Source organism: Clostridium lamae (genome assembly GCF_033043255.1).
Lineage (GTDB): Bacteria > Bacillota > Clostridia > Clostridiales > Clostridiaceae > Clostridium > Clostridium lamae.
Genome location: NZ_JASCQJ010000011.1, coordinates 1 through 93,970, shown reverse-complemented (window position 1 = coordinate 93,970; position 93,970 = coordinate 1). Strand labels below are relative to the sequence as shown.

The following is a 93,970-nucleotide window of genomic DNA, read 5'->3' as shown; positions in this document are numbered from 1 at the left end:
AAAGTACATTCTACTTTACTATAGAAGATGGTTATTTAATAAGAGAAAATGAATTTAGTTATATTAAATTCAAACTAAATAGAATTAAAGAAGTCAATATTATGAAATATGGATTAATTTTAGCTTTAGAAAATAAGAAGTCTTTAATTTTTATTCCTAATACTGTTTTGCCTGTTACTTTAGAAGAGTTTATATCCTTACTTAAAGCTGAAAATAATTCTCTTATTGTTATTGAAGAATTTAAAAATTTAAAGAAATCTCTAAAAAAATATATGTCTTATTTACAATTACCATAATATTATCTATTATTTTTGGCTTCTTCATCGGAAAGTATAATTACAAGCATAACTTTACTAAATATGATTTAATACTTAATAGTGAATTAATTACACAAGATAATAAGTCTTATCTTTATGAAAATAAAGAATTAGGAATATCATTAACCTTCCCAAATAAATGGGAAAATAAATTTGGAATTCAAGAGCTTCCAGATAAAATAAATGTATATTACCTTGCAGATGGAAAACAAAGTTATAATACTACTTTATTATTTTCAATAAGAGGTTTAAATGAAGTTTTCGATACTAATGATTTCAATATTATACGGAGTGATGAATTATATATGTTTCTGAGTCCTACCTCAATAGACTTTAAAAAGGATTCAAAAGAATACTTGGATTACTTAGAACTATATAAAGATATAAAAAACATACAATTACGTAAAAATAAATATTATAAAATTTAACTAAGAAAACTATGGTTTATAAGAAAAAAACCATAGTTTTTTATTTATCTATTTTTAGAATATCTATCATTCCATTCTTCAGTCCATTCAGAAAAATCTAATCCAGTTACCTCTTCTAAAGTTTTACCATCTAAAGATGAAATCGCTCCAACTACATCTTTATTTGGATAAGAGTAGCCTCCTATTATTTTTCCATCTGCAAACATATAATATAATTGCACTCCATTTTTTGCATTGTTGTCTTGTTCTTGTAGTGGATGGTTATTTACTATAAATTCATATGTTGTTATTTCCTTTTCAAAATATTCATCAGGCTTTATACTTTGAACACCCCATATTTGTTGATATGGAATTGTTTCTGTTCCTCCACATATTTTAGTTTTATCCAATATATATTTATCTATTTCACCTTTAGACTTAATAAACTTATAACCCCTACTCTCTATATCTTCTTTTGCAATTTTTTCATTATCAGTCAAAGTATAAGGTGAATTATTAGTACATCCCAAAATAGATAAAGTGATTAGTGATATTAAAATAATAAATATTTTTTTCTTATTGCTTCTCATCTTCTACCTCTTTATATAGACTTGATATTAAAGTATAACCTAAAATAATACTTGATATAGTAAAGATATTAGAAAATGAATTTGAAATTGGTACAAGAATTACTATATATGGTATCGAAAAAATAAGAGAAGGTATTCCTAATATTATTAATTTAGGAATATTAAATTTCCACTTTCCTTCACGCTTTAATTCTATTAAGAATCCATCTAATCCTAATACTACGCCAATGCCTCCATAAAATATAATTCTAATTAATGTTATTAGCCAATAGTTATACATAAATGTTATTGCGGCCCTATCATAATGCATCTCCAATAATAATGTACCTGTAATATATAAACCAACAATCAGAATAAGATATATAATATATTTCCGCCAAGACCTACTTTTCACTTTAATTCCTCCCTATTCATTTCTAATAATTCTTTTTATCCTTAAATTAATTATATCCTAAAAATAGTAAATTTTATTTATTTATTATTTTTTTATTTGTAACAAATAGGAATATATGGTAAACTATAATTACACAAATTATTTACAATAAATATACATAGATATATTAAAAATATAGTTTATGTATCTTTAATTATATGAAATTAAATTAATGAAAATCTTAATTATATTAATATCCTATATATATTATAGATATGGGACTGCTAATATTGAATCATCTACAAGAGTTGAAACCATGTTAGTAAAAGGCATTAATAGAAATAGATTATTATGATTCTATATTAAAATAAAAGGCAGTCTTAGGACTGTCTTTGTGTTTTATATTAAATCATAATCAATTGAGCATTTACCTTGTCATGGCTATATTAAAGAGGGGTGAAGAAATGAATTTTAGAAAAAGACTATCATTAGTCTTAATATTTATTTTATCAATTTCTACATTAGATAAAGTAGTTTATGCAAATCCTCTTGAGGAGCAACTACAGCAGTACAATCAAAGTATAGAAGAAGATACGGCTACACTAAGTTCATATGAAGCTCAAGAAGAAGAACTGAGACTTGCTATTCAAGAATTAGATAGTAAGATAGAAAGCGCATTATATGAAAAAGCTATAATTGAAGAAGAAATAACTATCATTAACAATCTGATATATCAAAGTACTCTAAAAATAGATCAGTACACTAAGGAAATAGCTGAAAAAGAAGCTAAAAAGAATGTCTTTGTACGTAATATGTACAAGTTTGGTGGAGACCTATCTTATGTAGAGGTTGTATTTAAATCAGATAATATATTTGATGCAGCATATAACTTTTATAATTACTCAGCCTTAGTTAGTGCAAGTAAAAAGAATATAGAAGAATTGGATAAGCTTAAGAAAGACTTAATTAGTGAACAAGAAACTTTAGAGTTAAATAAATCTGAATTAGAAAAAGCTAACAACGAAGTGCAATCTATAGTTGACGAAATGAAACTTATGATTGATGAACAACAAGAAAAATTAAATGAGTTAAATATAGTTCAAGCTAATTTAGCATATAAGATAGAAAGTGAAAAAGCAGAAGTAGCCAATATAACTGCTCTATTAGAAGAACAAAGAATTCAAGCCGAGCTAGAAAGGCAAAGACAAGAAGAAGCAAGACGCCAAGCTGAAGAGGAAGCAAGAAGACAAGCTGAAGAGGAAGCAAGAAGGCAAGAGGAACTGGCTCAAAATGAGCATTCTCAACCAAATAGAGGTAGTAATGAAGAATATAATAATACAAATTATCCAGTAAGCAATAATTATACTGCAGCAGAAGTTGTAGCCTATGCTAGCCAATTTCAAGGAGTACCTTATGTTTGGGGTGGTACAAGTCCTAGTGGCTTTGATTGCTCTGGCTTAGTACAATATTGTTATGCTCAGTTTGGATATTATTTACCAAGGGTATCACAAGATCAGCAGAATTTTGGAACAAGTATAAGTTTATCTGAACTTAGAACTGGTGACTTAGTATTTTGGGGAAGACCTGCTACCCATGTAGCATTCTATATAGATGGGGGTTATATACTTCATGCGCCAAATACAGGAGATGTTGTAAGGATACAACCTATAAATTTAAATGCTATCACTTCAGCAAAGAGAATTATTAACTGATTTCCATTTTATGGTCCCCAGGGGAAAATCCCCAGGGGATTTTCCCCTGGGGACCATTCTTCCATTCCTTACAGTAGCTTACTCAATACATAGTCTACTTCTATATTTGTAGTTATTAATAGACCCTCTTCATCTATATCAAATAAATGATTATGATGTTCTGCAGAAGTGTTTGAGTTATTTGAGTTTTTAGTTCCTACATGAATATATGTGCCTGGAACTTCTATTAAAAATTCTGCAAAATCATCTGCTCCTAATCTCTTAGGCTGATTAGTTAGTACATTTTCTTCACCAACTACATTACTAGCAATAGCTACCACTTCTTCACTAACTTTTTCATCATTTATTAGTGGTGATGCATAATCTTTAAATTCTACTGAAACTTCTGCTCCATATATTTCTCCAATAGATTTTGCTATTTTTTCTACATTCTTATTAGTTTTTTCTCTTGTTTCAAAGGAAAAAGTTCTTGTTGTTCCCTCTAGTACCGCTTCTTCTGCTACTGCATTATATATTGTGCCCGCACTAATTACACCAACACCTACAACAACTGTATCAACAGGATCTGTTTGTCTACTTACTATTGATTGCAAATTAATAACTATTTGGCTTGCAATATATAAAGCATCTATTGATAAATGTGGTACAGATACATGTCCTCCCTTTCCTTTTACCTTTATTTTAAAGTAATCACATGAAGCTGATATAGGTCCACTTGTTACTGATACCTTTCCAATATCTATATGAGAGGATACGTGTGCCCCAACTATCTCTTCTACCCCATCTAATGCGCCCTCTTTAATAAATATCTTAGCCCCTTGTCCAATTTCTTCTGCTTGTTGAAAGAATAATCTTACTTCCCCATTTAATTCATTTTCTCTCTCTTTTAATATTTTTGCGGTTCCAATAAGACTAGCTGTATGTGCATCATGACCACAAGCATGGTGATATCCTTCATTTTGTGATTTATATTCTACTTCCTTATCATCTGGAACTTTAAGCCCATCTATATCTGCTCTTAAAGCTATAACTTTCCCTCTTGAATTAGCCCCTTTTATCAACCCTAAAACCCCTGTGTCTCCTATTCTCTTATGTGGAATATTTAATTTATCTAACTCTTCTTCAATTCTTTTTGCTGTTTTATATTCCTTTAAACTCTCTTCTGGATATTTATGCAATTCTCTTCGTAGAGAAATAATATAATCTTTTTCTTTTAAAACATAATCTTTTATACTCATTGAATTTGCCCCCTTCTATTTATAAATTTCTATTTCCAAGTTGGTAGATATGCGCCTTTATATTGCTCTTCTATTACTTTTGCAACTTCTTCTGTTCTATATGCATCTACAACTTTTTTGTAAGTTTCATTATCTTTATCCTCTGTTCTTGCAACAATTATATTTATATATGGATTATCACTGCCTTCTATTACTTTTTCTAAATATATAGCATCTGAACTTGGATAAAATCCTGCATCAACAGCGTGTCCACCATTTATAAATGCAGCAGCTACATCATCTAATAATCTTGGTGTTTGTGCTGCTTCAACTTCTACAAATTTTATATTTTTAGGATTTTCAGTTATATCACTTAATGTTGGTGTATAACCTGCTTCTGGATTTACCTTTATAACTCCCGCTGTTTCTAAAACTTTAAGAGATCTTCCTCCATTAGTTGCATCACTTGGTATTGCAATTGAATCTCCATCCTTTAATTCATCTAATGATTTTATTTTATTAGAATATATTCCAAGCGGAGCTATTATTGTTTCTCCTATAACTGATAAATCAAGTCCTCTATCTTTAATATCTTGATTCAAGTATGCATAATGCTGAAAAGCATTTAAATCTATTTCTTTATCTGATAAAGCTTGATTAGGCTGACTGTAATCTGAAAAAGTAACAAGCTCTACAGTTATTCCTTCCTCTGCTAGATTTTTTATTACTGGTCCCCATTGCTCTGTATTTTCTCCAACTAATCCTACTTTAACTACTTTATTCTCTTTACTAGCTTCTGCTGCCCCACAGCCTGCTAATGATAAAACTAATACTCCTGATAATATAATATTTAATATTTTTTTTGTTTTCATATTTACACTCTCCTTTTTATTTATTACTTATTGCTTATTGCCTGTTCAATATTAATTCCCCAAACTCTTCACTCTTCACTATTCACTATTACTTATTCACTATTACTTATTCACTATTACCTAACTAATGTGTTGTTTTTTTAATTATTAAATTTCCTGCCCCTTGGATTATATTTACAAATATAAGTAGTATTATTACAGTAACAAAAGTTATATCCACTTGATATCTTTGATAGCCATATCTTATAGCTAGGTCACCAAGGCCCCCACCCCCTACCGAGCCTGCCATAGCTGTTAAACCTACTAAGCTTATAAATGTTATTGTCGTAGCTCTTACTATATTAGGAATACTTTCTCTTAAATAAACTCTGAATATTATTTCAAGTGATGATGACCCCATTGACTCTGCTGCTTCAATTACCCCCTTATCAATTTCAGATAAAGCACTTTCTATCTGTCTTGCAAAGAAAGGTATTGTTCCAAAAACTAATGGTACAAAAGAACCCTTTGTTCCAATAGCAGTTCCTACAATAGCTCTTGTTAATGGAATTACTGCTGCTAATAAAATTATAAATGGAATTGATCTTGTTATATTTATTATTTTTTCTAAAACATAATAAATTGGCTTATTTTCTAGTATATTCCCCTTCTTTGTTACAACTAATATCACCCCTAATATAAGTCCAATAACAAAGGAAATAGCTCCTGCTACAAAAATCATGAGTAAGGTATCTAAAGTAGCCTTATAAATTTCTGGTATCTTTGTTACTGCATTAGGCAATAATCTTTGTACTATGCTTTCCATCCTTAATCACCTCTACTTCCACCTTATTTTCTTTAAGATACTCTATAACATTATTAATTTTACTTTCTTCTCCTCTTATGATTACTATTAACCCACCTAAAGGAGAGTCTTGGATTATCTCTATATTGCCAAAGATTATGCTAGTATCTACATTGAATTCTCTAGACACTATTGAAATTATTGGCTCACTTGTACTATCCTCTAAATATTTTAGTTTTAATATCTTCTCATCTTCCTTTATATCAACTACTGAAGATCCGTCCTTAATTAAATCATAAATGTTAGTTAATAAAGATGTACTATCTATAAAGCTCTTTGTTATCGTCTCTCTTGGCTCTGAGAATATTTTAAATATATTCCCCTCTTCAACAACCTTCCCATCTTCCATTACAGCAGCTCTTGTACAAATTTCCTTTACTACCTGCATTTCATGAGTTATTATCACTATTGTTATTCCAAACTTTTTATTTACTTCTTTCAAAAGCCTTAATATTGATTTTGTAGTTTGTGGATCTAAGGCACTTGTTGCTTCATCACATAGTAAAACTTTTGGATCATTTGCTAAAGCTCTTGCAATCCCAACTCTTTGCTTTTGCCCACCACTTAGTTGTGAGGGATAAACATTAGCTTTATCTTCTAATTCAACTAGTTTCAATAACTCATTAACCTTATTCTTTATCTCTTCTTTTGAATATCCATTACCTTTAAGTGGATAAGCGATATTTTCAAATACAGTTCTAGATTTCATAAGATTGAAATGTTGAAATATCATACCTATCTTTTTTCTTTCTTCCCTAAGCTCCTTATTTGATAAGCTACTAAGCTCTCTCCCATCTATAAATACTTCACCACTAGTTGGTTTCTCTAAGAGGTTAATACATCTAACCAATGTGGATTTCCCTGCTCCACTAAAACCTATAATTCCATAAATCTCACCTTTTTTAATGTTTAGTGTTACATCCTTTAGTGCTTCTACTTGTCCAGCTTTTGTGTTATAAGTTTTACTTAGATTTTTTAATAGAATCATAAATTTCCCTCCCTTTATAAAAAATTGTATAAAAAAAACTGCTTTCCTAAAAAATAAGAAAGCAGTGTAATATACACATATTTTGTTCTCATATTTCAGACGCAGTAGTAACTGCAGGAATAGTGCCAGCTGTTAATGAATAATGCATAATTGATAATGCGTACTTGTTGAAATAATTCAGACAAGCTGAATTATGAAAATTAGCAAATTGTACATTAATCACTTTACATTATTAACTCTGCATTATTAATATTGCGCTATGCTTAACTAAATCTTAAAAACTACTTTAGTAGTTTTCACCTTAATTATGCATTATGCATTATCAATTACGCATTGTGCTTCGCACTTTGACTTCCTTGGGCCAGTCCCTCCGTCTTTTATGGAAAAATATTCAATTGTTAATATATATTCTATATATCTATTTTGTATTTGTCAATATAAAAAATATTTTTTTATGCTTTTTTTCTTTGGAATATTTTACTGCTTAATAATATCAAGGCTATAATAGCTAAAACTAAGTACACCATCCCAAATATCCTTATTCCGTGATTACTATATAACACTCCTGTAGTTAAATTTAAAATACTTGGTAAAATAGTACCTGATAATGAGCTCATTAATATAAATGCTATAAAGTGTTGCTCTGGAGGTACAATGTTTCCAACTATTTTATTTTGTATTTGTAACACTATTCCTGTTACTATTCCATGAAGCATTGTTATAATTAAAATTACTATATAAGAATTTGTAAAAATCATTATTGCCCATCTAACTGAGAGAGTTATAAGTGATATTAATAGTGCTATATCTGTTTTTTCTAATATCTTAATTTTGTCATAAGTTAATAAGAGAACAATCTCAAATATAACCATTACAAAAGGAATAAGACTTATAATTGCATCTGATACCTTTAAATCTATTAACATAATTTGAATTCCGTATCCAGCAGCAGCATTTTGAGTTCCCCAAATAACTGATATTATTATTAAGTACCTTAAATATCTTTTGTTTTTTAACAACTCTATTATAGATTTTAAAAGTCCTTTTCTACTTTTTTTGCTTGTTTCATTTTTTTCTATAACATCTTCTTCTACGTGTGAGAGCTTATTTAGTGTAAAAATACTTAGTAATATTAAGATACTTCCTACTATTATCGCTAAATACACTCCACCAAGCTTTATTGCTATTGGTGCTATTATACCTGCAAGTCCATATCCAATAGTTAACATTACTCTAATATGCCCATAAGAACCTTCCTTAACCTTTGATATATTTAATAAATACTTATCATTTAATGTTCCTCCAGGCTGAAGTAAAATACTTCTTACTAAATTAATTATAAAAAATAGAATGAAATTATTTATTAATATTAATAACACTATAGTAACTATATTTGATAGGTTTATAAGTTTACTAAGTCTAATTACATTCTTATATTTATCTAATATACTTCCCCACATCAAAAATATAGGAAGTACTATTAATGGCGTTGTTCCCACAATAAAGCTAATTTGTTTCGCATCAAATCCCTTTATGAAACTTAGAAATATTACAAAAATACTTCCGATAATACTAGATCCCAATGAAGAAACAAGAAGATATTTTGAAAACTTCTTAGAAAGAGAGTCCATAAAAATCCTCCTTTTTATAAATACTCAGTTATTAGTATCATCTTTTATAATAAAAAAATTCACTTGACTGAGTATTTATAAAAATTACATGTTGATTTTCATCCACTCCTCCATTACATTTTCTAATTCTAAGTTCAATTCTTCCTTTTTTAAAAACAACTCATTTAATTCCTCATGATTCATTGTTGGATTTGCCATAGCTTCTTCCATATCACCAATTTCCTCTTCAAGCCTTTGGATTCTTCCCTCTAGTTTTTTTATTTCGCTTTCTCTCTTTTTTACTTCATCTACTTCTTTTTTCTTCTTTTCTTTTTTTATTTCTTTTTGCTCTTCAATAATCCTACTCTCTTTTTCTAGCTTTAATTTATCTTGTATTTCCTTATAGTAATCATAGTTTCCAAGATAACTTTTAAATTTATAATCTTCAATAGCAATAACTCTTTCACTAATTTTATTAATAAAATATCTATCGTGGGATATAAAGAAAATAGTTCCCTTAAACTCTTCTAAAGCTTCTTCAAAAGTTTCTATTGAATCAATATCAAGATGATTTGTTGGCTCATCTAATATTAATAAATTTATATCTTCATATAGCAGTATAGAAAGCTTTAACCTTATTCTTTCTCCTCCAGATAAGGACTTAACCTTTTTAAATACACTATTCCCAAAAAACATAAACTTAGATAAATACTGTCTTGCTTGCCCTTCTAATATAGAAATATTATCCCTAAAGGCTTGAAGTACAGTATGATCCTCATTACTAAAAGTAATAACCTGTGGTAAATATCCTAATCTTACATTAGCCCCTAATTCTACTCTACCTTTATCTGGAGCTTCCTCTCCCAGTAATATTCTTAGAAAAGTTGTTTTCCCACTACCATTAGGTCCAATTAAAGCAACTCTTTCTTTAAAGTTTACTAATAAATCAGCCTCATTAAAAATAATTTTATCATCATAGCTTTTACATAGACCTTCTGCTTTTATAGTTTCATTACCAGATCTTTCACTACTTTTAAAATTTAACTTCATAGTCTTATTTTCAACCTTTGGCTTTTGTGCCTCATCACTATTTTTCATTTTTTCAAGCCTTTTTGCCATACTAGCAGCTCTTTTAAAGAATTTACTACTACCACCTCTTATTGCCCAATCTCTAAGCTCTTTTATAGTATTTTCCATGCTCTTTATTTCTTTTTGCTGCTCCTTATAATTATGCATTTCCTCAATAAGCTTTTCTTCCTTTAGCTTAACATAGCTTGAATAATTACCTTTGTAAGTTTCACTTTCCATATCTTCTATTTCTACAATTTTATTTACTACATTATCTAAGAAATATCTATCATGAGAAACTATAATTACAATACCTTCGTATCTCTTAAGATATCCTTCAAGCCATTCGATAGAATCCATGTCTAAGTGATTTGTAGGTTCATCTAATAATAAAATATCTGGATTATCCATTAATATTTTTCCTAAAATAACAGTAGTTTTTTCACCTCCACTTAATAAATTAAAGTCCTTATCTAAAAAGCTTTCTGTAAACTTTAACCCTGTACATATTCTTCCTAATTTTTCTTCTGTATTGTAGCCACCTTTAACTTCATAGCTTTGAAGTAAATTACTATATCTTTTTAATGTTCTCTCTAATTCTTCCCCTTCTAGAAGCCTCATTTTTTCTTCTAATTCATGCATTTTTTCTTCTATTTTATAAACTTCATGAAAGGCCATTTTTAATACATCAATAACCTTAATACCATCTTCATATTGTGGTATTTGCTCTAAATATGCTGAGGTAGCACCACTAGGCATATTAATAAAACCTTCATCATACCCAGGACTAGTAGCACCTGGATATCCAACACAATAATCCATTGGTAGTATTCCTGCAATTAACCTTAATATAGTACTTTTACCACTTCCATTAACCCCAACAATACCAACCTTTTCTCCAGAATAAACTTGAAAATTAATATTCTTAAGCACAAGAGTTGCTTCCATATATTTTTTTACATTAACTAATGACAATTCAAACATAAATACCCCTTCTTTCCTTGTATATTAATGATCTAAGGTAAAAGTATAAAGATTTAAAACAAAAAGACCGTAAGAAGATTTTCTCTCCCTACAGTCTGAAATAACATTATTATAATAGTCTTTAATATAACAATACTCTAACTAATTATAAACTATCAAAAATAACATAAATAATCCTTATGTCAGTTTAGGCTAATCTAATTAAAAGAATACTTATTTAAACTATGATCCTTGTATTCAGTGATGTAAGTTACCTTCTAAATGCTTTCTTCCATAAAGAGCATAACAATAAAACCTAATTAACTAGGTGAATTTTTTGCTCATTATAAAATAAATATAAAATTAAAAATTAATTTATATTAGCAATTAGTTGGTGTCATTACTTACATTCCCCTTTCAATACCTTTTATATTATTGTACCATATTTTACCTTAACTTCAAATTAAATATCTAAATATTGTGACTTATATAAATTATAATATAATCCTTTTTTATTTAATAAATCATTATGAGTTCCCTCTTCTAAGATATTCTTATCTCCTATAAACATTATCTTATCTGAATTAACTATAGTTGATAATCTATGAGCTATTACAAAAGATGTTCTTCCCTTTAGCAGTTCTTCAATTCCTTCTTGTAATAATGCTTCTGTTTCAGTATCTATACTTGCTGTTGCTTCATCTAAAATTAATATTTTAGGATCTGATAATAATACTCTAGCAAAGGATATAAGTTGCTTTTGTCCAACCGATAACCCACTTCCTTGTTCATTTAAATTAGTGTTATACCCATCCTTAAATTCTTTTATAAAATCATCTGCTCTAACTATCTTAGCAGCTTGTATTACTTCTTCATCTGTAGCATCTAATCTTCCATATCTTATGTTTTCCATTATTGTTCCAGAGAAAACAAATGGATCTTGAAGCATAACACCTATTTCTTTTCTTAAAGACTTTAATGTAACATCATTTATATTTATTCCATCAATTAAAACTTCACCTGACTTTATTCTATAAAATCTTGAAAGTAAGTTAACTATTGTAGTTTTGCCTGCTCCTGTAGGTCCAACTAAAGCTATTTTTTCTCCTGATTTAACATTCATACTTAAATTCTCTAAAATAGCACTATCTTTTTCATATTCAAAATTTACATTTTTGAACTCTACATTGCCTTGTATATCCTTTATTTCTATTGCATCCTTCTTATCATATTCTGGTTCTTCATCCATAGTTTCAAATATTCTTTCTAGGTAAGCCATTGCATTAATTAATGTATTATAGAAATTACCTATATTCATTATTGGCATCCAAAATATCCATACATATGAAACAAAGGCAGCTATTAATCCTAAAGAAACTGAATCTCTAAATACTAAAATTCCAAAAGTATAAATTAAAACTACTGATGTTACAGAAATAATATCTATACTTGGCCAAACTAAGAAATTTAATCTTACAGCTCTCATCCATGCATTACTATTTTCTAAGCAAAGTTCCTTAAATGTATCCATACTTTCTTTTTTTCTTGCAAAAGATTGTGTTACTCTTATTCCATTTATACTTTCATGAATATAGGCATTTAAATTAGATTGCTTTGCACTAACTCTTTGGAAAGCTCTTCTTTGTGCATTTTTTAAAGATAGCATAACTATCATAAGTATAGGGATACCAATTAAAGTAACTAAGGTTAACTTTATACTTAAAAATGACATAAATATTAGTGCCATAACTAAGGTAACCATATCTGCAATTAAATTTACAAAACCATTAGATAAGATATCACTAAGAGAATTAATATAATTAACTACTCTTACTAATATTTTTCCATGAGGTCTTGTATCATAATAATTAAATGGAACAAATTGAAGATTTCTAAATAAATCATGTCTCATATCAACTAATATACTTTGTCCAACGTTACCCATAGTGTGCATTCTATGCTTCATAATTATTGCTATAGTTACAAATATCATTAGATATAAAATTGAAATCAAAACTATGCTTTTAATATCCTTATTTGGTATATATTTATCTATTGCTGTCTTCATTATTACTGGTCCTAATAATGAAAGTGCACTTGATATTAACATTAAAAATACTGAAGTTGTTATCTTGCTCTTATAAGGCTTCATATACTTTAATAATCTTTTTAAATAACTTAGATTAAATCCAACTTCTAATTCTTCATCTACATCATATTTATTTCTAGCCATTTATACTCCTCCCTTCATTATGTCTAAATTACCATATTGAGTATAAAATATATTTGAGTAATATCCTCTCTTTTGTACAAGCTCCTCATGAGTTCCTCTTTCAACTATTTCCCCATTATCTAATACTAATATTAAATCTGCTTGTTTTAATGAAGAAATTCTATGTGCAATTATAAATGTAGTTTTCTTCTCTTTCATATTCTTTAACTCATATTGAATTTTCTTTTCTGTTTCCATATCCACTGCAGAAGTTACATCATCTAATACAAATATTGAAGCATTTTTCATCATTGCTCTAGCTAGTGAAACTCTTTGCTTTTGTCCACCTGAAAGACCTACTCCTCTTTCCCCTACTATAGTTTCATAACCTTCATCTAATTTCTTAATAAAACCATGAGCTTGGGCTTTTTTAGAAACTCTCTTTATTTCAGAGAGATTTGCTCTTGGATTACTAAAGGCTATATTATCTTTAATCGTATCTGAAAATAAGAATATATCCTGCATAGCTGTAGCTATATTACTTCTTAAAACGTCTAAATCTATATCTTTTACGTTAATTCCATCAATATAAACATCACCTTCTGTAGCATCGTAAAATCTTGAAAGTAAATTTATTATAAGAGATTTTCCTGAACCAGTATGTCCAACTAATCCAACTGTTTGTCCTGCATCTACCTTAAAGGAAATATTATTAATAACTTTTCTTCCTTCTAAAACTAAGCTTACATTTTTAAATTCAATATTTCCCTTAAATTTATTAATGTTACGTGCCCACTCTTTATTTACTATACTGCTTTCTGTTTTTAATAAATCCATAATTTTAGCAGAAGAAGCTATAAATCTTTGTGCATCATTAATTAAATATCCACTCATTCTCATTGGCATATTTAATGCCCATAGCAAACTACTGAAAGTAATAATATTTCCAAAGGTTATCTTTTCCATAGATACTAAAATCCCACCAACTAATACCATAATTACAGAAAGGCTATTAGAGAAAAACTCAAGCTTTGGAATATATTTTTTAGCAACATTTATTGTATCTAAATTTTTATTTCTATAATTTTCATTTTCAATGGTAAATTTATTAATCTCAAAATCTTCTCTACCAAAGGCTCTTACTACTCTATTACCACTTATATTCTCTTGTACAACTGAATTTAATCTTGAATAAGCTTCTCTTGTATTATGGAATGTAGGTAAAATTTTCTTACTCATTTTAAAAGTTATAAATCCAATCATAGGTGCAACAAGTAACATAGATATAGTTAAAATAGCATTTACATACATCATTGAAATAATTGCAAAACTAAAGGTTGTTATAGCTGATAATATATTGTAAACAACCCAAGCAACAAAATGTCTAATAGCATCAGTATCTCCTGTCATCCTAGCCATAAGATCTCCAGTTTTAACTCTGCTATAAAAATTAATATCTAAATTCAGTAGCTTGTCATATAAGTCTGTCCTTAATTTAAAAAGAACATCTTGTGAAATTATTTCTAATATCATTTGATAGCTATAAGTCATAATTCCTTTCACAATTACAACAGATATCATTATTGATACAAGTGGAATAAGTAATGATGTCTCACCCTTTCCTAAAACTCTATCAACAATTCTGCCAGTAATAAATGGATTTATCATATTTATTGCTGAAGTTAGTAATACTAAAAATAATGCAAAGAAATATTTTAATCTATGTTTCTTTAAATAACTAAATATCCATTTTATGCTATCCATATCATTTCTCCTTATATTATTTATTTCTAAGTATGATTATAAATAAGTTATTGAAAATAAAAATGTATTATATTAAACTTTAAATGTATATTATTATACATTTAAAAGTAACATTTATAGGGGTATTAATATGAGTAAGATATATACGAGCATAGATAATTATAATCCTCAAATTCTTTTTGTAATCGATGCAAATTGTTCTCCTGAAACTGATATTCCAGAAACTAATTATCACTGTCATAATGACTTTATTGAATTATCTTTTATAATTTCTGGTTCAGTAGATTATTTAATTGAAGGTGAAAAATATACTTTGAAAAAAGGACAAGTTTTAATATCTAATCCAGGAGTATATCATAAAGAACTTTTTGATTCTAATACTAGATGTAGAGAACTTCATATTGGGTTAACTAATTTAAATCTATTTAGTAATTCTAAAAAAGATTATATTGATTTTAATAATAATCATATATTAACTTTTAATAAATATAAAGATTATATTTTAAAAACTTGTCTAGAAATATTTGATGAGCAAAAAAATTCTAATCAGACTTCTCCATTTATGTTAAAATCTCTTGTGATGAAACTATTAGTACTTATACATAGAGAAATAAATGAAGAACCACGTGATCTTGATTCTCATGAATTCGCTTTTAAATCACGTGAGAAAAAAGAATTGGTAGAAGGAATAACTAAATACTTAAATGAAAATTATGTACAAGACATATCATTGTACACATTATCAAAAAATATGTACTTAAGCCCTGTTTATATATCTAAAATTTTTAAAGAAATTATGGGAGACTCCCCAATAAACTATTTGATACAAATTAGGTTATCAAAGGCTAAAGAATTATTAGAAAACTCCAAGCTATCGATAAAAAGTATTGCTGAGATGGTTGGCTATAGTGATCCTTATTATTTCAGTAAACTTTATAAAAAGTATTATGGAATTTCTCCAAATAAAACAAGGGTTAGCTTACGCTAATGCATAATGGATAATGCGTAATGCATAACAGAATTAATGGATAATGCATAATGCTTAATGCATAATTAAGGTGAAAACTCCTGACGGAGTTTTTTAAAATGAAAGAATGAAATAAAATATAATGCATAATGCACAATGCTTAATGAATAATTAAGGACTAAACTCCTTTCGGAGTTTATAGATTTCATAACTCAGCTTGTCTGAGTTATTTCATAAATTATGCATTATCAATTATGCATTATGCATTTTTTTGAAGTGAAGCTTCTCTTTTGCATTTGCAAAATTGAAATGAAAAAATGAAAGAATAAAATAATTAATGAATAAATTCCTTTCATAGTCGTCTTAAACAGTGGATGGAACATTTTAATGGTGTGTCAACAAAATATCTTGCTTACAGAAATAGAATAGCCTTGTACAGATAATAATAGCTCAAATAATACAGATATGTGTATAATAGAGATGAGGATATTAAAGGAGTGAGAGCCCATGAATACTGATTATTTAGTTTTTTATATTTGTATAGCTTTATCAATTTGTTTTGGGGTAATAGCCTTACTCTTTGCTCTATTAGGAGAAAAAGGAGCTATGTTAATTAGCGGTTTTAACATGTTATCAAAATCTCAAAGAGATTTGTATGACCAGAAGAAACTGGTTAGTTACCAACGAAATTCATTGTTACTATGGACCGCTATCTTAGGAGTAGGAGCCATTTTATCCTACTTTATTTCTCAATATTTTGGTATTCTTACTTGCATTATTTGGTTAATCCTATTTTTAAAAGACGTCAGTCTGGATGCGAATAAGGCTTTTAAAAAATATAAAAAATCAAAATAAATAAATAACCATACCTTATCATTCAAATGATTGAAAATACAAAGGTATGGTTATTTTTATTATGATATAACAACAAAGTTATCTAACAGAGCCTTAATTTGTAATAATTTAAAATTGCTTATCATATATAACTTACAAATTGGAATTTACATATTTCATACTATTTTAATAAACACACCTTCCTCAAATTTTTTCAATGCCTTCTGGTTTAATTTTTTTACAATACTTGATTTCTCTGAGGCTTTACAACATTTGCCTTCAATATTTATAGTTGGGTCAATCAGTCTTGCCTTACTTTTTTGAAATATATTATAATTTTCTTTATCTTCTATTAATTTTACTTTGTCATTGATTGAATTAATTAAGTTTATCACTTCCTCTGAACTAGAATTTCTTAATAAACCATATACGTAATCATCTTCTTTTAATAAATCATCTAAAGTAATTTCATGTAAGTTAACTGCTATCTCTAATGCTTTAGATAACCTATCATAGGCATATACATTTAGTGGATTCATAAAAAATCCTATGACTTCTTTATAGTATACATCTACAAACCATTCAGAAATTTCCACAGAATTAATTACTATTTCATTTTCAATTACAGATAAATTTCTTAAAAATAATTTAATTTCATCTTTTGATATAAATCCATAATGATACATATCTCTTAATGTATAATCTATTCTATCTGCACATAACTTAGGTGCTTTTTTTTCAAGTATTGTCCACTTAGATTCGTTGAAAAGTATATCTTTATAGTCATATCCATTAGTTGATAATATTTTAGGGATAGTAGAGGATTCAATGATTTCATCGTATATCTTTTCATGATAATCTTCATTACTATTCTTAAAAACAAAATCAATAACATGTGAAAATGCAGTATGAGAAATATCATGCAATAAACCTGCTATCTGCTCTTTGATAGTCCCACCCATCATTCTTATAAATAACATTGTACCTATAGAATGATCATATCTAGTAACACTCCACTCTGGATTAATTAAATAGCTTGCCCCACCTTGATGAATCCCTTTTAATCTTTGTACTTCTCTTGTTTTTATAAGTTCTTCTAAAATCAATTCAATTTCAAACTCACCATAGATACTATCTATAATTTTCATATTTTATCCTCCGTATTTCATAAAAAATATTTAGTTCCAAAACAACCTTAACTTTAAACTAAATAAATTGTGTATCACAAATTAAAGTTGTTTTTTAAATACATAACTTACTTTATCAAATCCCATTTTGAGTTCATAAAACTTATGAGCTTCTACTCGTTGTATTCCTGATGATAGTGCCACTACATCACAACCATTCTCTTTTGCCCATTCGATAATAAATGATAAGAGTTTTTGTCCATATTTATTTGATCTTTTGCTTACATCAGTAACTAAATCATTAACCCATACATGTTTGCCATAATATAGATTTGTAAGTTTAATCACACCTGCAACAGCTACAATTTCATCATTTGCATAAAGTGAAAACATTTTATAACCTTCCTTTTTCATATCTAAAATTAAGTTTAAATATGTTTCCTCAATTAAATGTGTTCTCAACTGCTTCATTATTGGAAATGCTTTAAGAAATTCATCTTTATTTAATAATTCTTTAACATAAGTATTTTCTTTATCCATATATAATAATTGTTCACTCCCTATAAATAATTAACTCACAATATATTAATAGTGCTTAGCAAAATAATTTCTGATTATGCTTATTAAGTATGTTGAGGTATTATAGATTCAATTGACCAAAACATATTTTTTTTATCAACTAATATCCTATACCCATCAGACAAAGTTCGTTCTGTTCCGTAGTCTAAAGGTAAATGAATCCAAGTTAAAGGCACCATTCCAAATTCTACTTCTAATCCGCTATTATACCAAATACGAATTGAAGTACACTCACCATAGAACTCAATATTTGACCTATCAATCAACCCAAAGGCACTTAATATTTGAGTATTATCAATATAGTATTGCTTATTAGAAGTTAGAATAACTAAATCAATATCAGAATCTACCTTTTGTGTACCTCTTGCATAAGAACCTACTAAAATAATTGCTTCAACAAAAGGCTCATTTATTGCCCATTCTTTTGTTTTTTCAATAAAATCTTCAAACATGATTTTATCCCCCTATTTAGAAATCATATAAATAATCTCTGGTTCGTACTTAATACAATTGTGTAATAATATATATTTTTATTATACATTTATTAAAAATATAATCCTATAAGAATTATAGATACTATACTACTATTGTTTAAAAAATAATTATCAACATCAAATAAAACAAAGTATTTTTATTAAATAAATAAATTATATTTTTAATAATTACTAAAATCATTTTATATTAACTTCCTTTTCAAATAGTAACTTATCTTTAGAAGAATTATTGTAGATACTAATTATTAATTCATCACCTTTCAAATTTATTTTATTAAATATAGTATCAGAGAAAGTTTCTCCCCATCTTCCTTCTTTTGGATTAAGATTATTTCCATATTTATCACTGACACTTACATCATATGAACCCGGTGATGTACCCTCTTGGTGTAAGATTGTTACACCTATTTCAAAAGGAGTCACAAAAATTTCTTTAATATGAATTCCCTCATTGCTAGTAGAGTTTATTTCAAAGTTCTTAGATAAGTTTTCTTCTTTATTTACTTTAGCTTTAAAGCCCCAATCTCCTACTCTCATCAATTCAGCTCTATCATCACCAACAATAGGAAAACATCTAAATAAGTTAATTAATATTTCAAACTCAAAAGAATCTGGTATTTCAGCATTTAATGAGCTTAAATTGTATTTTTCTACACCTTTAAATGTATTATCGTCTATAAACATACCTTCAAGACCAGATATTCCTGAAGAATCAGGTTTTTCATCTGTGAAACTTAACTTTTCATTATGCTCATATAAGAGTTGTCTTTCATTAATTGGTATTTCTTCTGTTCTAAAAGGAGTATCACTTTTTACAATATATGATGCATATAAATACTTACCATCAAATATAATATCTTCTAGTGTTACTTCAACACCATTATTTTTTATTGTTTCATTTATAGTTCCATAATTAATACCTTTTCCTCCATTAATTATCCTGTCCTGCAAATGCTGAAATACTTTTTCTAATGGTGGTATTACACTTGCAATAGTTGGCTTAGTAACACCTAACATAATGAAACAAGTTAATCCAGCAGCTATTATTCCTGAAATCTTCTTAGTTCTTTTTTTATTTTTAAATTTATATGCATTATTAAATGAATCTTCTATAAATCCATCTATATTTTCAGGTATTTTTATATTATTAAAGTCATTTTTATTCATTTAAATAATCCTCCTTTAATATTTTCTTTAATGAATCTTTTGCTCTAGTAAGATATGTTTTAACTGTACTTTCAGGAAGACTCATTATTTCAGAAATATCTTTAATCTTCATATCATTGAAATACTTCATTATTATTACAGTTTTATAATTATCTTTAAGCAAATCAACTGCATTATATAAATCTATTTTTTCTTCTATGGAAACCACTGAGATATCTTGTATTACATTATGTTCTTCACCTAGTTGTTCAGTTTTAGAATCTCTTTTGTTCATATCAATAGCTACGTTTATTAATACTCTAGTTATCCAGGTTTTAAAGTAACTTGGATTTTTCAGCTTATTAATATTAAAAACCCCTTTTACTATTGTCTCTTGCAGTATTTCTAAAGCCTTTTCCTCATCTTTTACATACATATATGCTATTTTATATAAATCAACTTTATATTTTTTGAAAATGCAAATAAAAGAGTTCTTATCTCCATTTATAGCTTTTTTTACAAGCATATTTTCATCAAAAGTAGTGATTACATTATCTCTTACATTTAAAATATTATCCATATTTCCCTCCCTAGCATCGATGCTTTCACTTATTAGACTTTTTGAAACTAATTAATGTTTCAAAAACTTTATTATTCATATAAAATAATTATTTTTAATTCAATTATATATGGTTATGTATAATAATATTGGGAAATAATACATAAAAAAAGGACCATACAGCGGTCCTTTTAGTTCGTAATAGTTTAAAATTGTATCATTTCCAAAGTTATTTTCGTTTTAATTTATAACCATATCTATCTGTCCATTTTTTAGTATCACGTATAATCTGATTACAAAACTACTCATAGTATTTCCAATAACTTCTATAATATATATTTCATATATTATATTCCCTAAAAATAAATATAATAAATTCTCAAATATATTCAAAACATAACCTTATAATATAGGAAAAATATTATTGACACTCTATACTATGTATTATATAGTATAATACATAAGGAGGTGTGATATGGATATACAATTAAAAAAGGGGTTATTAGAATACTGTGTATTATCTGCTTTACAGAAATCTGATTCATATGGGTATCAAATAATTAAAGATATCTCAAGTTGCATTGAAATATCTGAATCTACATTATATCCAATATTAAAGCGTTTAGAAGCAAATAAATATGTTACAACATATTCTATTGAACATAATAGCCGTTTAAGAAAATATTATAAAATTACAAATGCAGGAAAAGAACGGATAAAAGAATTTTTAGATGATTGGCAACAAGTTATGAAAATTTATTATTTTATAAAGGAGGAAAATTAAAATGAATAAATCAACATTTATTGATACATTAAGAAAATCATTAAAACTACTTGATGAAGATGAACGTAATAAGTTCATATCTTATTATGAAGAAATTATTGAAGACTATAAGGAAAGTGGATTTACAGAGAAAGAAGTTATCAAAAAAATTGGAAGTCCTCAAAGTATAGCTAATAATATCTTAAGTGAACAAGATATTATTAATATTAATATACCATCATTCAAGAGTAAAATATTAAATATAATTCTACTAATTTTAGGTTTTCCCTTATGGGGGAGTTTGTTATTAGCAGTAATTTTACTTATTTTATCTGCATATATTATTATTTGGTGTATTCCATTTACAACAGGAGTAACCTCTATTTCATTTTTTGCAGCATCATTATTAAGTATAATTGGGTCTCCATTTATGATGGCTGATATCCTAAGTGTAGGAATTATACAGTTAGGTGTAGGGATTGCATTAGTTGGAACTTCTATTTTATTGGGATTAATAACTATATATTTATCAAAAAAAATTATAATTATTACAATGCAATTAACTTTCAATATATTTAAATCATTTAGATAAGAAAGGGTGAAAATATGATAATTAAAAACTTCAAAAAGAAAATTATTAATATAAGTGTTTGTTTAATTATAATAGGACTTATAATATCAGCAGTTGGTTTTTTAATGGATGGATTTGATTCAACTCCACAAAAATCAAATGATACTCAAAAATGGTACAGAATAATTAATTATTGATGATGGCTTTTTTCATTTGGCAATATTTTAAACAATATTGAAACTTGACACTGTTTAGTCAATAAAAATATGGCACATAATACCATATTTTTATTTATTAAATAGTCGTACATATCCATAAAACCTTTAGATATTAATAGTTTACTATGATTATTCTTTTCGCATTATATTACAATTATTCAATAATATATATTTTTATTATGCACTCCTTTGGAATATAATTCCATAACAAATGGAAATAATATACTTTTATTAAAAAGATAAAAATATCAACATCTAATTAAAACAGAGCCTTAATTTAAAAGTCCAGTGTTTACAAATCCCTGGACTTTAGTTAATAGTGGCTTAAAAATTCTATAAATAGTTTATTTTTTATTTTTATTTTGGTCCATTATTGAACCTATGATTATTCCAATTAACATTCCTAATCCAGGTTCAAAAGTCCAATCTATTTGAGATTTAAAGAATAAATTTATAATTATTGAAAATAAAGTACCACCAAGCAATCCAAAGGCAATTCCATAGCCTACATAAGAATGTTCATTTCTATTATGATTATTTTTTTCATTAGGCATATTTATTCCTCCTTTTATGTGGCTTTTTTATTTGTTAAATATTTCAATACAATAAATGTATAATAATATACATTTTTATTATACATTTATTCAGATAATAATCCTACAATAATTTAGAGTAAGGTATCATAGTTAAAAAATTAATAATTATTTATCTTTAAATAAAACAGATCCCAGAATAAAAAATAAAAGATTAACAAAAAAACTCCTTTCGGAGCTTTTTAAAATGAAAGAGTGAAGTGCTTCTTTGCTAAGGCAAAGAAGCATGAAAAAAATGAAAGAATAAAAGAATAAATTCCATAGGAATTTAAAAAATTTCATAATTCAGCTAGCTGAATTATAACAAAAATTATGCATTATCCATTCTACATTCTTCATTAATTAAGAGTCCTGCTCCTCTAAGTCCTGCATCATCACCGATTTCTGCAATTCTTATATCTACAGCTTCTTTATTAATTACTTTTTCTCTTACCTTTTCTTTAATTATTTCAATAAGAGCATTGTTAAATAAAATAACGGAACCTCCAAGAACTATCACTTCTGGATCTACAACTGAAATTATATTAGATATTCCCTTTGATAAATTTTCACAAAGTTCATTAATGATATCTTGGGCTACTGTATTATTTTCTTTATATAATTCAAAGACTTCTGGAGTATCTAGTGATTTCCCTAATTTTTCACTGGCTATTCTAGCAATATTAGGACCACTACACTGACCTTCTAATCCACCTTGCACTAATCCTGAATGGCTATATTTATCTTCATTAATAATTAAATTACATATTTCTCCTGCAAAGCTATTAGCTCCATTAATAATTTTATTATCAATTATTAATGCTCCTCCAACTCCTGTTGATACAGTAATATAAAATGTGCTTTCAGCACCTTTAGCTACTCCTATCATAGCTTCTGCAAGCCCTGCAACATTAGCGTCATTATTGACTTCTGTTTTTAAGCCAGTATTATCTTCTATAAATTTCTTTACATTGAAATTATCCCAGCCTCTTAAATTAGGAGCTTTTAATATAGTTCCTGTCTTAATATTTAATGGACCTGGGCATCCAACTCCTACACCAATTATTCCTTTTGCTAACCAATTCTCATTTATATGAGTAGTAATCTTACTTAAATTATATTCCGGTCCATTATCTACTTCATTTTTAATCTTTATCTTATCAACTATGTTTCTTTCTTTATCTAATAATGCAGCTCTAATATTAGTTCCACCGATATCTATTCCTACTATAAATTCTTTTGCCTCCATAGTCTCTCCCTCTTATCTTTTAATATCTTTTTGTTCTAAAATTTCTTTAATTATACCTACTACTTCATTAGCCATAATATAATGAGTCTTTTGACTTGGATGATATGCTTGTCCATAACCATTTTCAGCTTTTTGATGCTCATGTTCTAAGAAAAATATATCCTTATCACCAATAGAATTATAGTAATCTACTACATGATTTTTCACATAGTCTCTTATATTATTTAGAACCTTTCCTTCCATAACTGGACCTATAGCACATATTATTTTTACTTTTCCATAGTAATTCCTAATTCTATCTATTAATGTTCTATATCCCTCTACAAACCTCTCTTTTGCTGGAGGATGTTCATTAAAGTCATTGGTTCCTAAATTTATTAGAACAATATCTGGACTATATTTAGAAAAATCCCACTTCTTATTAGTATTTTTATTAGTTATCCATTCTATTCTTTCTGGTAATGGCATTGGAGAATCGTCATAATTTCTTACTAAACCAAGTCCTCCCCAGCTAGTTAAATTAAGTTCTGCATTTAATTCTCTTGCTGCTATTGCACCATAAGATAAATAGCTATTTTCATCTTTAGCCTTAAACTCTCCAAATTCATTTTCTGATTCATTTCCATAACCACAGGTTATAGAATCTCCGAATATCTCTATTTTTAATTTCTTTTCTTTAGGTGGTTCTATTATTTTTCCATCAAAAAGTTCAAATCCATAAAAGCTTGCCGTTCCAACAAAAGCTTCTGTTCTCTTAATTAATTCTAAACTATGTTCACTATACTCTATATCTTCTACTAATTTATATAGCTTTCTTTCTCTAACTGGAAAGCAATTATTATATATCTCTCCATCTAAAACTACTAAAAAGTAATCTTCTCCATCTGATTCTAAGTCTGCATAAACTTTATTACCAATAAAATTTATACTTAATGATGTTTTAGCCCATCCAAATTCAACTTTTTCTGAATTAGAGAAATCAAATCTTCCAGAATATTTTATTTGATCCCTAGATAATATCATTGCGCTATACCCCTATGATAATATTCCTTCTATTTCATTTAATTCTTCATCTGAGAAGTTTAAATTATCTATTATCTTTACATTATCTAATATTTGCTCTACCTTACTTGCTCCAATTAATACTGTAGTAACAGCATCTTTTCTTAATACCCAAGATAAAGCCATTTCTGCTAGAGTTTGTCCTCTTCTTTCTGCTATTTCATTTAACTTTCTTATTTTATTTAATTTTTCTTCTGTTATATCCTTTTCCTGTAGGAATCTAGCAGTTACTTTTTTAGCTCTTGAATCTTCTGGAATTCCATGAAGATATTTATTTGTAAGCATACCTTGTGCTAATGGTGAGAAAGCTATTGAACCTATTCCTTCTTCTTTATGAACTTCATGTAAGCCTTCTACTTCACTCCAACGATTAAACATATTATAACTAAATTGATGAATTAAACATGGAGTTCCATTTGCCTTTAATATCTTGGATGCTTCTTTTAATTCCTTTGGATGATAATTTGATAAGCCTATATATAAAGCCTTTCCTTGCTTAACCATATCTGTTAATGCTCCCATAGTTTCTTCAAGCGGTGTATCCTTATCTGGTCTATGATGATAGAATATATCTACATATTCTAACCCCATTCTTTTTAAGCTTTGATCTAAACTAGACATTAAATACTTTCTTGAACCTCCATCTCCATAAGGTCCCTTCCACATATAGTATCCTGCTTTTGTAGAAATAATCATTTCATCTCTATATGACTTTAAACTTTCATTTAGTATCCTTCCGAAATTCTCTTCAGCTGATCCAGGAATAGGACCATAATTATTTGCTAAATCAAAATGTGTTATTCCATTATTAAAGGCTTCAAAAATTATATCCTTTTGATTTTCAAGTGGATCTACTGAACCAAAGTTATGCCATAACCCTAGAGCAACTCTTGGTAGATATAATCCACTATTCCCGCACTTTAAATATTGCATTTTTTCATATCTATTTTCTTTTACATTTCTCATTTTTCTCTTTCCCTCCCAGTTATATTTATTTAAAAGTACAAGCTAAATTATTATTTAACTTGTACTCTTTATCACTTAAAATTCTTATCGTTTACATTAAGAAGTTATCTATATTTCTAATATAAAATCCCTTTTCTACAATTATATATATAAACATTTTATTTGTCTATATTATATGAATGTTTCTGTATCACGTAGATAACTACACGTGTATTTTATTACATCTCTTATTCTATATAATTCACTTTCCTTATTTGTTTTTCTCCATATAACTGAATATTCATAAAACCATTCTTCAAATTCTTCTGCTAACTCTTTAAAGTTTGCATTCTCCTCATTATCCGCAAGCTTATCTTTATATAGTTCATTATTTATTATTGCAAGCATTATTTTATTTATTAATAAAATCCCTCTAGCTGCAATTATAAATTCTTGCATAACTTCTTTTGATTCTATATTTTTTATATCATAAGATAAATACTCTAACTTCCCCTCTATTATTGATACTTTGTCATGTTGTTCTTTTAACTCACTTATTTTTACTGTTTTCATCTTGTTTATTAACTCATTTTTTATAGCTTCATTTGTATTAAATTTTTCCTTCCATATTACAAGATCTGACCATCCAAATTCTTGACATTTACTTAAATCAGATAATAATGAAACTAAAGTACCACTACTATCTTTAAATTCTAAAATAGATATATCTTTATACATTTTTCTAAAATCTTTTTCTATCTCTGGGTTCCAGGATAAGGCTGCTCCATATATCATCCCTGGAATAGAGCTGGATAATAAATTTATATTTCCATAATCACCCCAGTTTGTATTTAATACTCCAATTGCATCATACTTCACCCCATAAGATATCATTCTATATATATTTTCAAATGCATTGTCCATTAAGTTCATTAAATGGCTCCATCCGCCTACTCCGGGACATACGTATTGTTTCCTACCACTTTCTGAAATTATTTTTGTATCCTTCTCTTCAACACCACACCAATAATTCCAATTTAGGCAAATTACATCTTTATCTATATTATTTATTAAATCTGGATGACCTAATATAACATCTCCCCAAAACATTATTTCTTTATCATATTTCTTTACAATAGAAATAACCTTATTTAAAAAATCAACATAAAGCTTTCCAACTCCTAATTTCTCAGCAGTTTTACTACTTTTTCCTTTTCCTAAGTCAAAGGTTTCATCACAACATATATTAAACTTATTAGATGAAAATAAAGGTATAAATTGATTCAACATATATTTAACTAATCTTATGCTATCTTCATCAGTTACATTTAATGTATGATGAGCCATCCTATCTACAAAAGAGTAATCAGACTCTTCTGGTTCTGTTAATTCACATAACTTCTTAAATGATTTAGTTTTTAAAACTTCATACAAATGTCCAAATGTGGCTATTGATGGTATAAGCTCAATATGCTTATTTTTACAATATCTATCTAATAATAATATTTCCTCTGAGGTTAGCGGGTCTTTATCTATCCAAACTTCACTCATTCCTTTAAATGCAAAGGTATGCTCAATATATAATTGAAGTTCATTTATCTTATAAAATGCTGCCTTATCTACTAAATACATTAAGGTTTCTAACTTAGGTACCTTCCCCCTAGTAATATCGTGGTAAAAACCTCTATGTTTAAAATAAGGTTTATCTTCAATTATCACTCCTGGTAAACTATATCCATATTCTTTTATTATTTGTATTAATGTCTGAATTCCATAGAATAATCCTTTAGAAGTAGATGCCTCTATTTCAATACTGCCTTTTTCTATTGTTAATTTATACTCTTCATTTTCCATTGAAAGATTTTTATTTACCAATATATAATTATTATAAATATCACAGTTTGAAGCCTTAGTTATATTTATCTTAAATCCAAAGTCCTTATTTATCTCATCTTGTAATAATATTGCAGAATCTAAATCATCAAAAGAACAGTTATAATCTAAAATAATATTAGTTTCTCTTTTTAATTTAAACCTTTCTTCAAGATACTTCATCTTCCTAGGTCTTGGAATTATATTCATCTATACTCCTCCTTCTTAATTAGCATATTTTATATTTATTACTTAATGATTTCTTCAGTAATTTTTCTTATCAACTACTCCACAATAATTTCATCAACAAACATAAAAGCTGGACCTTCACCTGCTGTAATACTCCAACTAGGACATACTTCTTCATTTTTAGCAAATATCCTTATATATCTAATCTTTTTATCCCCCTTATATTTTGAACTTATATTTTCTACTGCCACTTCTTTTCTTGGTGTTGAATTTTTATGATAAATAATTTCACTTTCATTGAATTCTTTTCCATCAAGTGAATACTTGAAATCTATAAATTTAGGATAATAAATCCACGCTCTAGTATCTTGCAAAAATCCTACAGTTACTTTACTAATATTTTTTTCTTCTCCTAAATCTATAATTACATCTAAATCATCATGATATCCAAGCCAACATCCATCCGTATAATCCTTACTACCCTTTAATCCATCTATTAAATCATAAACACCATTTTTATTGTACTTTTTTATTTCAACTGGACTTGTAAATGTCTTTATATCTTTAATCTTTATTGATTTATACAAACTAACTTCTTCTACTTCACTTTCTTTGAACCCAGATATAAAAGCTTTTGCCTTAATTGTAGTATTATCATTTATTGTTATTGGATTTGAATATGAGTCTGATTCTCTATTTGGCTCACTTCCATCTAGTGTATATCTAACTTCACCAGTTTTATTTGGATTATATATAATAAATTCTTGATTAATAGGCTCTTCTAACACTATATTTTTAGGGAAGATTTCAGGTTTCATTGCTCTTGGTAATATTTTAGACTTACTTTTTAGCTTTTGATACTTAGGAATATAATTATCAATTTCATCAGCATTTAATAAATACTCTTTAGAATAAAATTCTTCTTTTATCACATCTTCATTTTTAGAAGTTATAATAGATATTTCATTTTCTTCTGAAACAATCAGTAGTTTAGAATTCTCATTTAATATAAACTCTCCCTTAGATAAATATAAAGAATACTTAAAGCCGTTATGCATACATACTAATTCCTTTTTATATACATTCCTAACCACAGGAATTCTATTAAAGGATAATGCTAACTTTTTCTTATCATCTTTATAACTACTTTCTTTAAATACAATTTCTGATTCTTTGCATATTATATTCATTTCTGAACCCTCATTTATTTTCCAACTCACTTCATATGAGGATTCATTTATTATTGAAAACTTTGGCTCTTCTCCACTTACTTTATTTATCTTCTCGTTACTATCTATCTTCACAAAATCTATTGATGCTCTTAAATCTTTATCGCTCCAATAATGAGCATTTAATATAGGAAGTGAGTCAAAAATGCTTTCATTATCTTTAAGCGTATCTTCATAATATCTTGACTTATAGTTTTCATTAAACAAATGTAAATCTCTTATAGATAGGAGATTATTTTCCCAAAGAAGACTCATTCTATAAAACCTGCTATTATACCAAGATGCTCTTAAATTTTCTTTATTCCAGTCCTTAGATGCTGTTATAGTTGTAGGTGGGGTAAGGAAATATTTTTTCTTAAACCATTCTCCTGATTCTTTTAATGTTTCAACTCTTAATTTTCCTATCTTTGTGAGCTGTGATATATATGGAATTTGAAGTTCATATCCCTTTCTCATGGTATTCCATAGGAATGTATTTTCTTGACCTGTTTGTATATATGAAAATCCTAATACTGGTTCATTTATACATCTGTCAAATAGCCACTCAACCCATTCTTTAGTTTGTCCTATTACACAAGCTGGCTCTAAGGTATGAACACCATTTACAGATTCTCTTAAACCATCTTCAAAAGCATAAATTGGATCAGGACCTAGCATCCTAAATATCGGCAAATCTAATTGCATTTCCTTACTTTGAGAAGGGATATACTCATTTAGTACACTTGGATAATATCCTTGGTTATAATAACCTCCCCAAAGCGTAAATCCATCTGTACCAATTTGATCTCTACATAAGGCTGCTGCTTCAACATTATATTTTTCTTTAAAATAAGTTAAAGTTATAATATCGATGACCCAAGAGCCTACTGATTTAGGATAATATCCAAAAATAGACTTAAAATCTTCCATATATACATCTACCATCTTTAATCTATCTTCTTTTGAGTATCCTAAGGAATATCCTATATTTACATGATCATCCACTGGAGTTTTTCCCTTCCATTTAACTCCTGCTTTTTCAGCTAATTGCTTATCTACTTCCCACCATACACCTACTTCATCATAATCATCAACATACTCTTTTATTAATTCACTATATCTTTTATCCATTAATGCATCATATTTCAATGCGTAGGTTGCTGGTAATCCATATTGCTTTAAAATTTCTAACTGATATAATACTGTCTTTAAATCATCCTCAACAAATTCACCACTAGGATATACTGTCTTCCTTATAAAGTTATATATATTTACTATTGTTGGTGTATTTAAATTTTTACTTGTTAAGTCCATCTTTAACATATTTTCTCCTTATTTTTATAATTTCTGTTTAATATTAAAGGTAATAAAATATCTTGATTTTATAAAATCTCGATATATTATTACCTTACATATTTGAATTATCTAAGCTTAATTTTAAATGTTTTTATTTCAAAAGGCTTAATTGTGAAATTGATGCTATTACCACTTATATTTATATCTTCTATATCTTTTTCTAATAAATTACACTCTACAGCCTTCTCTATCTCTTTACAGAATGTTAAGTTTACATTTGATCTCTTATTATGGAATTCGTATAATCTAATTATTAAATCATTACTATCCTCTGCTTTCTTTATAACTTCAATCATAACATTATCTTTATTTACACTAGCTAGGCTTAATTTACTTTCTAAAATTCCTTCATTAGCTTCAATAATTTTTGTAAATAAAGGAGTATTTAATTGATAAGCTTGATTAACTGTTTTTGCTTCCTTCCATGTTCCAGTATGAGGATATACTGAATATGTGAAGAAATGTTCTTCCTTATCTGCGTCTGGATTCGGATCACATGATGATTTCAATAATGTTAATCTCATATTCCCATTTTTTATATCGTGACCATACTTAGAATCATTTAATAGAGAAATACCAAAATCTCCTTCTGATAAATCAGTCCATTTATGCCCACAAACTTCAAATGCAGCAACATCCCAAGATGTATTATTATGTGTTGGTCTAGTTACATTTCCATATTGAATTTCATAAGTGGCTTCTTTAGCATTAATTTCTACAGGGAAGGCAGCCTTAACTAGTATATCTTTTTCCTTCCAATCTACATAGGTTTCAAAATCTATTCTCTCTATATCCTTATAAATATGAATCTTTTGAACTATCTTTGATTCTAAGAACTTTCTTTCTATCTTCAATGTACTTCTTACAGGTCCTTCTTCAATAATTTCCATATTTTGAACATCATCAATTTTCCACATTTTCTCTTTATAATATATATCTATATCCCAGTTATCAAAGCACATAGGCTTATCTTCAAAAGCTTGTAGTTCATTACCTACTGCTCCACCTTTTAAGATTTCTCTATTTACTTCTTTATTTATAAATGATGTGATTTGCCCTTTATTATCAAAGCTAATCTTGAAAAATCTATTTTCTGCTTCTTCTTTAGAAAGCTTAACTACCTCATTAATACCTTTTGTAGCTTCTACAACCCTAAATGATTTATATCCATTTGCAGGAATATCTTTTGCAAAAAATATGGCTTTATTTCCTTCTACTTTTTGACATGCAATCTCTAAATCATTTTCATCGATAACAGCTGGATTTTTTATATCATTTGAAATTTCAAAGGTTACTAAATCATGTCTATCAAAGCCTAAAGTGTTAAAAACTACTAAGCTTCTTTCTGTAATATTTATATTTGAAACTATAGAATCTATACTATTTTCAATTAGATTATCTGCATTTTCTAATAACTCTTTATATTCAACTTCTGTAACATCATAGACTTCTTTAATAGATGAACCTGGAATAATATCATGAAATTGGTTTAATAATATTTTTTCCCATGAATTATTAATATTATTTTGAGGATATTCCTTACCTAATAGCAATGATAGAGAATTAAGCTTTTCTGCAGCTGTATATAGATTTTCGCATTTTCTATTATCTCTCTTATTTCTTGCCATTGATGTATAGGTCCCTCTATGGTATTCAAGATATAATTCTCCTACCCACTTTTTCAACTCTTTATTACCTGAAATCTTTTCTTCTAACCTCTTAAAATAATCAAGAGATTTGCCCATTTTAACTCTTGGTGCGCCTGGTATCCCTTTAGCTAATCTTCTACTATTTTCAAGCATTTCAATAGTAGCACCACCGCCACCATCTCCCCATCCAAAGGAAACTAATACATCATTATTTATATTTTTATTTTGATATCTTCTCCATGCCCCCATTATTGCATCTGGTTGAATATGTCCATTATATGTTGTAAAGTGAGAATCTCTATCTTGTCCAGGTCCTGTGGTTGTTATAAAATGTGTTAATACTTCGCTTCCGTCTATACCTTCCCACATAAATGTATCATTGGGAATTTTATTAAATTGATTCCAAGCTATCTTAGTTGTCATAAAATAATCTATATCTGATTTCTTAAGTATTTGAGGTAATGCTGCTGAATATCCAAAAACGTCTGGCAACCATAAAATCTTATTATCTACATTAAATTCTTCTTTGAAAAATCTTTTTCCATGAAGTATTTGCCTTACTAGTGACTCTCCAGATGTGAGATTACAATCTGCTTCAAGCCACATAGATCCTTCTGGTTCCCAAACTCCTTCTTCAATTTTTTTCTTTACCTTTTCATATATTTTAGGATGATCTTCCTTTAGCATCTTATAAAGCTGTGGTTGTGATGACATAAATATATACTCTGGATATTCTTCCATTAGTTTCAATACAGTTGAAAAACTTCTAGCTACTTTTTCTCTTGTTTGTGCAACAGTCCAAAGCCAAGCTACATCTATATGAGTATGTCCAACACATGTTGCTATTACATCTTCATGACCACATAATTCTCCATAAAACTTTTCATTTAAGAATTTATTTGCTTCTTTAACACTTTCATCATATTCTTTTGATTTTGGTCTTCTTAAGTCAACTAAATTTATAGCTTCATTTAAAACTGTTATCATATCTATCCTATTTTTGTCTTCTTTATCTAATTCCTTACATACATCTACAGGCACCTTTAGATTCCAGTATAACTCTCTAGAATCCATATCTATTTCTACTAATTTGCCATATAATGTAGCTTTCTTATCAGCTAACATTCCTGCGTATGCATGTAAATCTATATCATATTTCGTCCCTGCAATAGCTTTATGAGTTAAAATTACCTCTCTATGATTTATATCTAATCCTTGTATTTCTTCTCCATTTACATATAAGATAAATTGAGGATTTGTAGCATCCCATCCCTCATCAAAGGTATGAAAATCTAGTGCTACAATCTTTCCCTCGAGGTTCTCTGGAACTTCTATAGAGCATTTAAACCATCCGTGACAATCTCTTCCACCCCATAAATCTCCGCTTTTAAATTCTCTCCACTCATCTTCTTTGGCATACTTTATTAAATCTATGTTATGATAGTTTCCATCAATATACATATAATTTTCAAGGCTTATTTCACTTCTATATATATTTTTAGCTATTTCATTACAAGTCTTTTCAATTCTTTCTAATAAATAAAACATAACTCTTCTCCTAGAAATATTAAATATTTTAACTTATACTCTTTATTACTATTCTATTAACTTTATAACCTATTAATTTATTAAAATTATTCTTTTACCGCTCCAATTGTTAAACCACTTACAAAATATTTTTGGAAAAATGGATAAGCAAAAATAATAGGTAAAGTCGTTATAACTACTATTGCCATCTTTACTGTTTCCTTTGGCATTTTTGCTACAGCTTCTGTTGCATTTAAACCTATTGTGTTGGAGTTATTTATTAAAAACTCCATGGATGTTTCTAGCTTTATAAGTAAATATTGTAATGGTATTAAACTATTCTTATCTATATAAAGCATTGCATTAAACCAATCATTCCAAAATCCTAATGTTAAAAATAGAGCTATAGTTGCTATTCCTGGTAGTGATATTGGTAATACTATTTTTAAAAATAATAAAAATTCTGAAGCTCCATCTATTTTTGCAGATTCTATAATTGCATCAGGCACTGTAGTTTTAAAGAAAGTTCTCAAGATTATAATGTGGAATGAACTGACACAAATAGGTAATATAAGTGCCAATATATTATTTTTAAGTCCTAAAAATCTTGTTACTACTAAATATGATGAAACCATACCACCTGAAAATAACATAGGAATAAATATTAGCTTAGTAAAGAATTTTCTATATGCAAAATTCTTCCTCGATAATGCATAAGCATAAGTTGTCATTATTATTAATCCTAGTATTGTCCCTATAATTGTAACTATAATAGTTATTCCATAAGCCCTAATTATATTGCTGCCAGACTCAAATATATATTTGTAAGCCTCTAAACTCCACTCTTCTGGCCAAAATCTATATCCATTAGTTTGCAATGCCCTCTCACTAGTAAAAGAAATTATTAAAACAAATATAAATGGTACTATACATAATGCTGCTATTATTGAAAACATTATATTTAAAATTGTGTTTGTTGGTTTTGATATTGAATTAAATTTATTTGAGCCTTCTTCTACTTCTTTTTCCCCTCTAGTTTTATTAAAAATATTTTTAAATTTATCTGCCATATTCTACACCGCCTTTACTCTAGAAAAATGCATTTTCATTATCTACTTTTCTAACAATTCCATTAGTAACTAATATTAAAATGAGCCCTACAAATGATTGATAAAGTGCTGCAGCAGAACTCATTCCTATGTTTCCTAAATTCATTAATCCTCTATAAACATAGGTATCTATAACATTCGTTACTGAATATAAGGCTCCTGAATTTTTTGGAAGCTGATAGAATAATCCAAAATCAGCTCTAAACATTCCTCCAACTGCTGTTATAAACATTATTATTAAAACAGGCTTTAATAATGGGATAGTGATATATTTTACTTGTTGCCATTTACTTGCTCCATCTATCATTGCTGCCTCATAATAAGACTTGTCTATTCCACATATAGATGCTAAATATACAACTGTTCCATATCCAACTGCCTTCCATTGACTCATAAATATTATTATTACAGTCCAATACTTAGACTCGGTGTACCAAGATATTTTTTCTCCACCTAAAGCTGTTATAATTCCATTTATATATCCCTTTTCAGGGCTTAAAAATACAAATAAACAGTAACTCACAACAACCCAAGATAAAAAATAAGGTAAGAACATAGAACTTTGATAAAACTTAGATAGTCTTTTATTTATTAACTCTTTGAGCAATATAGCTAATGTGACAGGAAGCACTATACCTAAAAATATAAATACAATGTTGTATAAAACTGTATTTCTGGTAATTAGCCAGGCGTCACTACTATTAAATAGGAATTTAAAATTATTCAAGCCCACCCATTCACTCTTTATCAAACTTTCTATAAAACCACCGCTAATTCTCCAATTTTTAAAAGCAATTATTATCCCTACCATAGGCAAATATGAAAAGATTAGAAACCACACTGCTCCTGGTAGTGTTAAAATCAAAAATTCTCTATTCTCTTTTAACTTTTTTAATATTGATTTATTTTTCCTTTTATCTAAGTTCTTAACTTTAGCCATCGCTCAAACCCCTTCTTTGTAAACGTTTATTAGCTAATTAAAATATATCATACATAACATTTACCATAAAGTTGAAATACTTTAGATTTAGTGAATAAATTAAAGTTTCTATATTTTAATAAGAAAAGAAGCTATCTTAAGACAGCTTCCTCTATTAATAGTTTTTCATTTCTCTTAATGTTGATGGGCAAACTCCATAATATTTTTTAAACTTTCTATAGAAATAACTAGTATCAATATATCCTACTGCTTTAGCTATATCGTTTATCCTCATATTTGTATTAAGTATCAATTCCTTAGCTTTAATATTTTTAGCCTTATTCAAGTATTCTGAAAATGAAATTCCTATTTCCTTTGAAAAGATTTGTCCTAAATATGAACTATTTATATTAAATTGATGTGCTAGAGTTTTTAAACTTAGCTCCTCATAATATCTCTCATTAACTATATTTACTATTTGTTGAACTACAGGGCTATATTTTACTGTATTTTCACACATTGACTCAATTAGTTCTTCTATTTCCCTAATTATAAATGCACTAACATTTTTCCTAGTACTTTCATTACACAATTCTATTATAGTATTGCTTAGACTATCTTCCCCATACTTTTTATCAATTTTAAATTCATCAGATATATAATCTATTAATATTATTACCTTTATTGAAAAGTCATAAATATTTTTAGGAGTTAAATTTTTATTTTCTAGTATTTCTGATATATACTTTTCTAAAGCCTTTTTATTTTTTTCTATAATCAACTTGTTGATATAATCTATCTCATCTTTAAAACTTTTCTTATTTTCTCTTATATCTCTAATCTTTTCTTTATATACACATTTATTGACGCCTTCTGTTAATATATATTTTTTTAATTCATTGGCTACTTTATAGCTTTTTCGTATATCTTTTATATCAAAAATAGTATTTCCTACAGCCATAAAGATTCCCTTATTAGACTCTTTAATAAGACACTCTTTGATCCTTTCATAATAATTAATAATATCCTTTCTAGACATGTTTTTATCCCAAGAATTTATTAATATAGCTTGATCATCATATTTATAGAGAATTTCAAATCTATCATCTGTATTTCTTTGTATTAGGTCCTCTATATATACTCTCTCTTCTTCATTTTCTCTTCTCAACATTTTTATATTAGCAACAGTATATACTTTATTGTATATATCTATTGAAATAGAATCTTCCATATCATATATAAAATCTTCATCTAACATTCCTTCTAGATATTGAATTAATTTTCTATTTTTATCTAATAGTATATTTTTTTCTTTCTTTTTAGAATCTAGCCCTTTAACAATCTTACACATAACTTCTTCAAGCTCTTTTTCATTTATAGGCTTTAATATATAACTTTCAACACCGTATTTTATTGCCTCTTTTGCATAAGCAAACTCATCATATCCTGAAAGAATTGTAAATCTAGTATTTGAATTTATTTTTTTTATTTCATTAATTAATTCTAGTCCTGTTAATTTGGGCATGTTAATATCTGTTACAATAATATCCACAGCTCTTTCCTTAAATTTATTTAAGGCCTCTTCCCCATTATGCGCTATTTCCCTTACTTTTAATCCGAGGTTTTCCCAATCAATAATATTCATTAGGCCTTGTGTTATTAATTTTTCGTCATCAACTAACATAACATCATACATAACTCATACCTCTTTACATAATATTTTTACTATTAAAGTTACTCCACAGTCTTCATTTCTTATTATTTGGAGCCCATACCCTTCCCCATATTCATTAACAATTCTTTTATTTACATTTACTATTCCTATGGAATTGCCTTCCTGTTTATTATTTAATAATTTGTCCTTTATTTTCTCTAAATCTTCATTAGAAATACCTTTACCGTTATCTATTATTTTTATAAAAATAACATCTTCTTCTTTAGTTACATCTATTTTTAATAAGTTATCATTATCTTCAAATCTAATCCCATGTACAAAATAATTTTCAATTAATGGTTGAATAGAAAATTTCACAATTTTATATCTTTCAACATCCTTTGGACAATTTATTTCAAAATTAAAATTATCATAGTACCTAAATTTAAATATTTCTATATACTTACTACAATAGTCTAGTTCATCCTTCAAAGTTATTATGTTACTATCTTTTACTTGCTTTCTAAATAAGAAGGAAAGTGTATATAGCATATTTCCAACTTCTCTATCTCCATTACAAATGGCTTTCATTCTTATCGATTCTAGAGTATTGTATAGAAAATGAGGATTAATCTGATTTTGTAATGCTATCATTTCTGCTTTCTTTTGTTCAATTTCTGCTAGATAAATTTTTTTAATATATTCATTTAAGTCCTTACACATTAAATTGAAATTCTCAGAAATATAATTGATTTCATCATTATCAGATGTTATTGGAATTTCTATATCTAAATTACCATTCTTAACTTTTTCCATAGCCACTAATATGTTGTCTGTTCTATCACTTAATAGTTTTAATTTAATATATAAAATAGATAAGGAAATTAATAAAACTAAAGTATCAACAAAAAATATGGATCTAATTAATCCCTTGGATATTTTATTAACATCACTCTTTTCCATCTTAGCTACAGAAATTATTGCTGAAGAGTTCATGCTCTTATTTATATAATAGTTCTTATCTAGTTTTACCTCCCCGTCACTCTTTATTATCTCATCATAATATTCATATTTCTCATAATCATACTCCCCATCAGAGTTGTAAATAATGTATCCTTCATTATCCAATATTATTACTTGATGTTCGCCGTCATATTTTTTTACTATATCTTTTACATTATTTAAGTTATAAGTAAGGATTATTAATCCTTCACTTTTTAAATTTATTGGATCTCTGACTTCTCTAATAAATCTTAGTGTATTTTTATCTGAATAAATTCCATTACCTCTTTCTTCTATAGGAATATCTTCTTTATATGCACTTGTTACTTTAATTTGATTTTTTCTATTAAAGGAACTTCTCTCCATTCTACTATAGCTTACAAATGAAATTTCCTCTAAATTGTAATTTAAGTTAAATGAATTTTTCACAAATCTTTCTGCTCCATTATAGTAGTTACTTGAGCCTTCAGATAGCCTGTCCAACTTATCTTTTATATAAGAAATAGTATCGCTTTCCATAAATCTAAGTATATCTTCCACAACACTTAAATCACTATACATATTTTTTATGATTAACTCACTAGAATTGTTTATCTTATTTATTTCATCATTTACATCGTAAACTACTTTTTCATTAATATAGGATTTTACCTCTCTATTATGCTCTAAAAATTTATTTACAAAATAAAAATCTAATGTTGTTATTAAAAAAATAGTAACTACTATATTAGTTGCAAATAACCTTTTATATACCGTAGATTTTGTTATTTCCATATTTCTACCCTATCATCAATTTTTAAATTTTATTTTATGTATACATTTAATCATATTAATATTCTTATTTAAAGCTTTTCATAAGTGCTAATTTATATTTTTATTGTACTTTTTCTAGATAAATCTAGAATTTTTACATAACAAATTGAATTTGTGAATTTATTAAACTATACTACATATTACAAGTAAACATTTACGGAGGGATTTGTGTGTTCAATAATTTCTTTAATTTTGAAAAAATCTTTGATTCATTTAACTATGTTCTCTGGTTTTTCTTATTGAATATATTTTTTATGATCTTTAATTTTCCTTTAATTCTCTTCTTTATATTTATCGGCATAAGTGCTATTTTTGAATATTTTCCTTTATTTTTAATCTGTTTACTTCCAACTATGCCAGCATTTACTGCATTACTATATTGCATGAATAAAATAATAGTAAATAAAGATTTAGACATCATTAAAGATTTCATAAATGGAATTAAACTAAATTTCAAACAATCATTTCTAACTTGGTTCATTGAACTATCACTTGTAACTATACTTTACTTTAATATACGATTTTTCTCTTTAATAAAACATAACCTACTCTTAATTTGCTTATTTTCTACCATTTTAATTATTTTAGCTGCTGTTACCCCATTTATTTACATACTTATTAGCAGATTTAAAATGAAAACTATTGCCACCTTAAGAACAGCATTTATTCTATGCTTCACAAGACCAATATTATCTATAACTAATTTATTATTGTTTATTTTTTCTCTGATTTTATTTGAATTAGCTCCTGGTCCAATAATATTATTTATCTCTAGCCTACTATCTTTCTCATTACTATTCGTAAATAAATCACTATTACATGAACTAGATATTATATCAAAAGAACAGAATATTTAGGATTAATAAATACACGATATATTTTAGGAGGATTATTAATGGAATATATTAATGAAAAACTTACTATTTTCAAAAATACATTAAAAGAAATAGGAATAGACCTTTCAAAATCAATTGAAGATGAAAAACTAAAAAAATTATTTTTAAATTGTTTTATAAATACTATTGATACAACTGTGTTTTATGAGGAAAATGATACTTTTATTATAACTGGAGATATTCCTGCAATGTGGCTTAGAGATTCAACTTCACAGGTAGAGCTTTATTTACCCTTTGTTAATAAATACCCTATACTTAAGGATTTATTTATTGGCTTAATTTATAGACAAGTTAAGTGCATTAAAATAGATCCATATGCTAATGCCTTCAATAAAGAACCTAATGGCCAAAAATGGGATAATGATATAACTAAGGATAGTCCCTGGGTTTGGGAAAGAAAATATGAAATTGATTCTCTTTGTTTTCCTGTAAGAATGATTTATAAGTATTGGAAGACTACAGGAGACATAAGGTTTTTTAATGATGATATTAAAGATGTTTTTTATACAATTATAAATTTATGGGAGACTGAACAATATCACGAAGGTAAATCTGATTATTCTTTTCAAAGATTGAACTGTCCAGAAAGTGATACATTACCTAACAATGGATTGGGAAATCCAGTTACTTTCACTGGTATGACTTGGTCAGGCTTTAGACCCAGTGATGATGCATGTAAATATGGATATTTAATACCATCAAATATGTTTGCAAGTGTTGTTTTAACATATATAGAAGAAATTTCTAAAGAAATATATAATGATTACTCTTTAAGCCTTAAAGCTAAATCTCTAAAAACACAAATAGACGAAGGTATAGCAAAATTTGGTGTAATAGACCATAAGGATTTTGGTAAAATTTATGCCTACGAAACTGATGGGATTGGTAACTACAATTTAATGGATGATGCTAATGTTCCTAGCCTTTTATCAATACCATACATTGAATATAAATCAATAGATGATGAAATTTATCAAAACACTCGTAAATTTATTTTAAGTAAAAATAACCCTTATTATTATGAAGGTAAATATGCTTCTGGAATAGGGAGTCCCCATACTCCTGAACAATATATATGGCATATCTCACTTTCAATGCAAGGTCTAACATCTAATAACAAATTAGAAATAGATGAATTACTGAAAACTTTAATTAATAGTGATGGGGACACCTACTATATGCATGAAGGTTTTAACTGCAACAATCCTAATGAATTTACAAGAGAATGGTTTGCTTGGTCTAATTCATTATTTGCAGATTTCATATATAAAAAATTAATTAAATAACTTCAAATGAGAAATGGAGCTTCTTTTACGATAGCTCCATTTATTCTTTAAATTATTTAGTCTCTTTCCATTCATCTATTTGTTTTTGCATTTCATCTATAACTTTATCTATACCTTGTTCTTTTAACTTAGCATTTAGCTTTCCTAAGTACTCATCTACATCAACTGATCCACTAAATATAGCTGATTTAAATTCTTCAATAACATTATTTATTGCAGCGATTTCATTAGAAACACTTGAAGAATCAAATTTAAATCCTAATGCTGGTGATATTTTTGAAGCATCATTAAAGTCTTTGAATTCTTCCCATTTAGTATCTGGTTCACTTTCTAATTTATAAGTTATAAATAAGTTTCCTAGTGAGAAATATGGTACATCATAATTCTTTTGCTCTGGATTAATAAGCTTTATATTGTCATCTGAAACCTTCTCATAATGAACACCTTCTACACCATAGTTTATAATATTTCTTAGAGTCTTATCTGTATTTAATAATGATAAGAACTCAAAAGCCTTATCTTTATTCTTAGAATTACTTGATATTGCAATTAATGATCCTGTTGTAGAAGCATTTGTTATTAAAGTCTGTACTATAGGTGTTGAAACTACTGGATAGTTTAATGATTTTGACCAAAGTTCATCAGCATATGGTTGTCCATCTGCTTTTGTTACAAATCTTTTAACTGATGTATCATCTTGAGCAGTTGCAGAATCTGCATTTATATATCCAGCTTGATAATACCTTCTTAAAGTATTCAATCTATCTTTCATTTGTTGTGTTTCAAATATATTCTTTATAGTTAAAGATGTGTCATCTGATTCTATACCAACTGGATCTACTATTGAATCAAAGAATACTCCATAAGAAAAACCTTTAGTAATATATAGAGGAACTACATCCGGTTCATTTTCCTTTATAATTTTTAGCCATGGTTCTAAATCTTCTAAACTGTGTATATCTTGATATGGTATTTTATATTTATCGACATACTCTTTAGTAAATACCCACATTGGTGCCACTCCTAGCTCTTTTTGATTTGGTGCACCATAAATCTTACCATCTATAGTTGCTCCTTCCCAAAATCTTGGATCAATAGCTTCTTTTAAATCCTTTCCTTCATCAGAATTTAGATATTCATCTAATTCTAAGAAAGCTCCTTTTCTTGAATTTCCTAAATAATCTCCTGCCCATGATGATGTAAAGGCTAAATCATAATCTTCACCTGAATTAATTACAACAGACATTTTTTGATTATAATCACCAAAACCTATAAATTTCATATCTAGGTTAACATTTATTTTATCTTCTAAGTATTTATTTGCTTCAGCTAATACCTTATCTAAGTCTTTTGGTTCTTCTCCAATTGCATACCATGTTAAAGTAGTTGGACTTCCATTATTTGATCCAGAAGTTTCTGTCGCTTTGCCACATCCCGTCAAGATAGCTGAAGTTGCCATTATTGCAAAAGTTGCAATGGCAACCATCCTTTTTATTTTTCTCATTATCTTGTCTTCCCCCTTATTTTTATAACGTTTACAAGAATTATTATAATATTTTGCAATATCTTTTTATAGTGTACTTATTTCATATTTCATTAACTAAATCTAGGTGAATTATAGAAAATAAATAAAAAATAGACCCAGGAGAAATTCCACTAAGGTCTATTTTTTATAAGACTTTTTATTATCAAAAGTATTCTAATCTGAGTTTAATGAATAACACCACATTATCTTATTTTTAATTATATTTTACTTCCATTCAAAGCCTATAGCATCTAAAAATGCTCTTGCTATAGCCATATGGCCAGTAGCATTTGGATGAACTCTATCTAAAGCAAATGTAGCTGAATAATTATTTTCTAAAAGCTCATCAAAGGCCCTTTGTGTATCTACAAAAATTGCATCATATTTTTTTGCTAGCTCTTTAACTACCTGTCCATATTTCTCTGTTTCTATTCTCATTAGATCATCTTTATTGCTTTCAATAAAGAATGGTGTAATTAAGATTAATTTCTTTAGACTTGGTAATGTCTTTTGAATTAACTCTTCTAAAGTGTTTCTATATTCATCTATATATACATGATCTTCAACTCTTAAAGGATGCTCGAATTGCCTCCAAATATCATTTATACCTATCATTATAGATAAATAATCTGGGTTTAATTCCAGTACATCTCTATCCCATCTCTCCTTTAATTCCCTTACTCTATCTCCACTTGCTCCCATATTAATAACTCTATTGTTATTGTAATTATAAAAACTCTTTAATAAAGCTGAAACAAAACATACATAACCGAATCCTTCTGCTCCATTACTTCCTTCCCCTATAGGCTGCCTTCTACCACAATCGGTTATTGAATCTCCTATCATAACTAATTTAGTGTTTTTTTCTAGTAACATAATTTCACTCCTACTCTTTTAGTTCACGTATATTAATATTGAAAATCATATAATTAAGAGGCTAAGAAAATAGCATGTACTCTCCTAGCCTTTTTAGTCTAACTATTTCGTTGTAAATAGTGGAACAATGCCCCTATAAGATTTGCGTCATTTTCAAATTTGCACTTTTCTATTAAAGGTCTTATTTGGGCATTAGTAATTTTCCCCATTATTATATCTAACTTTTCATTTATTTTATCTATAAAATCTTCTCTACTACTTATTGCTCCGCCCATTACTATTTTTTCTGGATCATAAGTATATTGTAAGTTAAATATCCCCATTGCATTATAAAAATAGAAATCATCGATTGCTTTTATGCAAATCTCATCTCCATTTTCAGCTAATTCGAATATCTTTCTACCATCAATTTCATCTTCTGATACTCCTTTTGCCTTAGCAACTATTCTTAATAGTCCGCCAGTTGCTCCTACCTCACTCCAAGTTCTAAAAGATGAATCTTCACCATTTCTTACACAGTCTAATATAAAATATCCGAATTCTCCACCTTGAAGATTATTGCCTCTATGGATCTTCTTGTCCTTTATTACAGCTCCACCAATTCCAGTTCCACAAACTACGAAAAGAACATCCTTATTGTCTTTTGCACTTCCTTGCCATACTTCACCTAAAGCTGCGCAATTCGCATCATTTTCCAATTCCACTTTAATTCCTAAGTCCTCTCCAAATATCTTCTTAAAGTTTGGTCCATGTATACAAGGTAGAGCACTGGCACCTCCTATTAATCCTGTATCACAATCAACTCCACCTGGAGCACTTATTGCAACCCCTGCAATATTATACTCCATCTTAGCCTTTTGAATTTCTGCAATCATTGAAGCTTTAAAAATTTCAAAATTATTTCTTTCTGATTTATAACTTCCTTTTGTTATAATTTTCCCATCTTCAGTCATAATAGCATGTTTTACGCTACTTCCACCGATATCAAATACAATATACCTGTCCATTTTTTCTCTCCCTTTTCTATACTTCTTTGACTAATATAGTCTATTTAGTGTTAATTACTTTTAAAATTTCTCTAATTTATTTTCAGATTTTTTAACCTCTTCATTTATGCATTTTTTAAGCATATTTTATTATTAAATCCTTTTCATTTTGAACAAATAGCTACTCATCTACTATATCTAAATTATATCTATGCTTACATAAAATGTCTATATTTTTATATTCCACATATATATATAATATTATCTGCAATAAAAAAGCTATAATTATTTAATAATTATAGCTTTAAATTCATGACTATCATATCTATGTCTAGAGAAAGAATATTCAAATACTTTTCCATTATCTAAGTATCCAACTCTTTCTATTTCTAGTACAGGCTCATCCGATTCCAACTTCAAATATTTTCTATCTAAATCATCAGATTTACTAGCTCTTGCTGTAGAATGACAACTTTGTATCTTATATTTTAATTTTTCTTCTATGTAACTATAAATTGACCCCTCAACATCTACTCTTTTTATTGATGGAAAAAGATATAAAGGCATATATGTTTTTTCTATTACAATTGCTTTTCCATCTACATATCTAACTCTATGTATAAAACAAACAAAATCTTCCTCATCGATTTTAAGATTCTCTGATATTTTTTTATCAGAATTTATTATCTTAAAATCCAATACTTCACTTTCTATATTATGTCCTCTCATTATTGCACTTAATCCAGCAAATTGATTTTGAATAGATAAATCCACTATATCATCCTGTGATATATCTTTTACAAAGGTCCCTGCTCCCCTTCTTTTCACTATTAATCCTTCAGCAACTAACAAATCCAATGCCTTTTTTACTGTCATTTTACTAGCATTAAACTTATCGCACAAATCCTTTTCAAAGGGTAATTGATCATTAGCTTTATAGTCTCCATTAGCTATTTTTTGTTTTATCGAAGCAGCTATTTCCTCATACTTGGTCATCTTTACAATCCCTCGCTTTTACTTGATATAATTATTATATATTATAGAGTATACATCTACAATAAAAAAGTGGCTATATAGCTACTTTAGAACTTACGGAAAAATATAAAAATCTATAAAATTCTATTTCAATTTTATTGTATTATTGATAATATTTTTACCAAATGGTAAAATATTATTAACAAAAGTATATCAATTATAAATCAAATTTTATATTATTTGGAGGTGAATAATATGACGTCTAAAATGACTGACTATAAAGCCGACAGAAAAAAAATAACTTCTAGAATAAAAAATAATCCTAATTATGAGACAAATAATAAAAAGATCATTTTAAAAAAATTGTGGTTATTGCTTGTAGTTATATTTATTGTTATTGGTATTTTTTCATCTATTAAAAAATATAACAATTATATAGCTAGTATCTATTCTGAACCAAATAAAGACACCTTTGAACAAGCTACTAAAGCTGCCAAAGCATATTGGAGGTTTGCTCCATTATATCGTGATGACATAATTGACCAGTTAATATATGAAGGATTTACTTATGATGAAGCAGTATATGCTCTTGAGGAAAATGACTATTAAACCTTCTAATATTCTAGTTTTTAAAATTATAATAAATAGACATATATTTATTTTTTTACTATTGAAAACGGAGCTAGGTAATCCTGCTCCGTTTTTATATTATTTATAAATTTTATTTTCTTTTAAATATTCTGAATTTTTTTATTAAATTATCGGATAACTCTTTAATACTTTTAGTTCCCCTTTAATTTTATACTTTCCTAAGCTTGCTGGAATTAATAAACTATCTCCCATTTTTATATCTTCTAAGAAGTTATTTCCTTCGATTATTCCTTCTCCCTCAACGCAAGTATACATATCAAATTTATCTTCATCACTTTTATCACTATATTCATTAGTTATAGAAAGTTTTTCTATTCCAAAATACTCATTTTTACAAAGAATACTTTGTAAATATCCATTATGTTTTACTTCTTCTTTTTCATTTAAATTTTCACATTGAAGGTCAAAGTTAATAACATCTAATGCTTTATCAACATGAATTTCTCTTGGTCTGCCATAATCATATACTCTATAAGTTACATCACTATTTTGTTGGATTTCTGCAATAATAACCCCTTCACAAATAGCATGAACTAATCCACTATTTATTAAAAAACAATCTCCCTTTTTAACTTCTATTCTATTTAAGAATTCTTCAACTTTATTATTTTTTATTGCATCTTCAAACTCTTCTTTAGTACAATCTTTAGTTCCAACTATCAAGGAAGCACCTGGTTTTGCATCTATTACATACCAAGCTTCAGTTTTACCATAATCACCTTCATACTTTGCAGCATATTCATCTCCTGGGTGAACTTGTACTGATAATTTTTCCTTAGAATTTATTAATTTAATTAGTAAAGGTAATTTTTCTAAACTCACCTTATTACCAACTAAAGCATGTCCATATTTATTTATTAATTCATCAAATTTAATCCCTTTAAATTGACCATTTTCAACTTTTCCTGTTCCATTTGGATGACAAGCTATATCCCAGCTTTCTCCTATTTCTCCTTCAGGCATATTATTTCTAAAAGTCTCAAAGTCTCTGCCCCCCCAGATTTTTTCATAATATAGGTTTTCAAATCTAATTGGATACATAACACCCCTCCTTTAAATATATATACTTTTTGTTTTATTATATATCTTTTTTCAATTATTTCCCAATGTATATTTAAAAATATGTAATCTTTTTAAACATTTATATTTTTATTATATGGCATAATATATAAAAATACTAATATTTTTTGTATTTTATATTCACATTTATAAATGTATATTTTTTTTATATGATTTAATTTGATATTTCTTACTTCGTATTTAATAGTATTATATTAAATTTTAAGTGTTTTTTAGAAAATAATACCAGGAATTAAAAATACTTTCTCTCAAATAATATTAATACGAGGAGTGATTTATATGACTAAAAAGAAAAATGATTATTTACCAGGCTATAGAACCAATTATATACCTGAAGAGCATGCTTTAATTAGCCATGGTAAAACAGAAGGTCCATCGTCCCCATTGCCAAGTACGGTGGAAGATCCTATAGTTGTAAATAATATTTCTAATGTGGAGTTTGATTATACTGAACAACCTGACGTTTTTTCAGATGATGATTTTTAAAATTACATAGGAGGGATATATTATGACTAAATCTAATAATAAAAAGAAAAGAACTGATGGAACTATCCCAATGAAAAATAAATCAGTAGCTGTACCATCAAATATAGCTAATGCATCTACTTCATTAACTAATAATGCAAATAGGGATGAAGTTGCAACAGTAATTAAAGGTAAGCAAATGTACTAATTAATAATTAAAATATTTTTATAGACAACTACTTAATTATTTTTATCTTTATCGATAATTATAGTAGTTGTCTTTTTTCGCATTTTGTTAATTTTATCTATTTAAATTTATATTAAGGAGATTTGTATGTTTAAGAAAGTTAAAACTAAAACTAAAACTAAAACTAAAAGGTTTAATAAAATATCAGTTCAACTTAAATTAATATTCACTTTAATGATTGCTTTAATAATATTCACATGGGGTTTAGGAATCTATAGTACTAATAAAGTTAATAAAGCATCTGAAAATCTATACTTAAATAATACCCTTGGAATTTCATACATAACTGAATTATCTGAAAACACAACATATAATTATCTTAGCAGTAAGATATTAATCAATTCTAAAGATCCTATAGAAAGAAATAATTTAATTGAAAATATCCAATATAATGATGAAAAAAATTTAAAATTAATAGACTTGTATAATTCTACTATAGAGCTTGAGACTGATTTGGAATCAGGCTTTGATAATAAGCAAAGGTTTGATGAAATAGTAATTAACATACAGGCTACTAAAGAGCTTACTGATAAAATAATATCTTTAGTGCAAGATAATAAAAATGATGAAGCAGCAAATTACATCAAAGAACTTGATAGTATAAGGACTTTTCTTTCCACTAAAATGAATAAACTAGTAGATTTAAATAGTACTTGGGCTGATAATTCCCTTAATGAAAATAAAGCTACATATTCTTATACACTTAAAGTATCTAGTATAGTATTAATACTATCATTATTATTTGCTCTTACATCAGCTATAATGATAACCTCTAAAATAACAAAATCAATAAAGAATTTAATGAATCTATCTAATAGGTTAGCAGAATATGATTTATCTCAAAGTATAGTGATAAAAAACAAAGATGAATTTGGTGAAATTGCAACTTCTATGAATATAGCCCAAGAAAATTTAAGGGATATAATGAACTCTGTTATAAATAGTACTAATGAAGTAAATGCATCTAGTCAGGAGTTAGCAGCTGCTATTGAAGAAATTACTTGGCAATTTGATCAAATTAATGAATCCTCATCAGAAATTAGCTCTTCTATTCAAGAAACTAGTGCGATAACAGAAGAATTAGCTGCTTCTATAGTGGAAGTTAGTTCTAGTCTTGATGTGCTTTCGGATAAAGCTACCGATGGTAATATGAACTCAGAAAAGATACAAAGAAGATCAACCAAAATTAAAGATAATACTGATTATGTAATACATAATACAAATAATATTTATAAAGACTTTGAGGAAGATATAAAAGCTTCTATAGAAAAGGGACAAGTTGTCAATGAAATAGTAAGTATGGCAAATTCTATTGAAGAAATTGCTGAACAAACAAACTTGCTTGCATTAAATGCAGCTATAGAAGCAGCTCGTGCTGGTGAACATGGTAAAGGATTTGCAGTAGTTGCTGAGGAAGTTAGACTTCTAGCTGAGCAATCTAAAGATTCTGTTCAAAAGGTTAAATCCACAATAAATGAAGTTAAATCCGCATTTAATAATATAACTCATAGTAGTAGTAATCTACTTCAATTTATTGATAATGAAATCATGAAAGAGTTTAATAGCTTTTTAAATGTCGGAGATAAATATGAGAAAGATGGAGTATTCATTAAAGAAATGAGTGAAAATATTGCATCTATGTCTGAGGAAGTCTCAGCAACTATGTCTGAATTAAGTGATGCAGTTCAATCCTTAGCATCTATGTCACAAAGTTCTTCTGGTAACCTTGATAATGTGAAGAATAGTATACTTGATACAACTGATGCTATAAAAATGATGGTTAATACAGCAGAATCACAATCTCAATTATCACAAGACCTTTTTAAATTAGTTTCTAAATTTAAACTGTAAAAGTAATACTAAAAGAGCTTCCTTTGATTATAATCTAGATAGGGAGGAACTTGATATAGTAAGCAGAGAAAATCAAAAAAGTTAATATAAATTAAATATTTTTAGGTAACTACTTAATTATCATTATATATTTACGATAATTAAACTAGTTGCCTTTTTTTATTAATTTAAATTTATATAAGGAGATTGGTATTATGAAAAAAGCTAAACGTAAAAAATCTACAATAAAATTATTTCATAGAATTTCATTTAAACTTATCCTTAACTTTTCTATAATAATTGCATTATTACTATTTATTTGGGTTTTAGGTCTATATAATCTGAATAAGGTTAATAAAGCTTCTGAAGAACTTTACCATAAGAATAATCTAACCACTTCATATATAAATGAGATTAATGAAAATTCTACATATAATTATCTTAGACGTAGATTATTAGTTACAGTAACTGATAGTCTTGAGAGAAAAGATTTAATTGAAAATATAAAATATACCGACACTAGAAATGAAGAAGTACTTACTAAGTATGGAGAAACAATCCTCACAGATGAAGATAAGAAAAACTTTGATGAAACATCTTTAAGTTTTAAACAACTTAAAGAAGCTTCAGCTAAATTTTTAAAATTAATTCAAGATGATAAAATTGATGAAGCAAAAATTTATCTTAATGAAATTGATACTATAAGAAATGATTTTAATCTCAAGTTAAATAAAATTGTAAAATCAAATTATCTTTTGGGAGAAGAATCACTTAAAATGAATGCAGAAAATTACGATACTACCACTAGATTAACAACTACTATTTTAATAGTATCATTAGTAATAGCTATAACTTCTGCTACTCTAATAACATCTAGTATAACAAAATCACTTAAGAAAATCTTAGCTTTATCTATCAGATTATCACAATATGATTTATCTGAAAAAATAGAAATAAAAAATAGAGATGAATTCGGTGAAATTGCTGCTTCATTAAATATAGCTCAAGATCAACTAAAAAATATTATAAAATCAGTTATTGAAAGTAGTCAAAAAGTAACTTCTTCTAATGAAAACTTAGGTTCTGCTATTGGAGATGTTACTGCGAAATTTGATGAAATTAACGAATCATCAACTGAAATTAATTCTGCAGTTGAAGAAACTAGTGCAATAACTGAAGAGTTAGCAGCCTCAATAACAGAAGTTGCATCTAGTATTGAAGTTCTTTCTGAAAAAGCCACTGACGGTAATATTAATTCAGAAAATATTCAAAAAAGAGCAACTGATATTAAAAACAATACTGAATATGTAATTAATAACACAAATAATATTTATAGAAACTTTGAAAATGAAATAAAAATTGCTATTGAAAAAGCTAGCGTAGTTAATGAAATTGTATATATGGCAAATTCTATTGAAGAAATTGCTGAGCAAACAAACCTTTTAGCCTTAAATGCAGCTATAGAAGCAGCTCGTGCAGGGGAGCAAGGAAAAGGCTTTGCTGTAGTAGCTGAAGAAGTTAGAGTTCTTGCTGAGCAATCGAAGAATTCTGTTCAAAATGTTAAAAATACAATTAAGGACGTTAAATTAGCATTTAACAATATTACAGAAAGCAGTAATAAACTTCTTCATTTTATTGATGATGAAATTATGAAGGAATTTAATGGCTTCATAAATGTCGGTGATAAATATGAAAGAGATGGAGTATTTATTAGAGAAATGAGTGAAAACCTAGCTTCTATGTCCGAAGAAATTTCTGCCACAATGCTTGAATTAAGTGAAGCTGTACAATCCTTGGCTTCTATGGCCCAAAATTCTTCTGGTAATATCTTTAATGTAAAAAATAGTATTAACAATACTACTTCAACAATAGATACTATGGTTGATACGGCACTACTTCAATATGAATTATCAAATGAACTTTATGAATTAGTATCAAAATTTAAGCTGAAATAACTTAATTAAACTATTCAAACCATATAATAAAAATAAGGCCAGAAGTTACTTCCTCTAGGAAGCTAACCGCTGACCTTATTTTAGTTTATCTTTAAGTATCATTATCCTTACACTCATAATTTTCATTTTATATGGCAATAATATATTAAGTTTTGTTAACCTTTTTTACAATAATATTGCATGGTATTATATTCTATTTTAATTTATTTTTATGTATAATTACTATATAACTACTAACATTAATTAGATTGGAGAATAAATGGAATCAAAATATTTGATAGTCATATCTTTTGATGCTGTTTCATCTGAAGATATCGATAAATTAAAAAAATTAGATAATTTCAAATACTTAATAGATAACGGAAGTTTAATAACAAATGTAGAAAGTGTTTATCCAACATTGACTTATCCAGCCCATGTTACAATAATGACTGGAATGTATCCTAAGAATCATGGAGTTATAAATAATACTTTAAATAAGTTTTCTGATATAAATCCAAATTGGTACTGGTATAGAAAGTATATAAAAACAAATACCTTATATGATTTAGCAGCTGAAAAAGGCTTGACTACCGCGGCTTTATTATGGCCAGTTTCAGGTCGTAGTAGTATTAATTATAATTTAACAGAAATCTTTGCACCGAAACCTTGGCAGAACCAATTAGTTATGTCAGCTTTATCCGGAAGTCTTAGATATCAATTAGATTTAAATAAACGTTTTGGACATTTAAGAAAAGGATTATCTCAACCTGCCTTAGATAACTTCGTACATGAATCTGCAAAATATACTATTACTAAATATAAGCCTAATTTGCTTCTTATTCATTACACTGATGTTGATACTAATAGACATCATCATGGATATGATAGCAAGGAAGCTAATGATGCTTTAATAAGACATAATGAAAGATTAGGAGAGATTATTAAAAATTTAAAGGACGCAAATATATTTGAAGAGTGTACTATTGTCGCATTAGGAGATCATAGTGCTTTAGATTGTAGCCATATGATTAGACTAAATTCTTTATTCAGAGAAAATGGACTTCTTAAAGTTAATGGGAAAGGAATTATTAAATCTTACAAGGCAGTGGCTAAAACTTGCGATGGTTCTTCTTATATTTATTTAAAAGATAAGAATGATATTGAAACCTCCGAAAAAGTTATTAAATTATTAGAAGAACTAAAAAATAGTAAAGATTCACCAATTGATTTTATACTAAACTCACGAGAAGCTAAAAATGAAGGGGCAGATCCTAACTGTAGTTTTATGGTTGAAGCTAGTAATAACTTCTATTTTGTTGATGAAACTTTAGGAAATATAATAGAAAAAGTTAATAAGCACGAAGTCGGAAAAGTATCTCATAGAGCCAAAGCTACCCATGGATATCATCCATCAAAAACTAATTACAATACCTTCTTTATAGCTTGTGGCAAAGGTGTAAAAGAAGGAATCCAAATTGATGGTGGTAAACTAATAAATCATGGTCCAACTCTAGCTAAAATACTTGGTATAAATATGGGTAAAACTGACGGAGTTGCAGAAGATAGAATATTAAAATTATAGTTATTCATAATTTATATATTTTAAATAAGACCTTATAAGAAATGGAGGAACTTTATGAAATCATTAACTAAACAAGAATTAAGCTGGGCATTTTATGATTGGGCTAACTCAGCATATTCAATGACAATTACATCTACTATATTACCAATATATTTTAAATCAGTAGCAGCCTCTGGAGGAATGTCATCCTCTAACTCTACAGCCCTTTGGGGCTATACAATTTCCTTATCTACTATGATAGTATCATTACTTGCACCAATCCTTGGTACTATAGCAGATTATAAAGGAAATAAAAAGAAGTTTTTTAAATCCTTCTTTAGTATTGGAGTATTATTTACAACTTTACTTGCATTTGTTCCTGAGAATAATCCCATTTTACTATTAATATGTTATGGATTTGCCTTAGTTGGTTTTTCTGGGACTAATATTTTCTATGATGCATTCTTAGTAGATGTAACTACTAAAGAAAGAATGGACAAGGTTTCTTCTTATGGATTTGCTCTTGGATATATTGGAAGTACTATTCCTTTTATAATTTCAATAGCAATTGTTCTACTTAGTCAAAAAGAAATATTACCTATTAGCCTTGCTCTTGCATGTAAGATAAGCTTTTTAATTACATCAGTTTGGTGGTTAATATTTAGTATACCAATACTTAAAAACGTTAATCAAATATACTACGTTGAACCTGAAAAAAATCCTGTGAGAAAATCCTTTAAAAGATTATTTTCTACACTTAAAGCAATTAAAAATCATAGAAATATATTCTTATTCTTAATAGCATATTTCTTCTATATTGATGGTGTAGATACAATTATAGGTATGGCAACTTCCTATGGAACTGACCTTGGAATTTCAATGATATCTTTACTTATAATTTTATTAGCAACTCAATTCGTAGCTTTCCCATTTACAATATTATATGGTAGGCTAGCAGAAAAATTTGGTGGTAAAAAGCTTCTTTATGTAGGCGTAATTACGTATACTATCATTTCTATTTATGGATATTTTATAAAAACTACATTAGATTTTTGGATTTTAGCTATGGCAGTTGGATCAGCTCAAGGTGGTATTCAAGCAATTTCCAGAGCCTTCTATGGTAAAATGGTACCTAAAGAAAATGCCAATGAATTCTTTGGCTTCTATAATATATTTGGGAAATTCGCAGCTATTATTGGACCATTCCTTGTAGCTATAATAACACAAATAACAGGACAAACTAGAAATGGTATCTTAAGCTTAATAGTTTTATTCGTTATAGGATTCATCTGCTTAACAAGAGTTGATGAAAACTTAGAAGCAGAAAAATAGGAAATAAATAGGAGCTGTTGCCACAGCTCCTATTTATTATATATTTAAGACTCTACTCTAAACATTATTAAAAGTTATCTTTTCTAATACGGTCATAATAATCTATTGCATTTCTATTATATACTTCATTAAAATTAATAGAGGATAAAAGAAAATCTGCAGTTGACTTGCTCATAGCAATAGCCACATCATATAAAACTGCTATTCTTAATAATGCTTTAACATCTGGATCGTGAGGTTGAGATGTTAATGGGTCCCAAAAGAAAATCATAATATCTATCTCCCCATTAACTATAGCAGCACCTATTTGTTGATCTCCGCCCATAGGTCCACTTTTAAAGCCTTCTACATTTAATCCTGTTTTTTCATTAATAAGTTTTGCTGTAGTTCCTGTACCACAAAGTTTATGTTTATTTAATTCTTCCTTATGTTCTTCTGCCCAATTAATTAAGGCTTTCTTCCTATTATCGTGAGCAATAAGTGCTATTCTCTTCTCTTTTCCCATTGTATAAACTTCCATAATTCTCCCACCATATCTTACTTTCAAATTTATATTTCTAATAAAATTATACATATACAATGCTTATTTTACAATTAAAAGGTGGTGTCCCACAATGTAAAATGAATTACATCAATAATTCTACATTCTTAATTAAGGAGCTGCTTAGACAGCTCCTTAATTTTTGTTATTTTTATATTACATAGCTTATATTATTACTTCGATATTAAGTCTTCCAGAATCCTTCGGAATTAAATTACTACTTGATTTTTCCCCATTAATATAAATTCCTTTTTCTTCTCCTCGTCTAATTATTATATTGTAGTTTTCTAACTTATTTTTAATATTAATCTCATACTCATTCCAGTCTTCTGGTATACATGGTTCTACTTTATAGCCTTCTCCTTCTATCTTCTTTAAACCTAATATATCTTCTAATCCTACCTTATACATCCAACCTGAAGCTCCAGTATACCAACTCCAGCCACCTCTTCCTCCATGAGGTTCTTTTATGTAAACATCAGCTGCCATTACATAAGGTTCTACCTTATATCTTCTCGCCTCTAATTCTGTATTAGAATGATTGATAGGATTTATCATATTATAGTATTTCCAAGCTTTTGCTCCAAGTCCTAACTTAGTTAGTGCAAGGATTACCCAAACAGCAGCATGTGTGTATTGACCTCCATTTTCTCTTACTCCAGCAACATAGCCCTTAATATATCCAGGTTCTAGGGAGGATTTGTCGAAAGGTGGTGCTAATAACTTAATCAAGCCTTTATCCTTATCTACAAGATATTTATCTACTGCTTCCATAGCTTCAATAGTTCTTTCCTCTTTACCTGCCTCTGATATTATAGACCAACTTTGAGCTATAGAATCTATCTTACATTCATCATTTTCTCTTGAGCCTAAAGGCTTACCACTATCAAAATATGCTCTTCTATACCAGCCTCCATCCCAAGCTTCTTTTTCAAGATTCTCTTTAATGAAATCTCTGAACTTAATATACTCTTTCTCTTTCTCACTATCCTTCTTATATTTACAAATTTCTTTGAAGCCATCTAAAATCTTATATAAGAACCAGCCAACCCAAACACTTTCACCCTCACCCTTATTTCCAACAGTACTCATTCCATCATTCCAGTCACCGCTGCCCATTAAAGGTATATTATGTCTACCGAACTTAAGACCTCTATCTATGGCTTTCATACAATGTTCATAAATACTTCCGTCTTTAGTTGATTGATTTACTATTGTATATCTTTCATCTTCTCCATTTCTTAAAGGTTCATCTTCTAAATATGGCGCCTTCTCATCTAAGATACTGTAATCTCCTGTTGAGTTTATATACTCTATAGTTACATATGGTAGCCATAGTAAGTCATCTGAAAATCTAGTTCTAATACCAGAGTTAATTACAGGATGCCACCAATGCTGAACATCACCTTCTAAATATTGTCTAGATGCACTTCTTAATATCTGCTCTCTAGTTATAGATGGATTTAAAATTCCTATGGACATGGAATCTTGAAGCTGATCCCTAAACCCATATGCTCCACCACTTTGATAAAATGCAGTTCTAGATAAATATCGACAACTTAATGTCTGATACATCAACCAACCATTCAAAAGATAGTCCATAGAAGGGTCTGGTGTCTTTACTTGTATATTTCCTAGGAAATTTGACCAATATTCTTGAACACCATCTAAAGCACTATAGACATTTTTCATATCTTTATACTTATTTATCTTCTCTTCTATTATTGATTCCTCTTCCTCTTCACCTAATAATATAACTACTTCCTTTTCTTCTCCAGCCTCTAAATATATATTTAATTGAGCTGCTAAACAAGGATCATAGATGCTTCCAGATATATTGTTTAAATTTTCTGTATTTAACGCTTTAGGATTACCTAAGTCTTCACCTATTCCAATAAAGCTCTTTCTATCACCTGTGAAACTTTGATTTTCTTCACCTTGTATAGATAGATAAGCTTTTAACTTACCAAAATACTTAGAATATGGATTAGCACCATAAATATAATTATTCTCTATCTTTGTACTTATATATTTAGCACTGCCATAACTATAAACTCCAAGTACTAATTGAGCATAATAGAATAAAGATAAGCTTCTATTACTATTTGATAGATTCTTAAGTTTAACCTTACATAATTTTAGCTTTTCATCCTTAGGAGCAAATACTTGCATTTCTCCTTCAATATTATAGGCTGTATGCTTAAATGTTGAGTATCCAAAACTATGCTTTATTGTATATTCTCCACCATCTCTTATTGGCATTGGAGTAATAGTGAAGTAAGTTCCCATATTATTATCTCTAATATATAGGGCTTCTCCTGTTGGATCGCTTACCCAATCATTACTCCAAGGAGTAATTTTATTTTCTCTACTATTTCCACACCAAGTATATGTAGAGCCTACTTCAGAAATATGGAATCCAAAATCATTATTAGAAATTACGTTTATCCATGGAGCAGGAGTATTTTCATAATCCTTAAGCTTAATAACATAACTCTTATCTTTTTTATTAAATCCTCCATATCCATTAAAGAAATCTAGATTCTTTGCATCATCTAATTCTTCAGACTTATTTAATGTAGAATTCTCTATATTTATGTAATTTATATACTCATCTGCATTAATAACCTCTCTGAAGTTTTTATTATTTGAAGCTTCTTTTATTAGCTCCTCTTGAATTAATATTTCAGTCTTTTTCTTATCTTCCTTATTTTCAAAGTTCTTAATATAATCTCTTTCATTAATATTAACCTTTATTCTATTTATTGGAGCTACTTCTTCACTATTCTTATATTTATCATAATCGTAATTTACAGCTTCAACTAATTGCTTTGATAAATTCCCTTTTTCTGAATCAATATATAACTTAGAAATTCCAATTAGGAATTTTTTTATTTCTTCTCCCATAGTGGATTTATTATGAATGAATATTCCACCGGATTTATTTATATATTCTCTTTCTAGTGAGTTCTTGACTGTTGATATAATGTCCTTTTGGAGAGGTTCCTCATAGGATAATTCTTCTTCATTATAGATAATTAAATCTGCTTTAATACCTTTATTTCTAAAATAGTAATGCATATTAATTGTTTGTCTTAATAAATCAATATCCTCTTCTCCATAAATAATTAATAAAATTATAGGTAAGTCACCAGATATTCCATAAGCCCATAGATTTTCTTGATTCATACTTATATTTCTAATATAATCTTCTCTATTTTTTCTACCACTATGTAGATAAAGTAAATAAGATGCTAGGCTTTGATAGATATTAGCTTGTGCTGACCTAATTCCCATGTGCTTAAGCTCTAAGGCATTGGAATAATTATAAGAATCTAATGATTTTTCTATAACAGGAATATCCTTATACTTATCAATTAAGCCTAAAACTTCTTCCTTGGATTCACCAACACCTGTTAAGTAATATATAACTCCTTCTTCTCCAGGCTTTAATGTTATTCTACCTCTAATACTCATTATTGGATCTAATACTGTACCAACAGTATTTTGGAGTGGAGCATCATTATCCATAACTTCTGGTGATTTTAGATTTCTATTTCTTCCAATGAAGTTTAACCTTGAAGTTTCATAAGTTATATCTCCCTCTAACTCTTTATTACTAACTAAACTATGACTAATGTAATGTGTAATTGCTCCTTCAGCTCTTGGTCTTCTATTTCCAATTAAAGCTTTAGATGCCTCATCATATTCTGTGCTTATGAATAGATTAGAGAAGCTTGGATGAACTGCATCTCCTTCGAAGGATTGTAGTGTTACTTCTAAATAGCTAGTAACTTCTATTGTCCTTTGCTTTTCTGCATTATTCTTTATAATTAATTTTCTAAACTCTATATTATCTTCGCTTGATAACATAACCTCATATTTTGTATTAATGTTACCATCATTTCTCTCAAACCTTGCCTTATCCAAAGTAAATTCAACTGTGTAGTCATCATTTTCTTCTTTACAAGGCTCATAAGTAGCACTCCAATAATCATTTGAATTTAAGTTTTTTATGTAGAAGAACATTCCACTAGAGTCGGAAGTACTATCACCCTTCCATCTATAAACTGTCATATCATCTTTTCTAGAATATCCACTACCATTATTTGAAATCATAGTTGAATAGCTTCCATTGGAAAGTAATAGAACTTCAGGATTTTCCCTTTTACTTCCTTTAAATATTCTTGGAATAAATTCTTCTCTTTCTATAATCTTGTTATTTGCATTATTAATATCTACATCTCTATCAAAGACTATATATTCTGGAACTCTTTCTTTTAATAATATTTCTACAGCTTTAATTTCTGGGATACTATGAAATCTTTCTTTTAATATATTATTGTTAATTACATTATCTAAAGCTAAAAGAGACATTCCCAAATGATGAACCATATAACATCTTACTTCTTTAGGAGAATCTTTCCCTTCACTATAATCTATTGCTTCAATAAAGCCATATCTTCCATAAGCATTTATATCATATAGTTTCTTCAAATTAGATAAAGAAGCTTTTGTATCTAATGGCAATGTCATAATAGATGAATATGGAGAAACTACCACTTCATCTTCAAGCCCTCTCTTTAATCCAATTCCAGGTACACCAAAAGCTTTATATTGATAGTTTTGGTTTATATCAAAAACATAATATGCTGATTCTGATATTCCCCATGGTATATCCTTTTTCTGTCCATATGCTATTTGCCCATTTAAAACAGATGAATATGTTAATGACCAAATAGTGTTATCAAATGATTTCATAAGTTGGAATGGCATGAAATATTCAAACATAGTTCCACTCCAAGAAGCTAGTGTTTTAAATCCAAAAGGCCTACTCATATTTCTATTTAAGTTATACCAGTGATCTTTTGGAATTTCTCCTCTTGCTATTGTTAAGAGTGATGCTATTCTAGCTTCTGAAGCCATTAAATCATAATAAGAATTACCTAAAGATTTTTCTTCTACATTAAACCCAATAGAAAATAGTCCTCTATCTCTGCTATATAGAAAATCAAACTTCATATCATCCATAATACTATCTATTTCTGATGCTAATACTAATAATCTCTCATCAAATTCTTTTAACTTAATTATTTTCTTATCTAAGATTTCTTTAAATTCATCCCCAGAAGCTTCTTTAATATCTTCTAATATATCCACTATTTGAAGCAAAGTTGGAATTTTATAGTCATTAAGACGATCAACTAGTATTTTTTCTATACCATCAAATATAAATTCATAAAAATCTATTTTATATTCTAATTCTTTTTCTAGCTTTTTTAACCAATAATTCTCTTTCACTTTACCTTCTGAATCATTCTTAGAATTATCTAATTTAGATTTAACTTTATTTAATTCTTCTACTAATATATTTTTATATTCCTTTATTTCTATATCATCTAAAAGCCCATCATAAACTTCATCTTTATCATCTTTTCTAATCAATTCATATGTATCCTTTAAAGATGAGATTTCTTTTTCTCTAATTATTGGTTTATTTCTAAAACTAAGAATTTCTTCCTTAATTATCCACAGGTATCCTAATAAATTTCCACTATCTACTGTGGATACATATCTTGGCCATAGGGATAACTTTGTTTTTGTATCATACCAGTTTAAGTAATGCCCTTTATATTTTTCTAATCCCCTCATACCATCTAATATTAACTCAAGCCTATAAATTACTTCTCCTATGGATAAATATCCTAAATCATAAGCAACTACATTACTTATTAATCCCATTCCAATATTAGTAGGTGATGTTCTATATGCTACTCCCTTATAAGGCTTCTCTTGATAATTATCTGGAGCTAAATAATTATTTTCTTCATTAACGAAGTCTTCATAGTATGCCCAAATCCTTCTAGACATTTCTCTTATGAAAGCTTCATCTTCGATTTCTAATCTCTCTCTAATTATCAATTCTTCTTTTGATATTCTACAAGCAACAAATGGTGCTATAGCCCACAATATTGCAATTGCTATTGCAGTTACTACTATTTCAAAGGAATTTAAAAAACTAAGAAGTACAATAATTATTGAAATAACTACACTAATCCACATTTTCTTATAGTACCATGAATATGTATTTTTAACTGAAGCCTCTACCTTCTCTGCTGATTTCCATTGAAGTAGATTTTTCTTAGATACAGTTAATCTATATAAAGTTCTAATTACTGCATCTAACATTAAATAAGCTTGATATGGTATAAAGCTTATTATAAGTATAATTTGTTTTAAATTTTTGAAACTTCCCATTAATTTTCTTTTTGGTGTAACTACAAAATCTGTAACTGTGAAAACTAATGGTATTATTATTGCTAAGAATAATAATATTGCTATTTGCATCGCTCCACTAAGTACTGTTAATGTTGAAATCAATCCAATTAAAAGACTAGGGGCAAGTAAACTTCTTCTTAGATTATCGAATATCTTCCATTTTGATATTGGTGATAGCCTCCTAGAAAATAAGAAACTTACAACTTGCCAGTCTCCTCTAACCCATCTATGTAATCTTAATGCACTAGATATATAACTTGATGGATACCCATCTACCACCTCAATATCGGTAACTAATGCACATCTTGTTAATAATCCTTCAATCAAATCATGTGATAGAACTTTATTTTCTTTAATTTCATCCTTTAAAATATTAAAGAAACTATTGATTTCAATTATCCCTTTGCCTGTAAATATCCCTTCTCTAAATAAATCTTGATATGTATCTGATGCTGCTACAGAGTACGCATCTACCCCTGCATCCCCCGCAAATATCTCTGAAAAATAAGTTTTATGCTTATCTTCTAAATTAACACTTACCTTTGGTTGCATTATGCTATAGCCTCTTAATACTTTGTTATCTTTAACATAAGGCTTATTTAATATATGGCTCATAGCTGAAATTAATTTCTTGGCACTACCAATTGGTAAGAAAGTATCACTATCTAGAGTAATTATATATTTTGAATCTATTATATTAGTTATATCTCCACTTATTATATTGTAACTTGTATGCTTCTCCCCTTTAATTAAGGCCATAAATTCCATAAGCTTTCCTCTTTTTCGTTCATAGCCCATGTATATACCTTCTGAGTTATTAAATAACCTTCTTCTATTTAAAAAGAAGAATCTATTTTCATCTTGTGAATATTTATTATTTAAGTCATTCGCAAGCCTTATTCCTTCTTCATTAATAGCTTTATCCTCTGCCTCTATTTCATTTTCACTATCTTGTAAGTCTCCAAGTAATGCAAAGAATATATTCTTATCTCTATTTCCTAGATAATAAACTTCTAATTTCTTCATTAAATTTACTACATCTTTACTATTACTTAAAATTGCTGGAATAACTACTATGGTTTTATCTGTATTAGGCACTCCATTAGAATAGTCCATCTTTGGAATAAATCCGACCTTTGTAATTTTTGCTACAAACCAGTTAAATAACGCTATAACTATCTCACTAGATGGAATAAGCATTAATATAAAAGCAAAAATATACTGCCCAATACTAAAGGTAAGTGGAATAAGATATGTTAATAGCAAAATTACTAAATCCACTAAAATAGTTCCAAATATTATTGATGATATATATATGCCTTCTGAAAAACTCTTATTTATATTTTTATGTATTTCAAATCTTTTTAAAAGTTCTTCTGCCCCATCATCAACTATGTAATAGCCAATATGTTTTTTGAAAATATCTTCATTATCTAAGTATAAGCTACTAAGCTCTAATGCTGTTTTTATTAAATCAATTTCATTTATATTAGTCTTTCTAGATATTTCTTCAATCTTATGTCTATAATAATCTTTTGTTTCAAAATCCATATTGTTATAAATACCTGATGGATCTTGCATTAATAATTTTTCTGCATTTGAAGTCTCATTAAAGAACCTCTTCCAATTGATTGAATCCATTATTCTTAGGGAATTTATATTAGTTCCTATAGCTGTTGCTATACTTCCTTCTTTAATATGTTCCTTTATAATTTCCTTTTCAAAATTACTATTTTCTTTCCCTTTTAATCTCTCTAAAGCAAATTTATATATTCTCTCATCATCTATAGAGTTATCTCTTAAAATGGTAAAGAACTTATCTATAAATTCAGGTGAAAATAAACCATCATGTAAGATATCTGAATCTCCCATATAATTATTTTTAGCTTCATCCTCACTATCTTTACCTTTATCAATCATAGGATACTTCTCTTGAAGCTTATTTAATAAGCCTTCTATATCGTCTTTTTCATACCTATCTATCACTAGGTTAGCTAGCTTTTTTGCTCCAAGCCTTTGCTTTTGAAGCACTACCATATCATTTACTATTACTCCAAGATTAATAATTAAGGCTATCCTTAACATTAATGGGAATGCCCATAACTCTCCTATTGAATACTCTTCTTTTTGATTATTAAGAAATCTTATACTTTCCTCCTCATCTACAACATTATTATTTGATTCAATATACTCCTTTGCTAAACAATAAATCCTTGGATAAATAAAGCCCTCTATTTCTATATTGGGTAAATTCTCAAAGTAGCTATAAGGTAAGTTATGCTTTATTGTCTTAAATTCCTTTTCAATTAAATAAATATTATCTAGAAGCCATTCTGCTGAAGGTATAACCTCTTCTCCCTGCTTCCCTAACTTGTTCAAATATTTATGATTATGAAGAATCCCCTTAAAGGCATCATTTAGTTCCATAAGTACAGTTTCTCTACTGTTTCTTAACACTTTATCCTTCACAAATAATTCCCCTTTCTTCTAAATCTTTTATTATTAATGTATTTTTTGCATTAGATAGATTTATTATTTGCCAAAAAATCAAATATTAATCATATGGAATTTTAAGGATTATATAAATTAAAAAAAGAAAAAGAATAAAATTCAGCTAAGCTCAATCTTATCCTTTTTCTCTTTATATCATTATCATTTTTTTATATTTTATCTTTCTCTTTATCTTCAGTAATTATTTCCAGTATCCGTAATCTTTTCCCTTCACTTTGAAATCTTCTACTGCATTTCTAGTGACTCTTAGTTTTTCTTCTATTCCCTTTAAATTGTTTCTAGCCATTCCTAAGAACAACATATCAATAACAGCTAATTGTGAGATTCTTGAACTCATTGCCCCTTCTCTTAAGGATTTTTCTACAAAAGGAACTCTAAGCACTATATCAGAAATATCTGCTAAGGTGTTACTTATGCTAGCTCTTGTAATAGAGATAACAGGAACCCCATCTAGCTTAGCATTTTCTGCACATTTTATAACTTCTTTAGTTTCTCCTGAATATGATATTGCAATGGCAACATCACCTTTTTCCATAAGGGCAGAGGATGTCATTTGAAGATGAGTATCACTATGAGCAACACATCTTTTATTTATTCTGCTTAGTTTGTAATAAAAATCCATTGCAACTAAACTAGAATTACCAACGCTAAAAATATACACATTATTAGCTTTGTTTAATAGCTCTATTGCTTTTTCTAATTCTTCTTCTTTTAAAATTCCAATAGTCTGATTCATTATTGAATCTATTGAACTTTTTACTCCTCTTATTATATTTTTTGTAGATAAATCACTATGAAGATATTCAAAGTCTGAACTATCATCACTTTGTAAGTTGATTGATAGCTGTAACTTCATTTCATTTAATGAATCAAAACCTATCTTCTTGGAAAATCTAACTACAGTTGGAGCTGATGTATTTGTAATATCTCCAATTTCTTTTGCAGACATGCTAATAATACTTTTCTTATTGCTTAATAAATATTCTGCAATTGATTTTTCTCTATCCGTAAAACTCTCAAAATTTTGTTTAATATAATGTAATACGTTCATTTATACACCCTACTATGCTTTTATTTCTTTATATTAAAGTGGAACTTTTTGCCCCCCTCTATATATTCTAATAAATATAAGTCTTTTTGTAAAATAGAACCTATGACATTAGTCCTATTATCCTTATCCTGATGTATTAATAATATTTGAAGTTCTCCCATATATCTTAAATAATCTTTGTTATCTATTGTTATATCTCCATATTTTTTATTAACAGTATTATAGGGTTCAATAATATCGCCTCTTAATATAAGCCTACTTTCACTTGCTCTAATGGCATCCCTAGCTTCATCTGTTCTTGATGAGTAAACTTCATTTAATAATCTAAGGATAGTCTTGTCTTGAGTTTTTACTTCTATATCCAATTCTATAACACCAAGCTTTAATGATGATAAATCTTCAAGTTCTTTTAAACTTGGTAATGAATCCCCTATAAATATTGATGTGTTTCCTAAAGCTATTAAGTGCTTAGCAGCCTCTCTTACTTGCTTATTTCTATGATCTTCTAAGGTAGGTAGTCCATCCTTAAGTGGACTTCTCTTTCTATTGTTTGATTGAACAAATGCACAAGGCTTAATCCCTTTTTCCTTAAGTAATCTATTTTTCTTAATCATGCATTCTTCAGAAATTCCTGTTCCTACTCTAGGATAAAAATTATGAAGAGCATCTATATTCTCATAGTCTGGGGAATATTTATCTAGTCTTTCAAAAAAATTTTCTGTAATAGTAGATGCATTTAACTGAATCTTAATTCCATACTGATTTTTACTCATCTTAGCAATATTTTCTTCACTATATCCAAAATCAATTCTTATCGTCTTAACTCCCATATCTCTTAAACCTTTTAAATCCATATCTTCTAAATCTAAAAATTTAAAAGTATTAGGAGATATATCACTAATGATGTCCATATTATATTGCTTAGCCAATTCAAAGAATTCCCTTACTTCTACTTTTAATACTTCATAATTTGCCTCTGGTATGTGTAATGAAGTAAATATTCTAGTGAAGCCAAGATTATGAGCATCCTGTAGTAACTTTATATTTTCTTCTTTACTATTATCTAACCCAAAATAAACGGAAAATCCAAAACTCATATAATCACCTCTTAAATTTTATTTATTAAAGACATTATTAATATACTTCAATTTTTTGGGATACATCTCTACATGTTTCCTTTCTTCTGAGGACCTACATTATGAAGTAAATCTTTACATAACTCCATATTTTTAAGTAACGCCTAAATATATAATCACTTTTATATTTTAGTAACGCCTTATCTTATATTAATTTTAAAGAAAAGGATATATTTATAGATTTCTCTATAAATATTATCCTTTTCTAGTCTACCCCATTATTTTATTCTATTAAGAATTTACTCACTAATATTCGTATATTTTATTTAAAGTTATATTAGTCCTCAGTTTATGCATTTAACGCTTTAGCAATATAACCCTTATTTTCATCTAAAATTTTCTTTGCTTCATCTTTATTTAACTTTGAAAGAATCATAAATATCGCAAGTTTAACATTAAAATCAGTTGCTTTTAATGTATTTTCAACTTCTTCTCTTTCTGCTCCTGTTGCTTCGATAACAATTTTCTTTGCTCTTTCAACTAGCTTTTCATTTGTAGCTCTTACATCAACCATTAAGTTTCCATAAACCTTACCTAGTTTTATCATTGCTCCTGTTGATAGCATATTTAAAACTAATTTTTGTGCTGTACCAGATTTTAATCTTGTTGATCCAGTTACAACTTCAGGTCCAACTACAGGTGCTATTGAAATTTTAGCTGCTTTTGCAACTTCTGAATTTGCATTACAAGTTACTGATACAGTTAATGCACCTATTTCATTTGCATAATCTAATCCACCAATTACATATGGTGTTCTTCCTGATGCAGCTAATCCAACTACAGTATCATTTTCATTTAAAGATATATTCTGTAAGTCTTCTACAGCTAATTCTTTTGAATCTTCTGCTCCTTCTTTAGCTCTAAATATTGCTTCTTTTCCTCCAGCAATTATTCCTTTAACTAGTTCTTCTGAAACTCCATAAGTTGGTGGACATTCTGATGCATCTAATACTCCTAATCTACCTGAAGTACCAGCTCCGATGTAAATTAGTCTTCCACCCTTATGCATTCTTTCTACAATTCCATCTATAGCTTCTGCAATTTTTGGTAATTCCTCTTCAACTGCTAACGCTACCTTTTTATCTTCATTATTAATTTTCTTTACCATTTCTAAAGTTGAAACCTGATCTATATCTAGAGTATTTTGATTTCTACTTTCTGTCGTTAATTTTTCTAAATCTATTTTTTTCATATAAATTCCTCCAAGTAAATTAGCTCATTAATCAATTTATTACATTATTATAGTATCATAGTTGAAATATCATTTCAACAGTAAAACTGTGATTTTTAAATAGTATTTCATTTTTTATTTAAATTTATGTAATAACATATACAAAATAAATAATACAAAAAAAAATAAAGAAGCTTAGTATTGATTTTCCTAAGCTTCTTCAAATAATAAATTTTTTAGATACTATATAATTATGAAATTCTATTTCACTTTATATACTATAGAATTCAGTAAATAATTTAATGGTATATTCATTATCCTTAACAGATGCTAGCTCTCTAATAGAATGCATTGAAAGCAATGGTGCGCCCATATCCATTACAGGAATAGTTAATAATGATGTTGTAATAGGTCCTATAGTAGTTCCACCTCTTACATCTGATCTATTAAAGAACTTTTGATATGGCACCTTTGCTGAATGGCAAAGACCTTCAAATATAGCTGCATTATAACTATCTGTACTATAGCTTCCAGATGCTGCTGTCTTTAATACTGGTCCATTTCCTAATACAGGTCTATTAGTTGGATCATGTTTTTCTTCAAGATTTGGATGAACAGCATGAGCTAAGTCTGCAGATATCATTAATGAATTTGCTAATGCTCTATGAAGTCCTTCTCTATCCTTTCCTAAAGCTAAAGTTATTCTTTCTAGTATATTTAATAATAAAGCTGAATTTGCTCCTTGCGCAGTAAGACTTCCTATTTCTTCATTATCTATGCAAACCATAACCTTAGTTGATTTATTTGCTTTACTTTGGATTAATGCTTGAATTCCTGTATAAACCATCCACATATCATCTAATCTTCCTGCTGAAATAAACTCTTCGTTTAATCCTATGATAGCTCCCTTTTCAATTTCATAAAGTCCTAAATCAAAACCTAATATATCACTAGAATCTACATTTAACTCTTGTGCTAAAACTTTTACTAGGTAACCATCCTTTTCAAATTTATCATTTATAAGACTTACTAAAGGTAATGTGTCCTTTTGTCTATTTATATTATATCCTTCATTTACGTTTCTATTCATATGAATGGCAAGGCTCGGTATTATTAATATTGGTCTATTAATATTTACAAGTTTAACCTCTGGCTTTAAAGGTGAACTTCCTTTTAATGCAACCTTACCAGCAATTCCTAGAGGTCTATCAAACCAAGTATAAAGAATAGGACCTCCATAAACTTCAGTGTTTAATTTTAAGTACTTTCCTTCTGAAACCATTTCTGGATTAGCTTTAATTCTAAATCCTGGCGAATCAGTATGTGCTCCAATTAATTTAAAGCCATCTTCTTCAACATCTCCATTTCCAACTATAAAGGCGATAAGTGCTGAATCATTCTTAATAACATAGTACTTACCATCCTTTTGTAAATTCCATTTATCGCATTCTTTTATTTCATTAAATCCATTAAGGTCTAGTCTTTCTTTAATTGTCTTTACTGAATGAAATGCTGTAGGACTTTTATATAAAAAGTCAATTAAATCTAACGCTAATTCTTTTTCCATTTGTATCCTCCTATAGTATTTTATTTTTATTATATCATATGAATAAATAAAAAAAATATAATGCTAACTGTTTCGTCGCAAGCTCCAAGTAACACTAACATTATATTTTTTTCTTTCCACACTAACGAAAATAATTTCTCATTTTATTTGGAATTATAGAAGTCTTTGACGTGTTAAATTTTATTATAATTGAAATTACTAAACTTTGGTATATAATAAATTTATAAATATTTTAATAGATTGATAATTATTTTAATCAATTTATATAAATAATAATTACATATATTAATATACCCTTTTTTATAATTTAATAAAATTAGAATATTTCTTATAATTTATATATAAACTTTCTATAGATAGGAGTGATTTAATGCTTTCAAAGTTTTTAGTTAATAGATTCATTAAAAATAATAAAGATATTAAAAATCCCAGAGTTCGTAATGCTTATGGAACTTTAGGTGGTATAGTAGGAATAATAATTAATTTCACTTTATTCTTAATTAAATTTTTTGTTGGTATGCTGGTTGGATCTATAGCGATTTCAGCTGATGCATTTAATAATTTATCAGATGCTGCTTCTTCTATCATAACAATAATAGGATTTAAATTGGCTAGTAAACCTGCTGATGCTGAGCATCCATTTGGTCATGGAAGAATAGAATATTTATCCGCACTTATAGTTGCGTTTTTAGTAATGCTTGTTGGTGTTCAATTTATAAAATCTTCTATTGAGAGAATTATTAATCCTACAGTAGTAACTTTTGAATTTATACCTTTTATACTTTTATTAGTTTCTATAGGTTTTAAAATTTGGCTATCTTCATTTAATAAATTTGTAGGTAATACAATTAATTCATCTGCTTTAAAAGCTTCAGCTGCAGATGCATTAGGTGATGTATTTACTTCAAGTACTGTTGTGCTTTCTTTCTTAATAGCAAGATTCACGACCTTACCTATTGATGGATATATAGGTGTATTCGTAGCATTAGCAATTTTATATGCTGGTTTTAGTTTAGTAAAGGAAACATTGAATCCATTACTTGGAGAAGCTCCAGACCCAGAACTTGTAAATGCTATATATGAAAAAGTATTGTCTTATCCTATTATTTCTGGTGTTCATGACCTTATAATCCATAACTATGGTCCTGGAAGAATTATAGCTTCACTACATGCAGAAATACCAGCTGATAGACATATCATGGAAATTCATGATGTAATAGATACTGCCGAAAGAGAAGTATCAAAAGAATTAAATATACATTTAGTAATACACATGGATCCTATCTGTGTTCTCACAGCTGAGATTAAGGAAGCTTGGGTATATGTTGAAAAAGTCCTTAAAGAATATCCTTCGATTAAATCAATGCATGATTTCAGAATAGTTGGTGAAGGTAATAGTAAAAATCTTATATTCGATATAGTAGTTTCACCTTCATTATCAGGAAATAGAAGAGAAAAGGAAAAAATGATTAGTGATATTAAAGATGCCATACATTCTGAGCATCCTCAATATAACTGTGTAATTACAGTAGACTACGACTTCATGGAGTAGTCAGAGGATAAACTATATGTTGCTTTCTCCGTCGCAAGCTCCAAGTCGACACAACATATAGTTTATCCTCTTTCCTTTTAAAACTGAAGGAAATAACTCCTCAATGCTTCGGAGTTATAGAACTATTTTAGTTGTTACTGTATAAGCTTTTTTAACTTATATAAGAATTACCCTTTCAGTCGCAAGCTCCAAGTCGCTGCGATATGTTATTTATACTCCCCAAGCTGAAGGTAATAACTCCTCAATGCTTCGGAGTTATGAATATAATCGTATCATTATTATTCAAGTTTCACTTTTTGAAATTGCTACGTCGGCTTCGCTCCAAGTCGACACAACATATTATTTACACTCTTTCTTAATACTAAAGGAAATAACTCCTCATTCTTAAGATTTATAAATATATCTTGGCATTATTAATTACTTTTAACTATAAATGTCATTGCGACCTCGCAGTCTCCAAATAATAACAATATTTACTCTTCTCATTTTCAATTTTAATGTTAGTTTTAATATCTAATAAGTTATTATTGTATATTTGAAAAACCTATCCTGAAATTCTACTATTGCTTGTATTTGTACTTTATTATATTTGTTCAATTCTTTCCATGAACTGATTTAGATTTCTTTCTTGCACTTTATCATCAAGAAATTCATAGGTGGTTTCTTTTTATTGTCTTCATCTATTTCATTAACCTCTGAAAATTCTATATATCCATAATTAGCAAAATCTTTTTGTATTGCTTCTGAATTATAGAAGAATATTCTTAAATCTTTCATTGTTTCATAGCAATTTTCATCTATTTTTTTACCTTTTCCGAACATTGGAGACTTGTTAGAAACTGTTGTGAAAATCATATATCCACCAGGCTTTAATTGATTGTAACAGTCACTGATAAATTTTTTTCTATCAGTTTCATTTAATAAATGAATAAGAGCATGGCTAAATATACCATCATAAAGCTTTGTTTCGAAAGGCATATCTGAAACTGACCCATGATAAATCTTTAAATTAATACCACTCTTTCTTGCTAAATCAATTGCTGTTTGTGAAATTTCAATACCAGTAACATTTATTCCACTATTAGTAAATACCTTTGCATTTCTTCCATAACCAATGCCTGGTATTAATATATCTTTTATATTATTCTTAATAAAATAATTTTTAGCAATAATAGCAGATTCTGATGGTTTAAATCCCCACATAGTTTGTTTTTCTATAAAACTTTTTTCCCAAAACTCAATCATTTTCATTCTCCTTTTTAAATATATTTTCACCTTTAAAAATAATTATATAACCCTTTGCTTCAATTATTTACACAACAATTGCAGACTGTAATTATCTATAATTGTTGTATATAAATACACTTAAATTTATATAATTTTAAATTATTTCAAGTATTTTTTTATTTCTAAGATAATTAGTCATTATTTGCTCTGCTTCAGACATAGTCTTCTGAATTTTACATTCACTTTTTTCATCCATTTCGCAAGTAAACATTTTACTATCTCCTTCTATTGCCTCTATTACATCTAGAACTGTGATATCTTCTTTCTTTTTATATAATATATAACCTCCATTTACTCCAGGAGTTGATCGAATTATATTAGCTTTAACTAACTTAGTTAATATTTTTGATAGATAACTTGGAGAAATATTAAAATGCTTAGCTAGAGGATATAAACTCAAGTTGTTTTTTTCATTGTATTTAATCATATATGTTAATATGTGTAATGCATAATTAGTAGCTTTAGTATATTTCATCTCTCTTCTCCCTTGCGCTATATTACAGACTGTATTTGTCTATAATATAATAATGAGTATACAATGTCAACATTTTATACTATACACTATTCTTAATATATAAATATATATTTATAGAACCATGCTTTAATAAAAAAAAGCATACCATTATAGTAACAATAATATGCTTTTTCTTTATATATTGCTTAATAGCTAATATTTCTTTACTCTAATTTTCACTTAAGGATAGATTTTTTATAAAAGTATTAGTTATCTTATTACCTGAAGATATATATGCAAGAAGGCATGCTCCAAGATCAGGAGATAATACAGGTTCTATTAGTTCTACATTCAATCCCTCCAGCATATTTTTTAGTGGCTCTAAAATTAAATACCCACTTTTGAAAACCCCACCTGTGTAAGAAACCTTAACATGATTATTATCATAATTTTTTAAAAGAGTTTTAATCATTTCAGCAATTTCAAAAGCTGCCTGATTAAATATAACTATTGCTCCTTTGTCTCCAATTCTAGCTGCTTCTGAACATAGTATTGCAAGCTTTGCAATTTCACTTCTATCCCCTTTTATTTCATTATTTATATAAGAAATTATTTCAGCATCTCTATTTAAACCTAAACTAGTTTTTATTATCTCATATAATGGACCTTTTTCTACCCGTCCATCACTTTCCTTACTAAATAATGCTATAGCCTTTTTTCCTATCCAATAAGCTGAAGCTTCGTCTCCCACTGTATATCCCCAGCCTCCGCATCTTATAAGTTCATCACTTTTCAACGCCAATGCTATTGAACCAGTTCCAGCTACGATATTAATGCCATCTTCTCCTGCTAAGGCACCTGCTATTGCAACTCTTACATCACTATTTAAATCGTAATCAATTCCCTCAAACACACGCTCTACTACTTCTGCTATTTTTTCTGCAATTTCTTTTACAATTCCATATCCAGCAAGTCCTAAACAAGCTCTCTCTATATGATTTCTAGAAATATTATTATTCTTTATAGTATCTTCTAGTCCTTCTTTAAGAAGCTTTTCCAAATTTTCAAATCCTATTTGAGTAGGATGTGACGGTCCTTTAATTACTTCACTTTTTACTTTTCCATTATAATCTATTAATGTAAAAGAAGTTTTAGTTCCTCCACCATCAACTCCCAAAAAATACATAGGGCTCCTCCTTACTTAATCAAATTAAAATTGAACTTTTGCCATGGTCTGATATAGTCTAAAAGAAAAATTTCTTCTTCCTTAATATGACCTACTACATTTGACTTTCCGCTATTCTTCATATCATTTAAAGCTATTTGTAATTCTCCAGCATAGTGTCCATACTCACTACTTTCAATAATTACATCTCCTTTTTTTATTATTTCAGGAGCATTAAATAATTTAAAATCATGTCTCTTAAATTTAACTCTACTTTGAGTAGATCTAATTAAATTATCTGAGAAATCTCCTCTATTAAAATGCTTTTCTTCAAATAATATTTTTTGTTCTATTTCCGGAACTCCATCTACAAGTTGTAAATCAAAGGTAACCATGTCTTTTCTCATAGTACCTAATTTCTTCATTTCATCCTCACTTGGATAACAATTAGAAATAATAATATCATTTATATTTCCTAATGCTATTAAATGCTTAGCTTGTACTTCAATCGGTAAATTTCTATGAAGCTCTAAAGTTGGCAATCCATCAGTTACTGGCCAAGGTCCAAAGGTATCTTCACTTTGACTAGTAATAAATGCCGCTGTTCTAAGCCCATATTTATTAAATCTTTCAGTACACTTCATAAAATGCTCAAAATTCAAGCCACTATATCTATGTGGATAGAAATTATGACATGCTATTAGATTATCTTTATTTGGAATATAATCTATTATTGTATCTATATAATTAGTATTATTACTCATATTAATTTCAATTTTAAGATTCTCATCATTATAAGTCATTAAGGATTCCTCAGAGCCTGTAAATCCCATATCTAGTCTCAATCCATCTGCACCTATTTCCTTAAAAAAGCTTAAATCCTTATAACTTATTCCTAATTCATCAAATACCCTAGGACTTACATCTACTATAGTTTCAAAGCCTTTATTTTTAGCATATTCATTAATATTCTTAAATTTATTTTTTATATTTTCTCTTGTATCATTCATAGAAAGTAAACATGAAAAAATTCTACTAAATCCATATTGACTAGCTACATCTATGTAGCTAAAAACTAATTCTTCCGTTGTTTTTTCCGGATAAATTGATATTCCTAGTTTTCCCATTAATTTCACCTCATATTTTAAAATAAAATAGTTATCTCAAATATAAAATAAAGAGTAAAAAATTAACTTAGAAACTCCTTATAGAATTTCTAAGTTAATTTATGGAGCTGTCGCAGCAGCTCCTAAATTAAAAATGTAGAATGTAAAATGTAGAATTATTCAAGTAATTCCAAAGGAATTACTAAAAACATATATATTTTAGAAACTCCTAAGGGAGTTTATTCTTTAATTTTACATTTTTCATTATTCATTTTACATTGTGCGACAGCTCGATAATCTTTATCTTACATTATATATTTCTAGTTTTTACTCCCAACTAAACGTTCTTCTAAAGCTTCACCTTTTTCTTCTACTAATAATTTCTTGTCATAAACCTTCATAAATGGATAGTAAATTACTACTGATATTAAAATACAAATTATATTTAATACTGATGCTCTCCAGTCTCCACCAGTAGCCATAAATGCTCCTATAGGTCCTGGCAATGTCCAAGGTGCTGTTACTACAACTCTTGAAACTAGCCCTAAACTAGTAGCAAACCAAGCTAAAGTTGCTGTTACTAATGGAGTAATTATAAATGGAATAATTAATGTAGGATTTAATACGATTGGAGCTCCAAATATAATTGGCTCATTAATATTAAATATTCCTGGCGCTAGAGCAGTTCTTCCTAATTGCTTACCATAAGTAGATTTTGCAAATAATGTCAGAGCTATAACTAAACCTATTGTACATCCTGAACCTCCAATCCAAATAAACCATTGGAAGAATGGTTCTGCTGCTATAGCTGTTAATGGTTCTCCAGCAGCAGCTGCCACTGTATTTTGGTCTAATAATTGTAACCATAATGGTCTTGCCACTGATCCAACAATTGATACTCCATGAATACCAAATGACCAGAAGAAAGTTACTAAAATTACTAATATCCATGTGCTTGGTAATGTATCAGTTGCTGATAATAAAGGAGTAACTAACTTACCAACAGCTGCATGCCAGTCAAATTTAGCATAATAGGTAATACTTCCTATAATAAATACAACAATTGCTGTAGGTGTAAGTGCTTCAAAAGATCTTGCAACAGAAGCTGGTACTTGTTCTGGCATTCTAATTCTAAAATTCTTAACTGTAGTAAATCTTAAAACTTCAACAGCAAATATAGAAACTATAATACCAACGAACATTCCGCCTCCGCCAAGGTTAGCCATAGGCATCATCCAACCAACATCTGGAACACTAACTGGAACTATAGTTAGTAAGAATGCCATAGCAGATAAAACTCCACCAGTAACTCCATCTAACTTATAAGATCTAGCAAGGCTATAGCCTATTCCCCATGTTGCATATAAAGTCATAATGAACATAGTCATACGATAAGGTAACATTATAACACCATTATTAGCTTTTAAAAACTGAGTTATTCCCCATTCTGCTGGTAGTGGTGGGATACCTATTATTATAAATAGTGAACCGACAATAATTAATGGTAATGTAGCAATAATACCGTCACGCACAGCACGTAAATGACGTTGCTCTGCGAGTTTCGCCATAGGCGTTGATAATTTCTTATCTAAGAAATCAGCAAAATTGTTCATAAATCTTTTCCCCCTTTATAACATTAATAAATAAATAAATAATAACTATATCAAAACTTACATAAGCTTATTTGCTTTGTGCAAGTTCCATAACTTGTTTAAATAACTTTGGTCCTCCTAATGGACTATAAGCCTGTGGTTGAATTAATTCACATGGAACCTTAGCTGCATCTGCATACTCTTTCAAATAATCAAAACGATGTCTAACTTGTGGTGCTACCATTGCTACATCGTATCCTTCCTTAACTTCTTCTTCAAATTCTTGTGTACTTACTGCCTTAACCTCCATTGCAACTCCTTGCTTTTCAGCTTCCTTTTTCAAAGCGTTTACAGCAATAGCACTAGACATTCCTTGAGAACAAACAAATAATACCTTCATAAATAAATCCCTCCATTTAAAATAATTTTTATTAAATATTAATTAATTATATATACAATCCTATATATCTCCAAAAATAAGATATAAATCCAAGTGCTAGAGAAAATAATAAATAACTTATCCAAAATCCTTTACAAAAGCCTTTTTTACTTTCAATAAAAAATCTAGAATAGGAAATCGTAAAGCTAGTTATAACAGTATTACCAATTAAAATTCCTAGATTTTGACTAACTCCAAACAAACTTAGAACTATAGGCAAAATAATAGTTCCAGTTATTGCTCCAATCAAAATTAATAAAGCACTTTTAAATCCAAAGGTTGGTATATCATAGTCTGTCCTTTTTGCTCGTAACTCACTTACTTGAGAAACTTTTTTCATAAACCCTAATACCTCCTTTTGTAAAATTTATTATCTTTCTGCTAACTTCTTATGAAGTTTAATTATATGTTCAATTAATGTTTTTGCTTCTATTGCAGTCATTAAGTGATCTTGAGCATGTACAAATAAAACTGATACTTCTGTTTTTTCTCCTCTTGCTTCAGCCTGAATTATACTTGTTTGTATTTTATGTGCTTCCTTTAAACAATCATCAGCTTCTTTTAATAATTCTTCAGCTTTTTGAAAATCTTCATTTTCAGCTGCTTGAAGTGCCTCATAAGCTAGCCCCTTCGCAGTTCCACCTTGGCTTATTATTTCAAAGATTATTAGTTCCATATTATTTACCATAATTACTCTCCCTAACATTTCCATTTTTTTATAATATTTACAACCTTATATTAATTATACATATATTCCTTTTTATTTCAATAATATTTTTAAAATTTGAAATATTATTTTGATTTTTCTATATTTTTACTATAATAGTGCATTTATGGTATTACTTTATGATATTTATTGAATTTATAATCTCTTTTTTAATTAAATAATATAAAATAATAGGTATTGCTAAATACTTTTAAATTTTTGCAATACCTAAATTTATTAAATCCTAAGACTTAAAGCTATATATTATAAAATAATTTCTTTTCTTTATACTTATATGAATTTATTAGTCCTTCTATAGTTTTATCCTCTTCATAGAATCTTACCAAATCATCTATACTTTCATAGATTCCACTATAAAGACTTTCCTTTAAAAGTCTAATGCCTTCATTTATTAGTGTTATATTAGTATCCTTTCTTCCTTCTCTTATCTTGCTCATACCTAGCACATACATTCTTTTCCCATTTCTCGCTGATATCTCAACATCAGTTAGTGAATATTCACTTATACTTCTTCCTTTTTTATATAGATAATACTCTAGATTTGAATATCCTTCTGGTTCACCAAAAGAAATTGCCTTCAAATAATATTCTATAGCTTTATCCTCTTCATATAATAAGCCTTCCTCACATAACTCACCCAAGAAATTGTATGCTTTTCCTTGATCTAAGGTAAGTAATTCATCAATGTATTTATTAGCCATATCTACAGAAACTTCTACTCCAATACCTTTATAATAGTAATATGCTAATTTTATATCACCTTGAACTATATCTATATTTCTTAAAACTAATGCTCCCTCAAAGGCTTTTAGATGATTTTCTTTTCCCCCAATACCTTTTTCATATATTTCAATAAGTGATGAAATCGCCTTAATATTTATTCCTTCTGCTGCTTTTTCGTACCAAGCTATGGCTTCATTAATATCTTGAGCTAGAAATATTCCATGCTTATACCAATTAGCTATAAGCACTATAGCTTCGTCACACCCTCTTTCTGCTGCATCCAAAAAGTTAATAAAAGCCATTTCATTATTCTTATCTAACGATATTCCATAATAATTTAGCAACCCATAATAATATGTTCCAATGGGTAATCCATTTTCAATAGCTTTATTTATATATCCTAAAATATCTACCTCTTTTATTTCCTTGTTATTTAAATAATCCTTTATTCCTTCTCCAGCCAAGACTCCAGCAGCATGATACGAGCCTTTTCTATATGCTTCAATTAAATATTCTTGAGCTTTTTCCCTATTTTCATTTAAAAATAATAGTCCCATTATATATAAACTATGTGAATCTCCAGATTCAGCTGCAGTTTTAATATATTCAAATCCCTTAACTTTATCTGAATTAACACCTTTTCCGTCTAAGTACATAACTCCAAGTCTTTGTGTGCACTTAACATCTCCATTTCCATGTCCTTTATAATAATTTAACAGTGCTTCTTCAAAGTTTTCATTTTCTTCATGTAACTTTCCAATCTTATAGTAAAGACTTGCATTTCCTTCCTCTATACTTTTATCATAAAGAGAAAAGGCTTTCTCCTTATCTTCTTCTACATATAGACCCCAATAATACATATCACCAAGACTTTCTAAGCAATGTTTATCATTTTTACTTAACCCCTTGGATAAATAATGAAAGGCCTTTTTATAATCTGTATCTATGTTATTTCCTTCTAAGTAAGATTGACCTAAAATATAATATGCATCTTCAAAATCATTATCTGCTGATTCTTCGAGCCAATAATATGCTTTAAAATTATTCTGCTCACAACCTTCTCCATTTTTATATAAATAAGACAAAGCATATTGAGCAGGTGCAAATCCTTTTTCAGCAGCTTCCTTATACCATTTAAAAGCGCAGTCTAAATTTTTCTCAACTAATTCTCCTTCATAATAAATAAATCCTAAAGAATATTGCGCAAATATATTACCCTTTAAAGCAGCCTTCTTGTACCAATATAGTGACTTATCGATATCTTTTTCCCCACCATATCCCTTTTCAAAAAATAATCCCAAGTAGCTTGCAGCATGTTCATTTCCTTCTTTAGCTGCTTTCTCAAAATATGATTTTGCCTTATAATAATCTTTCTCTACATTTTTTCCTAAGTAATAAAGTTCTCCAGAGAGCAAATTTTCTTCAGCTGATATTTCTTCCTTTTCTAAATACTCATCATTGTAATCTTCCAAATCATTTATTCCAAAAGAATTCAACAAACCATTTTCATCCTCATCAGCTTCATCATCAAAACTATAATCAATATATTTATTGAATAATCTTTTTTCAAAATCACTTAACTTATTTATAAATAATGAATAATCTTCCTCTCCACATTTTATAGCTAACCATACACAAACTTCATATATAAAATCTTCATTTTTTAAAAGATCTTCATAGTCCAACTTCTTTTCATCTCTAATTTTATTATTTAATATTTTTTTAATATAGTGTACTTCCTCTAAATAATTTGTAATATATCTCATTAAATCATAGGGAAGTATTTTTCTATCAGATAATACCTCTATATTTTCTTCTAATGAATTCTCTGTATTATAAAATATTTTATTATTTAAGTGAGCAGTAATAATTATTTCTTTAATTAATTTGATTATCTTTGAACTTACTACTTTCAAATCTTCTTCTTCCCATATTTTACTTAAAATATAGTAAATATCTTTAAATTCTAATAATAAAAAATTAAACTTGTCCCCCATATTTCCACGCATACCCTTCTTTAATTTCTTATTATTAGTTTATTTTAATATTTATTTTATAGAACAAAAAAGGAGATAGATATTATATTCTTTGCGACCTCGCAAGCTCCAAGTCGCCAGAATATAATATCTATCTCCTCATATACTTAAGGTAATAATGTATAATGCATAATGCATAATTTATTGTGAAAACTCCTTTTGGAGTTTTGGAATATGAACATAGAAAAAGCAATTAATAATTGTATTGAAATATTAAAAGCACGAAAAGAGTATTTTTAAAAGATAACTTCCAATTTATAGATGCGATTAGAAATCCAATTTTAATAAATAACAGACTAAAGGACCAATAATTTATCGGTCCTTTTTTAATGCTTTATCTTCAATATTATTCTTAAATATAGAGAACTATTAAAATAATATTTTATCTAGATCTTTAGCCTTAATCCTCATTAATTCTCTTTGAATATTTCATTATTACTATTCCATCTTCAACTATATAAGACTTAAGACTTAAATCTATTTTAGGATTATCTTCTAAAAATAATTTCCTTCCTTTCCCTAGAATAGTAGGTATTATTCCTATAATATACTCATCAATAATATCATTCTTTATAAAACTATCAATCATAATACCTCCTCCAAATAAAAATATATTTTTCCCTTTGTTCCTTAATTCACTTATGGTCTTGCATATATCCCCACTTATAAAATTGTAATTATCATAATTCTCCATCTCTTGTGAAGTTGCTATATATACGTCTTTTTCTTTAAAATCCTTATGAAAGCCTTGATCATAACAATTTCTTCCCATGACTACAACATCAATTTCTTCTAGAAACTTATCAAATTCATTTTTCTCTTCTGTATTCAGAGTAGAATTGCCATCTCCAACTATCCACTCATACCCTCCATTTTCATCTGCTATATATCCATCTAAGCTAATTGCTAAATTTAATATTATTTTACCTTTCATATTATTGACTCCTCTCTATAATATTTTTATTTTTTTGCATCTTTAATGCACTAATTATTATTTATCTTTGATACAATAATTATAATAAATAATAACTGACATCCTATGTCATTTTAGAAAGGATTAATATGAAAGCAGATAGATTAATTTCAATAATTATGTTATTACAAATATATAAACAGTTAACAGCAAGTGATTTAGCTAAAAGATTTGAAGTATCAGTTAGAACCATTTATAGAGATATTGAAGCATTAAGTAGTTTGGGAATACCTATATTTACGGATAGAGGCTCTAATGGAGGAATAAAACTATTGGGTGACTACAAAACCTCACTAAGTGGGCTTAATAAAAATGAATTATATTCATTATTTATACCTACAGGAGATAAAATATTAGAGGATTTAGGAATTGAAAAAGTAAAAGATAGCACTATGTTAAAATTATTGGGTGATTCATCCATTAATGAAATAAATGAAATTAACAAGATACAAAATTATATTTATGTAGATATGCATACTTGGGGTGAAAACCCAGTGAAAATAGATAAAGATATACTTTCTATTTTACAAGACAGTATTTGGAATAATACTATTTTAAATATTATCTATAGAAAAATAAATGAAATGAAAGAAATAACTTTACATCCACTTGGATTAGCATGTAAAAGAGGGATTTGGTATTTAATAGCTAAAGATAATGATATTATTAAAACTTATAAAGTTAGTAATATTGAATCTGCTTCTATGACAGATACATTGTTTAATAGACCTGGTGACTTTAACTTAGAAGAATATTGGAAATCTAGCACTAGTAATTTTAAAGCTTCCATTCCAAGTCATACGTTTACTTTTAAAGTTACTCCTTCTATTATAAACCATATTAAAACAAGGCCATTTATTAATATTAGCAATACTGTAATTAAAAAGGATGACGTCTATATTGATATAAAATTCGATTCTATCCTTCAAGGAATAGAATTTGCCTTTGGATATGGAAAAGATATTGAAATAATCCATCCTGTTGAAGCTATAGATGAAATTAAAAAGAGAGCATGTGAAATAATTAATTTATACAGTAATAATTAATTACTGTATAAGTTAATTAATGAATAGTTGAAACAAATTCTTTCATCATTTCTACATACTGTTCTGGATGATTAATACTAAGTTCGCCGTGATAATAATTATCTAAAACTTCTAACTTGCTTCCTACAATTATCCCTTGAATTTTTCTTGCGGAAGCTTTCATTATTTCTCTTTCTTTTCCTCCAACCAAGATTAGTGCTTTCGCAGAAGTATTTTTAAGGGTACTTTTAATCTCATACTTAGAATTGGCTTTCATAAAAGCAATTAGACTCTCCTTCTTAATATTACAGCTATCTTGATAGTATTCGTTAAACAAATCCTCTCTAATTTTTAAAGATTTGAATTGCAATTTCGAAAACCATTTTTTTGAAATTAGTCCATAACACATAGAAAAAGAAAATTCTATCATTTTATTTGTAAGTTTCATCGGCTTTACTAAAGCACTTTCAATAATAGCATAGTCGCAAATATCACTTTTCTGAGATAATATTTCCAGAAGTATTTGAGCACCTAAAGAAAGTCCACCTATCATCAAAATATGGCCATTACAATGCTCATCAATAAAGTTTATAATTCGTCTTGCATTTTCTTCAATAGATATAAAGTCTTCATCACTTCCAGAATGTCCGTCTAATATTGGGATAATAATGTGAAAATCATCTTTCAATAATTCAATTTCATATTTATAATTCCACCATGATAATCCACCACCATGAAGTAGCATTATGGTTTCTTTATTTTCCTTTCCATATTCTTTTATTACCATATCAATCAGCCTAGCCTTTCATCAATAAATCTTGTGATTTCAAAATTAACTTGTTTAGGGTTATCCCCATTTGAAAAATGCTTTGCATCTTTTATGAAATGTATCGGATATCCAGTTTTTTGTGACCAGTTCTGACAATACACCTTTACCTTTCCTGTAGAATCATTTTCTCCCACCAAAATAAGGACTGGAAACTGAAAGTTAACATTCTTATTCTCTTTAGGGAAATACTCATATGCAATTCTCATCTGATCAATAATATCATTTTTTGAAAGGGGCTTTAAAATATCCATCATCTTTTGATAGGAATACTGTGTATTTGAGATTGATTTTGCCATACTTTTACGCAAAAACTTATCAGTAAAGCATTTTGCTATAGGAGCAACCTGCTTGAGCCACCATAAATCTGACTTAGAGTAATACTCAAGTCCTAATGGTGTTGTGTCAAGAGCAATAAATCCATCTACCATATTTGGATATAAATCTGCAAAATGCTGACTTGGATAGCCCCCCATAGACATACCTACCAAAATTACTTTTTTCATATTTTCTTCTTTGAGAATTCTATGCAATTCAACAGCTGTATTATAATAAGAGAAATTCCTATATGGTCTTGATAAACCATGCATTGGTACATCCCATAATATTAAGGTGTATTTTCCCTCAAAAAATTCAACTTGCTTTTCAAACATTGTATGATCAGCAGTTACACCGTGTGTAAACACAATACATTTTGCATCTTCCCTTTTAGATCTATGAATCCAGTAATGAACGATACCATTTTCTGATGAGATTTGTTTATGCTCCATCATTTTTCAAACTCCTTATGCGTATATATTTTTCTCCAAAATTCTATTAAGACTTTCATTTCCTTTTCAATTTCATCAACAACTATATTTTGAGAACGATATTTATTAAACATATATCCATCAACAGCATACATTATCTCTTTATACATCAATTTTAAGTCTATATCTGAACGGAAAACAGAAGTGTCTATTTTTTGAAATACTTTCATTTCACTATCTATACTTGCATCTGCATAGCTTTTCTGCACAGATTCCGCAATATCCGGCAACTGTTCATAATATGCATTAAGAGAAAACGCATAAATGTGAGGATATTTTTTCATAAGAGAGCACTTTGCAGACAGTGCCCTGTATAACATTTCAAAAAAATCATCCGTATCTAATACATAATATTTTGAAGTGGTTTTCCTTGTTATTTCTATAGAGTGATTCCATAAATACATATATAATTCTTTTTTATTCGTAAAATAGTGGAACAACAACGCCTTTGATATACCACCCTCATCTGCAATTTCAGACATTGAAGCCTTTTTATAACTATTTTGTGAAAAAACCTTATATGCAGCATTTACTATCTTTTGCTGTTTATCTATTGGAAGATTAAAAAATTTAATATTCATAACAGCCTCCATTGACCGTATCGGTTAATATACTTTCATTATAAATCCGTTGACCGATTCTGAGAAGACCATTAAAAAATTGATTTTCCCTTGGCAGAATTAAAAATATGAATAACCTTTATCAGATCTTATCGTTTAATAAAACCATATGTATATGGTCTTCCCACTTGCCATTTATTTTTAAATATTTATATGCTAATCCCTCGTTATAAAATCCTAATTTTTCAACTACCTTTAAAGAAGGTTTATTTTTAGGCATTATATTTGCTTCGATTCTATGCAAACCATATTCGTTAAATATAATTTCACTTCCCTTTTTAATTGCCTCTGTCATATATCCTTTATTTACTTCATCTTTATCTAATTTATAACCGAGATGGCATGATAAAAACGCTCCCCATATAATATTGTTAAAAGCAACAGAACCAATTATTTTATTATCATCTTCCTTTTTGAAAATCCACAACCTTAATGCTCTTTTATTTATAATATTAACTGATTCCTGATCTAATTGTTCTTCCTGATATTCCTTTGTATAAAAATCTTCACTTTTCACGGCTTCCCACTCTTCTAAAAAGGATTTATTTCTTAAATAATAATCTATAACCAATTCTGCATAGGTCTTGTCTAGTATCTTCAATATAAGTCTTTCAGTTTCATATACGTTTTTCATTAAACGCCCTCCTTCAATTACTGCTTATATTATTTAAGTATTATAATAAATATTACTATTATTTTTTATTTATCTTGAAATTATTATATATTAAAAATACACATTTGAAAGCAATTTTCTCCCATCGAAAATATTTTATAAACTCCGAAAGGAGTTTATTCATCAATTATGCATTATGCATTATCAATTATGCATTAAAAAAAGGTTGCCTAAGCAACCCTTTTTGTTATTCTTCTTCCCAGTTTAATGATCTCTTAACCGCTTTTTGCCAACCATTATAATATTTATTTACAGTATCAGCATCTAATTTAGGTTCAAACTCATCTGACTTATGCCAGAACTTTTTAACTTCCTCTTTATCCTTCCAGAAGCCAACTGCAAGCCCTGCTAAGCAAGCAGCTCCTAAAGCTGTAGTTTCTGATATTATAGGTCTTACTACATTAGCTCCTAATATATCAGCTTGGAATTGCATTAAGAACTTATTTCTGCTTGCTCCTCCATCTACCTTTATTTCCTTAAGCTCAGCTCCTACATCTTCTTTCATAGCGTCAATAAGGTCTTTTGTTTGATATGCAATAGATTCTAAAGCAGCTCTAATTAAGTGATTTCTATTTGCTCCTCTAGTTAATCCAAATATAGCACCTCTTGCATACATATCCCAATGTGGTGCTCCTAATCCAACGAATGCTGGAACTATATAAACTCCTCCATTGTCATCAACTTTTGTAGCAAAATATTCAGTATCAGCTGAATCATTTACTAATTTTAATTCATCTCTAAGCCATTGAACTACTGCTCCACCAACGAAAACAGAACCTTCTAAAGCATATTGAACCTTTCCATCTAATCCTATTGCTATAGTAGTTAAAAGTCCATTTTTACTTTCAACCATTTCTTCCCCAGTATTCATTAGTAAGAAACATCCCGTTCCATAAGTATTTTTAGCGTCTCCCTTCTCAAAGCAAGTTTGCCCAAATAAAGCTGATTGTTGGTCTCCTGCTATTCCAGCTATAGGAACTTTTACATCTATTCTTCCTCCAAGGTTTGTATATCCATAAACTTCTGATGAATTTCTTACTTCTGGTAACATAGATTTAGGAATATTTAATTCTTCTAAAATCTTATCATCCCATCTTAATTCTTTTATATTATAAAGCATTGTTCTAGAAGCATTTGTATAATCTGTAACGTGAACTTGCCCATTAGTTAACTTCCATACAAGCCACGTATCCACAGTTCCAAATAATAATTCTCCTCTTTCAGCCTTTTCTCTTGCTCCTTCTACATTGTCTAATATCCATTTAATTTTAGTTCCTGAAAAATATGCATCAACAACTAAACCAGTATTTTCTTTTATATAAACCTCTAACCCTTTAACTTTTAAATCATCACATATTTCTGCAGTTCTTCTACATTGCCAAACTATAGCATTATATATTGGAGCTCCAGTATTTTTATCCCATACTATTGTAGTTTCTCTTTGATTTGTAATACCTATTGCTGCCACTTCATCTTGACTTATATTAGTTTTAGCTATAACTTCTTGAAGAACTCCATATTGAGTTGCCCATATTTCTAACGGATCATGTTCTACCCATCCTTCTTTAGGATATATTTGTGTAAACTCCTTTTGACTTACACCTAATATATTTTGTTCCTTATCAAAGACTATTGCCCTTGAACTAGTAGTACCTTGATCTAATGCTATAATATATTTTTTCATAACCACTCACTCCTTCATCTAATATAATTTTAAAATAAAATCAAATAATACGCTACCACATACGCCTCCTAATATAGGTGCTACAACTGGTATCCACGCATATCCTCAATCAATAAAAACTACATAAAACTGCCTTAACAGTTTTATGTAGTTTTTCTCCAAATCTCTTCTACATATACCATATATCTTTTTTAGTTGTAGATATACAGGTTGCTCCACTTTTTAATGTTTCGACTACATCCTCTTTATCAGATATTAATCCCCCTGATATTAAAGGCTTATCCAAAGTTATAGAAATCTCCTTTATAATTTTGAAAAGTAATCCTGGTAAAATTTCTACAGCATCACATTCCTTAACTAAATGATTTTTCATATTTTCCTTAGATAAACTGTCTATCATGAATATCCTTTGAATAACTATAAAACCAAGCTTCTTAGCATTTCGTAACACTTGTGGCTTTATACTTATTATCCCTTTAAATCTTGTTGTTTCCTTAAGAAATTTTAAAGCGTATTCATTACTAGAAAGTCCTTCAACTAAATCTATATGTAAAATTCCTATCTTTTTACTGCTAGATATTTTTTCACTAATTTCTTTAATATTTAGTATGTTCCCAAACAGAACAAAAATAACTTTTATATCACTTTGCAATGCAGATTCAAGATCGTCTATATCTTTTACTGCAGCTACGACTGGATTTCCCTCTAATATTTCCCTAAAACTATTCATCGCAATCCCTTCTCCCCAATCATTTTGCAATCATTTACAGAACAAGATTATTCTAACATCAGGATAAGTGACTGTCAATTATATCCACAATGCAATTTTCTACATTTTCTGTTGATTGTCAAAATATATATACATTTAAAATAATTATTATAAGTATTTTTATATTTAGTATACTAATTTTATTTTTTGAATTAATTGTTTTTTTACTACAATCTTTTAATGAAAAAGATGTATTAATTTTATGTTTAATACATCTTTAACAAAGATCATAAAGTTTTATACTAATTATAATATTCCAAAGAAAGAAAGTACGATTCCTAAAGTAAATGTAATTAATATAAGTACTACTGGACTAACTTTCTTGCTCCTTAATAAATAATACATTAGGAATGTATACCCTAATGGTAATATATTTGGGAATATCTTATCAAAAAAATCTTCTTGAAGCATTACAGTTTTACTATCGTTAACTGTTATACTGCTTAAAACATTTATTTTTACATAAGATGCTATCAATCCACCTATAACTGTTACCCCTAAAACTGTAGCTGCTTTTCCTATAATAGCAGAATTATGCTTTATTTTGTCAATGGCTTTAACTCCTAAGTTATATCCCAAATGCGTCCAAACTATTCTTAAAATAAATATAGCCAAATATACCCCAAAGAATATTATTGGTCCTAGGATACTTCCTTCCATTGCAAAAGATGAACATATTCCTGCAACTATTGGTAAAATAGTAAACCAAAAAATCGCATCTCCAATACCTGCTAATGGTCCAAATAATGCTACTTTCAAACCTTTTATTATACTTCTATCTTCATTATTTTCCTCTAAGGATATAATTAATCCCATTAAGAATCCAACTAAATTAGGATGAGTATTAATAAATTCCAGATTATCACTCATAGAAGCGGATAATCCTTCTTTATCACCTTTATATATTTTCTTTAAAAGTGGTAGTTGTGATAATAAAAATCCACCACCTTGCATTCTCTCATAGTTAAAGCTGGCTTGTAAAAATGATGATGTAAAACCAAGCTTAGTAATATCCTTTTTAGTTATAACTTTCTTAGATTCCTTCACTAAAATCATCCCCCTCACTATTACTTGACTTAGTTACTAGTTTTTCTCTTTCCTTATCAAGATTATAAGTAAATAATGCAAATGCTATACCTACAACTGCTACTGGTAATAAATTTGAGAATTTTACAAAGCATGCTACAAGGAAACCTATTAATAAATATGGAATAAATTGTTTTTTAAGCATAACTTTTAACAACATTCCAAATCCAACTGCTGGTAATATACCTCCTGCAATTTCAAATCCATGTGTAAGCCATTCAGGCATTGAATTTACCAATGCTTGCATTGCATCTTGTGCTACATACGCTGATAAGAATACTACTATTCCATAAGTTATTGCCACAATCAAAGTTGTTATAATATTTATTCTTACAATTCCATTGGTATCTGAATTTTCAGCACATCTCTCTGCCTTGTTCATGAATAATGAAAAACTTGAATAATAGAATAAAATGATATATTGCATTAAGAAACTGAAAGGTAATGCAAGTCCGATAGCTGTAGCCGGGTCTTTCCCAGTAGTATATGCTATAACGGTTGTCATTACACCTGCTAAGACTGGATTAGGTGGTTGAGTTCCCCCTGCTGGAGTTAAGCCTGCAAATGCTAATTCTGTGAGTCCTCCTGCTAATAGCCCTAACTGAACATCACCTAATATAATTCCTGTAAGTGTACATACTATAATTGGTCTAAATATAAATAATGCTTCAAGCCAAAAGTCAATTCCTACTATTATTGCCATAATAGCTAGTAAAATCCCTTGAAGTAATGTAATACTTTGCATAAATCTTCCCCCTTTTTATTTTAGAGTATTTTTATTTACATAAATTTATTTTATGCTCTCTTTTATATCTCCAGGTACATCTTGTATAAAAACATTTATGCCTTTAGACTTAATATATTTTAAATCTTCTAAGTCTTTATCATCTACATATACCTTCTTACTTAATTGCCTTTTCCCCTTTTCAAAGTGCATATTCCCAACATTTACATCTTTTATCGGTACTCCACCATCAATTAAAACTCTTGCTTCTTGTGGGGTTTTGCAGATTAAAAATATTCTTTGTGAAGGTGCTGCCTTATTAATAATATTTATTGTCTTTTCAATTGTAAAAAATCTAATACCAGCTCCTGATGATTCTGCAGTCAACCTCATTAACTCTTGTTGTAATCTATCACTTGCGACTACATCATCAGCAACTACTAATAAATTTGCACCTAAAGATGTTGTCCATGTTATCCCAACTTGTCCATGAACTAATCTATTATCTATTCTTAGTAATAATATATTTGGCATTATAATTCCTCCTTAAAAAAATATTATTATTTTTCTATATGCTTATATATTTATTAATATGCCTTTATTATAGTTTTTAAGATCTATTACAATAATATTTTATAAATGGAGTAGGAGGAAAATAATTATTTTAGTAAGCCTTTTATATAGTTCGTATTCCTCAGACCAAGATTTTGCCTCCGACTTCCTTCAGATTCCACCTCACGATGGACACCCTTGTCATTGGCTAGTGGTTCCCACTACCAAGCCCACAACTGACTTTCACCGTCAAGTTGTTGCCCATGCTGGGCACACAAAAAAGAGCAAGATATTTGTTTACATCTTGCTCTTATAAGACTTGTTAAAACCAATTTCTTAACTTAATGACATTGCTATTTCAACAGCTCCTTAAAACTACTTTCTACTCTTATTTGCTAACCATATCACTAATAATATCATATAATTTATACATTTTATCAAAAACTTCTGAAAGGTTATTTGGACTAATAGTCATAGCTTCTTCCATAGTCTCCTTAAAATTAATAGGAAGTTTGACATTTTTTTGTTTTATTAATCTGCTTAAGCTACCCTTTTCATTTATACAATAAATTTCATTTGCTGAATAAAGTGTATATATAAGGCAGACTGCTGAACGAAAAAGTGATCCAGCTGCATATATAGTATCATTTTTATTTACTGCCTTTTTCCCACATGCCAATGAAAATTCACATTCCCACAAAAACTTCTCTATAGAAGCCTTTTTATAAGTAGGTGGAAAAATACTTAATGAATTTTTCATTTGTTGTATTTCATCACTATTAGAGTGAAGTATTTCACAATAATAAAGTTCTCCCATATAAATTGAATTCATAAATCCAAAAGGATGCCCACATTGATAATCGATGGTTATAATACCATTTTTACAGTCCTCTATGCAACTATTAACTTTTCTTATGTCTCTGAAAAGAATATCAACTGCTATATTATTAATTGATAGCCAACCTCCACCATTTATCCATGGTCCCCAATCCCCTAAATTAGTTATACAATCTTTATGATTATTATCATCTAAATATGTAGCTGCTTCTTTAAAGCTAGCTATTTCAAATTCTTCATTATAGTATATACCTATATCTATATCTGAAAACTCATTTGCTGTCTTTGTAGCACGAGATCCTCCAAGAACAATTGCTTCAATCCCCTTGATATTTTTGAAAGTCTCTACTACAGAATTTAAAATAGAACTTATCTCCATAAATAACTTCCTCCCCCTCAAATCTTTTAAATTTAATTGTTACTATAATTAGCACTTTTAGATTCGTTATTATTATATCACTCAAAGTTAAACATTTAAATAAAAAATGTATTAAAAAGCCTAAATATACTTTTTAATACATTTTCTTATCAATCTTATAAAACTTTTGATAAAAAGTCCTTAGTTCTTGCATTCTTAGGATTATCAAATATTTCTTCAGGAGTTCCTTGTTCTACTATATTTCCTCCATCCATAAATATAATCCTATCCCCTACTTCTCTAGCAAAGCCCATTTCATGAGTTACTACAACCATTGTCATACCTTCTTTTGCAAGGTCCTTCATAACATTTAAAACTTCTCCTACCATTTCTGGGTCTAAGGCTGAAGTAGGTTCATCAAATAACATAACATCTGGTTCCATAGCTAAAGCTCTTGCAATTGCAATTCTTTGCTTTTGTCCACCTGATAATGATGCTGGATAAGCATCTGCCTTATCAACTAAGCCAACCTTATCTAATAATTCCATAGCCTTTTTATTTGCTTCATCTTTTGATTTATTCTTTACATTTATAGGCGCTATAGTTAAGTTTTCTATAACCTTTTTATGAGGAAATAAATTAAATTGCTGAAATACCATTCCCATCTTTTCTCTTACTTCATTTATATTAGTATTCTTATCCGTTATGTTCTTACCTTCAAAAATAATCTCTCCATCAGTAGGTACCTCTAATAAATTTAAGCATCTTAAAAAAGTACTTTTCCCAGATCCTGAAGGACCAATAACTACTACAACTTCACCCTTTTTAATATTTTCATTAATTCCCTTTAGTACTTTATTCTCACCAAAATATTTATGTAAATTATTAACGCTGATCACCGGCCTTCATTCTCCTTTCTATATAATTCATTAGTCTTCCTAAAGTAAATGTAATAACAAAATAGAATGCTGCTGCAACTATTAATGGTTCAAATCCTCTAAAGGTCTTACCTCTAATTACCTTAGCAGCATACATAATTTCTCCAACACCAATTACTGATGCCATTGAAGATTCCTTAATTATAGTAACAAATTCATTACCTATTGCAGGTAATATATTACTAATTGCTTGAGGCATTACTACAAGCTTCATAGCCATAAATTGACTCATTCCTAAACTTCTTGCTGCTTCATATTGCCCTTTATCTACAGCTTCTATACCCGCTCTTATTATTTCAGATACATAAGCAGCTGAATTTAAAGAAACAGCTATAATACCAGCTGGTAGCGGTTCCATTGTTATACCTATTAGTTCATCAAATGCATAATATACTATCATGATTTGAAGAAGCATTGGAGTTCCTCTTATTATCTCAATATATGCAGTAGCAATAGCCTTCAATGGATTTACTTTAAATATAGTAAACTTGGACCTTTTCATAAATGTTAAAATAGTTCCAAGGAGCACACCAAAAAACACACTAATTAAAGAAATTAAAATAGTTAATTTGACTCCTTCTAAAAAATATGACATATATCCAGATAAAAAACTAAAATCTAATGTCAAACCTTACACCCCTTATCTATACTTTTTACAAATTAAAAAATGAATAATTAAAGGCTAAATCTTTCGCCTTTAATTATTTCATTTTTATTATATTAAACTTATTTATCTAATATTATTCTTGAACTTGTTTTTCAGCTAATGCATTTGCATCTATAATAAATTGATCTAATAAATTTTCTTCTTTAATTCTCTTAATGGTGCTATTAACTGAATCTAATAAAGCTTGTTCACTCTTCTTTACCGCAATTGCAGATCCACCTTCAGTGTCCTTAACTTTTTCTTCCCCAACTGCTAACTCTGGATTATTCTTAACTATCATTTCAGCTACTGGTAATTCAACAACTAATGCTTCAATCTTACCTGATTTCAAACTTAATACTAAATCATTAACATTTGATAATAATTGAATATCAGCCTCTGGAATTTCTTGTTGAGCTATGTCAGCTTGTATAGCTCCCATTTGAGCTCCAACCTTTTGACCCTTTAAGTCTTCAAAATTCTTATATTTATCTTTATCTTCAGCTCTAACTAAAAATCCATGTTCTGCAATATAATAAATATCTGAAAAATCTACAACTTCTTTTCTTTCATCAGTAGGAGTCATTCCTGATATAACTAAATCTATTTTTCCGGCTGGTATACCTGCAACTAATGAATCAAAGTCCATATCTTTAATTTCTAATTCAACTCCCATATCTTTTGCTATTTCTTTAGCAATTTCAATATCAAATCCAACTATTTCATCTTCACCGTCTTCATTTATTATATGAAACTCGTATGGAGCATAATCTGCACTAAGTCCTACTACTAATTTTCCCTCTTCTTTAATTTGAGAAAGTTTGTCTATATTTTCGTCAGTCTTTTTACCACAACTAATCAGTCCTATACTCATTACCCCAATAGTAGCTATAGTAAATATTTTCTTTAACATTCCTTTTTTCATTTTTGACCCCCCTAATTATTATCTATCATTTTCATAGCATAATTATACACCCGCTTTTTATTTTTATGCAATACTTTTTATAAATTTTTTTATAAAAAATTTATAATTATAATTTTTCTTAATAATTATTATAAAAACACTATACATATCACTATTGAAAATACTTGTTTTATTTATATAATAGTCGAATTTTAATATTCATTCAATTAGTAATTTTATA

78 protein-coding genes are annotated in these 93,970 nt (G+C 28.2%); 18 read left to right on the top strand and 60 right to left on the bottom strand.

Annotation, left to right across the window (positions count from 1 at the left end):
• A partial coding sequence (locus QK892_RS07835; protein ID WP_317272989.1) for a hypothetical protein occupies positions 1–296 on the top strand: 296 nt, incomplete at its 5' end.
• A gap of 493 nt (positions 297–789) precedes the next feature.
• On the opposite strand, the gene QK892_RS07830 is transcribed toward QK892_RS07835, so the two are convergent.
• Together QK892_RS07830 and QK892_RS07825 are read right to left on the bottom strand one after the other, a co-directional pair.
• On the bottom strand, positions 790–1,314 hold the full coding sequence (locus tag QK892_RS07830; RefSeq protein ID WP_317272988.1) for a hypothetical protein: 525 nt from the start codon (positions 1,312–1,314) through the stop codon (positions 790–792).
• Entirely contained in the window at positions 1,301–1,708 is a 408-nt protein-coding gene (locus QK892_RS07825) for a hypothetical protein (protein WP_317272987.1), read from the bottom strand. The genes QK892_RS07830 and QK892_RS07825 overlap by 14 nt, the downstream gene beginning before the upstream one ends.
• Positions 1,709–2,151: 443 nt before the next feature.
• On the opposite strand from QK892_RS07825, the gene QK892_RS07820 reads away from it, so the two are divergent.
• Entirely contained in the window at positions 2,152–3,399 is a 1,248-nt protein-coding gene (locus QK892_RS07820; protein WP_317272986.1) for a C40 family peptidase, read from the top strand.
• 68 nt (positions 3,400–3,467) lie between these two features.
• On the opposite strand, the gene QK892_RS07815 is transcribed toward QK892_RS07820, so the two are convergent.
• From QK892_RS07815 to QK892_RS07780, 8 genes are all read right to left on the bottom strand, one after another.
• Complete coding sequence (locus tag QK892_RS07815; protein WP_317272985.1) at positions 3,468–4,637, bottom strand: M20 metallopeptidase family protein; 1,170 nt, start codon at positions 4,635–4,637, stop codon at positions 3,468–3,470.
• 29 nt (positions 4,638–4,666) lie between these two features.
• A complete protein-coding gene (locus QK892_RS07810; RefSeq protein ID WP_317272984.1) occupies positions 4,667–5,488 on the bottom strand; it encodes a MetQ/NlpA family ABC transporter substrate-binding protein in 822 nt (273 codons plus the stop codon).
• A gap of 124 nt (positions 5,489–5,612) precedes the next feature.
• Positions 5,613–6,293, bottom strand: a complete 681-nt coding sequence (locus QK892_RS07805; RefSeq protein WP_317272983.1) for a methionine ABC transporter permease — start codon at positions 6,291–6,293, stop codon at positions 5,613–5,615.
• Entirely contained in the window at positions 6,262–7,320 is a 1,059-nt protein-coding gene (locus QK892_RS07800; protein ID WP_317272982.1) for a methionine ABC transporter ATP-binding protein, read from the bottom strand. Before QK892_RS07800 ends, QK892_RS07805 begins: the two co-directional genes overlap by 32 nt.
• Positions 7,321–7,772: 452 nt before the next feature.
• Positions 7,773–8,951 (bottom strand): MFS transporter, encoded by a 1,179-nt coding sequence (locus tag QK892_RS07795; RefSeq protein WP_317272981.1) that lies wholly within the window; start codon positions 8,949–8,951, stop codon positions 7,773–7,775.
• Positions 8,952–9,035: 84 nt separating this feature from the next.
• Positions 9,036–10,982: a ribosomal protection-like ABC-F family protein gene (gene abc-f, locus QK892_RS07790; protein WP_317272980.1), complete on the bottom strand. Its 1,947-nt coding sequence runs from the start codon at positions 10,980–10,982 to the stop codon at positions 9,036–9,038.
• 442 nt (positions 10,983–11,424) lie between these two features.
• Complete coding sequence (locus QK892_RS07785; RefSeq protein ID WP_317272979.1) at positions 11,425–13,194, bottom strand: ABC transporter ATP-binding protein; 1,770 nt, start codon at positions 13,192–13,194, stop codon at positions 11,425–11,427.
• A complete protein-coding gene (locus QK892_RS07780; RefSeq protein ID WP_317272978.1) occupies positions 13,195–14,937 on the bottom strand; it encodes an ABC transporter ATP-binding protein in 1,743 nt (580 codons plus the stop codon).
• 130 nt (positions 14,938–15,067) lie between these two features.
• Between QK892_RS07780 and QK892_RS07775 the strand changes: the two genes are divergently transcribed.
• Together QK892_RS07775 and QK892_RS07770 are read left to right on the top strand one after the other, a co-directional pair.
• On the top strand, positions 15,068–15,925 hold the full coding sequence (locus QK892_RS07775; protein ID WP_317272977.1) for an AraC family transcriptional regulator: 858 nt from the start codon (positions 15,068–15,070) through the stop codon (positions 15,923–15,925).
• Positions 15,926–16,411: 486 nt separating this feature from the next.
• Positions 16,412–16,759, top strand: a complete 348-nt coding sequence (locus QK892_RS07770) for a DUF3784 domain-containing protein (protein ID WP_317272976.1) — start codon at positions 16,412–16,414, stop codon at positions 16,757–16,759.
• Between the two features lie 155 nt (positions 16,760–16,914).
• On the opposite strand, the gene QK892_RS07765 is transcribed toward QK892_RS07770, so the two are convergent.
• The 5 genes from QK892_RS07765 to QK892_RS07745 form a co-directional block, all read right to left on the bottom strand.
• Positions 16,915–17,886 carry an HD domain-containing protein gene (locus QK892_RS07765; protein WP_317272975.1) on the bottom strand — a complete coding sequence of 324 codons (972 nt, stop codon included), beginning with the start codon at positions 17,884–17,886 and terminating at the stop codon, positions 16,915–16,917.
• An 81-nt stretch (positions 17,887–17,967) separates the two neighbouring features.
• Entirely contained in the window at positions 17,968–18,405 is a 438-nt protein-coding gene (locus QK892_RS07760; RefSeq protein WP_317272974.1) for a GNAT family N-acetyltransferase, read from the bottom strand.
• 83 nt (positions 18,406–18,488) lie between these two features.
• Positions 18,489–18,896, bottom strand: coding sequence for a nucleotidyltransferase domain-containing protein (locus QK892_RS07755; protein ID WP_317272973.1), 408 nt, complete (start codon positions 18,894–18,896; stop codon positions 18,489–18,491).
• A 219-nt stretch (positions 18,897–19,115) separates the two neighbouring features.
• The gene (locus QK892_RS07750; RefSeq protein ID WP_317272972.1) at positions 19,116–20,105 is read right to left on the bottom strand and encodes a DUF4179 domain-containing protein; all 990 of its coding nucleotides are present in this window, start codon (positions 20,103–20,105) and stop codon (positions 19,116–19,118) included.
• Entirely contained in the window at positions 20,098–20,664 is a 567-nt protein-coding gene (locus QK892_RS07745; protein ID WP_317272971.1) for a sigma-70 family RNA polymerase sigma factor, read from the bottom strand. Before QK892_RS07745 ends, QK892_RS07750 begins: the two co-directional genes overlap by 8 nt.
• Before the next feature lie 454 nt (positions 20,665–21,118).
• On the opposite strand from QK892_RS07745, the gene QK892_RS07740 reads away from it, so the two are divergent.
• The 3 genes from QK892_RS07740 to QK892_RS07730 are packed head-to-tail and all read left to right on the top strand — an operon-like array spanning position 21,119 to position 22,174.
• Positions 21,119–21,427 carry a PadR family transcriptional regulator gene (locus QK892_RS07740; RefSeq protein WP_317272970.1) on the top strand — a complete coding sequence of 103 codons (309 nt, stop codon included), beginning with the start codon at positions 21,119–21,121 and terminating at the stop codon, positions 21,425–21,427.
• 1 nt (position 21,428) lies between these two features.
• The gene (locus QK892_RS07735; protein ID WP_317272969.1) at positions 21,429–21,998 is read left to right on the top strand and encodes a DUF1700 domain-containing protein; all 570 of its coding nucleotides are present in this window, start codon (positions 21,429–21,431) and stop codon (positions 21,996–21,998) included.
• Positions 21,999–22,012: 14 nt separating this feature from the next.
• On the top strand, positions 22,013–22,174 hold the full coding sequence (locus QK892_RS07730; RefSeq protein ID WP_317272968.1) for a hypothetical protein: 162 nt from the start codon (positions 22,013–22,015) through the stop codon (positions 22,172–22,174).
• A gap of 365 nt (positions 22,175–22,539) precedes the next feature.
• Here the strand turns inward: QK892_RS07730 and QK892_RS07725 are convergent, their stop codons facing one another.
• From QK892_RS07725 to QK892_RS07675, 11 genes are all read right to left on the bottom strand, one after another.
• Entirely contained in the window at positions 22,540–22,749 is a 210-nt protein-coding gene (locus QK892_RS07725) for a hypothetical protein (protein ID WP_317272967.1), read from the bottom strand.
• Positions 22,750–23,098: 349 nt separating this feature from the next.
• On the bottom strand, positions 23,099–24,016 hold the full coding sequence (locus QK892_RS07720; protein WP_317272966.1) for an ROK family protein: 918 nt from the start codon (positions 24,014–24,016) through the stop codon (positions 23,099–23,101).
• 12 nt (positions 24,017–24,028) lie between these two features.
• Positions 24,029–25,039 (bottom strand): SGNH/GDSL hydrolase family protein, encoded by a 1,011-nt coding sequence (locus QK892_RS07715; protein ID WP_317272965.1) that lies wholly within the window; start codon positions 25,037–25,039, stop codon positions 24,029–24,031.
• 12 nt (positions 25,040–25,051) lie between these two features.
• Positions 25,052–26,044, bottom strand: a complete 993-nt coding sequence (gene mgrA / locus QK892_RS07710; RefSeq protein WP_317272964.1) for an L-glyceraldehyde 3-phosphate reductase — start codon at positions 26,042–26,044, stop codon at positions 25,052–25,054.
• A 171-nt stretch (positions 26,045–26,215) separates the two neighbouring features.
• Complete coding sequence (locus QK892_RS07705; protein ID WP_317272963.1) at positions 26,216–28,105, bottom strand: glycoside hydrolase family 20 zincin-like fold domain-containing protein; 1,890 nt, start codon at positions 28,103–28,105, stop codon at positions 26,216–26,218.
• A 74-nt stretch (positions 28,106–28,179) separates the two neighbouring features.
• Positions 28,180–30,615: a chitobiase/beta-hexosaminidase C-terminal domain-containing protein gene (locus tag QK892_RS07700; RefSeq protein WP_317272962.1), complete on the bottom strand. Its 2,436-nt coding sequence runs from the start codon at positions 30,613–30,615 to the stop codon at positions 28,180–28,182.
• A 98-nt stretch (positions 30,616–30,713) separates the two neighbouring features.
• Positions 30,714–33,845 carry an alpha-mannosidase gene (locus tag QK892_RS07695; RefSeq protein ID WP_317272961.1) on the bottom strand — a complete coding sequence of 1,044 codons (3,132 nt, stop codon included), beginning with the start codon at positions 33,843–33,845 and terminating at the stop codon, positions 30,714–30,716.
• An 86-nt stretch (positions 33,846–33,931) separates the two neighbouring features.
• On the bottom strand, positions 33,932–34,894 hold the full coding sequence (locus tag QK892_RS07690) for a carbohydrate ABC transporter permease (RefSeq protein ID WP_317272960.1): 963 nt from the start codon (positions 34,892–34,894) through the stop codon (positions 33,932–33,934).
• 19 nt (positions 34,895–34,913) lie between these two features.
• Positions 34,914–35,873, bottom strand: a complete 960-nt coding sequence (locus QK892_RS07685) for an ABC transporter permease (RefSeq protein WP_317272959.1) — start codon at positions 35,871–35,873, stop codon at positions 34,914–34,916.
• Between the two features lie 154 nt (positions 35,874–36,027).
• Positions 36,028–37,548, bottom strand: a complete 1,521-nt coding sequence (locus QK892_RS07680; RefSeq protein WP_317272958.1) for a response regulator — start codon at positions 37,546–37,548, stop codon at positions 36,028–36,030.
• 3 nt (positions 37,549–37,551) lie between these two features.
• Positions 37,552–39,282, bottom strand: a complete 1,731-nt coding sequence (locus tag QK892_RS07675) for a sensor histidine kinase (protein ID WP_317272957.1) — start codon at positions 39,280–39,282, stop codon at positions 37,552–37,554.
• A gap of 293 nt (positions 39,283–39,575) precedes the next feature.
• Between QK892_RS07675 and QK892_RS07670 the strand changes: the two genes are divergently transcribed.
• Both QK892_RS07670 and QK892_RS07665 read left to right on the top strand, forming a co-directional pair.
• A complete protein-coding gene (locus tag QK892_RS07670; RefSeq protein WP_317272991.1) occupies positions 39,576–40,178 on the top strand; it encodes a DUF624 domain-containing protein in 603 nt (200 codons plus the stop codon).
• A gap of 38 nt (positions 40,179–40,216) precedes the next feature.
• Positions 40,217–41,503 carry a glycoside hydrolase family 125 protein gene (locus QK892_RS07665; RefSeq protein WP_317272956.1) on the top strand — a complete coding sequence of 429 codons (1,287 nt, stop codon included), beginning with the start codon at positions 40,217–40,219 and terminating at the stop codon, positions 41,501–41,503.
• Between the two features lie 52 nt (positions 41,504–41,555).
• Here the strand turns inward: QK892_RS07665 and QK892_RS07660 are convergent, their stop codons facing one another.
• The 4 genes from QK892_RS07660 to QK892_RS07645 all read right to left on the bottom strand — a co-directional run bounded on the left by QK892_RS07660 (position 41,556) and on the right by QK892_RS07645 (position 45,886).
• The gene (locus QK892_RS07660; RefSeq protein WP_317272955.1) at positions 41,556–43,007 is read right to left on the bottom strand and encodes an ABC transporter substrate-binding protein; all 1,452 of its coding nucleotides are present in this window, start codon (positions 43,005–43,007) and stop codon (positions 41,556–41,558) included.
• A gap of 246 nt (positions 43,008–43,253) precedes the next feature.
• Complete coding sequence (locus QK892_RS07655) at positions 43,254–43,904, bottom strand: SGNH/GDSL hydrolase family protein (protein ID WP_317272954.1); 651 nt, start codon at positions 43,902–43,904, stop codon at positions 43,254–43,256.
• Between the two features lie 98 nt (positions 43,905–44,002).
• Positions 44,003–44,911 carry an ROK family protein gene (locus QK892_RS07650; RefSeq protein WP_317272953.1) on the bottom strand — a complete coding sequence of 303 codons (909 nt, stop codon included), beginning with the start codon at positions 44,909–44,911 and terminating at the stop codon, positions 44,003–44,005.
• 264 nt (positions 44,912–45,175) lie between these two features.
• On the bottom strand, positions 45,176–45,886 hold the full coding sequence (locus tag QK892_RS07645; RefSeq protein WP_317272952.1) for a GntR family transcriptional regulator: 711 nt from the start codon (positions 45,884–45,886) through the stop codon (positions 45,176–45,178).
• A 234-nt stretch (positions 45,887–46,120) separates the two neighbouring features.
• Between QK892_RS07645 and QK892_RS07640 the strand changes: the two genes are divergently transcribed.
• Positions 46,121–46,474 carry an Ltp family lipoprotein gene (locus QK892_RS07640; RefSeq protein ID WP_317272951.1) on the top strand — a complete coding sequence of 118 codons (354 nt, stop codon included), beginning with the start codon at positions 46,121–46,123 and terminating at the stop codon, positions 46,472–46,474.
• A 144-nt stretch (positions 46,475–46,618) separates the two neighbouring features.
• On the opposite strand, the gene QK892_RS07635 is transcribed toward QK892_RS07640, so the two are convergent.
• The gene (locus QK892_RS07635) at positions 46,619–47,557 is read right to left on the bottom strand and encodes a type I phosphomannose isomerase catalytic subunit (RefSeq protein WP_317272950.1); all 939 of its coding nucleotides are present in this window, start codon (positions 47,555–47,557) and stop codon (positions 46,619–46,621) included.
• 318 nt (positions 47,558–47,875) lie between these two features.
• On the opposite strand from QK892_RS07635, the gene QK892_RS07630 reads away from it, so the two are divergent.
• The 6 genes from QK892_RS07630 (at position 47,876) to QK892_RS07605 (ending at position 54,968) form a co-directional block, all read left to right on the top strand.
• Positions 47,876–48,082, top strand: coding sequence for a hypothetical protein (locus tag QK892_RS07630; RefSeq protein WP_317272949.1), 207 nt, complete (start codon positions 47,876–47,878; stop codon positions 48,080–48,082).
• A gap of 22 nt (positions 48,083–48,104) precedes the next feature.
• The gene (locus QK892_RS07625; protein ID WP_317272948.1) at positions 48,105–48,269 is read left to right on the top strand and encodes a hypothetical protein; all 165 of its coding nucleotides are present in this window, start codon (positions 48,105–48,107) and stop codon (positions 48,267–48,269) included.
• 126 nt (positions 48,270–48,395) lie between these two features.
• Complete coding sequence (locus QK892_RS07620; RefSeq protein WP_317272947.1) at positions 48,396–50,159, top strand: methyl-accepting chemotaxis protein; 1,764 nt, start codon at positions 48,396–48,398, stop codon at positions 50,157–50,159.
• Between the two features lie 194 nt (positions 50,160–50,353).
• Entirely contained in the window at positions 50,354–52,093 is a 1,740-nt protein-coding gene (locus tag QK892_RS07615) for a methyl-accepting chemotaxis protein (RefSeq protein ID WP_317272946.1), read from the top strand.
• A gap of 259 nt (positions 52,094–52,352) precedes the next feature.
• Positions 52,353–53,657 (top strand): alkaline phosphatase family protein, encoded by a 1,305-nt coding sequence (locus QK892_RS07610; RefSeq protein WP_317272945.1) that lies wholly within the window; start codon positions 52,353–52,355, stop codon positions 53,655–53,657.
• Between the two features lie 54 nt (positions 53,658–53,711).
• Positions 53,712–54,968 carry an MFS transporter gene (locus tag QK892_RS07605; protein ID WP_317272944.1) on the top strand — a complete coding sequence of 419 codons (1,257 nt, stop codon included), beginning with the start codon at positions 53,712–53,714 and terminating at the stop codon, positions 54,966–54,968.
• A 67-nt stretch (positions 54,969–55,035) separates the two neighbouring features.
• Here QK892_RS07605 and QK892_RS07600 read toward each other — a convergent pair whose 3' ends face one another.
• The 6 genes from QK892_RS07600 to QK892_RS07575 all read right to left on the bottom strand — a co-directional run bounded on the left by QK892_RS07600 (position 55,036) and on the right by QK892_RS07575 (position 69,224).
• Positions 55,036–55,488, bottom strand: coding sequence for a methylglyoxal synthase (locus QK892_RS07600; RefSeq protein WP_317272943.1), 453 nt, complete (start codon positions 55,486–55,488; stop codon positions 55,036–55,038).
• A gap of 186 nt (positions 55,489–55,674) precedes the next feature.
• A complete protein-coding gene (locus QK892_RS07595; protein WP_317272942.1) occupies positions 55,675–64,257 on the bottom strand; it encodes a GH36-type glycosyl hydrolase domain-containing protein in 8,583 nt (2,860 codons plus the stop codon).
• Between the two features lie 223 nt (positions 64,258–64,480).
• Positions 64,481–65,350, bottom strand: coding sequence for a MurR/RpiR family transcriptional regulator (locus tag QK892_RS07590; RefSeq protein ID WP_317272941.1), 870 nt, complete (start codon positions 65,348–65,350; stop codon positions 64,481–64,483).
• Between the two features lie 20 nt (positions 65,351–65,370).
• On the bottom strand, positions 65,371–66,447 hold the full coding sequence (locus QK892_RS07585; RefSeq protein ID WP_317272940.1) for a DUF871 domain-containing protein: 1,077 nt from the start codon (positions 66,445–66,447) through the stop codon (positions 65,371–65,373).
• A gap of 328 nt (positions 66,448–66,775) precedes the next feature.
• Positions 66,776–67,678 carry an N-acetylmuramic acid 6-phosphate etherase gene (gene murQ / locus QK892_RS07580; protein ID WP_317272939.1) on the bottom strand — a complete coding sequence of 301 codons (903 nt, stop codon included), beginning with the start codon at positions 67,676–67,678 and terminating at the stop codon, positions 66,776–66,778.
• A 250-nt stretch (positions 67,679–67,928) separates the two neighbouring features.
• Positions 67,929–69,224, bottom strand: coding sequence for a M18 family aminopeptidase (locus QK892_RS07575; RefSeq protein ID WP_317272938.1), 1,296 nt, complete (start codon positions 69,222–69,224; stop codon positions 67,929–67,931).
• A gap of 370 nt (positions 69,225–69,594) precedes the next feature.
• Between QK892_RS07575 and QK892_RS07570 the strand changes: the two genes are divergently transcribed.
• Positions 69,595–70,776 carry a cation diffusion facilitator family transporter gene (locus QK892_RS07570; RefSeq protein WP_317272937.1) on the top strand — a complete coding sequence of 394 codons (1,182 nt, stop codon included), beginning with the start codon at positions 69,595–69,597 and terminating at the stop codon, positions 70,774–70,776.
• 615 nt (positions 70,777–71,391) lie between these two features.
• On the opposite strand, the gene QK892_RS07565 is transcribed toward QK892_RS07570, so the two are convergent.
• From QK892_RS07565 to QK892_RS07520, 10 genes are all read right to left on the bottom strand, one after another.
• Positions 71,392–72,021, bottom strand: a complete 630-nt coding sequence (locus tag QK892_RS07565) for a class I SAM-dependent methyltransferase (RefSeq protein WP_317272936.1) — start codon at positions 72,019–72,021, stop codon at positions 71,392–71,394.
• Positions 72,022–72,157: 136 nt separating this feature from the next.
• Positions 72,158–72,538, bottom strand: a complete 381-nt coding sequence (locus QK892_RS07560) for an RrF2 family transcriptional regulator (RefSeq protein ID WP_317272935.1) — start codon at positions 72,536–72,538, stop codon at positions 72,158–72,160.
• Positions 72,539–72,746: 208 nt separating this feature from the next.
• Positions 72,747–73,703, bottom strand: coding sequence for an N-acetylglucosamine kinase (locus QK892_RS07555; RefSeq protein WP_317272934.1), 957 nt, complete (start codon positions 73,701–73,703; stop codon positions 72,747–72,749).
• Positions 73,704–73,714: 11 nt separating this feature from the next.
• On the bottom strand, positions 73,715–74,809 hold the full coding sequence (locus tag QK892_RS07550; RefSeq protein WP_317272933.1) for a DUF871 domain-containing protein: 1,095 nt from the start codon (positions 74,807–74,809) through the stop codon (positions 73,715–73,717).
• Between the two features lie 299 nt (positions 74,810–75,108).
• Entirely contained in the window at positions 75,109–76,401 is a 1,293-nt protein-coding gene (locus QK892_RS07545) for a PTS sugar transporter subunit IIC (protein WP_317272932.1), read from the bottom strand.
• A 67-nt stretch (positions 76,402–76,468) separates the two neighbouring features.
• Complete coding sequence (locus tag QK892_RS07540) at positions 76,469–76,780, bottom strand: PTS sugar transporter subunit IIB (RefSeq protein ID WP_317272931.1); 312 nt, start codon at positions 76,778–76,780, stop codon at positions 76,469–76,471.
• Between the two features lie 46 nt (positions 76,781–76,826).
• Complete coding sequence (locus QK892_RS07535) at positions 76,827–77,159, bottom strand: hypothetical protein (protein ID WP_317272930.1); 333 nt, start codon at positions 77,157–77,159, stop codon at positions 76,827–76,829.
• Positions 77,160–77,189: 30 nt separating this feature from the next.
• The gene (locus tag QK892_RS07530) at positions 77,190–77,507 is read right to left on the bottom strand and encodes a PTS lactose/cellobiose transporter subunit IIA (protein ID WP_317272929.1); all 318 of its coding nucleotides are present in this window, start codon (positions 77,505–77,507) and stop codon (positions 77,190–77,192) included.
• A gap of 275 nt (positions 77,508–77,782) precedes the next feature.
• On the bottom strand, positions 77,783–80,266 hold the full coding sequence (locus QK892_RS07525) for a tetratricopeptide repeat protein (protein WP_317272928.1): 2,484 nt from the start codon (positions 80,264–80,266) through the stop codon (positions 77,783–77,785).
• A gap of 439 nt (positions 80,267–80,705) precedes the next feature.
• Complete coding sequence (locus tag QK892_RS07520; RefSeq protein ID WP_317272927.1) at positions 80,706–81,239, bottom strand: dihydrofolate reductase family protein; 534 nt, start codon at positions 81,237–81,239, stop codon at positions 80,706–80,708.
• Positions 81,240–81,367: 128 nt separating this feature from the next.
• On the opposite strand from QK892_RS07520, the gene QK892_RS07515 reads away from it, so the two are divergent.
• A complete protein-coding gene (locus QK892_RS07515; RefSeq protein WP_317272926.1) occupies positions 81,368–82,324 on the top strand; it encodes a helix-turn-helix transcriptional regulator in 957 nt (318 codons plus the stop codon).
• A 16-nt stretch (positions 82,325–82,340) separates the two neighbouring features.
• On the opposite strand, the gene QK892_RS07510 is transcribed toward QK892_RS07515, so the two are convergent.
• The 13 genes from QK892_RS07510 to QK892_RS07450 form a co-directional block, all read right to left on the bottom strand.
• Positions 82,341–83,090 (bottom strand): alpha/beta fold hydrolase, encoded by a 750-nt coding sequence (locus tag QK892_RS07510; RefSeq protein ID WP_317272925.1) that lies wholly within the window; start codon positions 83,088–83,090, stop codon positions 82,341–82,343.
• A gap of 5 nt (positions 83,091–83,095) precedes the next feature.
• A complete protein-coding gene (locus QK892_RS07505; RefSeq protein WP_317272924.1) occupies positions 83,096–83,902 on the bottom strand; it encodes an alpha/beta fold hydrolase in 807 nt (268 codons plus the stop codon).
• The gene (locus QK892_RS07500) at positions 83,899–84,519 is read right to left on the bottom strand and encodes a TetR/AcrR family transcriptional regulator (RefSeq protein ID WP_317272923.1); all 621 of its coding nucleotides are present in this window, start codon (positions 84,517–84,519) and stop codon (positions 83,899–83,901) included. The genes QK892_RS07505 and QK892_RS07500 overlap by 4 nt, the downstream gene beginning before the upstream one ends.
• Before the next feature lie 121 nt (positions 84,520–84,640).
• Positions 84,641–85,192, bottom strand: coding sequence for a GNAT family N-acetyltransferase (locus tag QK892_RS07495; RefSeq protein WP_317272922.1), 552 nt, complete (start codon positions 85,190–85,192; stop codon positions 84,641–84,643).
• Between the two features lie 226 nt (positions 85,193–85,418).
• A complete protein-coding gene (gene glpK / locus QK892_RS07490) occupies positions 85,419–86,915 on the bottom strand; it encodes a glycerol kinase GlpK (RefSeq protein ID WP_317272921.1) in 1,497 nt (498 codons plus the stop codon).
• Positions 86,916–87,084: 169 nt separating this feature from the next.
• Complete coding sequence (locus QK892_RS07485) at positions 87,085–87,645, bottom strand: glycerol-3-phosphate responsive antiterminator (protein WP_317272920.1); 561 nt, start codon at positions 87,643–87,645, stop codon at positions 87,085–87,087.
• 285 nt (positions 87,646–87,930) lie between these two features.
• Positions 87,931–88,740 carry a PTS galactosamine transporter subunit IID gene (gene agaD, locus QK892_RS07480; RefSeq protein WP_317272919.1) on the bottom strand — a complete coding sequence of 270 codons (810 nt, stop codon included), beginning with the start codon at positions 88,738–88,740 and terminating at the stop codon, positions 87,931–87,933.
• The gene (gene agaC, locus QK892_RS07475; RefSeq protein WP_317272918.1) at positions 88,718–89,515 is read right to left on the bottom strand and encodes a PTS galactosamine transporter subunit IIC; all 798 of its coding nucleotides are present in this window, start codon (positions 89,513–89,515) and stop codon (positions 88,718–88,720) included. Before agaC ends, agaD begins: the two co-directional genes overlap by 23 nt.
• Positions 89,516–89,560: 45 nt before the next feature.
• On the bottom strand, positions 89,561–90,028 hold the full coding sequence (gene agaB, locus QK892_RS07470; RefSeq protein WP_317272917.1) for a PTS galactosamine transporter subunit IIB: 468 nt from the start codon (positions 90,026–90,028) through the stop codon (positions 89,561–89,563).
• Positions 90,029–90,434: 406 nt separating this feature from the next.
• Complete coding sequence (locus QK892_RS07465; RefSeq protein ID WP_317272916.1) at positions 90,435–91,262, bottom strand: nucleotidyltransferase domain-containing protein; 828 nt, start codon at positions 91,260–91,262, stop codon at positions 90,435–90,437.
• 155 nt (positions 91,263–91,417) lie between these two features.
• Positions 91,418–92,140, bottom strand: a complete 723-nt coding sequence (locus QK892_RS07460) for an amino acid ABC transporter ATP-binding protein (RefSeq protein ID WP_317272915.1) — start codon at positions 92,138–92,140, stop codon at positions 91,418–91,420.
• On the bottom strand, positions 92,127–92,774 hold the full coding sequence (locus QK892_RS07455) for an amino acid ABC transporter permease (protein ID WP_317272990.1): 648 nt from the start codon (positions 92,772–92,774) through the stop codon (positions 92,127–92,129). Before QK892_RS07455 ends, QK892_RS07460 begins: the two co-directional genes overlap by 14 nt.
• Positions 92,775–92,919: 145 nt before the next feature.
• A complete protein-coding gene (locus tag QK892_RS07450) occupies positions 92,920–93,750 on the bottom strand; it encodes a transporter substrate-binding domain-containing protein (RefSeq protein ID WP_317272914.1) in 831 nt (276 codons plus the stop codon).
• Positions 93,751–93,970: the final 220 nt, after the last annotated feature.

What these genes read in the sequence shown, in the direction of transcription:
- QK892_RS07625 (WP_317272948.1), top strand. Translation starts at nt 48,105, where the DNA reads ATGACTAAATCTAATAATAAAAAGAAAAGAACTGATGGAACTATCCCA.
- agaD (WP_317272919.1), bottom strand. Translation starts at nt 88,740, where the DNA reads ATGATTTTAGTGAAGGAATCTAAGAAAGTTATAACTAAAAAGGATATT.
- QK892_RS07720 (WP_317272966.1), bottom strand. Translation starts at nt 24,016, where the DNA reads ATGGAGGCAAAAGAATTTATAGTAGGAATAGATATCGGTGGAACTAAT.
- QK892_RS07800 (WP_317272982.1), bottom strand. Translation starts at nt 7,320, where the DNA reads ATGATTCTATTAAAAAATCTAAGTAAAACTTATAACACAAAAGCTGGA.
- QK892_RS07730 (WP_317272968.1), top strand. Translation starts at nt 22,013, where the DNA reads ATGATAATTAAAAACTTCAAAAAGAAAATTATTAATATAAGTGTTTGT.
- murQ (WP_317272939.1), bottom strand. Translation starts at nt 67,678, where the DNA reads ATGAAAAAAATAGATTTAGAAAAATTAACGACAGAAAGTAGAAATCAA.
- glpK (WP_317272921.1), bottom strand. Translation starts at nt 86,915, where the DNA reads ATGAAAAAATATATTATAGCATTAGATCAAGGTACTACTAGTTCAAGG.
- QK892_RS07635 (WP_317272950.1), bottom strand. Translation starts at nt 47,557, where the DNA reads ATGTATCCAATTAGATTTGAAAACCTATATTATGAAAAAATCTGGGGG.
- QK892_RS07630 (WP_317272949.1), top strand. Translation starts at nt 47,876, where the DNA reads ATGACTAAAAAGAAAAATGATTATTTACCAGGCTATAGAACCAATTAT.
- QK892_RS07555 (WP_317272934.1), bottom strand. Translation starts at nt 73,703, where the DNA reads ATGTATTTTTTGGGAGTTGATGGTGGAGGAACTAAAACTTCTTTTACA.
- QK892_RS07585 (WP_317272940.1), bottom strand. Translation starts at nt 66,447, where the DNA reads ATGAGTTTTGGATTTTCCGTTTATTTTGGGTTAGATAATAGTAAAGAA.
- QK892_RS07665 (WP_317272956.1), top strand. Translation starts at nt 40,217, where the DNA reads ATGGAATATATTAATGAAAAACTTACTATTTTCAAAAATACATTAAAA.
- QK892_RS07685 (WP_317272959.1), bottom strand. Translation starts at nt 35,873, where the DNA reads ATGGCTAAAGTTAAGAACTTAGATAAAAGGAAAAATAAATCAATATTA.
- QK892_RS07760 (WP_317272974.1), bottom strand. Translation starts at nt 18,405, where the DNA reads ATGGATAAAGAAAATACTTATGTTAAAGAATTATTAAATAAAGATGAA.
- QK892_RS07455 (WP_317272990.1), bottom strand. Translation starts at nt 92,774, where the DNA reads ATGTCATATTTTTTAGAAGGAGTCAAATTAACTATTTTAATTTCTTTA.
- QK892_RS07755 (WP_317272973.1), bottom strand. Translation starts at nt 18,896, where the DNA reads ATGTTTGAAGATTTTATTGAAAAAACAAAAGAATGGGCAATAAATGAG.
- QK892_RS07520 (WP_317272927.1), bottom strand. Translation starts at nt 81,239, where the DNA reads ATGAAAGGTAAAATAATATTAAATTTAGCAATTAGCTTAGATGGATAT.
- QK892_RS07740 (WP_317272970.1), top strand. Translation starts at nt 21,119, where the DNA reads ATGGATATACAATTAAAAAAGGGGTTATTAGAATACTGTGTATTATCT.
- QK892_RS07735 (WP_317272969.1), top strand. Translation starts at nt 21,429, where the DNA reads ATGAATAAATCAACATTTATTGATACATTAAGAAAATCATTAAAACTA.
- QK892_RS07605 (WP_317272944.1), top strand. Translation starts at nt 53,712, where the DNA reads ATGAAATCATTAACTAAACAAGAATTAAGCTGGGCATTTTATGATTGG.
- QK892_RS07660 (WP_317272955.1), bottom strand. Translation starts at nt 43,007, where the DNA reads ATGAGAAAAATAAAAAGGATGGTTGCCATTGCAACTTTTGCAATAATG.
- QK892_RS07545 (WP_317272932.1), bottom strand. Translation starts at nt 76,401, where the DNA reads ATGAACAATTTTGCTGATTTCTTAGATAAGAAATTATCAACGCCTATG.
- QK892_RS07725 (WP_317272967.1), bottom strand. Translation starts at nt 22,749, where the DNA reads ATGCCTAATGAAAAAAATAATCATAATAGAAATGAACATTCTTATGTA.
- QK892_RS07485 (WP_317272920.1), bottom strand. Translation starts at nt 87,645, where the DNA reads ATGAATAGTTTTAGGGAAATATTAGAGGGAAATCCAGTCGTAGCTGCA.
- QK892_RS07715 (WP_317272965.1), bottom strand. Translation starts at nt 25,039, where the DNA reads ATGATATTATCTAGGGATCAAATAAAATATTCTGGAAGATTTGATTTC.
- QK892_RS07705 (WP_317272963.1), bottom strand. Translation starts at nt 28,105, where the DNA reads ATGAATATAATTCCAAGACCTAGGAAGATGAAGTATCTTGAAGAAAGG.
- QK892_RS07650 (WP_317272953.1), bottom strand. Translation starts at nt 44,911, where the DNA reads ATGGACAGGTATATTGTATTTGATATCGGTGGAAGTAGCGTAAAACAT.
- QK892_RS07550 (WP_317272933.1), bottom strand. Translation starts at nt 74,809, where the DNA reads ATGGGAAAACTAGGAATATCAATTTATCCGGAAAAAACAACGGAAGAA.
- QK892_RS07745 (WP_317272971.1), bottom strand. Translation starts at nt 20,664, where the DNA reads ATGGATAATATTTTAAATGTAAGAGATAATGTAATCACTACTTTTGAT.
- QK892_RS07765 (WP_317272975.1), bottom strand. Translation starts at nt 17,886, where the DNA reads ATGAAAATTATAGATAGTATCTATGGTGAGTTTGAAATTGAATTGATT.
- QK892_RS07590 (WP_317272941.1), bottom strand. Translation starts at nt 65,350, where the DNA reads ATGAACGTATTACATTATATTAAACAAAATTTTGAGAGTTTTACGGAT.
- QK892_RS07560 (WP_317272935.1), bottom strand. Translation starts at nt 72,538, where the DNA reads ATGAAATATACTAAAGCTACTAATTATGCATTACACATATTAACATAT.
- QK892_RS07830 (WP_317272988.1), bottom strand. Translation starts at nt 1,314, where the DNA reads ATGAGAAGCAATAAGAAAAAAATATTTATTATTTTAATATCACTAATC.
- QK892_RS07775 (WP_317272977.1), top strand. Translation starts at nt 15,068, where the DNA reads ATGAGTAAGATATATACGAGCATAGATAATTATAATCCTCAAATTCTT.
- QK892_RS07680 (WP_317272958.1), bottom strand. Translation starts at nt 37,548, where the DNA reads ATGTATGATGTTATGTTAGTTGATGACGAAAAATTAATAACACAAGGC.
- QK892_RS07785 (WP_317272979.1), bottom strand. Translation starts at nt 13,194, where the DNA reads ATGGCTAGAAATAAATATGATGTAGATGAAGAATTAGAAGTTGGATTT.
- QK892_RS07535 (WP_317272930.1), bottom strand. Translation starts at nt 77,159, where the DNA reads ATGAAAAAAGTTTCTCAAGTAAGTGAGTTACGAGCAAAAAGGACAGAC.
- QK892_RS07600 (WP_317272943.1), bottom strand. Translation starts at nt 55,488, where the DNA reads ATGGAAGTTTATACAATGGGAAAAGAGAAGAGAATAGCACTTATTGCT.
- QK892_RS07750 (WP_317272972.1), bottom strand. Translation starts at nt 20,105, where the DNA reads ATGAATAAAAATGACTTTAATAATATAAAAATACCTGAAAATATAGAT.
- QK892_RS07620 (WP_317272947.1), top strand. Translation starts at nt 48,396, where the DNA reads ATGTTTAAGAAAGTTAAAACTAAAACTAAAACTAAAACTAAAAGGTTT.
- QK892_RS07575 (WP_317272938.1), bottom strand. Translation starts at nt 69,224, where the DNA reads ATGGAAAAAGAATTAGCGTTAGATTTAATTGACTTTTTATATAAAAGT.
- QK892_RS07500 (WP_317272923.1), bottom strand. Translation starts at nt 84,519, where the DNA reads ATGAATATTAAATTTTTTAATCTTCCAATAGATAAACAGCAAAAGATA.
- QK892_RS07645 (WP_317272952.1), bottom strand. Translation starts at nt 45,886, where the DNA reads ATGACCAAGTATGAGGAAATAGCTGCTTCGATAAAACAAAAAATAGCT.
- mgrA (WP_317272964.1), bottom strand. Translation starts at nt 26,044, where the DNA reads ATGAGAAATGTAAAAGAAAATAGATATGAAAAAATGCAATATTTAAAG.
- QK892_RS07700 (WP_317272962.1), bottom strand. Translation starts at nt 30,615, where the DNA reads ATGTTAAAGATGGACTTAACAAGTAAAAATTTAAATACACCAACAATA.
- QK892_RS07615 (WP_317272946.1), top strand. Translation starts at nt 50,354, where the DNA reads ATGAAAAAAGCTAAACGTAAAAAATCTACAATAAAATTATTTCATAGA.
- QK892_RS07670 (WP_317272991.1), top strand. Translation starts at nt 39,576, where the DNA reads ATGATCTTTAATTTTCCTTTAATTCTCTTCTTTATATTTATCGGCATA.
- QK892_RS07695 (WP_317272961.1), bottom strand. Translation starts at nt 33,845, where the DNA reads ATGTTTTATTTATTAGAAAGAATTGAAAAGACTTGTAATGAAATAGCT.
- QK892_RS07565 (WP_317272936.1), bottom strand. Translation starts at nt 72,021, where the DNA reads ATGATTGAGTTTTGGGAAAAAAGTTTTATAGAAAAACAAACTATGTGG.
- QK892_RS07655 (WP_317272954.1), bottom strand. Translation starts at nt 43,904, where the DNA reads ATGTTACTAGAAAAAAACACTAAATTAGTTATGATAGGAGATTCAATA.
- QK892_RS07805 (WP_317272983.1), bottom strand. Translation starts at nt 6,293, where the DNA reads ATGGAAAGCATAGTACAAAGATTATTGCCTAATGCAGTAACAAAGATA.
- QK892_RS07675 (WP_317272957.1), bottom strand. Translation starts at nt 39,282, where the DNA reads ATGGAAATAACAAAATCTACGGTATATAAAAGGTTATTTGCAACTAAT.
- QK892_RS07505 (WP_317272924.1), bottom strand. Translation starts at nt 83,902, where the DNA reads ATGATGGAGCATAAACAAATCTCATCAGAAAATGGTATCGTTCATTAC.
- QK892_RS07795 (WP_317272981.1), bottom strand. Translation starts at nt 8,951, where the DNA reads ATGGACTCTCTTTCTAAGAAGTTTTCAAAATATCTTCTTGTTTCTTCA.
- QK892_RS07690 (WP_317272960.1), bottom strand. Translation starts at nt 34,894, where the DNA reads ATGGCAGATAAATTTAAAAATATTTTTAATAAAACTAGAGGGGAAAAA.
- QK892_RS07810 (WP_317272984.1), bottom strand. Translation starts at nt 5,488, where the DNA reads ATGAAAACAAAAAAAATATTAAATATTATATTATCAGGAGTATTAGTT.
- QK892_RS07525 (WP_317272928.1), bottom strand. Translation starts at nt 80,266, where the DNA reads ATGGGGGACAAGTTTAATTTTTTATTATTAGAATTTAAAGATATTTAC.
- QK892_RS07640 (WP_317272951.1), top strand. Translation starts at nt 46,121, where the DNA reads ATGACGTCTAAAATGACTGACTATAAAGCCGACAGAAAAAAAATAACT.
- QK892_RS07820 (WP_317272986.1), top strand. Translation starts at nt 2,152, where the DNA reads ATGAATTTTAGAAAAAGACTATCATTAGTCTTAATATTTATTTTATCA.
- QK892_RS07530 (WP_317272929.1), bottom strand. Translation starts at nt 77,507, where the DNA reads ATGGTAAATAATATGGAACTAATAATCTTTGAAATAATAAGCCAAGGT.
- agaB (WP_317272917.1), bottom strand. Translation starts at nt 90,028, where the DNA reads ATGCCAAATATATTATTACTAAGAATAGATAATAGATTAGTTCATGGA.
- QK892_RS07570 (WP_317272937.1), top strand. Translation starts at nt 69,595, where the DNA reads ATGCTTTCAAAGTTTTTAGTTAATAGATTCATTAAAAATAATAAAGAT.
- QK892_RS07780 (WP_317272978.1), bottom strand. Translation starts at nt 14,937, where the DNA reads ATGGATAGCATAAAATGGATATTTAGTTATTTAAAGAAACATAGATTA.
- QK892_RS07610 (WP_317272945.1), top strand. Translation starts at nt 52,353, where the DNA reads ATGGAATCAAAATATTTGATAGTCATATCTTTTGATGCTGTTTCATCT.
- QK892_RS07540 (WP_317272931.1), bottom strand. Translation starts at nt 76,780, where the DNA reads ATGAAGGTATTATTTGTTTGTTCTCAAGGAATGTCTAGTGCTATTGCT.
- QK892_RS07495 (WP_317272922.1), bottom strand. Translation starts at nt 85,192, where the DNA reads ATGAAAAACGTATATGAAACTGAAAGACTTATATTGAAGATACTAGAC.
- QK892_RS07515 (WP_317272926.1), top strand. Translation starts at nt 81,368, where the DNA reads ATGAAAGCAGATAGATTAATTTCAATAATTATGTTATTACAAATATAT.
- QK892_RS07815 (WP_317272985.1), bottom strand. Translation starts at nt 4,637, where the DNA reads ATGAGTATAAAAGATTATGTTTTAAAAGAAAAAGATTATATTATTTCT.
- agaC (WP_317272918.1), bottom strand. Translation starts at nt 89,515, where the DNA reads ATGCAAAGTATTACATTACTTCAAGGGATTTTACTAGCTATTATGGCA.
- QK892_RS07510 (WP_317272925.1), bottom strand. Translation starts at nt 83,090, where the DNA reads ATGGTAATAAAAGAATATGGAAAGGAAAATAAAGAAACCATAATGCTA.
- QK892_RS07770 (WP_317272976.1), top strand. Translation starts at nt 16,412, where the DNA reads ATGAATACTGATTATTTAGTTTTTTATATTTGTATAGCTTTATCAATT.
- abc-f (WP_317272980.1), bottom strand. Translation starts at nt 10,982, where the DNA reads ATGTTTGAATTGTCATTAGTTAATGTAAAAAAATATATGGAAGCAACT.
- QK892_RS07450 (WP_317272914.1), bottom strand. Translation starts at nt 93,750, where the DNA reads ATGAAAAAAGGAATGTTAAAGAAAATATTTACTATAGCTACTATTGGG.
- QK892_RS07465 (WP_317272916.1), bottom strand. Translation starts at nt 91,262, where the DNA reads ATGGAGATAAGTTCTATTTTAAATTCTGTAGTAGAGACTTTCAAAAAT.